Genomic DNA, 85,979 nt, shown 5'->3' with positions numbered 1-85,979 from the left:
CGAGCCTCCGCTACCGGATACTCACTCAGGCGCTACCAGATACTCACCACACCGCTACCATTTCAGTCTTCTAAACACTTGAGCCCGAAGGGGCTCTTCTGGTATTTCCTGGCGATCTTCGCTGCCACGATTTTTCTTCGGAGCCCAGTTGATCTGGAGCACGCACATCGCGGCGGCGGAGTTCTTCGAGTCCCCGATGAACACACCCATGACACGGTCCCCGTCGCAGGCCGTGAAGATACCGCCCCGCACTAGAATGATCTTCTCTGCACAGTAGAGATAGTTCTTGTAGACCTCCGCAGCGAACCAGTCGTTGTACACCTCGACCATCCTCGTCGATGACGCTATATCCGCCTAGAAGACGGTTGCGTCGATCTCGACGGCAAGGTTCCTCAGTGGAAGGTCAACGGCGTCGGACACTTTCTGGCCTGCGCGTCGTTCATCTTGCTCGTCGACAGTCTTCTGGACATACGCATCAGGTTCATCTTTCGGAACTCATGCCCGGGGCCTCCCCCACGCTCTCTCTAACCGTTGATTCGATCAGCTTAACCGCTGCGCAATGTCAAAGGGGTGTAGTAACAGGTCTGTTAGCGACCTGCCACACACGCCGGACGTTATAAGACGAAACGAAACTCCACCAAGTTTCCTCCGTACTAGCGACGAAGCCATGGTGGTCGAACTTCAACTTCTCACCGTCGGCGTGCTCCTCCATGCTTCTCACTTGGTGCCCCTCATGGGCTACTCGCCGATCTGATACACCCGAACGTCGTTTCTTTAGGGCAAGGGCTCACACCAATTTGACGGAAGGAGGATAGGGGATGTAAGTGGTTAATAATCATTAATCTATGCGAGCAAAGAGCTGATCGCTTGGTCCGCTGCCTCGTCGACCTGCGACAGTACGCACTCGTCGCACGGCGTTCCGACGGCGACAAGATGCGCGATGAGCGTTCCTCTAACGACCGATCGCACGTCACCTGCGCCAACTGAAATATCTGATTCGATGAGCCCAGCAAGTGCTACTTTCGCACGGTTGAGCGCCTCATCCAGGGTCCCACCCGGTGCGCTCGCACCATCAACACGACGGCGGCAGACGACAACGCTGTCCAGATTTGAAGGTTCTCGAGCACTGGTTTTGACGACGCTTGTCGACATCTCGCCCTTGACCGGCTGGACAGCGGTCACCACGAACCCAGCGCGGTGGAGAGACTCGATGACCTGAACCCACCCGGTGATGCGAGCTTGGTGGAAGGTAAAAGCCAGCAGCCCGCCGGGCCTCAGCACACGGGCACACTCTGCCCAGACGGCCTCGATAGCTTTGCCAAACTCAGCGGGGTCAGCGTTCTGAACTTCGCCGGCCCGGCGTGTGGTGTTGGCGTGAGAGTATCCTTCGAAGGGATGGACTCCTTGCAGCCATGCATGGAAGAAATCAGCTAGTTCCGCGTAATGGACGTTGTCCATATACGGCGGGTCGGTGACAACCAGGTCGACGGATCTCTCCGGAAGGTCCGTGTCGGCAGAATTCATAGTCGCGAGATAAGCTGCCTGTCCGGATGTCTCCTGGAACTCCTCCCACGAGCCCGCAATCTTCGCGGCGATAGGCACGGCGACACCTGATACCCGCTCTACGGTTTTACCGAAAAGAGTGTCTACCTCGACTAAGTCGAAAGGGTCAAGCTTGTATTGGTGCGCTTTTACTAGGCGGCTCTTGAACAGCGTCGAGAACGATCCCGAGGACTGCGGCGTACCCCATGGATGGGCCTCGAGGGGCGTCCTTTCGGGCTTGAGGATGTGGTGGCTGAACATGTGCCGTACCGCACCGGTCCCCTCGCCCTTGAACGAAGTGAACATGTTATTGAACTCGAGTGTCCCCGAAAACAATGCACTCAGCGCTTCCCGTTCTGCAGAAGGCATGGGAAGGTCTCTAATGGCGGTAGCGAGATACGACAGTGAGAGCAACTGCCGAGCGTTGAAGAAGTCCTTCCACTCACGAAAATTCCACCTCAGCGCCTGGTTCGTGTTGTTTCCCGGAGCAAGCTCACCGACCGGGAGTACAACGTCGTCCGGAAGGGCAGCAAGTTCTTCGGCGCATTCATTGTATAGGGCCTGGTCCCAGTCGGTTATGGGCTCATAGCTCTTCCCTCCCGTGGGGTTGAGCACCATCTTGGCGTACATCTCGTATAACGGACGACGGTCACCGAGGGCCGCAATAGTCTTGAAGTTGTGGCCGTTGGGACAGGTCGTTTTTTGACCGCGCACCGCCCCGGTAGGCAAGATTTCGTGCCCATTTGGGCAGATCTCCTGAGAGAAGTCATATCGGCTTTCTTTGATTGCCAGACACTGGGGGCAGACAATCTGGGCCTTCGGCACGCGCTTCGGGTAGGCATTTTTCGAGAATACCGGCGAATCGAATAGTCGCACCGACACGGAGCATTCCGGGCAGTTGACTTTCGCAACCCAAAAGTAGTACAGGACCGTACGACCATCTTCTGTACGGTGCAAACGGTCAATTGACTCGCGGCACACCGCCTCGACGTCCGCGTAGGCACTACAAAGTGCATTCATGTCCCACGACTGCATTGCCTGGCGTTCGACGAGCGTGGCAACCGGATTGATGTCGAAACAGACAGCCCTGGCCCCAAGCTTCAGCGCTTCGACACCGGTGACGCCCGAGCCCGAGAACGGATCTAGCACAGTTGCACCACGGAGGTTCAACCGCGAGGCGTACGCCGCCTCGGCGCTGTCGCCGTCCGCGGTGACCGCCGAGGCGATGATGCCGCGAAAGACAGAGCCGAGCCTCTTAGCCCACCACTTGTGAGTGCTCGTCGCCGGGCGGTTCACCTCCTTGCGCCACGACTCCTTCGTGCCGACGGCGCTCAGCATCACGGCCGGGAAGTTCCCCTCCAGACTGGAGCGTTCAGGGACGATCGAAGTCATGCCAGAGTGACCAGTTTACTGTCGCCCACGCCCCGTGAACGGTACGCACGGAAGTGGTGGACGATTCCAGCGTTAGGGTTCGGCTTTTTGTGGGTGAGCATCTCGTTGGTCTGGAGGTTGAATTCATAGGACACGAGGACGTCGTCGACTTCTACGCGCTCTAGCTGCCCGACCTCGACAAGCTGGTCGGACCTGACCTTGTAGTCGGCGGGCAGGATCAGAGTCGCAAGACCTGCCGTGCCAGCGACAAGCGCGAATGGGGTGGGAACGACGTACATCTTACGGTCGCGGACCAGGATGTCGCCATAGGAGCCGAAGCCTCGGAAGGATTTGTTCTTGTGCACGTACTCGGTGTCCGCGTTAAGGAAACTCCCGTGGCAGACCACTAGATCAACGACGGGGTACTCGTTGACGCCGCGCTCGGCCTTCGGGTAGCGGCCGAACACGTAGAAGACCTCGCGGCCGTTGTGGTTACCCGTGGGCACCTGGGAGTTCGAGTCGTAGTCGGCCTCGCGACCCGGGAATTCGAGACCCTTGACTTCATACCCCTCGGGCTGGTTCACCAATCGGAAGTCTGGGTAGGTGTTGCGGCCCGGTTCGTCATAGTCGAGCGTGCACGCCTGGATTCGCGCCTCAACCCAGTTCTGAAAGTGATATTCCTTGTCGCTCGCCGAAACACGTTGGATGAGGTCACCCTCGGCGCGAGCCCGTTCGCACTCGAGGAAGATTGCCTCGGCCGCAGTGCTCTCAGCAATCGTCATTTCTTACCTCCTGACGTAAGTCCTGTCTTGAACTCGACGACGTCCCCATCAGCCATGACGTAGTCTTTGCCCTCCTGCCGGACCTTGCCGGCGGCGCGAGCTTCAGCCATGGAGCCAAGCTGGTCCAGGTCCTCGAAGGCGACGATTTCGGCCTTGATGAAGCCCTTTTCAAAGTCGGTGTGGATCACGCCGGCTGCCTTGGGGGCGGTGTCGCCCTTGTGGATGGTCCAGGCGCGGGCTTCCTTCGGGCCGGCGGTGAGGTAAGTCTGCAGGCCGAGGGTCTCAAAACCAGCGCGGGCGAGGGTTTCCAGGCCGGGTTCGTCTTGGCCGACGGAGGCGAGGAGTTCGGCAGCGTCTTCGTCGTCAAGCTCGAGCAGCTCGGTTTCCGTCTGAGCGTCGAGGAAGACGGCTTCGGCAGGCGCAACGAGTTCGCGCAGCTCAGCCTTCTTGGCGTCGTCGGTGAGCACGCCCTCGTCGGAGTTGAAGACGTAGAGGAACGGCTTGGCCGTCATGAGGTGCAGGTCGCGGACGAGCGAGAGGTCGATCTCGCCAGCCTTCGCAGCGGCGAACAGGGTGCGGTCGGACTCGAGGATGGCTTGTGCCTTCTTCGCTTCCTCCACCTGCACGGCGATGTCCTTGTCCTTGCGCGCTTCCTTCTCTAGGCGCGGCAGGGCCTTCTCAATGGTCTGCAGGTCCGCGAGGATGAGTTCGGTGTTGATCACCGAGATATCGCTGGCAGGATCGACGCGGCCGTCAACGTGGATGACGTTGTCATCGGAGAATGCACGCACGACCTGGCAGATCGCGTCGGCTTCACGAATGTTGGCCAGAAACGCGTTGCCCATGCCTTCGCCCTCAGACGCGCCCTTGACAATGCCGGCGATGTCCACGAAGGACACCGTTGCCGGCAGGATCTCGGCCGAGCCGAAAATCTCAGCCAGGCGGTTCAGACGCGCATCCGGCAGCGGCACGAGGCCAACGTTCGGCTCGATGGTGGCAAACGGGTAATTCGCCGCCAGAACATCGTTACGGGTCAGGGCGTTGAACAGGGTGGACTTGCCCACGTTGGGCAGACCGACAATTCCAAGAGTAAGGCTCACGAGGGCCCATGATAGCCCACGGGCCCGCGCAGCTTAGAGGCGGATGCCGTTGCGCTCTGCCAGATCACGCAGCAGCGGGGACAGCAGCGCCAGGATGCCGAGCAGCCCAGCGAGCACGCCAATCACAATGCCGACGATTTTGCCTGCCGACGAGCCTTCGCCCGACGAACCTTCAGCCGAGGAGCCCTCCCCCGGAGTCGCGTCCGGGACGTTGGGGTTGGTGGTGGAACGGTCGAGGGTGAATTCGTCGACAAGCGAATCGTCTGCGACGTTGAACGTGCGGACAGTGAGCGTGTTCTTCTTCACGTCAACCACCGTGTAGTCCGGCGTGCGGTCCTGCTGCCACACGCCGATGGCCGGGCTGGCGAACTGCGAGCCCTCCATCTGGGAGCTGTCGGTGATGTCCGTGCGCTTGGCGCCGGTGGTTTCGTAGACGTCGCCGTACCGTCCGCCGCCAGCCGTGGTGGTGGTCAGGTAGAGCACCTCACCATCTTTCGGGCGCAGTACGTCGCCGGACTTGGCCGGGGTATCCGTGCCCACTGGCTCAGTGCCGTTCATCAGGCGGGAACGGTTGTACATGTGCTCGTGGCCGCCCATGACCAGGTTGACGCCGGCCTCGCTGAATGCGGGGGCAAGGCCCTCGCGCAGGCGCTTCGCCTCAGGGCTCTTGATGCCAAACTCACCGTGGGTGTACGGCGAGTGGTGCATAACCGCGATGATCCAATCCTTGCCCGCGCCATGTGCCGCCGCGGTCTGGCGCACAAACCTAGCGTGGCGCGCAATCGCCGCCGCGTCATTCTGCGTGCTGTCCAGCACGATGAACAGCGCGTTGTTGCGCTCAAAGTAGTAGTTCGCCGAGCCGTCTTCCTGGTTGGGGAAGTTCACGTGCTCCTTGAAGTGGCGCTCCACCGTGAGCCGGCTCTCCTGCTCACCCTTCGCCAGGGCCAGCGGGTAGGAACGCAGCTGCTCCGGCGAGAAGAATGCCGCCCAGCGGGAGATCGGATCACCGCCAGCAGCAATCTGATCGCCTGCATGGAGGATGAACTGCGCATCCGGGGCCTTCGCCGTGGCCTGCTTCACCGCGGTGCGCCACGCTTCTGCCTGCTCTTTAACGCGCAGACCCACACCAAGCTCCGCATCAGAGAGCGCCACGAATTTCCAGGAGCTGCCCGCACCCTGCGTGCGGAAGGACGCCGGCTCGCTCCAGCCACCCTCATTCGAACCGATCTGGTAGGTGTACTCGGTGTCCGGCTTCAGGCCCGTGATCGTAGCGTGGTTAGTGCGGTACGCAATAGCGCCGAAGTTAGCTTCCTGCGCTGCTTCACGGCGCTCCTCTTTCACCCCACCACGCGGATGAAACTTCACGTATTCCTCACCGCGATACGTGGTACGCCAGGAGAAACTCATCTCCGTCGCCGTGGCCCCCACACCAATGTGGCTCACGGTGATGGGATTCTTCGCGCCAATCTGGGCAAAGGCGGGCGCAGCAGGCACAGCCGCAAGCGACATACCAAGCGCTACCGCTGCGGCAACGCCAGATTTAAAAAGAGGACGGGATGCAGACACGGGAAGGGGCCTTTCACGTAGCGGGGGCTAAATGTTTCCAGAAAAAGTAGCACGTGTTGGGGGGTGGGGTGGGTAGGTGTGGGCAAGAGATCGTCGAAAAGCGAATGCTGGGGCACAATAGGGCGCGTGAGTTCAACGAAAAACAGCGACACCACCCACGAGTCGCCCGAGGCACCGACTGACAAGGTTACAAAGACCGGATACGACAACCGCGTCGACCGTTCCGTTGTGCTGAACTCCTGGGTGCGCTCGACCGCGCTGTTTTCACTGCGCATGCTGGCTATCGTTGTTCTGCTCGGCGCACTCGCCTACCTGCTGGGCAAATTCTGGGCCGGTGTGCTGCCCGTCGTGCTCGCTCTCATCGTCTGCACGGTGCTCGCACCCCCGACGACATTCATGCGCAAGCATGGTTTGCCCGCCGGCGTATCCGCCCTGGTCTCCATGTTGCTGGCCGTGGCGGTGCTGCTGTTCTTCGTGTCCATCATTCTGCCGGACATCATGCGCAACTCACGCGTGCTGGTCAGTCAGGCCGCACAAGGTATTCAAAACCTACAGCTGTGGCTCCAGAACCAAGACACATTGCCGTTTTCCATCGACGGCGAGAAACTCGACGCCGCATTCCAGGAAGCCGCATCGTGGCTGCAGGATCGTGCTGGCGCGATCGCGGGCGGAATCTTTTCTGGGATTGGCACGGCCACGTCCATGGCAGTCACGTTCGTGGTCGTCCTCGTGCTCACCTTCTTCTTCCTCAAAGACGGGCCGAAGTTCCTCCCCTGGCTGCGGGATGCCACCGGTGGTCGCGCGGGCCTGCACGCAACGGAGCTGCTCACCCGCTCCTGGGACACGCTCAGCGGCTACATTCGCGCGCAGGCGGTTGTGTCTTTCATTGATGCGCTGTTCATCGGTATTGGTATCTACCTCGTCGGTGTTCCACTCGCGTTTACGCTGGCGGTGATCACGTTCATGGCGGGCTTCATCCCGCTCGTCGGCGCGATTGTGGCTGGGGCGTTGGCGGTGCTCATCGCACTGGTCTCGCTCGGGTTCACCCAGGCTCTCATCGTGCTGGGCATCGTCATCGCGGTGCAGCAGCTCGAGGGCAACGTGCTCTCCCCGCTCCTACAGTCGCGCGCGATGAACCTGCACCCGGTCATCGTGCTGGTCTCCGTCACAGTAGGCGGTGGCCTCTTCGGACTCATGGGCGCGTTTCTCGCAGTGCCCGTCGCAGCCACGGTCGCGGTAGTTTTCCGTTACATCCAAGACATGCTGCGCATTCACGCCGGAGAAGTTCGCGCGGACGACCTCCGCTTCTCCACGGATGTTGGCCGCGCCCTCGCCGAAGCCGAAGAACTCGAAAGCGCAAAGGCGCGCGAGGATCTGTCCACACAGAGCGGATGGGCCGCCCCGCACATCACCGAGAAGCTTCTCGACGACTCCCCTGCCCCCACCTCCCTCCGCCTCCCCTTCGACAAACTGCCATTGCGCCGAAACAAAGACAACAAAGACAACAAAGACCAGGGGGTATCCGGCGCGAGGAATAACCGCATCGAGCGGCTCGTGCAACGCCTGCCACGCAGGGATCGCACAGAACCACAGCCAAACATTGACGAATAAATGTTCGACAAGTATGCCGTGGTACGCCTGGCGTGTCCCCCGCGTGTGGAACGGTGGGTGCTATGTCTTTCGCGTATGTAGCTGCCCCTGCCACCCCGACGGTGAATATGGCACCGTTGATGCTTGCCTTCGTTCTGGGACTTCTCCTCGGCGCGGTCGTGGGCGCTGCCGTCTATGCCCTGCGCAACCAGCGTTCTGATCCGCCACAGCTTCAGCCCGCCCCCACCCCGGAATACGCGGCGCGTCAAGGCAAAGAACTGGAGATCCTGCGCTCTTCGGTAGAGAAGCTTTCCTCGCAGGTCCGAGACTTAAATGAAGAGAGCGTTGTCACCCAATCAACGTTGGTGGCGCAGGTGCAGGCGGTAACGAGGGCGTCGACACGCTTGGGTGATCGCACGGATCAGCTCGTTTCGGCACTGCGCTCCCCCAACGTGCGCGGCAGGTGGGGTGAGATGCAGCTGGAACGCGTCGTGGAGCTTGGCGGCATGAAGAAATATTGCGATTTTGATGTGCAGGCAACCGCACACGTCGACGGTCACACACTGCGCCCCGACATGGTTATTCGGCTCAGTGGGGGCCGCAACATCCTCGTGGATGCAAAGGTGCCGTTTTCTGCTTACCTCGATGCACTTGCTACGAACGACCCGGAAGAAAAAGCCGGTTATCTGCGCCGCCACTGTCATCTGTTGCGTTCGCACGTGGACACGCTGTCTAGCAAGAGCTATGTGTCTGCATTCCAGCCCACGCCGGAATTCATCGTGCTGTTCATCCCCTCGGATCCCTTCCTCGATGCAGCATTGGAGCAAGAACCGCAGCTGCTTGATCATGCATTTGCGAAAAACATCGTTCTTGCCACCCCCGCCACTCTCTTTGCACTGCTTAAGACGGTAGCGCTGGGCTGGCAACAGGAAGACATGTCAGATAAAGCGATCGAAGTCCAACGCCTCGGCGCTGAGTTGTACGCGCGACTGGGCAAAATGGCGGAGCACTACAACCGCGTCGGGGCATCCCTCGACAAAGCGGTGGACGCTTTCAACGCCACGCTCGGCTCCATGGATTCCCGCGTCATGGTCACCGCCCGCCGTCTTCGCGATCTCGATCTGCCCGCCAAATCCTCTCTGCCCCCACAGAAACTTCAATCTGTCTCCGCCCGGGCGCGCGTGATCCACAAAACGGAAGAGCCTCCGAGGTAACATGATGCACCGTGTCTCATGCCTCTCCACGAACTTCGCTCGCCCAGGACAGCACGATGTCCGGTTTCTCCCTGGGCTCGGGACTGGGCATCCTCATCGCAGCGTTGGTCACCGGCGGTCTGATCTCGCTGTACACACAGATGATCGGCTGGCCTTTCCTAGCTATCTTCGCACTGGCGTCCGTGATCGTGGCAACGTTTGTGAGCCCCCGTGGCCTTTTCATCACCGTGGTATCCATCCCACTGCTGTTCACGTTTTTCCTGCTACTCACCGGCACACTGAACGCATACTTCTCACTGCCTGAAGGCCAAACATCACTCGGTCGCACATCAGTCTTGGTGATCCTCTACCCGCTGGTGCAGTTCTTCCCGGTACTGGCCATGGTGACGCTGGGGGCGCTGCTCATCACCGTCGTGCGCTACCAACTGCTCAAACGGCTTAACGACGACATCCGCCGCCACGAACTCCGCCAACGCCGGCGCACCAACGAAGCTAACCGACGCTCCGTGCGCGAAGCATCCCGTTCACGGCACCTGCCTGAACGCACCGCTGAACGAACCATTGAGCGCACAGCCGAGCAACCCCGAGTTCAAGCACCCGAGCGCACTACACAACGCCCTGCTCAGCCCGCTGGTAAGCAGAAACCGCGGCAGAGGTTCGCGCAAAGCACGTCCATCCCTGCCTCACAGCGCCGCGAACGTGGCCGCCGGAGCCGGAACCGCAACCGCAACGGCAACAAGGTCACCGTTGATGAGTTGCTGGCTCGGAGGAGGCGGGAACGGGATGCGTCCAAAGGTACGTCGACAAGCAACGTGCGCCGCAGGCTCAGCGACGACCTGTACGGCGACTAGCCCCTGGTCTAGGCCTGCTTGCGGCGCGGTGCGCGCAGATCACGCGGCAACGCGAACGTGATGGTTTCCACCGTGGTGGTGACTTCCTCAACGTTGTCGAAGCCACGCTCCGCCAGGTGATCGAGCACCTCGCGCACGAGAATCTCCGGTACAGACGCGCCTGAGGTCACGCCGACGGTGGTGACGCCGTCAAGCCACGCATCATCAATCTGGTGCGCGTAATCCACCAAGTGAGCGTCCTGGGTGCCGTTCTGCAGAGCAACCTCAACCAGGCGCTTGGAGTTCGACGAATTCTGGGAGCCCACCACGATCATGAGGTCACAGCGCTGCGCAATCGCTTTCACCGCGACCTGACGGTTCTGGGTGGCGTAGCAAATGTCATCGCTCGGTGGGTTCTCCAGATTCGGGTACTTCTCGCGCAGGCGTTCAACGATCTCCATCGTCTCGTCCACCGACAGCGTGGTCTGGGAGAGCCACACGAGCTTCTGATCCGCCGGGAAATCGGGCGCCTTTTCCACGCCCTCAATCCCGTCAACAAGGTGCACGACATCCGGGGCCTCACCGGCGGTACCTTCGACCTCTTCGTGGCCTTCGTGGCCGACCAGGAGGATCTGGTAACCATCGCGGGCGAAACGCTTGACCTCGTTGTGGACCTTGGTTACCAGCGGGCACGACGCGTCGAGTGCCAGCAGGTTGCGGCGCACCGCCGACTCACGCACTGCCGGTGACACACCGTGGGCGGAGAAGACCACGTGGGAGCCCTCCGGCACCTCATCGGTTTCCTCCACGAAGATCACTCCGCGCTGGGACAGCGTTTCCACCACGTACTTGTTGTGGACGATTTCCTTGCGGACATAAATGGGTGCGCCGTACTTCTCCAGCGCCTTTTCTACCGTCTCCACTGCACGGTCCACACCCGCGCAGTACCCGCGGGGGGCGGCTAGAAGGACGTTCTTTCCGGTGCTTGACATGGTTCCCCAGGGTAATGGATCAGCGTGGGAAAGGTAAGCTGGCCCGCACGAGCGTCGATACAGCAGATAGAAGGGGGCGTAAGCACAGTGACGGGACAACCGCCGAAGAACTCACCGGAGACTCCGTGGTCTGTGGCCCAGGTCAACGACAGTGTCAAGAAGTGGATTGAACGCCTTGGCTGGTTGTGGATCGAGGGTCAGCTCACACAGGTGAATATGAAGCCGACGTGGAAGCTGTCCTATCTGACGTTGCGCGACACCCAGCAGGAGATGAGTCTGCAGCTCACCGCGCGCACGGATCTGCTGCGCTCCATGCCGGCGCCACTCAAGGACGGCGACCGGGTGGTCGTGTGTGGCAAGCCCGCGTTCTACGCCGGGCGGGGCACGTTTTCCATGTGGGTCACGGAGATCCGCCACGTCGGCGAGGGCGAGCTGCTGGCCAAAATTGAGCGCCTGCGCGCGCTACTCAACAGCGAGGGCTTGTTTGACCCGGCGCGCAAGCTGCCACTTCCCTATCTGCCGCGTCGGGTGGGGCTCATCACCGGACGCGGTTCGGCAGCGGAGCGCGATGTGCTGTCTGTGGCGCAGGATCGCTGGTCGGCGGTAGATTTCCGCGTGATCAATACCGCGGTGCAGGGCCCAGGCACGGTGCCGGAGGTCATTGCTGCGCTGCAGGAGTTGGATGCGGATCCCACCGTGGACGTGATCATCATTGCCCGCGGCGGCGGTTCGGTGGAGGACCTGCTGCCGTTCTCCGAGGAAGCTCTCCAGCGCGCCGTCGCTGCCGCCCGCACCCCGGTCGTGTCCGCGATCGGGCACGAGCCGGATAACCCCGTGCTGGACAACGTCGCGGATCTGCGCGCTGCCACCCCCACCGATGCAGCCAAGCGCGTTGTACCTGATGTCGCCGCAGAATTTTCGCTTATCGACGAAGCCCGTTCCCGCACCGCCTCCGCCCTCCGCGCCTGGGTCCACCGGGAACGCCAGGGACTTAAGCAAATGCGTTCGCGGCCAGTCATGGCGAATCCGTTGACACCGATTCTCATGCGCCGGGAAGAGTTGGAGCGCGCCGTGGGCGCTATCCGGCGTGATATTGCACGACTGCTTGCCCAAGAATCTGCCGAGGTGCGCTCCTTGCGCTCCCAGGTCTCCGCTCTCGGCCCGGCAGCGACGCTGGCGCGTGGCTATGCCGTGGTGCAGGTCCAACCTCGCGATGGGTCTGAACCGGAAGTGGTCACCAGCATCAGTCAAGCTCCACCGGGTTCACCCCTGCGCATCCGTGTCGGCGATGGCTCCATCACCGCCGCCGGTATGTCCACCACGCCAGCAAAATAGACATAGAGAAGGAACACACCATGACAGAGAACACCTTCGGTCAAGGCACCCCCAACGACAACGCTTTTCCCGCCCCAGAAACCCTCAGCTATGAGCAGGCGCGGGACCAGCTCATCGAAACCGTGAAGATCCTCGAACTCGGCCAAATGAGCCTCGACGAATCCCTCAAGTACTGGGAACGCGGCGAAGCCCTCGCCAAACGCTGCGAAGTCCTGCTCAACGGCGCCCAGGAGCGTGTCGAAGCTGCACTTGGCAGTCCCACAGGAGCTACCAAGGAAGAGCAAGGAGGAGCTACCGAGGAAGCGCAGGAGGCAGCCGTCCAGGAAGAAGATGCTGGGGAGTAGGCGGCGTCGATAAGCTACTTAGCTAGCGGCTCCGCAGCAGCGAACCTTTCGATAAGCTCGCGGAACTCGGGAGCTTCCGCGGCGCCGGTGACTAGGAGGCGAGCGTCGCCTAGATCCACGAACCACACATCGCGCACATCGCTGTAGTCGGAGGTGTAGATCTTCGCCTCGTGCCCAGCGACGTCCTCAGTGCTGGTGAGGGTGCGCGGTGACGCGTCGATCTTCTTGATCGCAGTGTCTTCATCGACCCCTGTCTGCGTGACCTGGAGGAAGCCCTCCTGCGGGGTGACCCACCCCATGACGGGCGCGGGGGTGCCGTTCAGCGTGGTACGGCGCGCAGAGTTATTCACCCAGCCCTCCGGCAAATCCGGGTACCGCACAGCGAAATCGACAGCGCGCGACTCCATGCCCAGGAAGGTTTGCCCATCCACCTCCTGCACCGGCCCGTTCTCCGGGCGGCCGGGGTTGAAAGAACACATCCCCGTAAAGCCGACAGCGAGCAGCATGAGGACGACAATGACCACGACATTGATCGAGATGTCACGGCTGTCTTGGAAAATGCGCGGTTTCTCTTTAGCCACGCGCTTCAGTATGTCACGGACCACCCAATAGGCCACGGACTCCCCCGATTAGGTGGGCAACCGGACATATCGGACCCTTAAAAGTGCCACAATGGGGAGGAGAATAGCTGCGTCCGCGTGGCTTTCCGCTCATAAACTCCATCAACCATGCCCCAGGAGGCAACAACAGATGTCTACAACCGCTGAAACCCCGGACCGCAACCTCGCCATGGAGCTCGTCCGCGTCACCGAGGCGGCAGCTTTGGCTTCCGGCCGGTGGGTTGGCCGTGGCAAGAAGAATGAGGGTGATGGAGCAGCTGTGGACGCCATGCGCCAAATGATCAACTCCGTGAACATGGACGGCGTCATCATCATTGGTGAAGGCGAAAAGGACGAGGCGCCAATGCTGTTCAACGGTGAGAACGTGGGTAACGGGCTCGGCCCAGCCATGGACCTAGCGGTCGACCCGGTTGACGGTACTCGCCTCATGGCAGAAGGTCGCCCGAACGCCATATCCGTCATCGCGGCTGCGGAGCGCGGCACGATGTACGACCCGACCGATGCGTTCTACATGAACAAGATCGCCGTCGGCCCGGAAGCAGCAGGCAAGATCGACATCACCGCACCCGTTGCACACAACATCCAGGTAGTGGCGAAGGCGAAGGGCATTGAGCCTCGCGACGTCACCGTGGTCGTCCTCGACCGCCCCCGCCACAACCAACTCGTCGAGGAGATCCGTGCGGCTGGCGCCAAGGTCCGTTTCATCATGGACGGCGACGTTGCTGGTGCCATCGCTGCGGCGCGCAACAACAACTCCATCGACATGGCCATGGGCATCGGTGGCACCCCGGAAGGCGTCATCACCGCCTGCGCGCTGAAGTGCATCGAGGGTGAGATCCAGGGCATGCTCGCCCCACAGTCCGACGAGGAGCGTGAGAAGGTTCTCGCCGCCGGCCACGACCTGGATCGTGTACTGGGAATCAACGACTTGGTCAGCTCCGACAACTGCTACTTCGCCGCCACCGGCGTGACCAAGGGCGACATGCTCCGCGGCGTGTCCTACCGCGCGGACGGCGCCACCACCCGTTCGTTGGTCATGCGCTCCAAGTCCGGCACTGTCCGTCACATCGAGTCCCTGCACAAGCTGTCCAAGCTGCGCGAGTACTCCGTGATTGATTACTCCGGTCCGACCGCTTAATCCGCTTTACCGCCTGACCAGTTTTCAGGCATGCCAATGGGCCCGGTTCATACCGGGTCCATGTGTGTTAGCAGGGGCTCACGTGTGTACGAGTTCGGGATATAAGGACTCCATCGCCCCGTACGGATGTCGCTTATTACTTCGCGCATACCCCGTAGGTGAGACCCAGATGGGTCTGCCTCTTCGTATTGCGACGCGTCCATGCACGTGTTTCTCCGGGTCATCGTCGTTGACCCGATTGTGGTAGCTACACAGGACGGCGAGGTTATTCATGTTCGTCTCGCCACCGTAGCGCCAGGGTTCCACGTGATGGATTTCGCAGTGATCGGCAGGCATCCGGCAGTCCGGGTGGGTGCAGATCGGCTGCGTCGCCTTCGCCAAGACGCGTTGCTTCGCGCTTGCTAATCTGCGCCCCCTGTAATGATTCACCGGGCCCTCTGTCGGATGGAATAACGCTGCTTCCAGGCCGTACTCCTCATTGCAGAGGTAGTTGTTCACAAAGTCCGCACCGGTCATGGTGGTGCCGTTGGTCAGGCCGAGGATGATGTCGTCGCCGTGGCCGCGGATGATCGTCGACAAGTGAGGAGCCGGCACCAAGATAAGCGGGCATGGCGCGGCGGCCGGAACCCCCTCCCCCGAACGCATGAGTTTCTCAAACGCCTCCGCTATCTGCGGGCCAGCGGGCAGATCTGGGTTGATGCCTGTACGCGTATACGCCTCCAGGTCCGCCATGACGTGCTCATCCCCCATGATGACCACGCCACCGATCCCATCTACCGGCGCAATAAACCGTGCGCTCTTCGTCCGGGGTTTGGTCTTCTGTGGCACGATCTTCTTCGCGTACCGTGCGAGTGCCACGCACGTCGACGCTTTGTCCACCGCCACCTGAATGAGGCGGAAACGGTAACCATCCCGCTCCCCTTTGCGCTTGACGTGACTGATGCAGCGCTCAATCTGGGCGAGCAGATCCACCGTCAGTCCTGCCTCGTGCGCGGCTGCCGTCGTCCGTTTCGATGCACCCTGCCCGAAGTACGCAGAATGCACCAACGCCAACTCCCCCACGCGGGCAGGCGACAACCCCGCCGCGAGGAACAGCGCGCGATCAAAATCGCGGAGCTCCTCCAGCGGAATCTGCGTCAAACGGGCAAGTAAGTTCATGCCAGCCACCGTAACCGCGACAAAAGCCCTGCGTAAAGGGTTTGTGAGAAGTCCCCCAGTTTCAGAAAAAATGGAACCGTATGGGGGCCTACAGCAGTCTAAATAAGGTTGGGGGTTTTATCGGGCCGAGGGTCAGCCAGGTTTTTCAAAAATCAGGAATAATGGCGAGTGTGACAGCTGGCGCAATCGCGCCGGGAAACGTTCTAACCGCAAAGGATGACAATGGCTGATCAGGAATACCGCATTGAACACGACACCATGGGTGAAGTGAAGGTCCCCGTCAACGCGCTGTGGCGTGCACAGACCCAGCGCGCGGTGGAGAACTTCCCCATCTCCGGCCGTGGGCTCGAAGCACAGCAGATCCGCGCACTTGGCTTGCTCAAGGCAGCGTGTGCCCAGGTGAACAAGGACTTGGGCAAGCTGGACGCCACCAAGGCTGACGCGATCATCGCCGCTGCGAAGGAAATCGCCGATGGCAAGCACAACGCCGAATTTCCTATCGACGTTTTCCAGACCGGCTCGGGCACATCCTCCAACATGAACACCAATGAGGTCATCGCGTCCATCGCGAAGGCTAACGGTGTTGAGGTTCACCCGAACGACGATGTGAACATGGGCCAGTCCTCCAACGACACCTTCCCTACTGCTACCCACGTGGCAGCAACGGAAGCTGCAGCGAACGACCTCATCCCTGCGCTGAAGGTGCTGCAGGAGTCCCTGGCTAAGAAGGCTGATGAGTGGCACGAGGTGGTCAAGTCCGGCCGCACTCACCTCATGGACGCAACCCCGGTCACCCTGGGCCAGGAGTTCTCCGGTTACGCCCGTCAGATCGAGCTAGGTATTGAGCGTGTGGAGGCAACCCTGCGCCGCTTGGGCGAGCTCGCGATCGGTGGTACCGCTGTGGGCACCGGCATCAACACCCCGGCTGAGTTCGGCGGCAAGGTGACCGAGGAGCTGGTGAAGCTCACCGGCGTGACGCAGCTGTCCGAGGCCAAGAACCACTTCGAGGCACAGGCTAACCGCGACGGCCTCGTTGAGTTCTCCGGTGCGATGCGCACCGTTGCCGTCTCCCTGTACAAGATCGCCAACGACATCCGCCTCATGGGTTCCGGCCCACTCGCTGGCCTGGCAGAGATTCACCTGCCGGACCTGCAGCCGGGTTCCTCCATCATGCCGGGCAAGGTCAACCCGGTTCTGTGTGAAACAGCAACGCAGGTCTCCGCACAGGTCATTGGCAATGACGCGGCTGTGGCATTCGGTGGTACCCAGGGCCAGTTCGAGCTCAACGTGTTCATCCCGATGATGGCGCGCAACGTCCTCGAGTCCTCCCGTCTGCTGGCGAACACGGCACGCCAGTTTGCGACCAGGCTTGTCGACGGGATCGAGCCCAACATCGAGCGCATGCGCACCCTGGCTGAGTCCTCCCCGTCCATCGTGACCCCGCTGAACTCTGCGATTGGTTACGAGAACGCAGCGAAGATTGCTAAGCACGCAGTCGCCGAGGGCATCACCATCCGCCAGGCCACGATCGACCTTGGCTTCGTTGACGGTGAGAAGCTCACCGAGGAGGAGCTGGATAAGCGCCTCGACGTGCTGGCAATGGCACACACTGAGCGCAACTAAGCGCACCTCAACCAGACCCTGGCAGGCACGCCCTGTCAGGGTCTGTGTTTTTCTCAAGCAGCCCGCACGCTACCCCTTTGCCAAACTTTGCACTGGGTGTAAAGTTCCAGGGCATGGGCTGGGAAGAAAAGCGGCGGGAGACGCGGCGGAGGATTACGGAGAGTGCGGCGGGGCTCGTCGAAAAGCATGGCTTCGATGATGTGACCGTCGAGGACATCTGCGCCGATGCCGGCATTTCGCGGCGGACCTTTTTTAATTACATGAAGTCCAAGGATGAGGCCGTACTCGGGCCCGCGCCGCTGACCGTGTGCGAGGACGGGCTGCGCACAATCGCGGAGACGCAGGCGGACAACCTCGTTGACCTGATCCTCAGTGCGAGCAGTGTGTCGGACGGAGTGATGGCGAGGCAGGATGCGTTCGCGCGACGTCGCGCGATGTTCGCTGAGAATCCCACGCTGGCGACGCTGGCGTTGGCGCGGCGGCGTACGGTGCTCACCGCTATCGGGGAGGCACTCGCCGAACACTTCGCGCGCTTCCCCGCGGATCGGCGACGCCCTGAGATTCCCGTCGAGGCCGAGATCCAGGCCATCATTGAGCTGGTTCAGGCCGCGGTGAGCATCACCGCTTTCCAACCTGGTTTTTTCGATCCAGGACTCGACTTGCGCGACAACGTCCGCAACGCCGCCACCTTCATCACTGACTACGCAAGGACACTCGAATGGTAGACACACAAAAACCCAACGTTGGTCTGGTGTTCGCCGCGCTGCTCATCACCATGCTGATGAGTTCGCTTGGGCAGATGATTTTTGCCTCCGCCTTGCCGACGATCGTGGGCGAACTCGGCGGCGTCGAACACATGAGCTGGGTGATTTCCGCGTTCATGGTCACCATGACCATCGCGATGCCGATCTACGGCAAGCTTGGCGACGGACTTGGCCGCAAATGGTTCTACATCGCCGGCATCGCCTTCTTCATCGTCGGCTCAACGCTGGGTGGCTTTGCTAACTCGATGACCATGCTCATCATCGGACGCGCGGTGCAGGGCTTTGGTGCGGGCGGCATGATGATCAATTCGCAGGCGATCATCGCTGAGGTCGTCCCGGCACGCCAGCGCGGCAAATACATGGGTGTCATGGGCGCCGTCTTTGGTATTTCCTCGGTGTTGGGGCCAGTGCTCGGTGGCTGGTTCACGGACGGACCGGGCTGGCGCTGGGGTTTGTGGATGAACATCCCGCTGGGGCTGCTCGCCATGACGGTGGCCACGCTGGTGCTGCACTTGTCCAAGGGCAGTCGGGAAGGGTTCCGCTTCGATTGGGTGGGCGCTGCACTGCTCACTGTGGCGACCTCCACCCTTATCCTGGCCACAACGTGGGGCGGGCTGCAGTACCCGTGGACCTCCGCAACCATTCTGGGGCTGCTGGCTACGTCGGCGGTGGCGGCGGCAATCTTCGTGGCGGTGGAGCTGCGCGCCGGCAACCCGCTCGTGCCCATGCACCTGTTCCACAACCGCAACATGACGCTCACGACCGCAGCCGGTGTCGTGCTCGGCGTATCCATGGTCAGCGCCATGGCGTACCTGCCCACCTACCTGCAGATGGTGCACGCTCTCAGCCCCACCGAGGCTGGTTTCATGATGATCCCCATGGTCGGCGGCATGATCCTCACCTCCACCGGTTCCGGCGCACTCATTTCACGCCGCGGGAGCTACAAGAAGTTCCCCATCATCGGCCTGTGCATCGTGGCGGTGGGCTGCTACCTTCTCTCCCGACTCACCGTGGACACCAGCTTGGGCACGCTCGGTGCGTTCATCTTCGTCTACGGCTTCGGCTTGGGCCTTGTCATGCAGGTGCTCATCCTCATCGTGCAGAACTCGTTCCCGTTGGCGGTTGTAGGAACGGCGACTGCCGCGAACAACTTCTTCCGCCAGATCGGCATGTCCGTGGGTGCGTCGGTTGTAGGCTCGATGTTCATTCACAACATGCAGAACAACATGGCGGAGCGGCTTCCCGCCGCTTTCGCGGCGATGGGACCCGACGGTGCGCAGTATGCCACGGCGTTCCAGGAGGGCGCGGCCGCGTCCTTGACGCCGGGCTCCGTTCATAAACTGCCGGAGCCACTACGTGAGGTCATCGCGAGCAGCTACAACGACGGCTTGACCCCTATCTTCCTCCTGCTCATCCCACTGGTTCTCGCAGCGGCGGCCGTGCTGCTGCCCGTGCGGGAGGACAAGCTGAAAGAAACGGTGGACTAGCGCCTTAGCTGTCAGCCTCGGGCTTCTCGCCGGGCTTGGGCAGCAGCAGTTCGTAAATATCGGTATCGCGCCAGGTGCCGGCCATCTCGCCGTAGGTCATCTTGGCCATCTGGTGGTAGGTGCCCACTTTGACGAAGCCACGGGAGATGTGCAGCCCAGCCGAGCCCTCATTCTCCGGGAAGATCCAGGAGTGGATGGACCATTTGTTCAGGCCCTTGCAGGTCTCAATGAGCTTGTCCAGCAGCGCGCCCGACACACCACGTCCGCGGGCTTCCTCACGGGTATAGATCGAGTCTTCGACCACGCCGTGAAAAACGCTTCTCGACGACGCCTGCGCCGCCGCTACCCACCCCAACACATAATCATCATCGTCTTTCTCCGTGGCGACAAAGACCGTCTCAATGATCTTGTTCGTAGAGAACTTTGCCCAGGTCGGGCCCTCGGTTTCATAGGACGCGTGGCCTGTACCCAAGCCTGCCTCGTAGATCTCGCGGACCTGCGGGTAGTCTTCGGGCCGGATGGGGCGAATGGTGAAATCGCGTTCAGACATGGCGCCTATCGTACAACCAGAAAAGAGCCCAACCTGAAATTGGCTAGTGTTCCTGATCTTCGAGGAGGTCAGTGACCAGTTCTGCGATCGCGGAACGCTCCGACCGGGTCAGGGTGATGTGGGCGAACAGATCCTCTCCCTTCAGCTTCTCGATGACCGCCTGGACCCCGTCGTGCCGCCCCACGCGCAAGTTGTCGCGCTGGGCAACATCGTGTGTGAGAACAACACGCGAACCGCGGCCCAGACGGGACAGGACGGTCAGGAGCACGTTGCGTTCGAGGGATTGGGCTTCGTCGACGATCACGAAAGCGTCGTGAAGCGAGCGGCCCCTAATGTGCGTGAGCGGCAAGACTTCGAGCAGATCGCGCGCGGCGATTTCCTCCATGACGTTGTCGGAGACCACACCTTCGAGCGTGTCGTAGACCGCCTGGGACCACGGGTTCATCTTCTCCATCTCATCTCCCGGCAGGTAGCCCAGGTTCTGGCCACCGACGGCGTAGAGCGGACGAAAAACGATGATGCGCTTGTGCTCCCCGCGCTCCAGGACGGACTCGAGGCCCGCGCACAGCGCCAACGCGGACTTGCCGGTGCCGGCGCGGCCGCCGATGGAGACGATTCCCACGGAGGCGTCGAGAAGCAGATCGAGCGCAACCCTCTGCTCAGCGGAGCGACCGGACAACCCGAAGGCGTCGATGTCGCCATGGACGAGGCGCAACCCACCGCTGGGCGCGACGCGTGCCAGCGCCGACTGCGTGCCGGCCTGCACCCGCACGCCACAGTGCACCGGAAGATCCCCGGTATCCACGGCGGCGAAACCGGTGGCGTAGAGCTCGTCGATCTCTTCCCCGGAGACCTCCAGCTCAGCCATGCCCGTGTACCCGGTAAGCACCACGTCCTGGGCGCGGTATTCCTGCGCGGGCAAACCCACGGCGCCGGCTTTGACGCGCAGCGGCACATCCTTGGTCACCAGAACGGTGTCCTTGCCTTCCTGCAGGAAGTTGTAGGCGCACGCGAGAATCCGGTTGTCATTCTCGGTCCCCCGCAGCGCCGCCGGCAGATTCTCCTGCGACTGGTGGTTCAGCTCCACGCGCAGCGTGCCGCCATCCACGTTCACCGGCATTGGCTGATCCAGGCGGTCATAGTCGGCGCGCAGGTCCTCCAAAAAACGAAGAGCTTGGCGGGCGTACCAGCCAAGCTCTGGGTGATGGCGTTTGTTCTCCAGCTCCGTGATGACCACGAGCGGCAACACAACGCTGTGCTCTGCGAACTTCCGCAGTGCCCACGGGTCGGACAACAGGACCGATGTGTCCACCACGTAGGTTTTCAGCGCCGTCGGCGGCGTGAGTTGTTCAAAGGTGTCTAGTTGCGTAACAGGAGGGTTCAACATGTAGCTCCCCTAGTGCGGTTGGCATGAGCCGTCACCGGTCTCCTCGGTGCCCGGCACCCGTCACACTAAGGCAGCCAGGTGGAAATTACATCGCTGTAAGATGAATTTCCGGTTACGAGCCCCTCCGCGCCTAGCTCACACGCTCCACAAAAGACCCATTTTCTTGAACCCACTCGATGGTGCCGTGTTGGAATTCTTGGGTCCAGCCGGTGCCGTCTTCAAGCTTCTTCTCTGCCCCCGTGGGCACACCGATCTCCGCGTCGAGGCCACCGTGCTCCTTCCACACGCGCGCAATCTCTCCGACAAGGGCAACCGGGCCCGTCTCGGGGTTGTACACAATGTTCTGGCCACCGTCGTAAGAGATGAGCGTGGTGCCGTCCTGGCGGGATTCCACCGTGACGGGCTCACCCCAATCACGCAGCCCCAGCGTTTCAGTGGCGTTCGCTGCCTTGGCCGGGACGAGAACCTTCGTGCCGTCCTGGGTGGTCAGCTCAACCGTGTCGTTGCTTGCCTCAGCGGTGCTGGTCGTTGTCTCCGCCGTCGTGGGTTCCTCTGCCTGGTTCTCCTCGTTCGAGCAGGCGACCATACTAAAAGTCAGCGCAAGCGCAGTAGCAGCAATCGTGTAGTTCCTCATTGCCTCTCCTCTTTCATTCAACGTTTTCATTATGCAAAAGCTTATCGACGCCTCCCCCGCCTCCCCACCGCTCCCCTGCCGCGCTGCTGCGAGCTTTTCTTTTGTTGCACAGTCTTCTTCACGCTCTTCTTCGTATTCCTCTTCGCGTCCCGCGAAGTAGCCCGCGACGAGTTCCGCGTCCGCCCCTTAGCCACGCCGACGAAGTCCTGGATGGCATCGCTATCGGCGCTGATCTTCCACACCAAACCGATTTCTGTTTGTTCCATACCCTCCGGTTGGGAGGTGAGGGCCACAACCGCGACCTGCTTTTTCGACAGGACTTTCAGCAAAGGGGCTGGCGCATACGCGATGCCGACGTTGGCGGCGACGACTTGGAGGGCGGAGCGGAGATCGTCGATAAGCGAATCTGGCTTGTACGTGAAGTTGATGATCTCCCCGGCGAACTCGCGTGGCGCGAGCTTCTCCCCCATCTCCGCGAAGACGGAGTCTTTGGGCACGGCCACGCCGGGTGCCTCGCTGTAGAGGCCCACGCGATGGTAGGTCTCCCCCGGCTCCCCGATGCGGTCATCGAGGCGCATGAGCGCGAGGTCTGCCTCACCGGTCTCGACGAGCGCAAACGGGTCATCCGACGGCAGTTCCTCCAACCCGTGGTCTGTGGTCTCGCGGTAGCGCGCGAACCATTTCCCTGGCTCCGTACCGGTGACAAAAGCAATGCGCAGCATGCCTCGATGCTACCGTTTGGGCATGAGCGAAACTCCGTCAACCACCCCGTCCAGCACTGCGATGAAGCCGGCGACCGCCGCGAAGAAACTGGGCATCTACCTGCCCGCCACCCCGCCTGAATTCCAGGCTGGCGGCATCACGCACGCCAAGTTGCGTGACCTGCAAGACAATCCGCCGCAGTGGCTGACCGATCTACGCCTCAACGGCCCCCACCCGCGACCAGAAGTTGCGCGCAAGCTGGGCATCTCCATCACCGCGTTGAAGAACAACGACATGGACAAGCCCCTGACCAGCGCTGAGATCAAGGAGCTGCTGAGCAACCAGCCCGCATGGTTGTCAGAGGCGCGCCGCATTCACGCTGAATCGCGTGGCAGCGCGCCTGCTGACGACTAGCCCCCCGTGTTTTAACGCCTTAGCGTGGCGCCGGCACGCCCGGAATCAGGCCGGCGAACCATGCGCCGACCGCACCCAGGACAGCCAGCAGCGCCAGAACAACACCGACGCCGATGAAGGTCTGGAGGTTCAAGCCTGCGCCCTTAGTGAAGTCGTAGACCTTGCTTTCTGCCTTGTTCGGCTCGACCGGCTTGTCACCCTCCTTGGCAAAGAACGGCGCGAGGTTTACGGAATCGAGGCTCGTACCCTTCTTGTAATTCAGCAGCGAGTCCTCACCCCCTTGCTCCAGAACGACCTTGGTGCTGGTGTTGCTCTCCTGCCCCTCAGGCTTCAGCGGACGGCGCAGATCGAAGGAAGCCAGAACAGCCTGGGACACAGACTCGTCATGCTGCTCTTCGTCAGGAAGCGCACCCTTCAGCTTGTAATCGGCGATGATAGAGCCCTTTGTGCCTTCCAACTGGATCTTGAAGTTGGAATAAGCCACGTCCATCCCCCAAGTACGGCCCGCACCCAAACCCTCATGCGCAAGGAACTCAATTTTGCCAAAGAGAGCTAGTTCGCCATTGCCATTTGCATCGATGTGGGACTTCTCCGCATCAATCGGGAAGTTGAAGTTTGTCGCCTTGCCAGCTTCTTCCTTGGCGCTCACACCTTCGGAGAGGGTGATCTTCCCCTTGGCGGACCCCTGGACGTACCGAAGGAAGGAAGCCTTAATCGGCCAGGACACGGTGCCGGACTTCACGTCGCCAGCCTTAAGCAGGCCCTCCTGAGGCGCGTCCTGGACAGGGGCCGCCGCGTTGGTCGGCGTTTCCTGGGCAACAGCGTGCGGGGCAACAAACACGCCGGCGGTCACGGCAGCGGCGGTGCCGGCTGCCAGGAGAGTACGGGTGAAAAAGGCACGAGACATGAGAGTTCCAATCAATCGAAAGGTGTCAGACTTATTGCTGGCGGTGAGCCTATCACAAAGCCCAGCTCAAACACCTCATTTCACATAACTAGACAGAGTGGTGTACTTTTACTGAACCAAGCGGTTTAACCGCGTTTTGTTCACGAGAGAAAGTTCACTGTCATGTCATTCTTTTCATCCCGAAAGTCCAGCGCCCCACGCAAGCGCATTGTCGCCGGCGCAGCGGCACTTCTTGCAGCTGTCTCTCTTACTGCTTGCTCTGTCGATGCGGGCAGCAGCGACAGCGCCAACGGCGCGGAACCCTCCGCTGACTTCCGCAACGTCGCCGCAATTCAGGAGTCCGGCTCCGTGAAGATCGGCGTGTTCTCCGACAAGTCCCCGTTCGGCTACGTGGATTCCAACGGTGAGTACGCGGGCTACGACATCGAATACGGCAACCGTCTGGGCGAGGATCTGGGCGTCGATGTCGAATACGTGCCCGTGGAGGCCGCTTCCCGCGTGGAGTTCTTGGACACCAACAAGGTCGACATCATCCTGGCCAACTTCACGGTGACCCCAGAGCGTGCAGAGAAGGTGGATTACGCCAACCCGTACATGAAGGTGTCGCTGGGCGCGGTCACGCCGGACAACGCGCCGATTGATAGCGTTGAGGGGCTTGAGGGGAAGAACGTGATCGTGGTCAAGGGCACGACCGCGGAGGCCTACCTGGAGAAGAACCACCCGGAGATCAAGCTGACCAAGTTTGAGCAGTACACGGAAGCGACAAATGCGCTTCTCGACGGTCGCGGCGACGCCTGGGTCACCGACAACACCGAGGCTCTAGCGTGGGCTGCACAGACGGAGGGCTTTTCCGCGACGATCCCGACGTTGGGCGACACCGACACCATTGCCGGCGCCGTAGCCAAGGGCAACGACGACCTGCGTGAGTGGCTGAACAACAACCTGGTCGAGCTGGGCAAGGAGAACTTCTTCCACAACGCCTACGAGAAAACCCTGAAGCCGGTCTACGGCGATGCGGTCTCTGCTGACGACTTGGTCGTTGAGGGCGGACAGCTCTAACTCATGGATCTTTCGGTCATCACCGAGAACATCCCGGTTTATGCCTCGGCGGCAGTCCTCACAGTGAGGGTTGCCGCCAAAGGCATTCTGCTGGCATTTATCGTCGGCGCACTGGTGGCCGGGGTGCGGTTTTTCAAGGTTCCCGTACTCAGCCAGATCGCACGGGTATACATCGAACTGTCCCGCAACACTCCCCTGCTGGTGCAGTTGTTTTTCTTGTACTTCGGCCTGCCCAAGGTGGGCATTGTGCTGGAGAGTGAAACCTGCGCCGTGGTGGGCTTGGCTTTCCTGGGTGGCTCGTACATGGCGGAGGCGATCCGCGCCGGACTTGAGGGCGTTGCCCCAATTCAGTTGCAGTCCAGTTTGAGCCTGGGCATGTCGCGCACACAGGCGCTCCGGCACGTGGTTGCGCCACAGGCAACCGCATTAGCCTTGCCCGCGATGACTGCGAACATCATCTTCCTGATCAAGGAGACCTCGGTGGTCAGCATCGTCGCGTTGCCGGACCTGGTCTACACCGCGAAGGAGCAGATCGGCCAGACCTACGAAACGCGCGAGGCTCTGCTGCTTTTGGTCACGTTCTATTTGATCATCCTGCTGCCGGTATCACTGATTGCAGGTCAGGTGGAGAAGAAGGTGCGTGCGAATGTTTTCTGATCTCCACGTCCTCGCCGATGGCAATAACTTCCAACGCCTCCTCAACGGCCTCGGCGTATCCATTCAAATCGCACTGGCGTCAATGGGGTTGTCGATCGTGTTGGGGACGGTGTTGGGGGTGGTGATGACGTCGAAAAGCAAAATCGTGCGCGCCATCACCCAGACCTACCTGCAGTTTGTGCGCATCATGCCGCAGTTGGTGTTGCTGTTTCTCGTGTACTTCGACGCCACGCGCGCGTGGGGGTTGAACCTGGATGCGCGTGCTGCGGCGGTGATTGTGTTCACAGTGTGGGGCACGGCTGAACTGGGTGATCTGGTGCGCGGAGCCATCGAATCCGTGCCGCAACACCAATACCTTTCCGCGACGGCCCTGGGTATTGAGGGACGCGCGCTGTACCGTCACGTCGTGCTGCCACAGGCGCTCCGTGGCCTGCTCCCCGCGACGATCAATCTGACCAACCGCATGATCATGACCACGTCCCTCGTCGCGCTGATTGGCGTGGTGGAGGTACTCAAAGTCGCGCAACAGATCATCGACGCCAACCGTTTTGAATACCCCTCCGCTGCCCTGTGGATCTACGGCGTGGTGTTCCTGCTGTATTTTCTCGTGTGTTTTCCTATCTCGCTCGCCGCGCGCAAGCTGGAAGAAAGGTGGAACTAGATGTCACTAATCTCGCTCGAGCATGTTTCAAAGACCTACCCCAACGGGCACAAAGCGCTTGTCGACGTCTCCGTGGCCGTCGCCCCCGGCGAAGTCCTCGCCATCATCGGCCCCTCCGGCTGCGGCAAGTCCACGCTTTTGCGCACGGTCAACGGGCTGGAGCCGGTGGATTCCGGCCAGATCCTGGTCAACGGACGCGATGTCGCATCCAAGGCGACCAAGCTCAGGGACGTCCGTTCCGACGTGGGCATGGTGTTTCAGTCATACGACTTGTTCCCACACCTGACGGTGATGGACAACCTGCTGCTCGCCCCGAAGGTGGTCAAGGGCGCGGATCTCACAGAAGCTCGGGAACGCGCGATGGCGCTGCTCGAACGCGTGGGTCTCGCCGAAAAGGCCGACGCCCGCCCGCGCGAGCTCTCCGGTGGGCAGAAGCAGCGCGTCGCCATCGTGCGTGCACTGATGATGCAGCCGAAGGCATTGCTTCTTGATGAAATCACTGCCTCCCTCGACCCCGAAATCGTCCGCGAAGTCCTCGACGTGGTCGTCGGCCTCGCCCGGGACGGCATGACCATGATTGTGGTCACCCACGAGATGGCGTTCGCCCGCGCTGTTGCGGACCGAGTCGCCTTCATGGACGCGGGCCGCATCGTAGAAATCGCGCCACCAGAGGAGTTCTTCGCCGCGCCGACATCACAGCGTGCACAACGCTTCCTGGACCAGTTGGTGTTCTAGGGACAGTTTCCCCTAGAGCAGCTTCCACTCCTCGAGCCCCGGGTACAGCGGGTACTGTTCTGCCAGCTTGGTTACGCGAGCACGCAGGGAGTCAACGTCAGCGTTCTTGCCCTGTGAGAGAGCGGTGCCAATGATGTCAGCTGTCTCCGTGAACGCAGCCTGGTCAAAGCCGCGGGTAGCCAGTGCGGAGGTACCGATGCGCAGGCCGGAGGTGACCATCGGCGGGCGCGGGTCATTCGGCACGGCGTTGCGGTTGACGGTGATGCCCACGGCGTGGAGGAGATCTTCTGCCTGCTGGCCGTCGAGCTCAGAGTTGCGCAGGTCAGCCAGGACAAGGTGCACGTCGGTTCCGCCGGTGAGCACGTCAACGCCCACTTCCTTGCAGTCCGCGGAGGTGAGGCGCTCAGCGAGGATACGGGCACCTTCGAGGGTGCGCTCCTGGCGGTCCTTGAATTCCGGGGTGCCGGCGATCTTCAGCGCGGTTGCCTTCGCAGCCACGACATGCATGAGCGGGCCACCCTGCTGGCCGGGGAACACAGCGGAGTTCAGGGCCTTGCCGTACTCTTCCTTCGCCAGGATCATGCCGGAGCGCGGGCCACCAAGCGTCTTGTGGATGGTGGTGGACACCACGTCAGAATACGGCACCGGCGACGGGTGCAGGCCGGCGGCAACAAGGCCAGCGAAGTGGGCCATGTCGGTCCACAGGTAGGCCCCCACTTCGTCTGCAATCGCACGGAACGCGGCGAAATCAACGGTGCGCGGGTACGCGGACCAGCCGGCGATGATCACCTGCGGGCGGTGCTCGAGAGCGAGCTCGCGGACCTTGTCCATGTCAATGAGCATGGTGTCCGGGTCAACCTCGTACGCCACGACGTTGTACAGGCGGCCGGAGAAGTTGATCTTCATGCCGTGAGTCAGGTGACCACCGTGTGCCAGGGAGAGACCCATGATGGTGTCACCCGGCTTGATCAGCGCGTGGAGCACAGCAGCGTTGGCCTGCGCACCGGAGTGCGGCTGAACGTTGGCGTACTCAGCACCAAACAGTGCCTTGGCGCGGTCACGGGCGATGTCCTCAATGACGTCAACGTTCTCGCAGCCACCGTAGTAGCGGCGACCCGGGTAGCCCTCGGCGTACTTGTTGGTCAGCACGGAGCCCTGTGCCTGCAGCACGGCGCGGGGAACAAAGTTCTCCGAGGCGATCATCTCGAGGGTGTTGCGCTGGCGGGCCACCTCCCCGAGGATCTGCTCGTACACGTCGGGGTCGAGCTGGGAGAGCTCTTGGTAGCGGAGGTCATCCGTCATGGGGCTGCACCTGTTCCTTTCGCATTGCACGGTTTCGTGCCCACCATTGTGCCCCACCGCGCGCTGGGGCGTTCAATCTACTGCCAGAAAATCCCAGAAAGTCACCTCGCCGGACCCAATCGGGTGGCCAACGCCTGACAGTGCAACAATGGTGCCCATGCCGCGACCAGCTGATCCCAGCCCCTACTTGGACTTCCCACGTGACGCGTGGCGTGAGCGTCGCGCCAAGATGCCACAGGTGCTTAGTGAAGCCGATTTGGAGGAACTCCGCGGTATCGGCGAAATCATTGACCTGAAAGAGGTCGCTGATATTTATCTGCCGTTGTCGCGTCTCATCCATTTGCAGATTCGCGCGCGCCAGAAGCTGACGGCAGTGACGGAGACATTCTTGGGTGAGAACCCAGGCCATGTGCCGTTTGTTATCGGGATCGCCGGTTCAGTCGCTGTGGGCAAGTCCACGACGGCGCGTGTGCTCCAGGTGCTCCTGCAGCGCTGGGAATCACACCCGCGCGTGGACCTTGTCACCACCGACGGGTTTTTGCTCTCATCGGATGAGCTCAAGAGCCGCAATTTGATGAACCGGAAGGGTTTTCCGGAGTCTTACCATCGCCGCGATCTGTTGCGCTTTGTCACGGAAGTCAAGGCTGGGCGCCGGAATGTCAAGGCACCGGTGTATTCGCATGATGCGTATGACGTGATCGAGGGTGAGTACCAGATCGTCGATCAGCCAGACATTCTCATTCTGGAGGGGCTCAACGTTTTGCAGACTGGCCCCACGCTCATGGTGAGTGATCTTTTTGATTTCTCCGTCTACGTGGATGCGCGCACCGAGGATATTGAGCGGTGGTACATCGACCGCTTCATCAAGCTCAAAAACACGGCGTTCCGCGAGCCGGGTGCGCACTTTGCGCGTTTCGCGGAGCTCACGGATGAGCAGGCTGCAGCGGAGGCCCGCGCTATTTGGCAGACGATTAACCTGCCCAACCTCGTGGAGAATATTTTGCCCACCCGTGTGCGCGCCTCGCTGGTTCTCAAAAAATCAGCTGATCACTCAGTGCAGCGCGTGCGCATGCGCAAGATGTAGCTTGCTTATCGACGCCCCTACTTCCCAAACCTCCTCGACCTCTGCGAGTAATCCCGGAGCGCGCGAAGGAAGTCGATTTTGCGGAACGCCGGCCAATAGGTGTCCGTGAACCAAATCTCCGAGTAGGCGGATTGCCAGAGCAGGAACCCTGACAACCGCTGCTCCCCCGAGGTGCGGATGACCAGGTCCGGGTCAGGCTGGCCGGAGGTGTAGAGGTGCTCGGAGAGGGACTCGACCGAGACCTCGTCGATTAGCTCTTCGAGCGTGACCCCTTCTTCTGCTTTGGCGCGAATGAAATTCTGCACGGCATCCACGATTTCTTGGCGGCCACCATAGCCAACGGCAATGTTGACCACGATGCCGTCTTTGTTTTCTGTTGCTGCTGCCGCCGCCTGCATGCGCGCGGAGACTTTGTCCGGCAGCAGTTCCAGGTGACCGACGAGGCGGATGCGGGCCTCAAAATCGTCGCTAGACAATTCGTCCACAACACCCGAGATGATGTCGTAGAGCAGCTGCACTTCCTCTTCGGTGCGGGAGAGATTCTCCGTGGACAGAAGGTAGATGGTCACCACATCCACGTTCATTTCCGCAGACCAGCTGACTAGTTCCCCGATTTTCTTGGCACCCACCCGGTGCCCGTGAGCAATATCCGTGAACCCGGCTTCGCGCGCCCAACGTCGATTGCCATCTGCCATGACAGCAATATGCTTCGGGCGAGTTACACCCGCCAACTCATGCTTCAAACGCCGTTCGTACAACGGGTAGAGGAGTCGGTCAAACATAGCCACGGCCCCTACTGTACTCCGGCGCAGGACAGAGATTTAGAAGAAGCGCTGCTTCCTGCGGTCGAGCACGCCTTGTTCGGCCATGGCGCGGTCAATCGCCTCACGGTCGAACACATCGAGGCCATTCGCCTCAGCAAATGCGCGGCGACGGTTAAAACGGGTGTAGCGGCGGTAGAACGCCCACCCGATAGACAGCACCACCACTGCCAAGGCAACAACGATGAGGGCGCCGATGGGTTCAGCCTTGCCAAACTCGGGGCCAATCGGAGCATCCTTATTCATCTGCTGTGCCCAGTAAAACAGGTTGGTTGCGGTATCCAGGGTCATATACACCACTCTCTCACTTTTCCACGCCGGTGAACAGATCAGTCTCCGGCAGACTGACGCGCACGCGGGTTTGAGCTAACTCAAATTCTTCTGTCGGCCACAGCTTCGCCTGCACCTCTGGCGGGGAGACCAAGAAGGGACCATCCGGGTCAATCTGCGTGGCATGAGCACGCAGGGCAGCGGAACGGTGCGGGAAGAAATCACCGCATTCCACCTGCGTGGTCACCCGCTGCATGATGTCCGAATTATTCTCCTCAAACCGCTTCAGCATCGGCTCATAAGGGCTGTCTTTGCCCTGTCCAAACAAGTGATCATGGAGCAGACGCATGCGCTGCGGAACAAACCCGTGGGTGTAGTACAGCTTCTGCGGGATCCACGGCTCACCGGCCTCTGGCGCATAGTCTGGGTTGCCGGCTTCCTCCCACGCGATCATGGAGACGTTGTGCACCATGATGTGGTCGGGGTGCGGGTAGCCACCGTTTTCGTCGTAAGTAATGATCACGTGGGGCTTGAACTCACGGATCACCGCCACCACACGCTTAGCCACTTCCTGGGGGTCCTCCAGCGCGAAGCACCCCTCCGACAGCGGCGGCAGCGGGTCACCTTCGGGCAGACCGGAATCGACGTAGCCCAGCCACTCATGCTCCACCCCCAGCACGCGCGCAGCCTCCGCCATTTCTTCCTTACGGATCTCCGTGATCCGTTCCATCACCCCTGGGCGATCCATACCCGGGTTGAGGATGTCCCCGCGCTCTCCCCCAGTGCAGGTGAGCACTTTGACGCGGTTACCTTCGTGCGCGTACCGCGCCATCGCCGCTGCGCCTTTCGACGCCTCATCATCCGGATGCGCATGGATGGCCAGTAAGCGATAGCCCGTCACGTGGTACTCCACCTCTTGTTGGAAATGGTTAAGGGATAATGTTGACTGGCAGACAATAGTAGTAAAGGAGCACGATGAGCACCGCATCGAACCCAACCCCCAGCACCACCTCACGTCCGGCGGCACGCTACGGCGAGAAGCCTCAACCCCAAACGAGTGGTGTGGCGGGCAAGGTTGTGGCCATCATCAGCATCATCCTCGTTACCCTCATCGTGGTCATGCTTGGCCGCTACGTGATGCAGCGCCAAGAGCAGCCCATTTCTGCCACCCTCATCTCCCACGAACGGGTCGATGACACCACCTCCCGTGTCTGGTTCGACGTGGAGCGCAAGGAAGACACCATGGCGGAACCTTCCTACTGCATCATCACCTCCCTGAACTACGACATGGCCGAAATTGGCCGCCGCGAAATTGTCATCCCCGCTGGCGGGGAGCGCATCCAGCGCATGCACGTAGACATCCCTGTCAATGACCTTCCCGTCAACGGCGGTGTCTACGGTTGCGCCTCCACTCTGCCGCCGTACCTCGACCCGGCTGCGGAGCATCCGGAGGCGCGATGAGGTGGGGCGGGGATCGCAGAAAAGCACGGGCCCTAGCTGTGCTAATATGCCCTAACGACTAAAGCCGAGATATCTAACGGAAACGAGGGTTCAATCCATGGCTGAAACCCAGCAGCAATACATCACCCCGGAAATGAAGGCCAAGCTTGAGGCCGAGCTGCAGCAGCTCATTGACAACCGTCCTGTCATCGCCGCGGAGATCAACGAACGTCGCGAAGAGGGCGACCTCAAGGAGAACGCCGGCTACGACGCAGCCCGCGAGCAGCAGGACCAGGAAGAAGCCCGTATCAAGCAGATTTCCGAGCTGCTGGCCAACTCCACCACTGAGCGCGCCGATGTTGTTGATGGTGTGGCCCTCGTCGGTTCCGTGCTGCACGTGTACTACAACGGCGATGAGGACGACAAGGAGACCTTCCTCATCGGTACCCGCGCCGCCTCCATCGACAACGAGCACCTCGAGACCTACTCCGAGCAGTCCCCCCTCGGCGCTGCCGTGCTGGGCGCCCGCGAAGGCGAAACCCGCACCTACACGGCCCCGAACGGCCGCGAGATTTCGGTCACCATCGTGTCTGCTAACCCGTATGATTCGGTTAAGGCTAAGACCCCGCGCGCTAAGTAGGCGCACGGAAACAACAACGTGAATATCCCCCACTACTTTGTCATTTAAGGATTTTTGACGTGACTACCAGCACTTCCCGCAAGGTTGCCATCACCGCTTTCGCTGCTGCCACCGCCCTCGGCCTGGCTGCATGCTCCCCGCCGAACGAGCAGGACTCCGACCACAAGGTCGACACCGCCACCAGCCAGAACCCGGACTCCCTGCCTGGCGATTCGTCGGAGGCAACCACCACCTCCACCACCGCAACAGACACCACCGCGGCAATGTCTCAGGAAGACACTCCGTACTACAACGACTGCAACGGCAACGCCCAGTACCAGCCAACCCGCATCGTGCTGAACTGCAAGGACCAGAACGACTTCGCAGAAAACATCGTGTGGGAAGAGTGGACCGAGGAGATCGCCCACGGCATTGCCACCCGCACCCGCGAGGGCAAGGACCCGGTGGCCAACGCACAGATCACCCTGTCCGCTCCGAAGGAGGTTGACGGCACCCTCGTGTTCGGCAACGTCACCATCGATGGCGTGAACGTCAACCCGCAGACGGACTACTAAAAGCTTCTCAGCACCGTTTGTTTCACCCCTGGGACCAGTTCAGAACTGCATGGTCCCGGGGGTTTTCTCCTGCCGGGGAACAAAAAGGGTTAAGCGGGTTAAGCGCACAAAAGGGTGCGCGTCTGGTGCGTTGCATCGCTGGGCTTGGGAGGGGTTGCTAAAACTCGGTTGCCCCCTTGGTGAAAAGCAAACCCCAATAAACGTTTTCAAATAAACCAGGTGGGGCCTTCCCCGATTCACAATCACACCAACCACGACCTGGTTTATTTGAATTCGTTTATTGCAGTTCATTCATTGCAATTCATTTATCACGGTTTGCGGGTTTAGTGCGCAGGCATGTTTCGCTCCCGCGCCATTGTGGGCGCACAAAAGAACCGGCCCGCCACACGGTACGTGAGTACGCGCAGCGGGCCGGGAAGCTCTATGGAGCCCTGAGGCCGGGAGCTAGTCCCTGAAGTAGGACAGCAGGCGCAGGATTTCGGTGTAGAGCCACACCAGGGTCACAGCCAGGCCGAGGGCAACGCCCCACGCCATCTTGGCCGGGGCACCGGAGCGCACCAGTTTGTCCGCCACGTCAAAGTCGGTGAGGAAGCTCATGGCAGCCAGACCGATGCAGACGAGGGAGAAGACGATGGCCAGTGGGCCACCGTCACGCAGCGGGGACATGCCGGTGAACACGAAGAGCAGCAGGTTGCCCAGCGCAAGCACCAGGACACCGATAATGCAGCCAGTCATGATGCGGGTGAACTTCGGGGTGACGCGGATGGCGCCGGTCTTGTACACGAAGAGCATGCCGGCGAACACACCGACGGTGCCCATCACGGCCTGCAGGATGAGGGCACCAGCATCAGCACTGCCCACCATCCAGCCGGAGACCAGCATGGAGAAACCACCGACGAAGAGACCTTCAAACGCCGCGTAGATCAGTGTGACAACGGCCGAGCCGTACTTGCGGCCAAAAGCGTGCACCAGCACGGTAATCAGGCCGCCGATAGCGCCCACGAAGGTGAGGGCCATGGCCACACCGGGGTTCACCATGCCAACACCGAAGTTGACCAGCGCGAAGGCCACGATGACGGCCAGCGTGATGCCGGTCTTGGTCACAATGTCATCGACAGTAATGGGACGCTCAGCGGTCTGAGCAGGAAATGCTGCAGGCGCGCCGTAGGGATGTTGGTCGTATGCCTGCTGACCGTAGGGGTTCTGAGAATAAGGGGTCTGCTGACCGCCCATCGGCTGGCCGTGGGTGGCCTGCTGCTGGAAAGCGGGTAGATGAGTCAAAACGGGGTTGGAGGATTTCACGCTCCGACGATCCTTTCTATTGGTAACTCCATGCGGTTACTCACAAGATTGCAGTAAGCACCGATCATATAGTCCAACGACTCACCCCGCCGTTTCGTTCCCACGTGGGCAAGCTTTTTCTCACAACTACGTTGACCGGCCTAAACTATGGGGCATGGATCTTCGTGGCGGGTTGTTCGGCAAAAACCGGCGCCGCACCGGTGGGGAGCATCTGCGTGATTATCTGGCCGCTATCTGTGGTGCACCGGTTGCCGTGCACGGTGAGCTGGATTTCACGGAGAAAGTCGCGGTGCTCGTGTACCACCGCACATCACCTGTCCCCTATTTTCTCTACGTCACCTACGGGATGTCGCGGACGAATTCCTCCCTGCCGGTGGCGGGCACTCAGACAGAACTCACTTTGCGTGTGCCGGCCGAAGCGGAGTCAGGCACGCCGCCCAGTTGGCCCGCGGACCTGCTGCGCGCGCTCACGGTACGCGCCCCTTTTGAGCCAGGTCATTACATTGACCTCCACAAACCGGTGTGCGAGGGAGCCCAACTAACAGGTTTCCTGTTCGCGGCTGACCCGGAGTTGCCACTCAATGATGCGCCAACGGGTCGGATCAGTTTCACCACCGCCGTTGGAGTCACGGCCGATGAGCTCGATGCCGCGCTCACGTGGGATCCGGCAAAATTTGTCGCCGCGCTCATGCAGGTCGATCCGCTTGGCCTCACCGCCCCACAGCGCCAGAGCATGCTTATCGACGCTCCCCTCCACGCCCAGCTGACCACCCAGCGGGCGGTTGAGGGGTCGCGGATAAGCGTGGTGTCGTCGAGCTATTTCGATGTTGATCCTTCGGGCCGTATTGATATGACTGTTCATGCTGCCGCGCACCTGCTGCGGGCGGCACGGTGGCGTTTTCCTTATGGACGTGATTTCGCAGTGGTAAGCGATGCGGCGTGGGCGCGCTTCATCCCCGACCCCACCGCGGCGGAGACGACCGTGAACTACCAGCCGGCCATTCAAGAGAACCGTCGGCGCAGAGTAGCTGCGGAGCCACCACATCTGAGCGTCACCTTGACTGAAAAGGCATGCCACGAGATGTTGGCCGTGCTCGACACTGTGCCAGGCACGTACCGGATGACCACTGCGCCGCTGGAATTTCACGTTATTGACCCCACGCGTTAACTATCATTCGGGCATGAGTATGCATGAGGATCTAGCTTTTGCCGGGGTCGTGGCCATCGCTGACAAGACACGTTCCGGGGAACTGACCGCACGCGAGGTCACGGATTTCTTTCTGGACCGCATCGAGAGATTCAACCCCACGCTCAACGCGTTCATCACGGTGCTTGTCAGCGAGGCGCGCGCGGATGCCGACGCCCTCGATGAGAAGGCTGCTACCGGCGCGGAACTGGGCCCCTTGCATGGCGTACCCATCGCCATCAAGGCGGAAAACGACATCGCGGGCATCCCCACCACCTTCGGCGGGGCCGCGTTCACCACTCCAGCGCGCGCGGATTCCGCGGTGGTGGCGCGCTTACGTGAGGCCGGTGCCGTCATCGTGGGCACGACCGCCATGCCGGAATTTGGCATTTGGCCGTACACGGAATCGGTGGCCAACGGAGCAACCCGTAACCCGTGGAACACGGCGTACTCCCCCGCTGGTTCCTCGGGTGGTACGGCTGCTGCGGTGGCTGCGGGCCTGGTCCCCGCCGCGATTGGTGGGGACGGTGGCGGTTCCATCCGCCTGCCCGCCGCCTGGTGTGGTCTCTTCGGTTTGAAGCCCCAGCGTGGGCGGGTGTCCGCTGCCCCGAACGCCAGCCTGTGGGGTGCGCTGGGCACCATCGGACCGCTGACGCGGTATGTGGAGGATACGGCGCTAATTCTGGATTGTGTGGGTGGGGGTACGGAGGGCGTCGATAAGCATATGGCTGAAGCGTGGCCCACGACTTTGATGGAGGCTTTAGAGCAAACTCCTGCGAAGTTGCGCATTGGGGTGAGCACGGCTGCGCCGTTGGGCACCGTGTTGAAGAAGCCTGCGCGGCGCGCGGTGGAGACGACCGCTGGGGCCCTCAAGGATCTCGGCCACGACGTGTTTGAGCATGATTTTTCGTACCCACCCGCGCTGGCATTGTCTTTTGTCCCGCAGTATTTGAATGGTTTCAGCGAGGAAGCGCACATGGCTGAGCACCCGGAGCTGCTGGAGCGACGTACCCGGCGCGGCGTGCGGCTGGGCAAGGTGACGGGCCTGACCTCGCCGACGATGGTGCGCAAGGCGGAGGCGAAAAGCGCGGAGATCGGACAGAAGCTCATGCGCGAGGTGTTCTCCGAGATAGATCTTTTGCTCACTCCGAGTGTCCCCCACCCGGCGGTTCCCATTGGGCAGTTGGATGCGCATGGATTTTTGTCAGCCGCACTGAAGGCAAGCGGGGTGGCGTCTTTCACGTCACCGTGGAACGCGGTGGGCAACCCGGCTGCTGCCGTGCCCGCGGGCTTCCACGATGGCCTGCCGCTGAGCGCGCAGCTCGTGGGACCGTTCAATGGTGAACCGCTGCTGTGCCAGGTGTCGCACCAACTGCAGGTTGCGACGGACTGGCCTGCACACGTGCCCCCACAGGGACTCGAACCCTGACTGAATCGATTTTAAGTCGACTGCCTCTGCCGATTGGGCTATAGGGGCGTATCGGTGAATGAGTGTACGGCACTCCCCCGTGCATCCCTATAATTGCTCCATCATGACTGCTCGTGCTGCTGGTTCCTGGCTGGTTCTCATCCCATGTGTGCTGGGCGGGCTTGGCCTGTTCACCGCGCGCCAGGCCGGCGACGGCACCGTGGCGTTCTACGTGATCACAGTGCTCACCGCCGCCCTCTACGCCGCCGCGTGGTGGGTGTGGGGCGACCGAAAAGCGTTCGCGGGCCCGATGACAGCAGACCTGCTGCGCGGCGCGGCCTTGGGTGGGGCGCTCGCGGTGGTCTTTTTACTCGGCGCGCTTGTGGTGCGCCATATTCCGCTGCTGGCCGGGCCGGTGACAGAGCTGCTCAGCATGCCCAGTGCGGGCGGCTGGCTGCCCACGCTGACGGTGCTCATCATCAACGGCATCGGTGAGGAACTTGTCTACCGCGACGCGCTGTCCAAGCAACTGCGTGGCCACTTCAATGAGCTGGCGGTCGGCGTGCTCTCCACCGGCGTCTACTGCCTGATCACCATCGGGATGGGTGTCCCGCTGCTCGTCTTTGCCGCCGGCATCCTCGGCGCGCTGTGTTTCTATGAGGCCTCCCGCACCCGGCGCGTCATCTCCCCGATCGCCGTGCACCTCACGTGGTCGGTGACGATGCTGTTGGCGATGCCGCTGGTGTTGTAGTACGCCGACGCACGAGCCTAAGACAGCGACACTTTTCGCGCAAGAACATCAAAGACATTCAGTTGCTGCACGTACCCAGTTGAAAGGGGAAGCCGGTCCCCCGTCAACAGCAGACACCTGGATCCCGGCGGCAGACCTTCGAACGAGGACAGTTCCCTCCGAAGTACCTGCTCATCCAAAGCGGTCAGCGCAACTTGAATGAAGAGGGTTTCATCACCCCGCTGCGCGAGGAAATCGATTTCTCCGCCAGGGCCTACTCCAGTGTGGACCTCGAAGCGCTGTCGCAGCAATTCAAGGTACACCTGGTTTTCCACGTCGTGTCCCGTGTTCGTGTTCTTATGTCCAGTAAGAGCGTCACGCAATCCAGCATCGACCCAGTAGTATTTCGGCGTTGTTTTCAACCAGCCGCGCCCGCGAGTGTCATAGCGGTGGCACGGGTAAATCAGGTGGGCATCCGCCATGAGCTGGAGGTAGCGGTCCACGGTGTCGGTGCTCACCTTCACGCCCTCCGACTTCAAAGTGTTGGAAATCTTGTTCGCCGATAGTGGCGAACCTGCATTATCCAGTACGAATGCTGCGACTTTGATGAAGGTGGCGGTATCACGCACCTGACCACGCAAGGCGATGTCGCGTGTGAAGATCGAGTCGAACAAATCCCTGTTGAGCTGGCGCGCGATCTCAGGCGAGGACTCCAGGACACTGCGAGCAAACCCACCGGTGGTCATCCAGCGTTGGTAGCTTTCCTCCACCGATTCACTGTCGCTGACCCCCGTGAACTGACGGAACTCCGCGAGCGACAGCGGGAACACCTCCAGCGACACGTAGCGCCCCGCAAGGTATGTCAGCCCTTCCCCCGAAAACATGGAAGCATTCGAACCCGTCGCACAGATCTCAATATTCTGTGTTGTTCGCAGTGAGTTGATCATCCGAGCCCAGTCCGCCAACTCCTGAACCTCATCGACATGCAGATGCGTGACACCGTGCTTCACACGATCTAGGACATACTCATGAAAAGCCTGGGGCTGGCGAAGAGGGTCAAAGGTCACGTCCTCAAAATTGATCGTGAGAATCGCGCGTGGGTCAACTCCCTGCTCCACAAGATGCTCACGATACAAGTGCAGCAGCGATGACTTGCCGGCACGACGCACTCCCGTAACCAGGCGGACAAGGTCATTCCCGGTGATTGCAGCGAGTTCTTGAAGGTATTGCGGACGCGGAAGAAGGTTCACGAGTTACGAGTATAGTCGTAACTTTTCCCAAAAAGTACCAAAGTTACGAGTATGGCCGTAACTTTTCTACTCACTCACTGAGAACACACGCTTGCCTTTTTGCTTGTCGACGTCACCGCCCCGCACCGAAACCTCCTCCACATCAAAGATCGCAGAGAGGAAGTCTGCGACCCACTGCAAGAGCTCTTCGTCCCGGAGGTTGGGTGCATTGAGCGCCGGCTTCGCACCGCCTTCGCGTGGGAACGGCACCTGCACTGCCTTGGCAGCCGCGCGGTAATTGGATCCCGGGTACAGGCGCTTGAGGCGCACCTGCTTGGAATCAGGCATGTCCACCGGGTGGAACTTCAAGCGGGTGCCCTGCATGGTGATGTCGGCAACACCAGCGCGACGAGCCTGGTGGCGGAGACGGGCCACCGCGAAGAGGCGTGAGACTTCCTCGGGCATCTCACCGAAGCGGTCGGTGAGTTCTTCGGCGACCTGGGCCAGCTCAGCGTTATCGCGCGCGGCAGCGAGCTTGCGGTAGCTTTCCAGGCGGAGGCGCTCGGAGTTGATGTAGGACTCCGGAATGTGGGCGTCCACAGGCAAGTCGATGCGAATCTCTTTCGGGCCTTGGTCGGTGGCGTCCACCACTTCCCCGGACATGAGGGACTTGAAAGTTTCCACTGCTTCACCGACGAGGCGGACGTACATGTCAAAGCCCACACCAGCGATGTGGCCAGACTGTTCCGCACCTAAAACGTTACCGGCACCGCGCATCTCCAGGTCCTTCTGTGCCACGGCCATGCCGGCACCCAGGTCGTTGTGCTGTGCGATGGTGGCCAGACGGTCGTAAGACGTCTCCGTGAGCACCTTGTCCTTGGGGTACAGGAAGTAGGCGTAGCCACGCTCACGGGACCGCCCCACGCGGCCGCGCAGCTGGTGCAGCTGGGACAAGCCCATGTTCTGGGCGTTTTCCACGATGAGGGTGTTTGCGTTGGCGATATCCAGGCCGGTTTCCACGATGGTGGTGCACACCAGCACGTCGTACTCGCGGTTCCAGAAACCCTGCACGGTTTGTTCCAGCAGTTGCTCACCCATCTGGCCATGCGCCACGACGATGCGCGCTTCAGGCACCAACTCACGCAGGTGGCGTGCTGTTTTCTCAATGTCGGCGACTTTGTTGTGGATGTAGAAGACCTGGCCGTCGCGAAGCAATTCGCGGCGGATCGCGGCCGCTATCTGCTTGTCCTCCTGCGCACCCACGTAGGTGAGCACCGGGTGACGATCCTCAGGCGGGGTGGTAATGGAGGTCATCTCGCGGATACCTGTTAGGGACATCTCCAAGGTGCGCGGGATTGGCGTCGCCGTCATGGTGAGCACGTCCACGTGGGATTTGAGCGCCTTGATGTGCTCCTTGTGTTCCACACCGAAGCGCTGCTCCTCATCCACCACGATGAGGCCCAGGTTCTTCCACTGCACGCCTGTCTGCAGGAGACGGTGGGTGCCAATCACAATATCGACGGAACCATCCGCTAGCCCTTGAAGCGTCTTCTTCGCCTCTGCACCCGTGGTGAAACGGGATAGCTCCCGGATCTCCACGCCAAAACCATCCATGCGCTGGGTGAAGGTGGCGTAGTGCTGCTGGGACAGCAGTGTCGTGGGCACGAGCACCGCTACCTGCTTTCCGTCCTGCACGGCCTTGAACGCGGCGCGCACCGCCACTTCGGTCTTTCCAAAGCCCACGTCACCGACGATGACGCGGTCCATCGGCGATGGCTTCTCCATGTCCTCCTTCACGGCCTCGATGGCAGCCATCTGGTCTTCGGTTTCCACGAAGGGGAAGTTGTCTTCCATCTCCAGCTGCCAGGGCGAATCGGGGGCGAAGGCGTGGCCCGGCGCGGAAGCGCGCTTGGCGTAGAGCTCGATGAGCTCGGCGGCAATCTCGCGCACGGCAGCGCGCGCTTTCCGCTTGGTGTTCTTCCAGTCCGACCCACCCATCTTGGACAGACTTGGGCTTTCCCCGCCGGTGTACTTACTCAGCAGGTCCAGCGAGTCCATAGGAACCCACAGCTGGTCGCCGGGCTGGCCGCGCTTGGCGGGTTGGTATTCCAGCACGATGTATTCGCGGCGGGCGTCACCCACAGTGCGCTCCGCCATCTTGACGAACTTGCCGATGCCGTGGGTGTCATGCACCACATAATCCCCCGGCTTCAAAGCCAGCGGATCAACACGGTTGCGGCGGCGTGGGGCTCGGCGTTTCGCACCGGCGATATCTCCCACGCGGTTGCCCGTCACATCGGTTTCGGTGAACACGACTAGACCAGGCCCGGTGAAGGTCAGGCCAGCGTGAGAGATCCCCTGGTACAGCGTGACCTGCCCATCGACAGGTTCAAGGCCCGGGCTAGCCACGCGCGCGGACACACCATTTTCGCGTAGGCGGTCCGCCATGCGGTCGATCGTGCCCTTGGCGGGTGCAACGAAGGCGGCGTGTCCACCGTTTTGCAGGTGCAGCTTGACCTTGCCGTAGAGCGCCTCAATTTCTTTCAGGTCGCCTTTGGGCGCCGGGGCCGGCTCAAATTCCAGTGGCAGAGTGATCTCATCCGCCATGCCCATGCCCGGTGGCGCGAACGTCCACCACGCGTTGCCGGACTTCAGCGCGGAGGCTTCCAAGGATTCAAAGGAGCGGTACGAGCTCGCGGAAACATCCAAGCCCTCGGCAGCCACCGGGCCCTCAGCCCCCATCGCGGCGGCCTCCCACCCGGCCTCCAGGAATTCCTCATCAGTGGCCTGCAGGTCAGCAATGCGGGTGCGCACTTTCTCCGGCGAGGTCACCAGCACGACAGACCCGGCCGGCATGAGCGCGGGCAGCACCTCAAAGGGCTGGTCCGTCAACGCCGGGATGAGCGCCTCCATCCCGTCTGGGTGGGAGCCGCCGGCAATGCGTTCCAGCATCTCCACCAGGGTGCGGTTGCCCGGGTAGGACTGGGCGAGGGAGGTGGCTCGGGTGCGCACGGTGGCGTCGATAAGCAATTGGCGCGCGGGGTGCAGCTCAACCGAGCTGATGTCTTCGATGGTGCGCTGATCAGCGACGGCGAAGGAGCGCAGTTCTGTGACCTCGTCGCCCCAGAATTCGATGCGGACGGGGTGCTCGGAGGTCGTGGGGAACACGTCGATGATGCCGCCGCGCATGGCAAATTCGCCGCGGCTGGCCACCATGTCCACGTGTTTGTAGGCGAGATCTGCCAGGCGCTGGGTCAGCTCCCCGAAATCATGCTCCTCATCCACGGCCACCACGACGGGCTCCACCGGCGGCAACACCGGCTGGCAGGCCGCCCGCGCGGACGCCACAACCACGCGGGTCTTATCCAGCTCATACACAACTTTGTTGCGCTTGCCCACCACATCGGCCGCAGGCGAGAGACGCTCGTGCGGCAACGTCTCAAAGGCCGGCATGAGCGCCACCGCATCGCGTCCCAACATCGCGGCGAGCTCCGCGGAAAGGTCCTCCGCCTCATGCCCCGTCGCGGTGACCAGCAGCACGGGCGCCTTGCGCGCGATCGTGCCCGCCGCCCACGGCCGCACCTGATCAATGCCCGTGATGTGGAGCGACTCCTCCCCCACCCGTTTCTGCAGGCCAGTGAGCTTCGGATCCGTCATGGCCTGGGTGAGCACCCCAGCCAGCATGGGTAGATCGGTTGAATCGTGTTCCATAAACCCCATCAAACCTCTGCGCGCGCTTTCTGCAATCCAAGTCAGGCAATAAAAAAGCTTCCCCACCAGGACTCGAACCTAGAATGACGGTACCAAAAACCGTAGTGTTGCCAATTACACCATGGGGAAAGACGTCCCAGAGCATACCAAATCCACCGTGCGGCCCGAAATAAGGCATTTGCTTATCGACGTTTCCCCGCACCCCACCAGCTACCCTTAACCCCACACGCTTTCACCCCGTGCCCCTGGAGCCCTGTCAACCATGTCAAAAACCAACAGAGTTTTGCTGGCCGTTCTGGCCGTCCTCCTCCTCGTCCTGAGTGTAATGGGCGGTGTCATTGCCACGAAGGCGGGGTTGTTTGAATCCCGCACGATGGCTGAGCCTTTCAACGAGACGCGTTACAGCGGCACCGTCGATAATGCTGAAGGCCTCACCGATGGTGCGGTGCCCGTTGTTCTTGTCATTCGCTTCCATGAGAAGGGTGAAACTGGTGAGCTGACCTCCCCCACCTTGCAGCGCCACTCCACCCTCACCCGCACCGGAAAGAACACGTATCGCGAGGACATCGTCCACGGTGAGGGCGATAGTGGCACCGAGTGGACCTTCACACCCAGCAAGGATGACACCCTGGATGTCTCCTACACCACCCTGGATGGCGCCAGCTCCACCGCACAACTACCCCAAACCGATCCGGACGAGACTGACGGCGAGGTAGGCATCAACCCGAATGCGCCGGGTACGGAACCGGATGGTATCCACTTCCCCGAGCCAGCCACGCGAACCACCGGCACCCTCGAAACCGCCGGCACCCCGGAAGGTGAACCCACCGAAGTCATTTTCCGGTGGGACGTAAACCTAACGGTAGCCACCATCACCTACCCAGACCGCGGCTGCTACGGCATCCTCGAGGACACTGCGCCCGGCATCAGAACAGAGAAGATCACCGTCGGCGACTGCCCCAGTGGTGCCACCTGGCATTTCAGGGAAGGCGACCCGGGTGGTGGCCGCACCGAGTACACCTCCCCGGACGGCACGAGGACGGAATCCATGAACTTCTCCAGCACCGATTGGGGCATCATCGACGGCGAAATCGGCCTCTCCCGTTCCGGCCCTGTGCTGGATTTCTACCGCAGGTTCACCGAAACCTCAGGCGGTGAACCAGTCAAAGGCTCCTGCGAGCCAGCTGCTTTCGATGAGGTTGTTGAAGAATGGCCCACCCTGATGGGAACCGCCGTCCTCTTCTGCGATGGCACATGGGCCACAGCCGGACAAAACGGTACTGATTTCATCGGACATTTCCACTTCACCAATGGCCAGTGGGAAGTCATCGATTATGACGGCCGATCCTCAGTTACCAGACACCACTGTTTTGATCACAACAAACTGCGTGCGCTGGGTGCTCCGAATGATTTCCTGACCGGGGTGCTTCAGTGCGATTAGTGCGGTTAGTCCGCGCTAAGTTAGCCAATACTTAGCGCGCCCGGTGTTTTCGTGGCACCTACTATCCGGGGTATGACTTCCCCCATGCCGCACGAGGAGCACAACGCTCGCCGCTTCATCTGGTCGAATGGCCTGCAGAATATCGGCGATCAGATTGTCGCACCGAAAACTGTTCTGGCCTGGATGTTTACTGTCGCTGGAGTGCCGGCGGTGTTCACGTCCTTCCTGGTCCCGATCCGGGAATCGGGTTCGATGCTGCCGCAGTTCGCGCTCAGCCCGTGGGTGACGTCTCACGCCTCCCGCAAGAAAGTGTGGCTCATCGGCTCATGGGGCCAAGCCATTTCGGCCGCGCTCATCGCGGTGAGCGCGCTGCTTTTCAGCGGCAAGCTCCTCGGCATCACCACCCTTATCCTCGTTGGCGCACTAGCACTGTTCAGGGCGGTGTGCTCGATTGCTGGCAAAGATGTACAGGGCCGCACGATCTCCAAGGGTCGCCGCGGTGTGATTACGGGCCGCGCAACAGCCCTGGGCGGTGGGTTCACGCTCGCGGTCGGATTGATTCTGTTCTTCCTGCCTAATGATCTGCCGGAATGGGGCATCGTGGCGCTGCTCGCGCTGGGCGCGTCAACGTGGGCGTTTGCCAGCATTGTGTTCTCCAGCATCAAAGAACCGGAAGCCGAGGTCGAAGAATCCACCGACGACCACGGCTTCAAGCAAATGTGGGAACTGGTCAAGGGCGACCGAGTGCTGCAGAACTTCCTCATCGTGCGCTCCCTGTTGCTGGCCACGGCGCTGTCCACCCCGTTCATCGTGGTGCTCGCGCACCGTGAGGGTGCGAACTTGGCAGGGCTAGGAGCCTTCATTGTTGCTTCTGGTGGTGCGGCACTGGTGGGTGGCCGCGTGTCCGGTATGTGGTCAGACAGGTCCTCCAAGACCACGATGTCGCGGGCGGCAGCAGTCGCGTCTGTTGTCATCCTGCTGCTTGTTGCCAGCGCCCAGTTCGCACCGGCCGCGGTCAACGCGTGGGTGATGCCGCTCGGTTTCTTCCTGGTCAACTTGGCGCACACGACGGTGCGCGTGGCCCGTAAAACCTATCTTGTGGACATGACTGAAGGTGACCGGCGCACGCTCATCACAGGTGTGTCCAACACGGTCATGGGCATCGTGCTACTCATCGTCGGTGCGATCTCGTCCGCCATCGCGGCATTTGGCCCGCAGGCCGCGCTGCTCTTCCTCGCCGCGATGGGCTTTGCCGGAGTCATCGGTGCGGCACGCCTCAAGGACGTTTCGGATCCCGGCGTCTAGGCCCGCGCGATTAAGCTGTGGGGAAGCTAGATCCTGACAACCTGACAACCTGACAACAAGGAGACCGTGCCGGTGACTACACCTGCTACCCCGTCTGATTCCTCTACCCCGCAGCGCGCTGTTGTTGTTCTCGCTGCTGGTGCGGGGACCCGCATGAAGTCGACGAAGCAGAAGACGCTCCACGAGATTGGTGGGCGCAGCTTGTTGTCGCACTCTTTGCACGCAGCAGCAGGTGTGCACCCGGCGCATCTCGTGGCGGTGGTGGGCCACCAGCGTGAGCAGGTCTCTCCCGCCGTCGAATCGATCGCGGAGCACATGCACGTGACCATCCTCCAGGCGGTGCAGGAGGAGCAGAATGGCACCGGCCACGCCGTGCAGGTGGGCTTGGAGGCGATCCCGGATTTCACGGGCACCGTGGTTGTGACCAATGGGGATGTGCCGTTGTTGAGGGCGGAGACGATTGAAAGGCTCGTCGATAAGCATGAAAGCGAACATGCTGCGGTGACCGTGCTCTCCCTCGAGTTTGAGAACCCCACGGGCTACGGGCGCATCATCCGCGATGCGGCCGGTGATGTCCAGGAAATCGTGGAGGAAAAGGATGCGACTGATGAGCAGCGTCGCGTGCGCGAGGTCAACTCGGGCGTCTTCGCGTTCGACGGCGCCGTGCTGCGTGACGCGCTGACCCGCATCAATTCTGACAATGCGCAGGGCGAGCTGTACATCACGGATGTGCTGGGCATCGCGCGTAACGACGGCCACAAGGTCGCCGCTTTCACCGCCCCCGATGCCCGCGAGCTCGCCGGTGTCAACGACCGTGTGCAGCTCGCCGCGGCTGGCAAGGAGCTCAACCGTCGCCTCGTGGAACGTGCAATGCGCGCTGGCGCCACGGTCATCGACCCGGCCACAACCTGGATCGGCGTGGACGTGGAGATCGGCCAGGACGTGACCATCCACCCCAACACGCAGCTGTGGGGCTCCACCACGATTGGCGACGGCGCCACCATTGGCCCCGACACGACCCTCACCGACATGGAGGTGGGCAACGGCGCCACCGTCGTGCGCACCCAGGGTGAGCTCGGCGTGATCGGCGACGAGGCAACCGTGGGGCCTTTCACCTACATCCGCCCCGGCACGACGCTGGGCGCACGCGGCAAGCTCGGTGGCTTCGTGGAAGCCAAGAACGCGCAGATTGGCGAAGGTTCCAAGGTCCCCCACCTCACCTACATCGGCGATGCCACGGTAGGCCGGGAATCCAACATCGGCGCATCTTCTGTTTTTGTGAACTACGACGGCGTAAACAAGCACCACACCACCATCGGCGACCACTGCCGCACCGGCTCCGACACCATGTTTGTGGCACCGGTGACCGTGGGCGATGGTGCGTATACGGGCGCGGGTACAGTAGTCAGTGAAGATGTTCCTGCGGGCGCCTTGGCCATCAAGGAAGGACGCCAGCGCAACATCGAGGGCTGGGTGGAAGCCAAGCGGCCCGGTACGGCCGCAGCGGAAGCTGCCCAGCGCGCACGTGAGAACGCAACTGATACCGCGAGCGACAACTGACTGAAAGGCAATACCTGACCCATGACCGGTAAGAAAGTCGAAAGCCACAAAGATCTCAAGGTCTTTTCGGGCCGTGCGCACCCCGAGTTGGCGGAGCAAGTCGCCAGCGAACTCGGCATCGAGCTGGTGCCCACCACGGCGCGCGACTTCGCCAACGGCGAGATCTTCATCCGCTTCGGGGAGTCCGTCCGTGGCTCTGACTGCTTTGTCATCCAGTCCCACGCGCAGCCACTGAACAAGTGGCTGATGGAGCAGCTCATCATGATTGATGCGCTGAAGCGTGGCTCGGCCAAGCGCATCACCGCGATTCTGCCGTTCTACCCGTACGCCCGCCAGGACAAGAAGCACCGTGGCCGCGAGCCGATTTCCGCGCGCCTCGTTGCTGATCTGCTCACCGCTGCTGGCGCGGACCGCATCGTGTCCGTGGACCTGCACACTGACCAGATCCAGGGCTTCTTCGACGGCCCGGTGGACCACATGCACGCGATGCCGATCCTGACGGATTACATCAAGTCCAAGTACTCGCTGGATAACCTCGTAGTGGTCTCCCCTGACGCTGGCCGTGTGAAGACCGCTGAGAAGTGGGCTAACACGTTGGGTGACGCGCCGCTGGCCTTCGTGCACAAGACCCGCGACATCGACGCTGCAAACAAGGTTGTGTCCAACCGCGTCGTCGGTGAGGTTGAGGGCAAGGACTGCGTGCTTCTGGACGACATGATTGACACCGGCGGCACCATCGCCGGCGCCGTCGGCGTGCTGAAGGACGCCGGCGCTCGTTCCGTGGTGATTGCCACCACGCACGGCGTGTTCTCTGACCCGGCGCGTGAGCGTCTGTCCAACTGTGGTGCTGAGGAGATCATCACCACCGACACCCTCCCGCAGAGCACCGAGGGCTGGAAGAACCTCACCGTGCTGTCCATCGCCCCGCTGCTCGCCCGCACGATCCATGAGATCTTTGAGAATGGTTCCGTGACCACCCTGTTTGAGGGCCAAGCTTAAAAGTGTCCGGCCCACAACAAGACCCAGCTTTCGCGGCTGGGTCTTCTCCTGTTCACGACGTTGATCATGGCCTGCACCGGGCCATGAAGAGCCGTCAGCTCCACATGATTGCACTGGGCTCCGCCATTGGCACCGGCCTGTTTTTAGGTTCTGCTGAATCCATCAACTACGCCGGGCCGGCCGTGCTGGTCACGTTCCTCATCGTGGGTGTGATCGTCTATCTGCTCATGCGCATGCTGGGTGAGATGGCTGTGGCCAATCCTGTGTCCGGCTCCTTCGCCGCGTACGCGCGCGAGTACATCAGCCCCCGCGCCGGCTTCATCGTTGGGTGGAACTGGTGGTACACCACCATCGTGGTGGGCATGATTGAACTCACCGCCATGGGTACCTTCCTGGACTTTTGGTTCCCGGACATCCCGCACTGGGTCACGGCGCTGGTCACGCTCATCATCGTGCTGGTCATCAACGCTGCCCGCGTGAGTATCTTCGCGGAGGCTGAGTATTGGCTGTCGTTGATCAAAGTCCTCGCCCTCGTGGCCATGATCATCCTTGGCTTCGTCCTGGTGCTCAACCCCTCCTCCGAAGCGGGGTTCCACAACCTCACCATCCACGGCGGTTTCTTCCCAATGGGCGCCACCGGCGTTGTGTTCTCCCTCGTCGCGGTGACATTCACCTTCGGCGGCATCATGTCCGTGGGAACGGCCGCCGGGGAAGCTGAAGATCCGGAGCAAACGATCCCCAGGGCTATCAACTCCATCATCTGGCGCATCCTGGTGTTCTACATCGGTGGCATGAGCGTCATTTTGTTGCTGGCGCCGTGGGATGAACAGGGGGCTTCCGAGAGTCCCTTCGTGCGCGTGCTCACCTTCGTGGGCATTGACGGTGCCGCCCACCTTCTCAACCTGGTGATCATGGCCGCCGTCGCATCCGTGTGCAACACCATGACGTACTCCGGTGCACGAATGCTGCGCGACCTCTCCCGTAATGGGCAGGCTCCCAGTTACTTCGCACATACGACGTCGAAAGGCCTACCGTTGCGCGCTTTGCTTTTCAACGGCGCGCTCATGGGTTCCGTGGTCCTGCTCAACTACTTCTTTGAGGGCAAGATCTTCACCATCCTGCTCGCCGTCGTGGTCGGCTCTGAGCTGATCACGTGGGCGGCCGTGAACTTCGCGCACCTCAACTTCCGCAAGCGCGGCTACTCATCTAGTTTCAAGGCTCCGCTGTTCCCCGTGGCCAACTACATCTGCGCCGCGTACTTCGTGCTGGTGATCGTGCTCATGGCCATGCTGCCCGACTACCGGGTGGGCCTTGCGGCCATGGGTGTGTGGGCCGTGATTCTGTTCGCCGTGGCGTCGCTGTCACGCTCGGCGGGAGAAACCCCTAGCACTACTGGCTGACCGCCGCTGAAAGTTTGGTCAGCGGGCCGGGGTGCTGCTAGAATTTTGCAGGTCTCGGCGAGGGACTTGCTGATCGGATCTGATCGATCTATATCAATCAGGAGAGATCAGCAGGGCCGTTATCGACGCGATGAAGACTTTCGCTGCTCGCGCAGCATCACACGGTCACTCGACGAGAACGTATTGTCACTTTCGTCTGGGTGGCCGCTTTTGTAGCTCCACCCGGTGAGAACACCATAGGAGAACCATCATGGCTACCACCCCTGTTATTAAGGCTGAGAAGCGCGAAGAGTTTGGTAAGGGCGCTTCCCGTCGTCTGCGCGCAGCAGGTCGCGTGCCGGGCGTCATCTACTCTGCCGGCGAAGAAAATATTCACTTCCACGTGGACATCCTGGAGATCACCGCTCTCGTGCGTAATGATGGCACTAACGCCATCCTCGAGCTCGAGGTCGAGGGCGAGAAGCACCTGGCCATCGTCAAGCACGTTGACCAGAATGTGCTGACCCTGAACATTGACCACATCGACCTCCTGGGCGTGAAGCGCGGCGAGAAGGTCAACGTCGAGGTCCCAGTTGTCCACGAAGGCGAGGCTGCTCCGGACGCTGTTGTCCTGCAGGAGCTGGACCTGGTGGAGATCGAGGTCGATGCCCTCAAGATTCCGGACGAGATCGTCGTGTCCATCGAGGGCAAGGAGATCGGCGACCAGATCCTGGCTGGCGACCTGCCGCTGCCGGAGGGTGCAGAGCTGCTCACCGATCCGGAGTACCTGGTCATCAACGTCACCTTCCAGCAGGTTGATGAAGAGGTCGAGGCTGCCGCTGAGGAAGCTGAGGAGGGCGGCGCTGAGGCTGGCGCTGAGTCCACCGAGGAAGCTGCCGAGGGCGAAGAGTAAGCCGCTTATCGACGCTAACGGCTAAACGCCTCAACGGCCGGCACCCCACCGCGGGGTTGCTGGCCGTTTCTCTTATTTGCAGACTTAGTTCTGCTGCTTAACCCCCGCTTTTGGCCGCGCAACAAACAGCAGCACCAGTCCCGTGATAATCCACAGGGCCAGTACCCACCAGGCGGCCCCTGCACCGGCACCGTCAAAGAATGACAGGGAGCGGACGAGGTGACCGGTCGCGCCGATCGGCATCCACTGACCCAGGGTGGACCAGCCTGCGGGGAGCAACCACGGGCCCGTCGACAAGCCGGACAGCGGGTTTGCCAGGAAAATCGTCAGCACAGCACCGAGGCCAACACCGCCTACACCAATGAGTGCGCCAAGACCCGCGGTCAGCATCGAGGTCGCCAAAATACCTGCCGAGATCGCGAGCCACTCCAGACCAAAGCTGCCCGTGAGAGTGCCGTAGACCGAGTGCAGCATCCACGTTGCAACCAAAGCGCCGAGCACGGCGATGCCCGTTAGCACGCCAATTTTGGTCCACTTGGAGCCGCGGAACAGGAACGTCGCTACGACCGCGGAGATGATTCCGCCAAATGCGAGAGGAAGACCCAGCAGAGCCAAGCCTGTCGCCTGCGGATCTTCCGAGGAGGTCGGTGCCAGGTCGGCGCGCTCAACGGTCATGCCTTGGGCTTCAAGGGAGCCGGCGATGCCGTCGACAAGCTGCACATACGGTGCACCGTTACCGGAAGCGGTGAATGCGGTGGCCCCTTCAGGCGTGACAGCAAGACCGCCGACTGCCTCGCGTTCGAGCACTGCGTTGCGCACGTCGTCGGCGTTGTCCATCACGGTGATCTCAGGGGCCTCATCCCCTGCCTTTTGTGAGATTCCCTGCGTCAGCTGCTGCACCATCGGCTCCGGCGCACTCACCGCCACCGGTACACCTGCGGGACCGGACGCGAATGTGGGCGCGAGGAACGCAAAAAGCATCAACCCGATGATGACGGGGATACCAAAGATCACTCCAAGGGCCTTAGCTACGTCTGAGCGATCACGCTCTTCTTTCACTGCTGTGGTCATTTTCAGACTCCTTTTCAAACTAAGATGGAACACCTTGTTCCACTTCTATAAATGGAGCATAGTGTGCCGTTTGGTATGGTGCAAGCATGAGACAGGACGCTGCTGATAACCGCGAAGCGATCGTTACCGCCGCCCGAACATTGCTCGTTGAGCACGGCGCAAACGTGTCCATGCGCGCAATCGCCAAAGAGGCTGGGGTTGGAGTAGCCACTGTGAGCAGGCATTTCCCCGATCGCATCACGCTTTTTGAAGCCATCGGCGCCAACGCTGTCCACGACATCGACGTCGTCATCAACCAGCATCTCCCCCTCTTTGAGACCAATCCCGAAAAGGCATGGAGTGGTGCAGTTCACGCCATCGCCGGGCTCAAACTCGCGCTGCTCGGATTAACCCTGTTCACTGAAATGGACCACAATCCGGATTTTCAGCACATCGTTAAAAAACGCAGCGAGGAGATTCGCGCTGCCTATGCCCCCTTGATCACCCGCGCAAAGGAAGCTGGGTTGTGCCCAGCAGATATCGAGCCACTCGAATTCCACATCGCACTGGTGATCGCTTCTCGCCCGCTGCCGAATTCATCGATCATCAACGCGACAGCACCTCGTATCCAGCAGGAACTCATCGACATCTTCCTCGACGGCCTAAAGGCCCGCGCGACCTAGACTGCGGAACGTAGACTCAATTCTTGTGACTTCTGATTCTTCACCGGTTCTCATCGTCGGCCTTGGCAACCCGGGCACCATCTACGCCCAAACTCGCCACAATGCGGGGGCCATGCTTATCGACGAGCTCCTGGACCGCACCACCCCCATGCCCGCCCAGCTGAGCGTGCACAAGAAGACGAACACTGAGGTCGCTGAGCTCACCGCCGGTCGCCTGACCAACCGCCGCACCATCCTCGCACGCACCCGCGGCTTCATGAATGTTTCCGGCGGCCCTATCAAGGCTCTGGCCAGCTACTACGGGGTCAAGCCGGCAGACATCTACGTCATCTACGACGAACTCGACCTCGACTTCGGCCAAGTCAAACTCCGCCTCGGTGGCGGCGACCACGGCCACAACGGCCTCAAGTCCGTCACCAAATCCCTGGGCACCCCAAATTACAACCGCCTGGCTATCGGCATCGGCCGCCCACCTGGCCGCCAGGCACCGGCCGATTACGTACTCAAGCCCTTCGGCAAACAAGAGTCCGCCGAGCTGCCCATCATGCTCGCCGATGCAGCCGACGAGCTCCTCGCTGGAATGTCGTGAATATCGGGAATATCGTGATCACCATGAAGCCCCCGTTCTCCACACGCAGTCTCTGTGCCCTCGCCGCCAGCCTCTCTGTCGCTGCTGGTCTCACCGCTTGCTCTTCTCAGGATGATTCCCTCGCGGAACCAGCATTGTCCGAGCCCCCGGCAATAACTAGCGCGCAGGACACCACCACTTCCAATGAAGCACCGGAAGAGGAACCAGATTCTGACAAGAATGAGCTGCCCGAACTCGCACCCCTTGAACAAGCCCTTGAGGGAGTCCTGATGGAGGTGGGCTACCGGGACATGACGCCCCCTGATATGTACGAAAGGGTGCAGTACGCCGACACGGGACAGCGGTACTACGCGATCAAGCTTGACCCGGTGAAGCCACTCGACGCACAGATGGGCGGCACCCGCATCACCCGGGAGGCAGAATGGGCAATCCTCAAGAACATCGAGCGCAACTCCGCAACAGCTGAACTCGACTGGCCCACACTCCTCAATAAGCGCATGAGGGTATTTGCGCACCAAGATGACATCATCTTCGGCAGCGACCCGGGTATCCCCTACCTCGCCGTGAGTCTCCAGCGGTTCACCCGGGATCCACAGGTACTGGGCTAGCTGAGCCCCAACAGGGCGGACTCGATTTCGGCTGCTGACCCTTCCAGCAGCTTGCCCGCGAAGTCCTCACCCACCAAGCAATAGGCATGGTCCGGGTCGCTGCGCAGCGGCTTCTGCATGGCGTGCAGCTGCGGGTACAGCGGCGGAAGATTGTCATGCTCACGAGTAAAAAGGGTCTCCGCGCCACGGGCGTAGCGGCCGGAGAAGGCGCGGGTGGACACAGATTTCCCGCCTTCGCGCAGCAGGGCGCGGTTGCGGTCGGAGGTGCCGGCTTCGTCGGCAAGCAAGAAGGCACTTCCACAGGCGACGGCGGTGGCACCCCACTCGATGAGGTGCTCCACGTCCTCGTGCGTGCGGGCACCACCCGCAGCGATGAGAGGGACGTTGACGTGGCGGAAGATGCCGTCGAGAAGCTTCTCCAGCGGCCGCGCATCCGGCTCCTCGGTGAGCGTCCACGTGGAGCGGTGACCACCGGCCTTCGGGCCCTGCACGATCAAGCCATCGGCCCCGCGTTCGGTCGCCTTGAGCGCGTCGACCTCATTCGTCACCGTCACCCACGCCTGGATGCCCGCGTCGTGGATGCGGCGGAATTCTTCCTCCGTGAAGCAGCCGAACGTGCAGGAAATGATGGTGGCGCGCCCGTCTTCCAGCGCCAGATCCAGCTTGTCGTGGAAGCCGAACGTGTAGTCCGGCTCAGGGATCTCCGCACCCAATTCAGATGCGATCGCCTCGAGATCCTCCCGGAGTGGCTCCTCGCGCTGCGGGTAGAAGAGGTTCACACCAAACGGCTCCTCGACGCGCGACAGTTCCTCGCGCGCCTGATCAAGCGAGCACGTGCCCCACGCAAGGAAGCCGAAGCCAACTGCATTGACCAGCTCCGGGGTGCTCGGGCCGCCCGCCATGGGGGCAGCGATGACGCGGGGCAAACGTGCGGGAAGTTCAGGTGGCATGGGGTCCACCTTAACGCCCACCTCCCATAGACTTGGCACCGTGTTTGATTTTCTGCGCCGCTTGTTTTCTTCTTCCCCCGCACCGGCCCCCGCCCAAAACCGTGGCCTTGACCTCGCCGCGATCGACGCCGAGTGGCTCATCGTCGGCCTGGGTAACCCCGGCGCACAATATGCCGCCACCAGGCACAACGTGGGATATATGGCGCTCGACGAGCTTATCGACGCTCCCCTACAGCCGCTTCCCGGCGTCAAAGCCCACGGCCTCATGGTGCCGGACACCAACGCCTTTGCGGTGCGTTCAACGACCTACATGAACCTCAGCGGAGAAGGTATTGCCCCTGTGGCTGAAAAACTTGGGATTCCGCCGGAGCGCATCGTGGTCCTCCACGACGAGCTGGACCTGCCCGCAGGAAAAGTCCGCGTGAAGTTGGGCGGAAATGAGAACGGCCACAACGGCCTGAAGTCCCTGACCGAGCATCTGGGTACCCGCGATTACATCCGCGTGCGCATCGGCATTGGCCGCCCACCGAAGGGCACCCCGGTCCCCGACTGGGTTCTTGGCCCTGTCGAGGACAAGGGCCTTGACGTGCAGATCGCCCTGGCTGCGGAGGCTGCCCGACTCGTCGTCACTCAGGGCCTCCAGCGCGCGCAGAACGAGATCCACGCGAGAAACTAGCCTCGCAACTTCCCGGCGTACTCCTCCAGCCGGTCACACAGTGCGGCGAGCTCCGTCGCGCGGTGCGGCATCGGATTGAAGCCATCGCGCATCTCCATCGCCTGGATGAAACCAAGCTGCTCGCGCACGTCGTGCATGTGGAAGTTCGACGCAATCTGGCGCCAGTGCTCGATCGCGCGGACGGCACCGAGGCTGCCGTAGCCGACGAAGGCGATGGGCTTGCCCACCCACTCCGGCCCCAGGGTATCCACGGCATTCTTCAGTGCGGCCGGCACGGAGTGGTTGTACTCCGGAGTGATGAAGATGAACCCGTCACAGGAATCAACGGCCTGGGACCAGCGAGTCACCTCATCATTGTCGTACTGCTTGTTCATGAGCATGGGGAGGCCGGCGCCGTCGTAAAGCGGGAGCTCAAAATCTGCGAGGTCGATGAACTCGTACTCGAAGCCCTCGCGCTCCCCGATATTCTCCCGCAGCCAGGTGGCAACCTTCTCCGCGGTGCGCCCCTTTCGGATGGATCCGATGATCACGCCAACCTTCATGTGTTTTCCTCTCATTTGCGTACAAGTGACTTAACTCGGCTCCACTCTAATAAAGGCCAGTAGAACCTCCCGCGATGAAGCTCGAGTAACTAGAGTCTTCAACGTGAGAATCTACGAAGGAATTCCAGGGGATCAGAAGATGGACGTCACGATCATCGGCGGAGGTTTCGCCGGAACCGCTGCAGCAATCAACTTGGCACGGGCGAATCGGTCCGTCTGCATGGTCGACGAAGGACGCCCGCGTAACCGCTTTAGCGAGCACGCGCACGGCATCCTGGGAATGGACTCGGTCAACCCAACCGAACTCTTGAAAAAGGGCCACACAGAATTCGAGTCCTTCGGTGGAACGATCGTGCGGGACCGCGCAAAGAAACTGACAAGGGCACACGACAAATGGTCCGTAGCTCTCGGCAGTGGCAACGTCATCGAGTCTCCGCATGTCCTCGTGGCCACCGGCATCACCGACGTGTTGCCTGATGTGCCTGGCCTCTCCGCGCTATGGGGAACGCGAGTCTTCCACTGTCCTTATTGCCACGGCTTTGAGGTGAACGGGACGAACCTCGCTGTTATCGGCGGAGAGAATCCCGGCTTCACGTTCCATATTTCGAAGCTGCTCACTAAGTGGGCAAGGACCGTCACGTTCTTCCCGAACGGACTCGAACTTCCCGCCAATGAGAACGCCGTTTTCGAATCCCTTGGTGTCGCTATCGTCGACGAACCCGTCCTCGAGGTGGGCCCAGTGGAATCCGATCGAGTCGTAGTCCGCACGACAGGCCACCAATTCGTCTTCGAATCCTGTTTCACCGGTCCACGTTTCGAACCAAACGACGAACTGCTGCGCGAAGCTGGGTGTAATGTCGTCGACGGATGGGTCCATACACAACGTGGACTGACATCGCAGCCAGGACTGTGGGCGGCGGGCAATGTTGTCAGCTCACCCGACCAAGTTTCGCAGGCGGCAGGCACGGGAGCAGCCATCGGGAGAGCGATCGACCAGGCTCTTTTCCTCGAAAAGCTGTCCTGATTCCGCTGCATTGCGCTAGTTAGCCCTCGTAACGTCTAAGCGACTACCCTCTACAGGTCATGAGCACCGTTTCCGAGGCCGCCCGCCGCCGCACATTCGCCGTCATCGCCCACCCGGACGCCGGTAAGTCGACGTTGACGGAGGCACTCGCACTGCACGCGCACGTCATTTCGGAGGCTGGCGCGGTGCACGGCAAAGGCAACCGCAAGGCGACGGTGTCTGACTGGATGGAGATGGAGAAGGACCGCGGGATCTCCATCGCCTCCTCTGCCCTACAGTTCGAATACGCGCCAGAGGGCCACGACGGTGAACCGTACGTGATCAATCTCGTGGACACCCCAGGTCACGCGGATTTCTCCGAGGACACCTACCGTGTGCTCTCCGCGGTCGATGCCGCAGTCATGCTTATCGACGCCGCCAAGGGCCTCGAGCCCCAAACCCTCAAACTCTTCCGCGTCTGCAAAGCCCGCGGACTGCCGATCGTCACCGTGATCAACAAGTGGGACCGTGTGGGGCGTGAACCACTCGAGCTTGTCGACGAAATCGTCACCGAAATCGACCTCCAACCCACCCCCCTGTACTGGCCCGTCGGCGAAGCGGGCGACTTCCGCGGCCTCGCGCACGTCAACGACGACGGTGAGGCGGACCAGTACATCCACTTCACCCGCACCGCCGGCGGTTCCACCATCGCACCGGAGGAATACTTCGCCCCTGCCGATGCCGCCGCAAAAGAAGGCGATGCTTGGGACATCGCTGTTGAGGAGGCTGAACTGCTCGCGGCTGATGGTGCCGTCCACAGCCAAGAACTCTTCGAGCAGTGCGTCACCTCGCCTTTGATCTTCGCCTCCGCGATGCTTAATTTCGGTGTGCACCAGATTCTGGACACCCTGTGCGCTATCGCCCCCGCCCCGGAGGGCCGCGTATCTGACCCACAAGCCATCGAGGCCGCAACTGCCGGTGGCGGCCAAGCCATCGACCCGGTGCGTGAGGTCGGCGATGATTTCTCCGGTGTCGTGTTCAAGGTCCAGGCCGGCATGGATAAGAACCACCGCGACACCCTCGCGTTCATGCGCGTCGTCTCCGGCGAATTCGACCGCGGCATGCAGGTTACACACGCCCAGTCAGGCCGCAGCTTCTCCACCAAGTACGCTCTCACCGTCTTCGGCCGCGACCGCGACACCGTGGAAACTGCCTTCCCCGGCGACATCATCGGCCTGGTCAACGCCGGATCGCTCGCCCCCGGCGACACCATCTACGCCGGCAAGAAAGTGCAGTTCCCACCGATGCCCCAGTTCGCGCCGGAGCATTTCCGCACGCTGCGCACCAAGTCCCTGGGCAAGTACAAGCAATTCCGCAAGGCGTTGGAGCAGCTCGATGCCGAAGGAGTCGTGCAGATCCTCCGCAACGACCTGCGCGGCGATGCCGCCCCTGTCATGGCCGCCGTCGGCCCCATGCAGTTCGAAGTCATGCAGGCCCGCATGGAAAACGAATACAACGTTGAGACCGTCGCGGAACCCATCCCCTACTCCGTCGCCCGCCGCACCGACACCGAATCCGCCCCGGAACTGGGTCGCCAGCGCGGCGTGGAGATCTTCACCCGCACCGACGGCGAACTCATCGCCCTATTCGGCGACAAGTGGAAGCTCGCCTTCATTGAGAAGGAGCACCCCGAGCTCACCATGGAGCCTCTCGTCGCAGACTAGATCCGGCCAATCCCCCTCTAGAACCTTCGTGTTCTAGAGGTTCGTGTTCGGAATCCGCCCCTCATGCGCGACCTTGTCGCCATCCCAGTAGTACGTCACCGTGCTGTTGTACTTCGGTGCTTCGACGTTCGCGTCACCAGATTCATGTAGCGCTTCCCAGTCCTTGTACAGAACAGTGAAGCTGCCGCCATCCTTCGGCGTGATCTCCATCGCCTGCTGCGGCGCAGTGGAGTCAATACCGATGTACTCCCCCTTGTGGAACATCAGAATCAGGGTTCCGAACTGCGCATTCCCCTGTTTCGCCTGCGTCACGAGCGCATAACTCAGATCCCCACACGAGTCATAATTCGTGCGCCCCGTAAATACCCAGCCCCCGTACTCGTTCGGATACTTCTCATTCACCTCCGCCGTAGCTTTGTGAATCTCCGGCGACGCAGGATCCGTGTTGCAGTCTTTCTCGCCTTCTTTCTCACGTTCCGTCTGAGTCGTGGTCACTTCGACCGTGGACTCGGCCGCACTATCATCCGCGGCACGATCCGCCTGCGACCCAGTAACCTCCAGCGACGGTTCCGCAAGATTGGAGCTTTCACCATTGCTGCATCCCGCAAGGAAAACAGCGCCGGACAGCGCCATCCCCGCACAGATTCGGCTCACGATATTGACCTGCTTGCCTTCGTGCATGCCTTTAAGCATTGGAATCACCAGCTTTCTGTTCAGGGATAAGAACGCAGCGTGCACTCGATTCTACGTGGACCACACCCATTCGGAGGACGCTCCGACCATTCTGATTCACCCGCCACGCATCACACACGGCGCACTACTTTCGACTTTTCCCTGCTTGATCGTGGTCTCACCGGGAACATTTCCCCATCAGGTCTGCCTCTTACCCGTGCCGCTGCTCGCGGTCGATGAGCCCCGGCCCTCCCCATGGCGCGGTTGACTGCCGAGTTTTCCGCCGGGTCCGCCCCATTGAACTCTATGCGCGTACTTCCAGACCTAACTAGGCCCGCCCGCCCCGTTCCCGGGTCATATTCCATATGTCCCTTGCCGTGACTACCGTCTCTTTCATCATTGTTGCACCTATGGTGCTCCCGGCACAGCCCGGTGAGGTTGGAGATATCGGTCCGACCACCCTTGATCCAGGCGATGATGTGGTGGATCTCGCACTCCGACAGTGGCGCAGTACACCCAGTCCACGTGCAGACTCCCTGCACCGCGAGCAACGCGATGCGCTGGGCGATAGATGCACAACGTGTACGCCCCATCGACAGGGGCACTCCCGTCACACCATCCAACTGAAGCACGAAATGCGTGGGCCCTTCCGAGCCATCAAGGCCAAGGCGGACCAGGTCGAAGACATCAACCTCGATCCCCGTATTCGTCATGAACGTGGTCTGGCCATCCGCATCCGCCAAATCATCCAAAGTCATCGGCACAACCACCGAAGCAGCACCACCAGTGACTTTCTGCTGGTCCGACTCATGCTTTTGGAAGATTGAGAAGAACTGGTCGTACCGGCGCTGAGCCGGGCTCCGGTAGTCCGTCTCATCCGGATTCATGTTGCTATTGGGCGCCAGCCCCTTATCCGAATGAGCCTTAATCAAAGCCGCGTGGCCAGCAGTGGTGGTCAACGTAACGTCCACGGACCCATCAGGCTTTCTGCGCCCAATATGCAATCCACGATTCTCAAATCCCGCATTCGGGTTGGTGCGCGGAGCGTGCTCACGGTTTGCTTCCTCAACAAGACGGCGAACAAAGTACCGCAGATCCTTCGCGTCCCGCTTATCTGCTTGTTTCATGGCTTCGGCATGGATACGCGTACGCTCACCACGCGCAGCCTTCAACAGCTTGTCCAGCTCCCTGCGAATAACGTTCTGTTTCTCCGCCGACACCGCAGCAGCCCGCCGACGCGACTCCTCCTGAGCACGACGCCGCTCTTCTGCCGCACGTCGCTTCTCTTCCTCGGCGTCCTGCTCGACGCCCGATGAACCTGTGAACAAATCCTCCCCTGGGTCACCTTCAGGCTCCTCGGGATCCCCCGCCGACTCCGGTGGCGGCGCAAACAAGTCCCTGCCACGCGCGAGCCTGTCATAGGCCTCCCCCGGTGAGAGCCCCAGCCGGTTCTGCAAATAGGCATTGGGGCGACTAGCACCAACCAACCTACCCGCCTCATCACGTTCGCACACATAGGCGAAACAGGCATCGATCAAAGCCTTCGAATTGAAGAAGTCTTCAAGCTTCTCCATGTCCCCAGCGACATCCGCCAGAGTAACAGTCGAGGGATCCGCGAACTCATCACGCAACTGCATTAGCGCATTTCCAATGGTTGCAACCAGCTGCGAAACTTTAGCGGACATTTCCCCCTCCTTCCCCTAAGGATGTTGTTAATTCACCTTATCGGCCACTAACAACATCCTATCCCACCCAAACACGGTTACGCAAGGGTGTTCGAGAACTTTTTCGAGAAAGCCTTCAGAGAAGGCCCTTCCGAAAAATCCCCTACTTCACCCGAATCATACGAGTCAAGGTCCCCTGCCAGTACGCCCCATCCGGTGTGATCATCCCGGTCAGCTGCAGTGGCAAGTCTCCAGGCAGATGGCCAACCTGACGGCGCGCAACCTCTTCGCCCGTGTCCGCGCTGATGCCCACGAGGTCAACGCTCAACCGCGCCGGATCGGTACTGAGGGACCAGATCATGCGGTCTTTCTCCGTCAGAATCGGCAGGGTCTCAATCTTGCGTGGCTTCTCCCAGACGCGTTCGCAGGTGACACCGGCACCCTCATCAGGCTTAACGTCGATACGCGTAAGCCCTCCCGTAAACGGCGCGAACATCGGACGAGCCATACCTTCAACCGCATTCGGCGGGTACACGAAGCCGTACGTGGAAGGAATCCACAGCGTGTTCCCGCTAGCCATGATGGAATTTTCCGTGCCTGGCCCGCCGCTGGTGAACGCCGGCATCACGCAGACGTCGTTGCCGGTTTCGGAGTCCAAGACGATGAGATTCGGGGAGCCATCCGCATTATCGACGATCGCCTGCCACTTCCCTCCCGGCCCAAACACCGTCGGCGTTGTTCCTGAGCCCCATGACAACTGACCTGGCTTGCGCGCACTGCCGCGGTCATAGTCACGGCGCCACTTGAGCTCAATGGAACTACCGTTGTAGAAGACCTCATTGAGCGAATGACTGGTAAGAACGCTCATGCCGTTGGGTCTACCCGTCAGGCCATTAGCAACGATTTCACCACCTGGTGCCTGCGCGAGCGGGCGAGTGATAATCCGCGAGCCATCAATAACACCGATGGTGGAGTACTTCGTCACAAACCACGTACGACCAGCGCCGTCAGAGGCCAGCCCCGCCAAAGGCGTACCGGCCGGCAGACCAAGCGGCGTGCGCTGTTCGATGGTCAGGTGCCACCGCCCATGATCAAAGTGGTGCCCAATGCGCAGCACGTCCGTGCCTTCAGCAATGACAATCTCGTCCTGCTCATCCAGGTAGCCATACACGCCACCGAGCAGCGATGCCTTCCGCAGTTCCAAGGTGGCCAGCGGCTGCGCGGTGTTCGGATCGAAGAGAACAACGGACGGCACGACCACGTCGAGACCCAGCGGATTCTTGTGTTTTTGTTCCGTGCCCACATACTTGGTGCACAATCCAAGCACCATGCCATTGGACGCCTGGAAAACCGTGGAGCATGTTCCCTGAGGCACCGACCAATGCAGCTGCCCAGCGGCATTGGGGCCGGCCCACGGAACAGCATCGGAGGATTCCACATCCCGGTGCATCAGCCGGGTCCCGGTGGGCGCAGGTTGAGCTTGAGCTTGGGCGACACCGCCGCCAACAACTGCCCCGGCCACAAGGAGGGCAGCAATACGCAGAGATAACTTCATTCACGGGATATTAGCAGCAAATTCCAAGCAATATGCCACTTGAGAGACTGGAAACCACTAGCAGCGACCAGCAACCACTAACGCCCCAAAAACTCCATCCACTGCTCCCACTCGCGCTCAACTTGCGCCTTCCCCAGGGCGTAGTTGGCGGTGAGCTTGGCTAGATTTCGTTCGGATGCGTCCACGCTCATCGCTTCCGGGAAGAACACCTGCGCGCGCCCTTCTTTTTCGAGTTCGAGGATGCGGCGTTTAGAAGCGTTGTAGCGCCCGGGCCGCACGATAAGGGCTTCAGCCACGGCGGGGTGCTTGGAAAACAGCCTGCGCGTGGCCGTCGGCCGTGTCACTGTTGGACGCACGTAGGAGCGTTCCTTAGTGGCAAGGACGAGGAATTTTTGGAAGCCGGCTTTCTCCGCGGCGCTAATAAGCAAGCCCCCTGAATACCCGAGCGCGCCGTCTACATACGGAATGCCGTCGATGAAGCCCATCGGCATGACTTTCGGCACTGTTGAGGATGCGCGGGCGATGAGGCCGATGCTTTCCGGCGAGTCGATGGTGCGGCGCGTCCACTGCTCGGTGTGCCCCGTGTCGGCGCGAACTGCTTCAATGTGAACTTCGATGTCACTGTTGGCTTGGAAGGTCTCCCAGTCGAAGGGCAGGACATCACCGGAGCGTTCGTAGATGAACTCGGCGTTGAAGTATCCGTGCCCCCGCGCAAAGGACATCCACCCACCAAATTGTTCGTGCGCGGCAAAGGTAGTGAAGGATTCGCGTGCGCGGTGAGCATCCTGCGACACGTAGTTGAACGTGTGCACGGAGCCCGCCGATACACCGCCGACCCAGCCGAAGCGCACGTTTTCCTCGATGAGCTTCACTATGGCTGGCGCGGTGTACGAATTGCGCATTCCGCCACCTTCAATAACTAAGGCAGTATCGGACGCGTCAATCATGTCCCTGATTGTAGGACTGCGGGAGCTTTATCGCTTATCGACGTCCCCCGCGCCCCACCCTTAGCCCTCCAGGAACGCCTTGATGGCGGGCCACTCACGCTCAAGCTGTTCTTCACCAGCAGCAAAGTTCGCTTCGAGCTTGGGCACCTTGAGCTCGGTGTTTTCAATCATCATGTTCTCCGGGAAGAAAGCGTATGCGCGACCTTCCTTCTCCAGCTCAATGATGCGGTCCTTGGCCCGGTTGTACTCATCAGCGCGCTCAATCGTGCGGCGCGCGACCTCAGGGTACTTGGGGAACATGCGGCGAATCATCGCCGGACGGTTTGGCTGCTCACGGACATAGTCACGGTCCTTGGTGGCCAGGACGAGGAATTTGGAGTAGCCGGCCCGCTCTGCTGCATCGATAACCAAACCGCCACCGTCACCCAGAGCACCATCGACGTATGGGACATCATCGATGTAGGCCATGGGCATGAGCATGGGCATGGTGGAGGAACAACGGATGACCAGGTTAATAAAGTCCTCGTCCGTCAGCTGCTCATTATTAAAGGCCACGGATTCACCGGTGTCCGCCCGCACTGCCTCAATGTGGACGTCTGTCTCAGTCGCATTGAAAGTATCCAGATCAAACGGCAAAAGGCCACCACGGTCCTGGAACATGAACTCCGCATTCAACAGACCACGCCCCAGCGCGAGGGAACGGAGACCACCAATCTTCGGGTGCCCCATGAAGGTGGTGAAGGCCTCGCGCGTGCGTTGCGCGTCGCGGGAGAGCAGGTTCACGGCGTGAATCGCGCCAGCGGAAACGCCACCAACCCAGCCAAATTGCACGTCCTCTTCGATCAGTTTCATGATCGCTGGGGCCGTGTACGAGTTACGGGTTCCTCCGCCCTCAATGATCAGGGCGGTATCGCGTGCATCAATCATGGTTCACCACTCTACGGGTGAAGCTACTCATTTGCCGTTAGAAACCACCATCTGCCGGTTTTTCAGGCTCAGCATCAGCCCGATCATCAGCCTGAACGTCGTCTGCCAAGCGCTCCAGAAAAGCACGAATCTTGCGCTGAAACAGCACCGCTTTATCGGCGCGTGGCCCCGCCTGAATCATCGTCTTAGCCTCAAGCCCCATCTGCAGTTCCTTGGCGCGCAGGATCTCCGCATCGAGCTTGACCCCCAACAACAACACGATGTTCATCACCCAGATGGCCACAAGCACGGCAAGCACCGCACCGAATGCACCGTAGGCACTGCGCACACCGAAGGTGGAGATGTACCACCCAAACAGTGCCCACGCCGCACCGATCACCAGCATGGCAAATACCGCCCCCACGGTGAGCAGGCGGAAACGGCCAGGGCGAACATTCGGTGCGAAGTAGAACAGGCAGGACAGCAACACCACGGCCGTGACCACCACTGCTGGGTAGCGCAACCATTCCCACACCGGCAGCAAGATCTGGTTGAGGTAGTTCACCACTCCTTGTAGCCTCAGTGGCTCCGCGATGGGGCCCACCACGGCGTTGATGATGTCTTCGCGCAGAACCAGCGCCGCCATCACCACAACGAGTCCAGCCACCAGCAGCAAGGTGATCGCCCACATGGTCAACCACGTCACCCACAAGCTGCGGCCTTCCGTCCGGCCATAAATCACGTTGGTACTGCGCGAAAACGCGCGCACATAGGCAGACGCGGATAACAGGGAAATCATGATGGAGATTGTCAGCGCGATCGTGCTTTGCGCTGGCGTGCCCACCACGGTGAGGAAAAGTTCCATCGCCTGCGGCTGCAGGGCTTCAGGCACGGTGTTATCAATGAACCCGCCGATCATGGTGCGCAGCTCTGTTTGATCGGTGGGAAAGAGCAAGGTCACGGTGGAATAAAACGCCAACAACGTCGGCGCAAAGGCAGTGACACTGAAAAATGTCATGGACGCGCCCCGGTCGGTGATGGCAAGGGGCCCAAAATCAAAGACCGTGCGCGCCAGCACGAGTTTCCACCCTTTCCACCCCAGCCGGTTGCCACGCTGCAGCACATTCTGCTCGGTGACATCGCGGTCAAGGGCATCGATCGGCCCCGGGCCGTAGGGCTGGATGAGGGTGGGGCCGTCGATAAGCTTGTCCTCCATGATTTCACCCTAACGCGAGTAGGGTGTGGCCATGACTTCTGTGACAGTGGCGGGCCTGTTTACACCCAACGGCGAGCTCGGCTTCAACGCGAGCCCTGCTGAGTCCCTCTTCATTCTGGCGCTACTTTTCGCCCCGGCGATTCTCATCTTCACCATCGTCATGGTGTTTCTGCGTCGCAGACGTGCCCCACAAGAGATCACCGCGCGCACGCTCAAGGTTCACACGGCGAATCTCTCGCCGGACACAGATGAAATCATCGTGATCATCACGGTCGACGAAGAGACGTTTAACAAGCTCATGCTTATCGACGGCCCCTGTCGCCTCACCTCCCCCACCGCCCGCCCCGTGACCTTCCAAACCGGGGTTCGTGGCGGTGCACCGACCCTCGATCCGAATACTGGCTGGACCATTCCCGTGACTGCCGCGACGCAGGCAGAGTTGCGTGCGCTTCCTGCAGGACCGGGTGAACACGAACTGGCCACAGTGCACGTGGCCATCGTGGTGGAATAGCCCTACTTGCGCACGAGGTAACCCGAACGAATCTGCACCGTACGGATCACCGCGGATACGAGCGCGAGCGATGCCAGCACCCAGTACGGCAGCGACGGCCCAACGTAGCCATGCAGCCACTCAATGAGTGGCGGGAAACCAAAGCCAATGTAGGTGGCCACGTAGTACACACCGATCACGGAACCACGCTTTTCCGGTGGGGAGAACGTATCCACATCCAGCAGACCTTCACGCAAGCACAAGCCGTATGCCAGCCCGAGGAAAATTGCGGCCAACACAAACACAACGAGCGACGGCGTAGCACCCCCGAGTGCCGCCAACACAAATCCCGTGGCAGAGCACACCGCACCAATCACGCCGGAGATCGGCCCGAAATGGAAGCGACGGCCCAAAGCCTGAATAACCAAGCCCGAACCGAAGGCCACCACCGCAGCCACACCCGGCATAAACGCACTTGATTCAAAGTGGTTGCCCACGCGTCCAGCAAGAACTATGACGGCACTGGTCATGGATGCAAAGACCCACAGGCCCATGGGGAACGCCGTGAACAAGGCCTTCGCCGTTGACTTCTCAATCACCGGTGCAGGTGTTTGTTCCTCAGCATCATGCGCCGGCGCCACCTGAACTTCATGGAAGTTCGGCACATCCCCGGCGAGGAAGGAGTACGCAATCGCGGCGATGGACAGCACGATGGAGGCGATGTACGGGATGTAAATCGCGTAATGCCCACTGACCAGGTGCGCGATAATGCCGGAAGCGATGGGGCCAAGCATGAACCCGGAGGTGAGGAAGATGCCAGCCAACGTTGTACCGGATGCCCCGCGCAGGCGGCCTGCCCACGCAGTACCTGCACTGACCACCAGCCCTACACCGAGACCGATGACAAACCGGGCGCCCAACAACACCGCTGTGTGCTGCTGCCAGAACATCAGAACAACGTTGCCCAGCATGGCTACCGTGGACCCCAACAACACCGCCGGGCGGGAACCAAATCGGTCCGCTACCAACCCGCCAGCAATCAGACATGGGAACAGCCCTAGCGCATAAATACCGTAGGCACTATTCACCAGCAGGGTGGACATCTCCCAGTCTTCGCGTAGTACCACCAGCACGGAAGCAAAATGGTTCGCGGCCCATCCCGCGCTAATCAAAAAAGCGATGACGCTTGCGAACACAATGTTCGGCGACGACTTCCCCGCACTCATGCTGGTTGGCATTCGGTAGATCCTCCTCACTCATGGCTGAGATTGACAGTTGCAGTACTGCGATACACAGAGAAAATTGTGACCTGCGTTACTATACATCTTTTACCTGCCCGAACTCCTAGGATTGGGTTTTATGAATTCCCCGATGATGCCGTGGGACCGCCCCGCCACTGCCCAACCGCAAGCGCTTTCACTCCTCGGTGCCTTGGAATCCCAGCAGGAAATGAGTTGGGTATGCACACCCGAGCACGCGCCGGATGCGCTGGATCCCGCCGTTATCGCCTCAGTGGAGGAAGCCACAGCACGCTTGGACCGTCTCGCACCGTGGATCGCGCAGACCTTCCCCGCGACGGCCCAAGAACCCCACCCGGGCCGAATCGAATCCGCACTCGAGCCCACCCCCGACACACAGACCTATGTCACCGAACTCATGGGCTTCCCCTTACCCGGTGAGCTGTGGGTCAAACGCGATGACAGTCTGCCCATCAGTGGCTCCATCAAAGCCCGCGGTGGAATCCATGAGGTTCTCCGCCTGGCGGAGGAATACCCCGAACCTGAGCAACGAGCCGAACTCACCTTGTCTGTTGCCTCTACCGGCAACCTCGGTCTCGCTGTAGGCACCATCGGCCCTCGCCTGGGCTTCCCCACCGTGGTGCACATGTCCACCGAAGCGAAGCAGTGGAAGAAAGACTCACTGCGCGCCGGTGGCGCCACTGTGGTTGAGCACCCTGGACTGTTCACTGACACCGTCGCCGCCGCACGGGATGCTGCCGCCGACGATCCGGCCACGTTCTTCATCGATGATGAAAACTCCCCCGGACTTTTCGCCGGTTATGCCGTGGCTGGCCAGCGCCTGAAAGAACAATTCGATTCCCTCGGACGCACCTTCACCCCGGACACGCCCCTCAATGTCTACCTGCCCTGCGGCGTGGGCGGCGGCCCGGGTGGTCTGGCCTTCGGTCTGAAGCTTGCTTTCGGGGATAGCGTCCACTGCCACTTCGTTGAACCCGTGGCCAGCCCCTGCTTCATGCTGGGCGCGGCAACCGGGAAAGGTGCCGCGGTGAACTGCGCCGATTATGGGCTCAGCGGACGCACCGTCGCCGACGGTTTGGCTGTACAAAGCCCGTCACCTTTTGCTTTTGAGCACGCCGCCCACCTGATCAGTGGTTTCCACACCGTCGACGATGTGACCACGCTCGCCAGCGTCAACTGGCTGGAGCGCACCTCAGGCATCTCCGTGGAACCGTCGGCCGCCGCTGGACTGACCATCCCCTGGCGCCTGCCAACCGAAGAGATGCCCGCGGACACTACTCATCTCGTGTGGCTCACCGGCGGCTCCCTCATCCCCGTGCGTGACCGAGACCGGCTGCGTGGTCAGGCCGCCACAGCGGCCCTGCAGTGGAGTGCGCGTTAGAGCACTACTCCGCTGCAGATTCCTTCGCCACTGCCTCCCCCACGCGCCTACCGGAGTGGATGCAACCACCAAGGAAGGTGCCTTCCAGGGCATTCTTGCCGTGGTAGCCGCCACCACCGAAGCCAGAAACCTCACCGCAGGCGTACAGGCCCGGGAATACGGAACCATCACTGTGCAGTGCGCGCCCGTCCAAGTCGGTTTCCACGCCGCCGAGGGTCTTACGGGTGAGCACGTGCAGTTTGACGGCGATGAGGGGGCCCTTCTTTTCGTCGAGAAGCCTGTGTGGCTCCGCGCAACGCACGATCTTGTCGCCTAGGAAGTTCCGGGCGGTGCGGATGTAGTTGATCTGTGCGTCCTTGGAGAAGGAGTTGGTCAGCTGCGCATCACGGTCGACTACCTGCTTGCGCACGAGCTCCGCATCCACCTCAATGCCGTCATCGCCCAGCTCATTCATCTTGGCCACCAGCTCTTCCAAAGTGTCCGCGATGACCCAGTCAGCGCCGTTATCCATGAAGGCCTTCACCGCCGGGTGTGTGCCCGGACCGAGTTTGCCCGCCAGCTTCTTGATGGACTTGTCGGTCAGGTCAGGGTTTTGCTCCGAGCCGGAGAAAATGAACTCCTTATCCGCAATGTGCTGGTTGAGCACGAACCAGGAGTAACCGTGCCCCGTCCGCCCGATGTGGGCGAGTGCTGCGAGGTTATCGGAGCCCGGGAACAGGTTCGTTGGCAAACGCTTGCCCGTCGCATCCAGCCACATAGACGACGGCCCAGGAATAATTCGAATGCCGTGGCCCGGCCAGATCGGATCCCAGTTGATCATGCCTTCCGGGTAGTGCCACATGCGGTCCGTGTTCACTAGGTTCGCGCCAGCTTTTTCGGCGATGGTGATACCGCGCCCATCGACATGCTCTGGCACACCGGTGACCATGTCCTTTGGACACGGCCCCCAACGATCCTCCGGCCACATCTCGCGCACCTTGTCCACGTTGCCGCCAATGCCACCGGTGGAAATCACCACCGCATCACCGCGGATCTCAAACGGCTCCAGCTCATCATTATTCGAGGCCTCACCACGTGGCCGCGGATCATCTACCAGCACCATTCCCCGCACCCCCACTGCGCGGCCATTCTCGACGATGATCTCATCCATCCGGTGACGGAACTTGAACTCCACCTGGCCTGCTTCTTCGGCGCGCTCCACCGGTTCACGGAACACGCGCACAACCTCCGGGCCAGTGCCCCAGGTGAGGTGGAAACGCGGCACCGTGTTGCCGTGGCCAGACGCATCACCCGAGCCACGCTCAGCCCAACCGACGGTAGGCAGCACGCGCAACCCCAGCTCCTTCAGGTACCCGTGCATCTCATTTGACGCGAAGCGCACGTACTCCCGGCCCCACTTCCGTGGCCAGTAATCATGATCCGCATCGTCATAGTCCGCTGAGTTCTGCCAGTCAGTCCAGGCCAGATCCTCAAAGTCTTTAGCCCCCATCAGCTTCTGCTCCGGTGTGCCCACCATGAACAATCCACCGAGTGACCAGAACGCCTGGCCACCAAGGTTTGCTCGACTTTCCTGCTCAATGAAGACGACCTTGCGGCCCGCTTTAACGGCTTCATGCCCTGCCACCAGGCCTGCCAGGCCTGCGCCAACAATGATGATCGGATCAGTTGATTTCATGGGCCAAATAGTAGCTGGGACAAAACATTAAGGAGGCGGTTCACACAAAAAGATTCCTTCCCTGTCATCCACCGCTCCCCCGGCACGTCATCGGCGGTCACGGTAACGTGAGCGGAAGACTTCCCCGCTGCGAAGCAGGAGCAGCCACAAAGAAAGGTTTAAGTTCGACGATGAAGATTGCAGTACTCGGTGGCGATGGTTTTTGCGGATGGCCAGCATCCCTGCACCTCTCGGACATTGGGCACGACGTCACCATCGTGGACAACCTTTCCCGACGCCGCATTGATAAGGAGCTGGGGGCGGAATCCCTCACACCTATCGCCACTACTGAAGAACGCTTGGCCGCTTGGAAGGAAGTCTCCGGCAAGGCGATTAACTTCCGCAATATTGACGTGGCGCAAGACTACGACGGCCTACTCGCCTTCATCGAAGAATTCCAGCCTGACGCCGTCATCCACTTCGCTGAACAGCGCGCCGCGCCGTATTCCATGAAGAATTCGGTGACCAAGCGCTACACCGTGGACAACAACGTCAACGCCACCCACAACCTGCTCGTTGCCGTGGTGGAATCCGGCCTGAACATCCACATCGTCCACCTGGGCACGATGGGTGTGTACGGCTACGGCACCGCCGGCATGAAGATCCCGGAAGGCTACCTGGATATCAAGGTGGATACCGGCGAGGAGCTCATTGACCAGCAGATCCTCTATCCCACCAACCCGGGTTCGGTGTACCACATGACCAAGGTGCTGGACCAGAATCTCTTTGCCTACTACGCCAAGAATGATGAGTTGCGTATTACGGATCTGCACCAGGGCATCATTTGGGGCACGCACACCCCGCAGACGGAACGCGATGAGCGCCTGATCAACCGCTTTGATTATGACGGCGATTACGGCACCGTACTCAACCGTTTCCTCATGCAGGCCGCCATCGGCTACCCGCTCACCGTGCACGGCACCGGCGGGCAGACCCGCGCCTTCATTCACATCCGTGACATGGTCAAGTGCATCCAGCTAGCTTTGGAGAATCCGCCTACCAACGGTGACCGGGTGAAGATTTTCAACCAGATGACGGAGACTCACCGCGTGCGCGATCTGGCCCAGCTCGTGGCCAAGATTTCTGGCACGGACTTCGCGCTTGTTCCCAACCCACGCAAGGAAGCAGATGAGAACGAGCTGCACGTGACCAATGACACCTTCCTCAGCCTTGGTCTGCAGCCCACCAAGCTCGCCGAGGGTCTCCTCCAAGAGGTCGAGGAAGTGGCCAAGAAGTACGCCCACCGCGTGGACCGCACCAAGATCCCAGCCCGTTCCCTGTGGACGCGCAACCAAGCCGAGGGCGTCCCAGAATCCGAGCGTTAATCCAGCAGGACAACGAATAACAACGAACAATACCATGCGCATTGCCATCTTCACCGAGGTGTTCCTGCCCAAGGTTGACGGTGTGGTCACCCGCATCATTCGCACTGTTGATCAGCTGGCGGAACTCGGCCATGAGGTGCTCATCTTGGCCACCGGTGATACACCGGATACCTACGCCGGTTTCCGAGTCGTGCGTGCTCCGAGTATCTCCTTGCACAAGATTTACCCCGAAGTAAAGGTCGGTCTTCCCTCCTCGTCGGTGGCACGCGAGCTCGTTCATTTTCAGCCAGACATCGTGCACGCAGTCAACCCGGTTTTCTTCGCTGGCTATGGCGCACTCCTTGCCCGCCGCCACAAGATTCCGCTGCTCGCCTCCTTTCACACCGATGTGCCTGCGTACACGAAAGAGCTGGGTATCGGCTTCGCGGAGAAACCCGCCACTGCTCTTATCCGCGCCCTGCACAATCGCGCCCAGCTCAACCTGGTCACATCGGGGCCGATGATGGACACCGCCGCGGGTTACGGTTTCCGCAACCTCGCGTTGTGGCCCAAAGCAGTAGATACCGTGGGCTATCACCCGGAAAAGGCCAATCCCGCTATGCGTGCGAAGCTCACCGACGGGAATCCGGACGCACCGCTGCTCATCTACGTTGGTCGTGTGAGCGCGGAGAAAAACCTCGCGCTTCTCGCCGATGTCATGCCTCTTCTGCGCCAAAAAGTGCCCAGCGCGCGCTTGGCCATGGTGGGCGCTGGCCCGCAGCTTGAGCAGCTGAAACAGACCTTGGATCCCACCTACACCGTGTTCACTGGTTACATGTCGGGCGAGCCACTCGCCCAAGCTTTTGCCTCAGCGGACGTATTCGCGTTTCCCTCGCTCACGGAAACTCTCGGCCTCGTCGCTCTCGAAGCGTTCGCGTCCGGTATCCCCGTCGTGGGCGCACGTGCGGGTGGCATCCCCTTTGTCATCGACGATGGTGAGACAGGTTTCCTCGTGGACAAGGAGGCCGCACCAGCCCAGTGGGCCGAGGTTTTCGCACAATTGCTTATCGACGCTCCCCGCCGCCACGCCATGCGCACCGCCGCCCGCGCGGAGGCACAACGTTGGTCCTGGCGCGCGGCGACGGAGACCCTCGTCGAGTACTACGAGGACTGTACTAACCGGTTTAACCGGGGCGAATAACAAAGAAGTCCCCTACCCCATCCCAGGTAGCAGCCACTGCCCCATCATCAGCAGCAATGAATGCTGCCTCACCGGGCCCAAGCGCCACGGAACCATCCAGTTCCAACTGTCCCGCCACAACCAGGACAATCGCCGGACCGTCAGACAGCGTGGTTTCCCCCGCCTCCTGGCTGGTATATCGGCTTACCGCGAAGTCCTTCACCGGCACCGGATACTCAGTGCAGCGAACTGATCCCCGCACCGCTTCTTCTACGTGCGTGACAACATCCAAGGTGGGGTCCGCGATGGGCGAGAAGATGAGCACATCCATCAACTCATCCACATCAATGTGCTTGCTGGTCAACCCCCCGCGCAGCACATTGTCCGAGTTCGCCATGACCTCCACGCCAAAGCCCTCAAGATAGGCGTGCAAGTTACCAGCGGGCAGAAAGACTGCCTCGCCCGGTTCCAACACAATGTGGTTGAGCAACAGCGCCGCCAGGACACCCACGTCGCTGGGGAATTCCTGCCCGATGAACACAATGTTCTCCGCCAGACGCGCCACATCCGAATCAGCATGACCTGCCGCGGCGATCTCTCCCGCACGAGCTACAACCGCATCCACCAGCGGTGTTGGGTTGTCCAGGTTCAGCCAGTGGCGCAGCAATGCCTCCAAGGAGCCGTCGACAAGCACTCTTGCCACCTCATCGAGTTCTGGCATCTCAAACGCTTCGAGCAAACGCACCGTGTCCTCGATGGGACGGAAACCCGCCATCGCACGGAACGGTGTGAGGGCAACGAGAATCTCCGGCTTGTGGTTCTCGTCCTTGTAATTGCGGTGCGAGGCATCACGAGGAATACCCGCCGCATCCTCTCGCGCAAAACCTTCCTTAGCCTGCGCAATGGAGGGATGCGCCTGAATGGACAGCGGCTGCTTCGCAGCGAGTAATTTCACCAAAAACGGCAGGCGGCTATCCCAATCAGTGGCCGTCTTCTCCCCCAAAACCTGCACGGGATTCGCAGCGATAACTGCATCGAGCGGCCCTGCCGTCGTGCCGGAAGGCGCACTCGGGTGAGCACCGAACCACAGTTCTGCTTCCGGCTCATCACCCGGCTTGCGCCCTTGAAGCATGGCAATGCTACTTGTGTCACCCCACGCGTAATGTTGCAGGATTCCAGTGAGCTTAAGCATGGCCAAGAACGCTTTCTGTGTGGTTGGCTAGTCTTCCCGCAATCATAGCTAGCGCACACAAAAGCGGCGCGAACCTCGCTTGAGGCCGCGCCGCTTAACTGTGAACCTCGCTAGGTCCTAGCGAATCTCACCCGGTGCTTTACGCGTCGGCAGAATGCGCGGGCGAACCCCAGCGATCTCCTCGACGATGCGGATCACCTGGTTGGAGTAACCAAACTCGTTGTCGTACCAGACGTACAGCACGAGGTGGTTGCCGGTGGCAATGGTGGCAAGGCCATCAACGATGCCGGCGTGGGTGGTGCCCACGAAGTCGGTGGAAACGATGTCCGGGGAGTTGATGTAATCAATCTGCTGACGCAGGTTGGAGTCCGTGGACACGCGACGCAGGTAGTTATTCACCTCATCGCGGGTGACCTCACTCTCCAGGTCCAGGTTCAGCACAGCCATGGACACGTCCGGGGTAGGAACGCGGATGGCGTTACCGGTGAGCTTGCCCTCAAACTCCGGCAGAGCCTTGGACACTGCGCTTGCAGCACCCGTCTCGGTGAGGACCATGTTCAGTGCAGCAGCGCGACCACGGCGGGCACCCTTGTGGAAGTTATCGGCCAGGTTCTGGTCATTCGTGTAGGAGTGAACCGTTTCCACGTGACCGTGCTTCACACCCCAACGGTCACCGATAACCTTGAGCACCGGCGTAATCGCGTTGGTGGTGCAGGATGCTGCGGACAGCACGCGATCCTGATCCGAATCGTCGATCATGTCGTGGTTCACGCCGTAGACGATGTTCTTCACATCGCCCTTGCCCGGCGCGGTGAGCAGTGCGCGGGAGACGCCCTTGGACTTGAGGTGCTGGGACAGGCCCGCACGGTCGCGCCAGCGGCCGGTGTTGTCCACCACGATTGCGTCATTGATGCCGTAGGCGGTGTAGTCAATCGTTGCCGGATCATCGGAGTAGATCATCTGGATCGGGGTGCCGTTAGCCCAGATGACCTCCTTCTCCTTGTCCACGGTGATGGTGCCGTTGAACGGGCCGTGCACGGAGTCACGGCGCAGCAGCGACGCACGCTTCACCACATCATCATCGCCCTTCTTACGCACCACGACAGCACGCAGACGCACGCCACCGTACTGGGCCTCGCGGGCAATGAGAATGCGGGCGAGCAGGCGACCGATGCGGCCGAAGCCGTATAGGACGACATCACGTGGCACACGGTGGCTGTCACCACCAATGACCTCAGCGAGCTCCTCCTCCAGGAAGGTGCGCAGTTCCACACCCTCGGTGCGACTGTAGTTCTTAGCCAGGCGACCCAGGTCAATGGAGGAGGTACCCAGGTTCATGGTGGTCAGCTCGCGCAAGATCGGCAGCGTTGCATCCAACGGCAGTTCACGCTCCACCACGCGGCGTGCGTAGCGGTGAGCCTTGATGATCTCAATGTCAGTCATACCCACCAGCAGGCGACCGTAGATGGAGGTCACCGCATTGTTCTCGCGGTGAAGCTGGCTGATCAGCGGCAGCATCTCCTGAGCGAGGGTGAGTTTGTGGTTCCAGTCATCCATCGCGTTGGACGGGGAGTTCGGATTGATCGGGTTTTCAGCGTTCACAATTCAGTCCTTGTGCACTACTCGAAGGGTCTAATAACCAGCAGCTCTACTCTATCGCGTCGCGATATTTTTCGGGCTCAGGCTCCGGTTCAAAGGTCGCATCGTTGCTTTTATCCACCAAAACGGCACGAACGCCTTCCAAGAAATCATTCTCCCGGCGCAGAATCAGTCCCAGCTTGTCCTCATTCTCCAACGCAGTGGCCAGGTCACAGTGGGAGTTAGCCAGCATCAATTCAGCCGTGGCAACGAGGGAAGACGGCGAGGCCTGTGTGATGAGTGGTTCCACAACCTCAGCCAGACGACCGTCGAGGCGCTTCTTAATCTCGGGCCATGGGTGGACAAAGACATCGTCGAGAAGCACGTACAGCTCTTCGAGCTCCTCGTACTCCTTCAGATCCGGCTTCACCGCAACCTCGTCAAGCACACCCACGCCCTCATTAATAATTCGCTCCGCAAGACCATGAAGCGATTCCACGAGGTGCGTAGCCAGGCCCGTGGCCACCATTTCATGCGCGTTGAGCCGGTAACCCGTCAACGCGAGGAACATGCCCAGACCCAGCGTTGGGTGACCAGGAAGGTTTTGCAGCCTCCAGCTCATGCCCACATCCGTGAAGTAACCGATGTTCATCTCCGGCATTGACGCAAACGCATCCGGCGTAACCACCAAGTAGCTACCGTGCGCGGACAAGCCCAGGCCACCGCCCATCACTACACCTGAGATGAGCGAGACAAACGGCTTGGGGTACTCCGCGATCATCAAATTCATCTCATACTCGCGGCGGAAGAACTCATCGATTTCCTCGTGCCGTCCAGCGATGATCGCCTCACGCGCGTATCGCACATCCCCGCCCGCGCAGAAATGCTTGCCCGACGAAACGACGAGCACCTGCTCAATCGCATCATCATCCCGCCACGCTTTGAGTGCATCAATGATCGGATACAGCATTTCCGGATTGAGCGAGTTCAGCGCCTTCGGCCGATCAAGCGTGATCACGCCGGTAGACTGCGCCACGTCAATCCGCACTGGTGGATTCAAAGTTTCTGCCATGAAACCAGTGTTCCACAGTTCACGGGAAGCCCGCGCAAAATTCGCACATTGCTTATCGACGGTCCATAGCCCCATAAAGGGGTAAGATCGATCCTTCTCCTACCTAAACCCGCAGGCAAAAGAACTTACTAAAAAGAGATGGAACTTCGCGAGGGCCTCTGACTATTCTGTTATCCAGAGGCGCCGCCCTCGCCAGATCTTTCTGGGGACAACGGTCGCCTAGAGCCCGTCGAGCTGCTGGCCGGCGGGCTCAGTTACGCTTGCCCCATTCTCTTCAATCCAACGTGTTCACGATCGAGATCTCTCCGAGGAACTGCTCAAAGTAATAGCTCGTTTTATCCTTATGCGTCTTTGAACGTCGGAATGCCATCGCAGAAAGATCGGGCAGCCAAAGCAGATACTCATCCTTTGGTGATACCAAAAGCAATCGAGTGTGACGGCTCAAACGTTTTTCAGCGCGAAGACTTTTAACCACGCGCCTATCCGCATCATTCTGGGCGTTGGTTTGACGCTTTTCTATAACGATCAGTCGCAGTCCCGGACAGTGACGCTGCACAACTATCAGCAGTTCCCTTAGACACTCTTCACGCGCCGAGCTAACTACCTCGTTTGCGTCCCCCTGCTTAGGCAAGTTTTTCTTGTACGCAAAAACGTGGCAATCTCGCACGCGTCGGCAGTACTCAAGCAACTCTTCGGCCTTCGCATGCCCTTCATCGGTTTGAAGCGCCTCGGTAGTGTGCCAGTAAGCCTGTCCGACAATTTCGAGCAATTCTCTTCGCGTCTCTTCAAGGTAAAATTCCTGAACTAGCACTCCACAGACCACGTAGAAAGAGTGATCAAGCTTTTCCTCGGGCCTATTAAATGTCTCATCCACGTAGAGCACAAAATGCTCGCCACTGAGATTCTTATAAGCGCTGTCGAGAACGATCTTGTCCACTGAAGTCCTTAGTTTTGGCAATTCTGTCTGCGGTGTTTGCGTCAGCCTAGCGAGCACGTACGACACGCGCCTCTGTGCAATCCAAAAGATCCTTTCCCAATTAGGTCATACTAACGTTTGCTAATTCCCCCCACGTTCCTCGGACAACGCTCTCGCCCTTGCTTCTTAGGCAAGCCTTACTGTAGCAAGATTAGGGAAACCTTAGTCCACGAAACGGGAGGATAACCCCACCATGACCACCGCTACCGCCGAGGCAACCTCGATCTCCACCCTCCTGCGCGAAGGCACCGCTGCCGCCCACACGGAAGCTGAGAACACCTCGTTCATGGCGAACCTCACCCGCGGCGAACTCGCCCGCGAAGACGCAGTGAACCTCACCGCGCAGTACTACTTCATCTACACCGCACTCGAGAACATCGCCCGCCGTGGCCGCGCCACCAATGACGCTGTTGCTTCCATCGCTGATGCCCGCCTGGATCGCCTCCCCTCCCTTGAAGCTGACCTCGCCGCCATGATCGGCCCGAACTGGCGCGAAGAGATCACCGCCCTGCCAGCAACCACCCGCTACGTCGCCGAACTGGAAGCCATCTCCCCCGACGACGCCCCCGCCATCATCGCCCACCACTACGTCCGCTACTTGGGTGACATCGCCGGCGGCCAGGTCATCGCCCGCATGCTCGAAGGCCACTACGGCCTCGCCGCTGAGGAGCTCACGTTCTATGACTTCTCCGCGATCGGCAAAATCCCCCCGTTCCGCAAGAACTACAAAGACGCGCTCGATACGCTGCCTTTCAGCGACACCGAGCGCGCCTCCTTGCTCGCCCACGCACAAAACGCCTTCTGCCTGAACAGCGCCGTGTTTGCCGACCTGGCAAGCATCAGCCCCGTTCTGCAGGGACGTTAAGTTCTACCTGTCCACGATGAGGAGCGCGACAAACATAATCACCGCGCTCACACCCGCCGCAATCACGCCACCCGTCATGGCGTAATCACCCGGGAAGAGGAAGAGAGCCGCGCCAGCAACAGCCAGAACCAACGCCCATGCCACACCAAGGGCGATGCCAGCTGAACCACGGCCGAAATCTTCCGCCCATTCATATTCTGGATGCTTATTCCGCTCCGCCTGGCGTGCGCGGCGATCAGGCATGTAGGACATCGCCACAATAGTGAGCAACAAGCCAAGCGCCCCCACAATTGCGACCACCATGTTGCCTGCGGCACCACCGAAGGCAAGAACAGCGGTCGCCAGCACAATGGCACCCCGTTCCCAGGCCTCGAACTTCAGGCGCCGATTCGGATCTTTCACCGGATCAATAACCTGAGGAGAAGGAATGCGGCGCATGGTTTGGGTGTCGTCATTGTGTAGGGAGTTCACAATCAACCTTTCGTTTGATCTTTTTAAAAATTCAAGTTAGCCTACCCTCTAAACCCAGGCAACTATCCAGGTATTTTCCACACCCTAAGGACGCTCATGTTCAGGAATAAGCTGGCCGCAGTCACCGCAGCGGCTTCCATCGCCACACTCGGTGCTGGCGCCCCTATGATTGCGATGTCGCCATTGGCTTTCGCTCAGACTCCAGATGTCATGCAGCCTTTTGCCAACTCGGCTTCCCACCGCGCTGTGGTCGATGGCGAAATGGACTGGGCCATTAGGGAATCCTTCCGCGATTACATCCAAGGCAAAATTGCCAAAGGCAATATCACTTTCAATGGCCAGCCGTTCAATAGCAGCGAGCCATTCAAATTCAACGCCAAGAAGTCGAGCATGAGCTCAGCCACCGACGGTCTCATCTCCTTCGATGGTGAGGTCCACTTCTACGGCCACGGCGGCATCCTGGACCTGAAGCTTTCTAACTTCCGCCTGCTCATCAAGGGCACCCAGGCCCAAATCATCGTTGATGGTGAAGGCCCCAAATTCGTGGACACCACCACCAAGGGCCCGCACACCGTTTGGAAGGACACCCCTCTCGCCAACATTGAGCTGAGCAACACGCTCGACTTCACGGCGAGCACGGTGCGCATCTCTGGACCAACCTCCTTGGGTTCTAACGCGAAGACCCTCGACATGTTCGGCGGCTTCTACGAGGCAAATGAGGAGATGGCTCCCGTCGACATCGTTTTGAAGGTTGACGACGAAGCAGGTGCAGCACCAGAACTCGGCCTCGATATCGAAGGCTGGGACGGCTCCGGTTCGGGCTCTACCGGAAGCGCACCCAAGAAGGGGACGCCCGCTGCACTGATCGGCGACATCAACTCAACGCTCTCTGAGCTCAACAAACTGATGACCACCACCGATTCTTTGTTGAACAACGCGGACAAGTTGTTTAACCGCAAGCCCTCCGTGGCTGTCAGCACTGGTACTCCCGGAACGTCGGCACCATCGAACAACAATGCTGGTAATAACGCTGGCGCCAACACTGGCAACAACAATGCCGGCGGTGGCGCGGGGGCAGGCACGGGCGGGCTGCCACGGAGCAATAACTCCGGCCCAGTTGGCGGTACTGCTGTCTCCCCCGCCGCTCGATCCAACGAGGGTGCCGCGAATGCCCAGGCATCTGGCGGATCCGGCTCCGGTGAGGTGTGTGCGGATGATGGCGCACGCGGTGTGCAGCAAGCAAGTGCTGCATGGGGTGTCCGTCAGTCCTTCCGTAACTACATCAAGGGCTCCATCGCTAAGGGCGGCTGGGAGTTGAGTGGTGTCACTGATGCCAACAACGCATTCCAGTGGACCGGTACGTCTGGTGCCGTCAACGTGAACAATAAGTCCGGCTCCATTCTGTTCCCAGGCGCGATTCGTTTCACAGGCCACAATGGAATTCTGGACACCCGCTTCTCCAACATGGAGATCCAGTTCTCTGGCAATTCTGGCCAGTTGGTTCTCAACACCAAGTCCAATGACGTCGACGGTAATCCCCATGATTTCGGCCGTGTGACCATTGCAGACTTGAACTTCACTCAGCTCGACATCAGTGAAGGTTCCATTCAGGGACAGGCAACCACCACCCTGACTGGGGCCGGCGCTGAAGCATTTGGCCAGTTCTACGAGGCTGGAACCGCACTGGACCCCATCTCCTTTACTGCTCAGCTTGGCGGTGCACCGAACTGTGTCGACGGCCAGGGGGCAGCCAACTCCGGCGCAAGTACCGGTCAGGGCGGCAGCGCAAGCCAGGCGGCCGCGCTGCGTTCCTCGGGCGGCGGCACCAGCTCCGCAACCGGCACGGCTTCTAGTAGTGGCAAGTCCGGCGGCACCAGCGCTTCCGGCTCAGGAGCATCGGCTAGCGGCGTCTCTGTTTTTGACGAAAAGGATGGCGTGGACAGTGAATCGAAGTCTAAGAGCCTCGGGGAAAACCAGTTCCAGATCAAGTCTGCTGGTGAAGACGGAGTGACTTGGGACGACAGTTCGGTTGCACAGATCCTTGTTATCCTTGCTTCCTTTGTTACGTCTGGCGGCGTGCTCACCCGCTTTGTCCTGAAGAACTAGCAGCTTCGTTCCCGGAAGTTGCCTCACAAAACCTCGTTGGAAAGATCGACAGTGAAGAAAACACTCATCGGCCTCGTTATGGCTGCGTCCCTGGCTTTCGTGTCCGGTTGCGCGTCTTGGGATAACCCGACTTCGTCCCAGACGCAGAAGCTGGCGGATTCTCTCAATGCCACGCAAGATCCACATCAGATGCAAGGGGTCTCTCACGTTGATACTTTAAGCGAGGTTGAGCCCGTCATCTCCAACCCAAAGCCAGCGCTGCCCGTGGTGCTGACGGATGCTGATGGTTACGAAGTGTCGGTGGAAGATACTTCCCGCATCCTGGCGCTCGACCTATACGGCACCTACACAAAGATCCTTCGTGGTTTGGGCATGACCGAGAACATCGTTGGGCGAACGGTCTCCTCGACCGAGAAATCGCTCGAGCACCTCCCCACAGTGACTGAGGGTGGCCACACGCTCAACGCTGAGGCAATCCTGAATCTCAAGCCCTCCCTGGTGATCGTGGACCACTCCGTGGGACCTGAAGAGGCCATTGATCAAATTCGCAATGCGGGCGTCACCGTTGTTGTGATGAAGCCAGACCGCAAGCTGGATTCGATCGGCGACGATATTCGCCACCTTTCCTCGGTGGTTGGCCTTCCGAATGCCGGTGAAGAACTGGCTGAGCGCACCGAGAAGGAGCTTGAGGAAGCACTCACCGCCATCAAGAACGTTATTCCGGATACTCCGCTGCGCATGTCCTTCCTGTACGCACGAGGTACCGGTGGCATTTTCTACCTGCTCGGTAACGGCGACCACACCCAGGATCTCATCGAAGCTCTGGGGGGCGTGGATGTGAACTCTGAAAACGGCATCGGCAGCCCTGTCCCAGCCAGTCCTGAAGCATTGGCTGAGGTGAACCCTGAGCTGTTCATCATGATGACAGGCGGGCTTGAGTCCACAGGCAACATCGAAGGCCTGCTTCAGCGCCCTGGTGTGGCTCAAACTGATGCTGGCCAGAACCGTCGCGTCCTTGTTCTGCCTGATGGTGATTCGCTCGCCTACGGGCCGCAGACTCCTGAGATGCTGCTGCGCGCCGCGCACGCACTCTACGGTGGGTCCGACGAGAACTAATGACAAAGCCGACTCAACTAGCCGCTTTCCAAAAGCGGCGTACACGACGCATTGTTCTGTTCTGCGTCATGGCCGTACTTCTCACGGCCACCTGTATTTACTCCATCACGGTTGGCCAGTACGAGCTTGATCTGGGCGAGCTGTGGCCCATTCTCACAGCCGGCCCCATGGCCGCGACGGATCTTGATTCATCAGTCATCTGGCAGATTCGCCTGCCCCGCCTTGTGCTCGGCCTCTTCGTCGGCGCTGCGCTCGGATTGGGTGGCGCGCTGATGCAAGCGGTGTTTTCTAACCCTCTTGCGGAGCCGTCCATCATCGGTGTCACCAGTGGTGCTGGCGTCGGTGCGGCCTTTGCCATCGTCTTTGGCGCAGGGATTCTCGGCTCCTGGTCTGTGCCCGCAAGCGCATTCATCGCCGGCGTTCTCACCACGCTGCTCGTGTACCAGCTTTCCCGTACATCTGGGAAAGTTCAGGTGCTATACCTTGTTTTGGTGGGTATCGCCGCGAATGCCATCGCCGGCGCCGCCATCTCTATGCTTGTTTTCCTCGCGCCTACCACGGCGCGTGAACAGATTATCTTCTGGCAGATGGGCACCCTCGCCGGTGCGAACTGGGAACACACCGGCATCGTGGCAATCATCGTGACAGCCACCACCGCATTCGCCATGTTCTTGGGCAAGAAGCTCGATCTTCTCGCACTGGGCGATACAGCCGCCTCGCACGTCGGCTTGAACGTCCAGCGCGTGCGCATCGTCGCGATTGCCTTATCGACGTTGCTTACAGCCGCCGCCGTCTCCTTCGCCGGCATCATTACCTTCGTCGGTTTGGTGATTCCTCACATCGTGCGCACGGTGGCAGGGCCTTCGAACCGCATCCTCCTCCCCGCCTCGGCCATCGGTGGCGCACTGCTGATCGGCTCATCGGATATTCTTGCGCGCACACTCATTCCGTTCGCGGATCTGCCCATCGGTATTTTCACCGCCCTCATTGGCGGGCCAACGTTCTTCTTCTTGCTGCGGCAGATGATTCGGAAGCGTAGGACACTATGACGGTTGAAGCTCACGGCATCACAGTTATCAAGAATGGCAACCGCATCCTCGAAGATGTGTCGTTCACTGCCCCAGCCGGGAAAGTGACAGCACTCATCGGACCAAACGGTTCTGGTAAATCCACGTTGCTCGCCGCTGTCTCCGGCGATGACAAGCCTCACAGTGGAACTGTCAGCCTGAGTGGAGTCAACGCATTCGATGCCTCCTCCCTTGAGCTGGCACAGACGCGCTCTGTCATGCTGCAAGACATCTCAATCGCCTTTTCCTTCCTCGTCCGCGATGTTGTGGAAATGGGACGCACCCCGTGGAGCAAGGTCAGCGAGCCGGACCACGATGAGGCAATTATCGACGCCGCTCTTGAAGCCGCCGGCGTCACCCACTTGCAGGACCGCGACATCACCACCCTCTCCGGTGGCGAGCGTGCCCGCGTGGCACTCGCCCGCATCCTCGCCCAGCAAACCCCTATCGTCTTCCTCGATGAGCCCACCGCCGCCATGGATATCCGCTTCCAGGAGCGCACCATGGGCACGGTGCGCCGCCTCGCGGAAGCTGGCCGCACTGTCATCGTGGTCCTTCACAACCTTCAGGCTGCAGCGACCTACTGCGACAACGTCGTGTGCTTAAGCCGCGGCAAAGTCGAGGCTGCAGGCACCGTCGATGAGGTGTACACCGACGAGATTCTCTCCCGCGTTTACGAGTGGCCCATCCACGTTGAAAAGACCCCCACCGGGCTTTTCGTCCATCCCGAACCCGAAGAATGGCACGGGGGATCACCCCTCTTCACCCCCTCAACCTAAAGTTTGTCATCCGGAGGTTGTATTTAGGGTTAGCTTACCCTAAACTTTGGGGCGTCATTATTGGCACTTCCCGAAAGGATGCTTATGCGTCTCGCTACTACTACCCTCACCGCAGTGGCAACTGCCACCGCGCTCGCAGCTACTTCCACGCTCTCCCCGGTCGCAACGGCCGAAGAGGCTTCACCAGTCCCGGCGGTTGAATCCGGATACGTCACTTGGTCGATCAAGGATTCATTCCTGAAGTATGTTCAGGGCCCGATCGCCAAAGGCAGTGTTACCGCCTCTGAGGGCTTGGAAACAGTTAAAAACGGCAGCGGCAAGATCACTGACTTCAAGTTCCCGGTTGACGCCGAGAAGACTTCCATCAACGCTGATGGTGTGGGCACCATCGACCTGGACGGCGCAATTCACTTCCTTGGCCACAAGGGCTACGGCAACAAAGACGCTTATGGCCTCGATGTGAAGCTGTGGGACTTCAAGGTCAAGCTGACGGAGAAGGAGGCGGTCATCACCGTCGACTACCTCAGCAAGGGCTGGAATCCCGGTGAAAACAAGCCTTACGAGGACCGGAAGGGCGACGATGTTGAGTTCGTCAAGCTGCCACTCACCGCACCGATCAAACCTGCTGAGAACCAAACTGTCACTTCCAAGTCAGAAAACGGAAGTCTCACAAGTGTCGGTTCCCATGCACTGATGGATTTCTGGGACGAAGGCCAGGAAATGGCCCCGGCATCGTTCGATGTCAAGTTTGGTGAGCCAGTGAAGCCTGAGGACCCGAAGGATCCGGAGCAGCCGGGCACCCCGGAGGACCCGAAGGAGCCGGAGCAGCCAGGTACCCCGGAGGACCCGAAGGAGCCGGAGCAGCCGGGTAACCCGGAGGACCCGAAGGAGCCGGAGCAGCCGGGTAACCCGGACACGCCGAAAGACCCTAAGGACCCGAAGGACCCTGCCGGCAGCAGCCTGAGCACCGGTGGCATCATCGGCATCATCGTTGCGCTTCTGGCACTGATCGGTGGTGGCGCATTCTTCGCTAACCAGCTCGGTTTCCTGAAGTAATTCCCCCTGCCATCCAACCCCCTGCCCCACCTCGCCCCAACGTTCAATAGGATAGAGCGCTATGAAGAAGAGTCGTCACCTGTTTTCCACCACTGCTGTTGCAGCAGCTACTGCTGTAGCCCTGGCAACAGGCGCCGTTTCTGTCCCCATCGCTACGGCAGAGACACAGTCGTCGACTGACAGCGGCACCGACAAGATGTCGTTGAGCTCCTCCGACAACGCTGGTGGCACGGAAAAGAGCAGCAGCGAGGACCTGAAGTCGATCGATCTTTCCTCCACTGGTGATGGGTCCCCGATGCAGAAGGCAACGCACGGCCTCACGCTCATCCTCGCCATTGGTGGTGTGGGCATGGTGCTCGTCGCACTGTTCAAGGGTCTCGGGGACATCTTGGCGCCGCACATGCCCAAGGTCCAGCTGCCCAACCGTTAAGCGCACCGATGGTGGACTTCTCCGCACCAGCGAACATCGTCGCCCCACAGCTGCTCGGCTGCTATGTCACCCACCGTGGCGTGACTATTCGGCTGACGGAAGTGGAAGCGTACCTGGGCACGGAGGATCCGGCAGCACACACATATAACGGTAAAACCGCCCGTAACGCGGCCATGTTTGGTCCGCCCGGGCGGTTTTACGTTTATCTTTCCTACGGCATCCACCTCAACGGCAATATCGTGTGCGCGCCCGAAGGAACCGGCCACGGCTGCCTCATGCGCGGCGGCGAGGTGGTGGAGGGCATGGAGGTTGCCAGAGCACGTCGACAAGCGAAAAACCGCAAGCCTATTGTCGACGAAAACTTGGCGCGCGGACCCGGCAACCTAGGGCAAGCACTGGGCTTGGACCTCGCGGACAACGGCACGGAAGTGCAGCTGACCATGCGTGAAGAAGAGCCCGAATGGGTGGCGGGGCCGCGCATCGGGATCAGCAAGAACATGGACGCGCCGTACCGTTTCTGGATCCCGGGCAACAAGACCGTCAGCACACCGCGCGGCTACCCGAAGAAGCAGGCTTAAGCCTCCTTCTTCTTTTTCTTCCCGCGCTCCAGCTTGGCCGCAACATCCGGCACGTAGTGGAACTCATCGCGCGGCGGGCGCTCATAATCCACCGAGGTCGGGCGCTCCGGAATCTCCGGCAGATCCGGCTCAAGGTGCTCATAC

General features: G+C 60.6%; 82 protein-coding genes and 1 tRNA gene (1 of these 83 only partly in view). 45 read left to right on the top strand and 38 right to left on the bottom strand.

Translation table 11 applies throughout. From position 1 onward, the window contains the following. Positions 1-54: 54 nt before the first annotated feature. The 5 genes from QP968_RS05630 to QP968_RS05610 form a co-directional block, all read right to left on the bottom strand. Positions 55-330: a hypothetical protein gene (locus QP968_RS05630; protein ID WP_284855426.1), complete on the bottom strand. Its 276-nt coding sequence runs from the start codon at positions 328-330 to the stop codon at positions 55-57. A gap of 513 nt (positions 331-843) precedes the next feature. Further along, positions 844-2,934 carry a DNA methyltransferase gene (locus QP968_RS05625; protein WP_284855425.1) on the bottom strand — a complete coding sequence of 697 codons (2,091 nt, stop codon included), beginning with the start codon at positions 2,932-2,934 and terminating at the stop codon, positions 844-846. After that, a complete protein-coding gene (locus tag QP968_RS05620; RefSeq protein WP_284855424.1) occupies positions 2,931-3,695 on the bottom strand; it encodes a hypothetical protein in 765 nt (254 codons plus the stop codon). The genes QP968_RS05625 and QP968_RS05620 overlap by 4 nt, the downstream gene beginning before the upstream one ends. After that, on the bottom strand, positions 3,692-4,795 hold the full coding sequence (ychF, locus tag QP968_RS05615; protein WP_284855423.1) for a redox-regulated ATPase YchF: 1,104 nt from the start codon (positions 4,793-4,795) through the stop codon (positions 3,692-3,694). The genes QP968_RS05620 and ychF overlap by 4 nt, the downstream gene beginning before the upstream one ends. A 33-nt stretch (positions 4,796-4,828) precedes the next feature. Then, positions 4,829-6,361 carry a purple acid phosphatase family protein gene (locus tag QP968_RS05610; RefSeq protein WP_284855422.1) on the bottom strand — a complete coding sequence of 511 codons (1,533 nt, stop codon included), beginning with the start codon at positions 6,359-6,361 and terminating at the stop codon, positions 4,829-4,831. Positions 6,362-6,487: 126 nt separating this feature from the next. Here QP968_RS05610 and QP968_RS05605 point away from each other — a divergent pair, with 126 nt between their 5' ends. The 3 genes from QP968_RS05605 (at position 6,488) to QP968_RS05595 (ending at position 10,016) form a co-directional block, all read left to right on the top strand. Continuing rightward, positions 6,488-7,972 carry an AI-2E family transporter gene (locus tag QP968_RS05605; RefSeq protein ID WP_502870915.1) on the top strand — a complete coding sequence of 495 codons (1,485 nt, stop codon included), beginning with the start codon at positions 6,488-6,490 and terminating at the stop codon, positions 7,970-7,972. 62 nt (positions 7,973-8,034) lie between these two features. Next, the gene (rmuC, locus tag QP968_RS05600) at positions 8,035-9,165 is read left to right on the top strand and encodes a DNA recombination protein RmuC (protein WP_284855421.1); all 1,131 of its coding nucleotides are present in this window, start codon (positions 8,035-8,037) and stop codon (positions 9,163-9,165) included. A 56-nt stretch (positions 9,166-9,221) separates the two neighbouring features. Beyond that, the gene (locus QP968_RS05595) at positions 9,222-10,016 is read left to right on the top strand and encodes a DUF6542 domain-containing protein (protein ID WP_284855420.1); all 795 of its coding nucleotides are present in this window, start codon (positions 9,222-9,224) and stop codon (positions 10,014-10,016) included. 8 nt (positions 10,017-10,024) lie between these two features. Here the strand turns inward: QP968_RS05595 and QP968_RS05590 are convergent, their stop codons facing one another. Continuing rightward, positions 10,025-10,987 (bottom strand): 4-hydroxy-3-methylbut-2-enyl diphosphate reductase, encoded by a 963-nt coding sequence (locus QP968_RS05590; RefSeq protein ID WP_284855419.1) that lies wholly within the window; start codon positions 10,985-10,987, stop codon positions 10,025-10,027. Positions 10,988-11,074: 87 nt separating this feature from the next. Here QP968_RS05590 and xseA point away from each other — a divergent pair, with 87 nt between their 5' ends. Next, entirely contained in the window at positions 11,075-12,322 is a 1,248-nt protein-coding gene (gene xseA / locus QP968_RS05585; protein WP_284855418.1) for an exodeoxyribonuclease VII large subunit, read from the top strand. 20 nt (positions 12,323-12,342) lie between these two features. After that, positions 12,343-12,666, top strand: a complete 324-nt coding sequence (locus QP968_RS05580; protein WP_284855417.1) for an exodeoxyribonuclease VII small subunit — start codon at positions 12,343-12,345, stop codon at positions 12,664-12,666. 14 nt (positions 12,667-12,680) lie between these two features. Here QP968_RS05580 and QP968_RS05575 read toward each other — a convergent pair whose 3' ends face one another. Then, a complete protein-coding gene (locus QP968_RS05575; RefSeq protein ID WP_284855416.1) occupies positions 12,681-13,247 on the bottom strand; it encodes a DUF4245 domain-containing protein in 567 nt (188 codons plus the stop codon). 169 nt (positions 13,248-13,416) lie between these two features. On the opposite strand from QP968_RS05575, the gene glpX reads away from it, so the two are divergent. After that, complete coding sequence (gene glpX / locus QP968_RS05570) at positions 13,417-14,424, top strand: class II fructose-bisphosphatase (RefSeq protein WP_284855415.1); 1,008 nt, start codon at positions 13,417-13,419, stop codon at positions 14,422-14,424. 78 nt (positions 14,425-14,502) lie between these two features. Here glpX and QP968_RS05565 read toward each other — a convergent pair whose 3' ends face one another. Further along, a complete protein-coding gene (locus QP968_RS05565; RefSeq protein WP_284855414.1) occupies positions 14,503-15,582 on the bottom strand; it encodes an HNH endonuclease signature motif containing protein in 1,080 nt (359 codons plus the stop codon). Positions 15,583-15,804: 222 nt separating this feature from the next. On the opposite strand from QP968_RS05565, the gene QP968_RS05560 reads away from it, so the two are divergent. The 3 genes from QP968_RS05560 to QP968_RS05550 all read left to right on the top strand — a co-directional run bounded on the left by QP968_RS05560 (position 15,805) and on the right by QP968_RS05550 (position 19,456). Beyond that, on the top strand, positions 15,805-17,205 hold the full coding sequence (locus QP968_RS05560) for a class II fumarate hydratase (protein WP_284855413.1): 1,401 nt from the start codon (positions 15,805-15,807) through the stop codon (positions 17,203-17,205). 113 nt (positions 17,206-17,318) lie between these two features. Next, positions 17,319-17,930, top strand: coding sequence for a TetR/AcrR family transcriptional regulator (locus tag QP968_RS05555; RefSeq protein ID WP_284855412.1), 612 nt, complete (start codon positions 17,319-17,321; stop codon positions 17,928-17,930). Beyond that, the gene (locus QP968_RS05550) at positions 17,924-19,456 is read left to right on the top strand and encodes an MDR family MFS transporter (protein WP_284855411.1); all 1,533 of its coding nucleotides are present in this window, start codon (positions 17,924-17,926) and stop codon (positions 19,454-19,456) included. The genes QP968_RS05555 and QP968_RS05550 overlap by 7 nt, the downstream gene beginning before the upstream one ends. A 4-nt stretch (positions 19,457-19,460) precedes the next feature. On the opposite strand, the gene QP968_RS05545 is transcribed toward QP968_RS05550, so the two are convergent. The 4 genes from QP968_RS05545 to QP968_RS05530 all read right to left on the bottom strand — a co-directional run bounded on the left by QP968_RS05545 (position 19,461) and on the right by QP968_RS05530 (position 22,749). Then, complete coding sequence (locus tag QP968_RS05545) at positions 19,461-20,006, bottom strand: GNAT family N-acetyltransferase (protein ID WP_284855410.1); 546 nt, start codon at positions 20,004-20,006, stop codon at positions 19,461-19,463. Between the two features lie 43 nt (positions 20,007-20,049). Next, the gene (phoH2, locus tag QP968_RS05540; RefSeq protein WP_284855409.1) at positions 20,050-21,393 is read right to left on the bottom strand and encodes an RNA 5'-3' helicase PhoH2; all 1,344 of its coding nucleotides are present in this window, start codon (positions 21,391-21,393) and stop codon (positions 20,050-20,052) included. A 130-nt stretch (positions 21,394-21,523) separates the two neighbouring features. Continuing rightward, positions 21,524-22,027, bottom strand: coding sequence for an LGFP repeat-containing protein (locus tag QP968_RS05535; protein WP_284855408.1), 504 nt, complete (start codon positions 22,025-22,027; stop codon positions 21,524-21,526). A 41-nt stretch (positions 22,028-22,068) separates the two neighbouring features. Further along, positions 22,069-22,749 carry a type 2 periplasmic-binding domain-containing protein gene (locus QP968_RS05530; protein WP_284855407.1) on the bottom strand — a complete coding sequence of 227 codons (681 nt, stop codon included), beginning with the start codon at positions 22,747-22,749 and terminating at the stop codon, positions 22,069-22,071. Between the two features lie 22 nt (positions 22,750-22,771). On the opposite strand from QP968_RS05530, the gene QP968_RS05525 reads away from it, so the two are divergent. Next, on the top strand, positions 22,772-23,143 hold the full coding sequence (locus QP968_RS05525; RefSeq protein ID WP_284855406.1) for a DUF5997 family protein: 372 nt from the start codon (positions 22,772-22,774) through the stop codon (positions 23,141-23,143). Positions 23,144-23,162: 19 nt separating this feature from the next. Here QP968_RS05525 and QP968_RS05520 read toward each other — a convergent pair whose 3' ends face one another. Then, the gene (locus QP968_RS05520; protein WP_284855405.1) at positions 23,163-24,050 is read right to left on the bottom strand and encodes an HtaA domain-containing protein; all 888 of its coding nucleotides are present in this window, start codon (positions 24,048-24,050) and stop codon (positions 23,163-23,165) included. A gap of 162 nt (positions 24,051-24,212) precedes the next feature. Here QP968_RS05520 and QP968_RS05515 point away from each other — a divergent pair, with 162 nt between their 5' ends. Genes QP968_RS05515 through QP968_RS05500 form a run of 4 tightly spaced genes read left to right on the top strand, consistent with a single transcriptional unit; the run spans position 24,213 to position 27,162 of the window. After that, positions 24,213-25,109, top strand: coding sequence for a transporter substrate-binding domain-containing protein (locus tag QP968_RS05515; protein WP_284855404.1), 897 nt, complete (start codon positions 24,213-24,215; stop codon positions 25,107-25,109). Positions 25,110-25,112: 3 nt separating this feature from the next. Further along, positions 25,113-25,766: an amino acid ABC transporter permease gene (locus QP968_RS05510; protein ID WP_284855403.1), complete on the top strand. Its 654-nt coding sequence runs from the start codon at positions 25,113-25,115 to the stop codon at positions 25,764-25,766. Further along, positions 25,756-26,427: an amino acid ABC transporter permease gene (locus QP968_RS05505; protein WP_284855402.1), complete on the top strand. Its 672-nt coding sequence runs from the start codon at positions 25,756-25,758 to the stop codon at positions 26,425-26,427. Before QP968_RS05510 ends, QP968_RS05505 begins: the two co-directional genes overlap by 11 nt. Beyond that, the gene (locus QP968_RS05500) at positions 26,428-27,162 is read left to right on the top strand and encodes an amino acid ABC transporter ATP-binding protein (RefSeq protein ID WP_284855401.1); all 735 of its coding nucleotides are present in this window, start codon (positions 26,428-26,430) and stop codon (positions 27,160-27,162) included. Positions 27,163-27,174: 12 nt separating this feature from the next. Here the strand turns inward: QP968_RS05500 and glyA are convergent, their stop codons facing one another. Beyond that, entirely contained in the window at positions 27,175-28,464 is a 1,290-nt protein-coding gene (glyA, locus tag QP968_RS05495) for a serine hydroxymethyltransferase (protein ID WP_284855400.1), read from the bottom strand. A gap of 157 nt (positions 28,465-28,621) precedes the next feature. On the opposite strand from glyA, the gene coaA reads away from it, so the two are divergent. After that, positions 28,622-29,548: a type I pantothenate kinase gene (gene coaA, locus QP968_RS05490; RefSeq protein WP_284855399.1), complete on the top strand. Its 927-nt coding sequence runs from the start codon at positions 28,622-28,624 to the stop codon at positions 29,546-29,548. 17 nt (positions 29,549-29,565) lie between these two features. Here coaA and QP968_RS05485 read toward each other — a convergent pair whose 3' ends face one another. Genes QP968_RS05485 through mca form a run of 3 tightly spaced genes read right to left on the bottom strand, consistent with a single transcriptional unit; the run spans position 29,566 to position 31,540 of the window. After that, the gene (locus QP968_RS05485) at positions 29,566-30,336 is read right to left on the bottom strand and encodes an isoprenyl transferase (RefSeq protein WP_502870009.1); all 771 of its coding nucleotides are present in this window, start codon (positions 30,334-30,336) and stop codon (positions 29,566-29,568) included. Positions 30,337-30,369: 33 nt separating this feature from the next. After that, positions 30,370-30,660, bottom strand: a complete 291-nt coding sequence (locus tag QP968_RS05480; RefSeq protein WP_284855398.1) for a hypothetical protein — start codon at positions 30,658-30,660, stop codon at positions 30,370-30,372. A gap of 13 nt (positions 30,661-30,673) precedes the next feature. Further along, complete coding sequence (gene mca / locus QP968_RS05475; protein ID WP_284855397.1) at positions 30,674-31,540, bottom strand: mycothiol conjugate amidase Mca; 867 nt, start codon at positions 31,538-31,540, stop codon at positions 30,674-30,676. A gap of 74 nt (positions 31,541-31,614) precedes the next feature. Here mca and QP968_RS05470 point away from each other — a divergent pair, with 74 nt between their 5' ends. From QP968_RS05470 to QP968_RS05460, 3 genes are all read left to right on the top strand, one after another. Further along, the gene (locus QP968_RS05470; protein WP_284855396.1) at positions 31,615-32,100 is read left to right on the top strand and encodes a DUF4307 domain-containing protein; all 486 of its coding nucleotides are present in this window, start codon (positions 31,615-31,617) and stop codon (positions 32,098-32,100) included. A 97-nt stretch (positions 32,101-32,197) separates the two neighbouring features. Beyond that, the gene (gene greA, locus QP968_RS05465; RefSeq protein WP_284855395.1) at positions 32,198-32,719 is read left to right on the top strand and encodes a transcription elongation factor GreA; all 522 of its coding nucleotides are present in this window, start codon (positions 32,198-32,200) and stop codon (positions 32,717-32,719) included. A 59-nt stretch (positions 32,720-32,778) separates the two neighbouring features. Beyond that, a complete protein-coding gene (locus QP968_RS05460; protein WP_284855394.1) occupies positions 32,779-33,273 on the top strand; it encodes a hypothetical protein in 495 nt (164 codons plus the stop codon). 444 nt (positions 33,274-33,717) lie between these two features. Here the strand turns inward: QP968_RS05460 and QP968_RS05455 are convergent, their stop codons facing one another. Continuing rightward, positions 33,718-34,575 carry a Bax inhibitor-1/YccA family protein gene (locus QP968_RS05455; RefSeq protein WP_284855393.1) on the bottom strand — a complete coding sequence of 286 codons (858 nt, stop codon included), beginning with the start codon at positions 34,573-34,575 and terminating at the stop codon, positions 33,718-33,720. Positions 34,576-34,729: 154 nt separating this feature from the next. Between QP968_RS05455 and QP968_RS05450 the strand changes: the two genes are divergently transcribed. Both QP968_RS05450 and QP968_RS05445 read left to right on the top strand, forming a co-directional pair. Then, complete coding sequence (locus QP968_RS05450) at positions 34,730-35,743, top strand: suppressor of fused domain protein (protein ID WP_284855392.1); 1,014 nt, start codon at positions 34,730-34,732, stop codon at positions 35,741-35,743. Between the two features lie 13 nt (positions 35,744-35,756). Beyond that, positions 35,757-37,190 carry an amidase gene (locus tag QP968_RS05445; RefSeq protein ID WP_284855391.1) on the top strand — a complete coding sequence of 478 codons (1,434 nt, stop codon included), beginning with the start codon at positions 35,757-35,759 and terminating at the stop codon, positions 37,188-37,190. Here the strand turns inward: QP968_RS05445 and QP968_RS05440 are convergent. After that, positions 37,165-37,238: transfer RNA gene (locus QP968_RS05440), tRNA-Leu, on the bottom strand. The two genes, QP968_RS05445 and QP968_RS05440, sit on opposite strands and share 26 nt — an antisense overlap. 55 nt (positions 37,239-37,293) lie before the next feature. Between QP968_RS05440 and QP968_RS05435 the strand changes: the two genes are divergently transcribed. Beyond that, positions 37,294-37,920, top strand: a complete 627-nt coding sequence (locus QP968_RS05435) for a CPBP family intramembrane glutamic endopeptidase (protein ID WP_284855390.1) — start codon at positions 37,294-37,296, stop codon at positions 37,918-37,920. Between the two features lie 17 nt (positions 37,921-37,937). Here the strand turns inward: QP968_RS05435 and QP968_RS05430 are convergent, their stop codons facing one another. After that, a complete protein-coding gene (locus QP968_RS05430) occupies positions 37,938-39,149 on the bottom strand; it encodes an ATP-binding protein (protein ID WP_284855389.1) in 1,212 nt (403 codons plus the stop codon). A gap of 66 nt (positions 39,150-39,215) precedes the next feature. Then, a complete protein-coding gene (mfd, locus tag QP968_RS05425; protein ID WP_284855388.1) occupies positions 39,216-42,839 on the bottom strand; it encodes a transcription-repair coupling factor in 3,624 nt (1,207 codons plus the stop codon). A 262-nt stretch (positions 42,840-43,101) separates the two neighbouring features. Between mfd and QP968_RS05420 the strand changes: the two genes are divergently transcribed. From QP968_RS05420 to QP968_RS05395, 6 genes are all read left to right on the top strand, one after another. Then, the gene (locus QP968_RS05420) at positions 43,102-44,280 is read left to right on the top strand and encodes a hypothetical protein (RefSeq protein ID WP_284855387.1); all 1,179 of its coding nucleotides are present in this window, start codon (positions 43,102-43,104) and stop codon (positions 44,278-44,280) included. Between the two features lie 72 nt (positions 44,281-44,352). After that, a complete protein-coding gene (locus QP968_RS05415) occupies positions 44,353-45,585 on the top strand; it encodes an MFS transporter (protein ID WP_284855386.1) in 1,233 nt (410 codons plus the stop codon). A 72-nt stretch (positions 45,586-45,657) separates the two neighbouring features. Beyond that, positions 45,658-47,145, top strand: a complete 1,488-nt coding sequence (glmU, locus tag QP968_RS05410; RefSeq protein WP_284855385.1) for a bifunctional UDP-N-acetylglucosamine diphosphorylase/glucosamine-1-phosphate N-acetyltransferase GlmU — start codon at positions 45,658-45,660, stop codon at positions 47,143-47,145. Positions 47,146-47,166: 21 nt separating this feature from the next. After that, positions 47,167-48,144, top strand: a complete 978-nt coding sequence (locus tag QP968_RS05405) for a ribose-phosphate diphosphokinase (RefSeq protein ID WP_284855384.1) — start codon at positions 47,167-47,169, stop codon at positions 48,142-48,144. 2 nt (positions 48,145-48,146) lie between these two features. Further along, a complete protein-coding gene (locus tag QP968_RS05400; RefSeq protein WP_284855383.1) occupies positions 48,147-49,544 on the top strand; it encodes an amino acid permease in 1,398 nt (465 codons plus the stop codon). 250 nt (positions 49,545-49,794) lie between these two features. Continuing rightward, complete coding sequence (locus tag QP968_RS05395) at positions 49,795-50,436, top strand: 50S ribosomal protein L25/general stress protein Ctc (protein ID WP_284855382.1); 642 nt, start codon at positions 49,795-49,797, stop codon at positions 50,434-50,436. Between the two features lie 84 nt (positions 50,437-50,520). Here QP968_RS05395 and QP968_RS05390 read toward each other — a convergent pair whose 3' ends face one another. After that, complete coding sequence (locus QP968_RS05390; RefSeq protein ID WP_102723247.1) at positions 50,521-51,507, bottom strand: hypothetical protein; 987 nt, start codon at positions 51,505-51,507, stop codon at positions 50,521-50,523. Between the two features lie 86 nt (positions 51,508-51,593). Between QP968_RS05390 and QP968_RS05385 the strand changes: the two genes are divergently transcribed. From QP968_RS05385 to QP968_RS05375, 3 genes are read left to right on the top strand one after another with little or no spacing between them, the layout of a single operon-like run. After that, entirely contained in the window at positions 51,594-52,169 is a 576-nt protein-coding gene (locus QP968_RS05385; protein WP_284855381.1) for a TetR/AcrR family transcriptional regulator, read from the top strand. 25 nt (positions 52,170-52,194) lie between these two features. Continuing rightward, entirely contained in the window at positions 52,195-52,758 is a 564-nt protein-coding gene (gene pth, locus QP968_RS05380) for an aminoacyl-tRNA hydrolase (RefSeq protein ID WP_102723249.1), read from the top strand. Between the two features lie 23 nt (positions 52,759-52,781). Then, positions 52,782-53,366 carry a hypothetical protein gene (locus QP968_RS05375; RefSeq protein ID WP_146014921.1) on the top strand — a complete coding sequence of 195 codons (585 nt, stop codon included), beginning with the start codon at positions 52,782-52,784 and terminating at the stop codon, positions 53,364-53,366. Here QP968_RS05375 and QP968_RS05370 read toward each other — a convergent pair. After that, on the bottom strand, positions 53,363-54,316 hold the full coding sequence (locus QP968_RS05370) for a nitronate monooxygenase (protein ID WP_284855380.1): 954 nt from the start codon (positions 54,314-54,316) through the stop codon (positions 53,363-53,365). The two genes, QP968_RS05375 and QP968_RS05370, sit on opposite strands and share 4 nt — an antisense overlap. On the opposite strand from QP968_RS05370, the gene pth (QP968_RS05365) reads away from it, so the two are divergent. After that, positions 54,315-54,992, top strand: coding sequence for an aminoacyl-tRNA hydrolase (pth, locus tag QP968_RS05365; RefSeq protein ID WP_502870914.1), 678 nt, complete (start codon positions 54,315-54,317; stop codon positions 54,990-54,992). The genes QP968_RS05370 and pth (QP968_RS05365) overlap by 2 nt on opposite strands. Here the strand turns inward: pth (QP968_RS05365) and QP968_RS05360 are convergent. Further along, positions 54,989-55,534, bottom strand: a complete 546-nt coding sequence (locus QP968_RS05360) for an NADPH-dependent FMN reductase (protein ID WP_102723252.1) — start codon at positions 55,532-55,534, stop codon at positions 54,989-54,991. The two genes, pth (QP968_RS05365) and QP968_RS05360, sit on opposite strands and share 4 nt — an antisense overlap. Positions 55,535-55,637: 103 nt before the next feature. Here QP968_RS05360 and QP968_RS05355 point away from each other — a divergent pair, with 103 nt between their 5' ends. Together QP968_RS05355 and QP968_RS05350 are read left to right on the top strand one after the other, a co-directional pair. Then, entirely contained in the window at positions 55,638-56,558 is a 921-nt protein-coding gene (locus tag QP968_RS05355) for an NAD(P)/FAD-dependent oxidoreductase (protein ID WP_257997213.1), read from the top strand. Positions 56,559-56,617: 59 nt separating this feature from the next. Next, the gene (locus QP968_RS05350; protein ID WP_284855378.1) at positions 56,618-58,261 is read left to right on the top strand and encodes a peptide chain release factor 3; all 1,644 of its coding nucleotides are present in this window, start codon (positions 56,618-56,620) and stop codon (positions 58,259-58,261) included. Between the two features lie 33 nt (positions 58,262-58,294). On the opposite strand, the gene QP968_RS05345 is transcribed toward QP968_RS05350, so the two are convergent. The 6 genes from QP968_RS05345 to QP968_RS05320 form a co-directional block, all read right to left on the bottom strand. Next, complete coding sequence (locus tag QP968_RS05345; RefSeq protein ID WP_284855377.1) at positions 58,295-58,942, bottom strand: LppP/LprE family lipoprotein; 648 nt, start codon at positions 58,940-58,942, stop codon at positions 58,295-58,297. Positions 58,943-59,064: 122 nt separating this feature from the next. Continuing rightward, positions 59,065-60,618, bottom strand: a complete 1,554-nt coding sequence (locus QP968_RS05340) for an HNH endonuclease signature motif containing protein (RefSeq protein WP_284855376.1) — start codon at positions 60,616-60,618, stop codon at positions 59,065-59,067. Between the two features lie 142 nt (positions 60,619-60,760). Continuing rightward, positions 60,761-62,152 carry a hypothetical protein gene (locus QP968_RS05335; RefSeq protein ID WP_284855375.1) on the bottom strand — a complete coding sequence of 464 codons (1,392 nt, stop codon included), beginning with the start codon at positions 62,150-62,152 and terminating at the stop codon, positions 60,761-60,763. Between the two features lie 77 nt (positions 62,153-62,229). Continuing rightward, entirely contained in the window at positions 62,230-63,099 is an 870-nt protein-coding gene (locus QP968_RS05330) for a patatin-like phospholipase family protein (protein WP_284855374.1), read from the bottom strand. A 60-nt stretch (positions 63,100-63,159) separates the two neighbouring features. Next, a complete protein-coding gene (locus QP968_RS05325; protein ID WP_284855373.1) occupies positions 63,160-64,026 on the bottom strand; it encodes a patatin-like phospholipase family protein in 867 nt (288 codons plus the stop codon). Between the two features lie 37 nt (positions 64,027-64,063). After that, positions 64,064-65,221, bottom strand: coding sequence for a YihY/virulence factor BrkB family protein (locus QP968_RS05320; protein WP_284855372.1), 1,158 nt, complete (start codon positions 65,219-65,221; stop codon positions 64,064-64,066). A gap of 31 nt (positions 65,222-65,252) precedes the next feature. Here QP968_RS05320 and QP968_RS05315 point away from each other — a divergent pair, with 31 nt between their 5' ends. Then, positions 65,253-65,732: a hypothetical protein gene (locus QP968_RS05315; protein ID WP_284855371.1), complete on the top strand. Its 480-nt coding sequence runs from the start codon at positions 65,253-65,255 to the stop codon at positions 65,730-65,732. 2 nt (positions 65,733-65,734) lie between these two features. Here QP968_RS05315 and QP968_RS05310 read toward each other — a convergent pair whose 3' ends face one another. Continuing rightward, positions 65,735-66,949 carry an MFS transporter gene (locus QP968_RS05310; protein ID WP_284855370.1) on the bottom strand — a complete coding sequence of 405 codons (1,215 nt, stop codon included), beginning with the start codon at positions 66,947-66,949 and terminating at the stop codon, positions 65,735-65,737. Positions 66,950-67,070: 121 nt separating this feature from the next. Between QP968_RS05310 and dsdA the strand changes: the two genes are divergently transcribed. Continuing rightward, entirely contained in the window at positions 67,071-68,351 is a 1,281-nt protein-coding gene (gene dsdA / locus QP968_RS05305) for a D-serine ammonia-lyase (RefSeq protein WP_284855369.1), read from the top strand. A gap of 4 nt (positions 68,352-68,355) precedes the next feature. Here dsdA and QP968_RS05300 read toward each other — a convergent pair whose 3' ends face one another. Further along, positions 68,356-70,026, bottom strand: a complete 1,671-nt coding sequence (locus QP968_RS05300; RefSeq protein WP_284855368.1) for an FAD-binding dehydrogenase — start codon at positions 70,024-70,026, stop codon at positions 68,356-68,358. Between the two features lie 170 nt (positions 70,027-70,196). On the opposite strand from QP968_RS05300, the gene QP968_RS05295 reads away from it, so the two are divergent. Then, positions 70,197-71,390: an NAD-dependent epimerase/dehydratase family protein gene (locus QP968_RS05295; protein ID WP_284855367.1), complete on the top strand. Its 1,194-nt coding sequence runs from the start codon at positions 70,197-70,199 to the stop codon at positions 71,388-71,390. 34 nt (positions 71,391-71,424) lie between these two features. Then, positions 71,425-72,570 carry a glycosyltransferase family 4 protein gene (locus QP968_RS05290; protein WP_284855366.1) on the top strand — a complete coding sequence of 382 codons (1,146 nt, stop codon included), beginning with the start codon at positions 71,425-71,427 and terminating at the stop codon, positions 72,568-72,570. Here QP968_RS05290 and manA read toward each other — a convergent pair. From manA to QP968_RS05270, 4 genes are all read right to left on the bottom strand, one after another. After that, complete coding sequence (gene manA, locus QP968_RS05285) at positions 72,554-73,741, bottom strand: mannose-6-phosphate isomerase, class I (protein ID WP_284855365.1); 1,188 nt, start codon at positions 73,739-73,741, stop codon at positions 72,554-72,556. The two genes, QP968_RS05290 and manA, sit on opposite strands and share 17 nt — an antisense overlap. 117 nt (positions 73,742-73,858) lie before the next feature. Beyond that, positions 73,859-75,298: a glyceraldehyde-3-phosphate dehydrogenase gene (locus QP968_RS05280; protein WP_284855429.1), complete on the bottom strand. Its 1,440-nt coding sequence runs from the start codon at positions 75,296-75,298 to the stop codon at positions 73,859-73,861. Positions 75,299-75,389: 91 nt separating this feature from the next. Continuing rightward, positions 75,390-76,391, bottom strand: a complete 1,002-nt coding sequence (locus QP968_RS05275; RefSeq protein WP_284855364.1) for a 3-hydroxyisobutyryl-CoA hydrolase — start codon at positions 76,389-76,391, stop codon at positions 75,390-75,392. A gap of 274 nt (positions 76,392-76,665) precedes the next feature. Further along, positions 76,666-77,328, bottom strand: coding sequence for a hypothetical protein (locus tag QP968_RS05270; protein ID WP_284855363.1), 663 nt, complete (start codon positions 77,326-77,328; stop codon positions 76,666-76,668). A 232-nt stretch (positions 77,329-77,560) separates the two neighbouring features. On the opposite strand from QP968_RS05270, the gene QP968_RS05265 reads away from it, so the two are divergent. Next, the gene (locus tag QP968_RS05265; RefSeq protein ID WP_284855362.1) at positions 77,561-78,232 is read left to right on the top strand and encodes a biliverdin-producing heme oxygenase; all 672 of its coding nucleotides are present in this window, start codon (positions 77,561-77,563) and stop codon (positions 78,230-78,232) included. A gap of 3 nt (positions 78,233-78,235) precedes the next feature. On the opposite strand, the gene QP968_RS05260 is transcribed toward QP968_RS05265, so the two are convergent. Continuing rightward, positions 78,236-78,703 carry a hypothetical protein gene (locus QP968_RS05260; RefSeq protein WP_284855361.1) on the bottom strand — a complete coding sequence of 156 codons (468 nt, stop codon included), beginning with the start codon at positions 78,701-78,703 and terminating at the stop codon, positions 78,236-78,238. A 96-nt stretch (positions 78,704-78,799) separates the two neighbouring features. On the opposite strand from QP968_RS05260, the gene QP968_RS05255 reads away from it, so the two are divergent. The 7 genes from QP968_RS05255 (at position 78,800) to QP968_RS05225 (ending at position 85,835) form a co-directional block, all read left to right on the top strand. Next, a complete protein-coding gene (locus tag QP968_RS05255) occupies positions 78,800-80,809 on the top strand; it encodes an HtaA domain-containing protein (RefSeq protein WP_284855360.1) in 2,010 nt (669 codons plus the stop codon). Positions 80,810-80,887: 78 nt separating this feature from the next. Beyond that, positions 80,888-81,925 carry a heme/hemin ABC transporter substrate-binding protein gene (locus QP968_RS05250; protein ID WP_350309333.1) on the top strand — a complete coding sequence of 346 codons (1,038 nt, stop codon included), beginning with the start codon at positions 80,888-80,890 and terminating at the stop codon, positions 81,923-81,925. Continuing rightward, on the top strand, positions 81,925-82,974 hold the full coding sequence (locus tag QP968_RS05245) for a FecCD family ABC transporter permease (protein ID WP_284855358.1): 1,050 nt from the start codon (positions 81,925-81,927) through the stop codon (positions 82,972-82,974). The genes QP968_RS05250 and QP968_RS05245 overlap by 1 nt, the downstream gene beginning before the upstream one ends. Next, positions 82,971-83,771 (top strand): heme ABC transporter ATP-binding protein, encoded by an 801-nt coding sequence (locus QP968_RS05240; RefSeq protein WP_284855357.1) that lies wholly within the window; start codon positions 82,971-82,973, stop codon positions 83,769-83,771. Before QP968_RS05245 ends, QP968_RS05240 begins: the two co-directional genes overlap by 4 nt. 84 nt (positions 83,772-83,855) lie before the next feature. Then, positions 83,856-84,827: an HtaA domain-containing protein gene (locus QP968_RS05235; protein ID WP_284855356.1), complete on the top strand. Its 972-nt coding sequence runs from the start codon at positions 83,856-83,858 to the stop codon at positions 84,825-84,827. A gap of 61 nt (positions 84,828-84,888) precedes the next feature. Further along, positions 84,889-85,257: a hypothetical protein gene (locus QP968_RS05230; RefSeq protein ID WP_284855355.1), complete on the top strand. Its 369-nt coding sequence runs from the start codon at positions 84,889-84,891 to the stop codon at positions 85,255-85,257. An 8-nt stretch (positions 85,258-85,265) separates the two neighbouring features. Beyond that, positions 85,266-85,835, top strand: coding sequence for a DNA-3-methyladenine glycosylase (locus QP968_RS05225; protein WP_284855354.1), 570 nt, complete (start codon positions 85,266-85,268; stop codon positions 85,833-85,835). Here QP968_RS05225 and ppk2 read toward each other — a convergent pair. After that, positions 85,832-85,979 carry the final stretch of a polyphosphate kinase 2 gene (ppk2, locus tag QP968_RS05220; protein ID WP_284855353.1) on the bottom strand. It continues 704 nt past the right edge of the window, so the window shows 148 of its 852 coding nt (coding positions 705-852); the start codon falls outside the window, past its right edge — the gene reads right to left on this strand; it ends in the stop codon at positions 85,832-85,834. The genes QP968_RS05225 and ppk2 overlap by 4 nt on opposite strands.

Origin of the sequence: Corynebacterium sp. MSK041 (genome assembly GCF_030232265.1) — a bacterium.
GTDB lineage: Bacteria > Actinomycetota > Actinomycetes > Mycobacteriales > Mycobacteriaceae > Corynebacterium.
The sequence above is the reverse complement of the archived record's forward strand: the minus strand, read 5'-3'. Positions and strand labels throughout refer to the sequence as shown.

What these genes read in the sequence shown, in the direction of transcription:
- QP968_RS05630 (WP_284855426.1), bottom strand. Translation starts at nt 330, where the DNA reads ATGGTCGAGGTGTACAACGACTGGTTCGCTGCGGAGGTCTACAAGAAC.
- QP968_RS05625 (WP_284855425.1), bottom strand. Translation starts at nt 2,934, where the DNA reads ATGACTTCGATCGTCCCTGAACGCTCCAGTCTGGAGGGGAACTTCCCG.
- QP968_RS05620 (WP_284855424.1), bottom strand. Translation starts at nt 3,695, where the DNA reads ATGACGATTGCTGAGAGCACTGCGGCCGAGGCAATCTTCCTCGAGTGC.
- rmuC (WP_284855421.1), top strand. Translation starts at nt 8,035, where the DNA reads ATGTCTTTCGCGTATGTAGCTGCCCCTGCCACCCCGACGGTGAATATG.
- QP968_RS05595 (WP_284855420.1), top strand. Translation starts at nt 9,222, where the DNA reads ATGTCCGGTTTCTCCCTGGGCTCGGGACTGGGCATCCTCATCGCAGCG.
- QP968_RS05590 (WP_284855419.1), bottom strand. Translation starts at nt 10,987, where the DNA reads ATGTCAAGCACCGGAAAGAACGTCCTTCTAGCCGCCCCCCGCGGGTAC.
- QP968_RS05580 (WP_284855417.1), top strand. Translation starts at nt 12,343, where the DNA reads ATGACAGAGAACACCTTCGGTCAAGGCACCCCCAACGACAACGCTTTT.
- glpX (WP_284855415.1), top strand. Translation starts at nt 13,417, where the DNA reads ATGTCTACAACCGCTGAAACCCCGGACCGCAACCTCGCCATGGAGCTC.
- QP968_RS05565 (WP_284855414.1), bottom strand. Translation starts at nt 15,582, where the DNA reads ATGAACTTACTTGCCCGTTTGACGCAGATTCCGCTGGAGGAGCTCCGC.
- QP968_RS05560 (WP_284855413.1), top strand. Translation starts at nt 15,805, where the DNA reads ATGGCTGATCAGGAATACCGCATTGAACACGACACCATGGGTGAAGTG.
- QP968_RS05555 (WP_284855412.1), top strand. Translation starts at nt 17,319, where the DNA reads ATGGGCTGGGAAGAAAAGCGGCGGGAGACGCGGCGGAGGATTACGGAG.
- QP968_RS05550 (WP_284855411.1), top strand. Translation starts at nt 17,924, where the DNA reads ATGGTAGACACACAAAAACCCAACGTTGGTCTGGTGTTCGCCGCGCTG.
- QP968_RS05545 (WP_284855410.1), bottom strand. Translation starts at nt 20,006, where the DNA reads ATGTCTGAACGCGATTTCACCATTCGCCCCATCCGGCCCGAAGACTAC.
- phoH2 (WP_284855409.1), bottom strand. Translation starts at nt 21,393, where the DNA reads ATGTTGAACCCTCCTGTTACGCAACTAGACACCTTTGAACAACTCACG.
- QP968_RS05535 (WP_284855408.1), bottom strand. Translation starts at nt 22,027, where the DNA reads ATGAGGAACTACACGATTGCTGCTACTGCGCTTGCGCTGACTTTTAGT.
- QP968_RS05530 (WP_284855407.1), bottom strand. Translation starts at nt 22,749, where the DNA reads ATGCTGCGCATTGCTTTTGTCACCGGTACGGAGCCAGGGAAATGGTTC.
- QP968_RS05525 (WP_284855406.1), top strand. Translation starts at nt 22,772, where the DNA reads ATGAGCGAAACTCCGTCAACCACCCCGTCCAGCACTGCGATGAAGCCG.
- QP968_RS05520 (WP_284855405.1), bottom strand. Translation starts at nt 24,050, where the DNA reads ATGTCTCGTGCCTTTTTCACCCGTACTCTCCTGGCAGCCGGCACCGCC.
- QP968_RS05515 (WP_284855404.1), top strand. Translation starts at nt 24,213, where the DNA reads ATGTCATTCTTTTCATCCCGAAAGTCCAGCGCCCCACGCAAGCGCATT.
- QP968_RS05510 (WP_284855403.1), top strand. Translation starts at nt 25,113, where the DNA reads ATGGATCTTTCGGTCATCACCGAGAACATCCCGGTTTATGCCTCGGCG.
- QP968_RS05505 (WP_284855402.1), top strand. Translation starts at nt 25,756, where the DNA reads ATGTTTTCTGATCTCCACGTCCTCGCCGATGGCAATAACTTCCAACGC.
- QP968_RS05500 (WP_284855401.1), top strand. Translation starts at nt 26,428, where the DNA reads ATGTCACTAATCTCGCTCGAGCATGTTTCAAAGACCTACCCCAACGGG.
- glyA (WP_284855400.1), bottom strand. Translation starts at nt 28,464, where the DNA reads ATGACGGATGACCTCCGCTACCAAGAGCTCTCCCAGCTCGACCCCGAC.
- coaA (WP_284855399.1), top strand. Translation starts at nt 28,622, where the DNA reads ATGCCGCGACCAGCTGATCCCAGCCCCTACTTGGACTTCCCACGTGAC.
- QP968_RS05480 (WP_284855398.1), bottom strand. Translation starts at nt 30,660, where the DNA reads ATGACCCTGGATACCGCAACCAACCTGTTTTACTGGGCACAGCAGATG.
- QP968_RS05470 (WP_284855396.1), top strand. Translation starts at nt 31,615, where the DNA reads ATGAGCACCGCATCGAACCCAACCCCCAGCACCACCTCACGTCCGGCG.
- greA (WP_284855395.1), top strand. Translation starts at nt 32,198, where the DNA reads ATGGCTGAAACCCAGCAGCAATACATCACCCCGGAAATGAAGGCCAAG.
- QP968_RS05450 (WP_284855392.1), top strand. Translation starts at nt 34,730, where the DNA reads ATGGATCTTCGTGGCGGGTTGTTCGGCAAAAACCGGCGCCGCACCGGT.
- QP968_RS05445 (WP_284855391.1), top strand. Translation starts at nt 35,757, where the DNA reads ATGAGTATGCATGAGGATCTAGCTTTTGCCGGGGTCGTGGCCATCGCT.
- QP968_RS05435 (WP_284855390.1), top strand. Translation starts at nt 37,294, where the DNA reads ATGACTGCTCGTGCTGCTGGTTCCTGGCTGGTTCTCATCCCATGTGTG.
- mfd (WP_284855388.1), bottom strand. Translation starts at nt 42,839, where the DNA reads ATGGAACACGATTCAACCGATCTACCCATGCTGGCTGGGGTGCTCACC.
- QP968_RS05420 (WP_284855387.1), top strand. Translation starts at nt 43,102, where the DNA reads ATGTCAAAAACCAACAGAGTTTTGCTGGCCGTTCTGGCCGTCCTCCTC.
- QP968_RS05415 (WP_284855386.1), top strand. Translation starts at nt 44,353, where the DNA reads ATGACTTCCCCCATGCCGCACGAGGAGCACAACGCTCGCCGCTTCATC.
- QP968_RS05405 (WP_284855384.1), top strand. Translation starts at nt 47,167, where the DNA reads ATGACCGGTAAGAAAGTCGAAAGCCACAAAGATCTCAAGGTCTTTTCG.
- QP968_RS05395 (WP_284855382.1), top strand. Translation starts at nt 49,795, where the DNA reads ATGGCTACCACCCCTGTTATTAAGGCTGAGAAGCGCGAAGAGTTTGGT.
- QP968_RS05390 (WP_102723247.1), bottom strand. Translation starts at nt 51,507, where the DNA reads ATGACCACAGCAGTGAAAGAAGAGCGTGATCGCTCAGACGTAGCTAAG.
- QP968_RS05385 (WP_284855381.1), top strand. Translation starts at nt 51,594, where the DNA reads ATGAGACAGGACGCTGCTGATAACCGCGAAGCGATCGTTACCGCCGCC.
- QP968_RS05375 (WP_146014921.1), top strand. Translation starts at nt 52,782, where the DNA reads ATGAAGCCCCCGTTCTCCACACGCAGTCTCTGTGCCCTCGCCGCCAGC.
- pth (WP_502870914.1), top strand. Translation starts at nt 54,315, where the DNA reads ATGGGGTCCACCTTAACGCCCACCTCCCATAGACTTGGCACCGTGTTT.
- QP968_RS05370 (WP_284855380.1), bottom strand. Translation starts at nt 54,316, where the DNA reads ATGCCACCTGAACTTCCCGCACGTTTGCCCCGCGTCATCGCTGCCCCC.
- QP968_RS05360 (WP_102723252.1), bottom strand. Translation starts at nt 55,534, where the DNA reads ATGAAGGTTGGCGTGATCATCGGATCCATCCGAAAGGGGCGCACCGCG.
- QP968_RS05350 (WP_284855378.1), top strand. Translation starts at nt 56,618, where the DNA reads ATGAGCACCGTTTCCGAGGCCGCCCGCCGCCGCACATTCGCCGTCATC.
- QP968_RS05345 (WP_284855377.1), bottom strand. Translation starts at nt 58,942, where the DNA reads ATGCACGAAGGCAAGCAGGTCAATATCGTGAGCCGAATCTGTGCGGGG.
- QP968_RS05340 (WP_284855376.1), bottom strand. Translation starts at nt 60,618, where the DNA reads ATGTCCGCTAAAGTTTCGCAGCTGGTTGCAACCATTGGAAATGCGCTA.
- QP968_RS05335 (WP_284855375.1), bottom strand. Translation starts at nt 62,152, where the DNA reads ATGAAGTTATCTCTGCGTATTGCTGCCCTCCTTGTGGCCGGGGCAGTT.
- QP968_RS05330 (WP_284855374.1), bottom strand. Translation starts at nt 63,099, where the DNA reads ATGATTGACGCGTCCGATACTGCCTTAGTTATTGAAGGTGGCGGAATG.
- QP968_RS05325 (WP_284855373.1), bottom strand. Translation starts at nt 64,026, where the DNA reads ATGATTGATGCACGCGATACCGCCCTGATCATTGAGGGCGGAGGAACC.
- QP968_RS05320 (WP_284855372.1), bottom strand. Translation starts at nt 65,221, where the DNA reads ATGGAGGACAAGCTTATCGACGGCCCCACCCTCATCCAGCCCTACGGC.
- QP968_RS05315 (WP_284855371.1), top strand. Translation starts at nt 65,253, where the DNA reads ATGACTTCTGTGACAGTGGCGGGCCTGTTTACACCCAACGGCGAGCTC.
- QP968_RS05310 (WP_284855370.1), bottom strand. Translation starts at nt 66,949, where the DNA reads ATGCCAACCAGCATGAGTGCGGGGAAGTCGTCGCCGAACATTGTGTTC.
- dsdA (WP_284855369.1), top strand. Translation starts at nt 67,071, where the DNA reads ATGAATTCCCCGATGATGCCGTGGGACCGCCCCGCCACTGCCCAACCG.
- QP968_RS05300 (WP_284855368.1), bottom strand. Translation starts at nt 70,026, where the DNA reads ATGAAATCAACTGATCCGATCATCATTGTTGGCGCAGGCCTGGCAGGC.
- QP968_RS05295 (WP_284855367.1), top strand. Translation starts at nt 70,197, where the DNA reads ATGAAGATTGCAGTACTCGGTGGCGATGGTTTTTGCGGATGGCCAGCA.
- QP968_RS05290 (WP_284855366.1), top strand. Translation starts at nt 71,425, where the DNA reads ATGCGCATTGCCATCTTCACCGAGGTGTTCCTGCCCAAGGTTGACGGT.
- manA (WP_284855365.1), bottom strand. Translation starts at nt 73,741, where the DNA reads ATGCTTAAGCTCACTGGAATCCTGCAACATTACGCGTGGGGTGACACA.
- QP968_RS05280 (WP_284855429.1), bottom strand. Translation starts at nt 75,298, where the DNA reads ATGGATGACTGGAACCACAAACTCACCCTCGCTCAGGAGATGCTGCCG.
- QP968_RS05275 (WP_284855364.1), bottom strand. Translation starts at nt 76,391, where the DNA reads ATGGCAGAAACTTTGAATCCACCAGTGCGGATTGACGTGGCGCAGTCT.
- QP968_RS05265 (WP_284855362.1), top strand. Translation starts at nt 77,561, where the DNA reads ATGACCACCGCTACCGCCGAGGCAACCTCGATCTCCACCCTCCTGCGC.
- QP968_RS05255 (WP_284855360.1), top strand. Translation starts at nt 78,800, where the DNA reads ATGTTCAGGAATAAGCTGGCCGCAGTCACCGCAGCGGCTTCCATCGCC.
- QP968_RS05250 (WP_350309333.1), top strand. Translation starts at nt 80,888, where the DNA reads ATGGCTGCGTCCCTGGCTTTCGTGTCCGGTTGCGCGTCTTGGGATAAC.
- QP968_RS05245 (WP_284855358.1), top strand. Translation starts at nt 81,925, where the DNA reads ATGACAAAGCCGACTCAACTAGCCGCTTTCCAAAAGCGGCGTACACGA.
- QP968_RS05240 (WP_284855357.1), top strand. Translation starts at nt 82,971, where the DNA reads ATGACGGTTGAAGCTCACGGCATCACAGTTATCAAGAATGGCAACCGC.
- QP968_RS05235 (WP_284855356.1), top strand. Translation starts at nt 83,856, where the DNA reads ATGCGTCTCGCTACTACTACCCTCACCGCAGTGGCAACTGCCACCGCG.
- QP968_RS05230 (WP_284855355.1), top strand. Translation starts at nt 84,889, where the DNA reads ATGAAGAAGAGTCGTCACCTGTTTTCCACCACTGCTGTTGCAGCAGCT.
- QP968_RS05225 (WP_284855354.1), top strand. Translation starts at nt 85,266, where the DNA reads ATGGTGGACTTCTCCGCACCAGCGAACATCGTCGCCCCACAGCTGCTC.